The sequence below is a fragment of the Pseudomonas sp. D5(2026) genome, assembly GCF_057766845.1.
Genome location: NZ_CM173421.1, coordinates 1649304 through 1764646 on the forward strand (window position 1 = coordinate 1649304; position 115343 = coordinate 1764646).

A 115343-nucleotide genomic window follows, 5' to 3' on the forward strand; every position below is an offset into this window, starting at 1 on the left:
CGGCTCAAGGCCAACGACTTCCATGCCGTGCCGGTCGGCCTACTCGATGGCGACCAAGCCTGGGATTTCGACCTGCAGATCTTCGTCGAAGAGAAACCCGCGTGGTACTGCTTCGCCAATCAGACCAAGGAGCTGTCCGGCCAAGAGGTGTTCGAGCAGAACAGCTGATTCAACGCCATGTCTGTACGGGGGCATTCCGTTGGCGAATGCCTCCGTACAATTCTGCGTGAACTTGCCAAACCGGTGCATTCCTGAGAAAAGGGCGGTTTTGTTTTTCAGCGTTGGAGTGTACCCGTGAGCCAAGAACTGCAGATCATCGACCTGGTCGAGGGTGACGGCAAAGCCGCCGTCAAAGGCGCCCTGATCACCACTCAGTACACCGGCTGGCTGGCCGATGGCAGCGAGTTCGACTCGTCATGGTCGCGCGGTAAGCCGTTCCAGTGCGTGATCGGCACTGGCAGGGTAATCAAAGGCTGGGACCAAGGCCTGATGGGCATGCGCGTTGGCGGCAAGCGCAAGCTGCTGGTACCGGCGCACCTGGGCTATGGCGAACGCAGCGTAGGGGCGATCCCGCCAAATTCGGACCTGACCTTCGAGATCGAACTGCTGGAAGTGCTCACGCGGGATGATTGAGTGGGCACGTTGCAACCCGAGGTTCTTGCACCTTACACAATTGCGCAACACCCAGCCCCTAATCTAGGCCTTGCCTAGGGAACGGCATCCACCTCCAGGGAGGAACCAAACGGGTTCGGGGCACTCTGACCCTGACGCGTTGCCAGGGATGGCATTCACTACACGGGCGCCCTGCAATTGGCCGGGTGATGTGGCGGGTAAACCCGATTTTCTCTGCCACACGAGCCTGCCTTGATGAAGTTGCCAACATTCTTCCGCCGTCGCCGTCACTTGCTGCTGAGTCTGTTGCTCACAGCCATCGCCGTACCGTTGGCGCTGGAGGCTGTCGAAAGCCGGGCACGACCGGTGGATGGCACCCAGACCCTGGTGTTTCTGCGTCATGGCGAGAAGCCGGGCGAGGGGCTCGGGCAGTTGAACTGCCAGGGCCTCAACCGTGCGCTGGACCTGGCCAGTGTACTGCCCGAGCGCTTCGGCAAGGCCGACTACGTGTTTGCCGCCAACCCCACACGGCATGTCGAGGAAGGCAGCCGGGACGAAAGCTACAGCTACATCCGCCCATTGATGACCATCACCCCCAGTGCCATCCGCCTCGGCTTGCCGGTGAATATCGACTACGGCGCCAACGACACTGCTGAACTGGCCGATGAGTTGCTGAGCGACAAGTACCGCAATGCGACCATCTACACTGCCTGGTCCCACGGCTACCTGCCGGAACTGATCAACACCGTGGCCGGCAAGGCCTTGGGGGAGGAGCGGGTGGTCACCGAGGACTGGAGCGGCGAAGACTTCGACACGCTCTATGTACTGACCCTGACCTGGCAAAACGGCAAAGCCAGCCTGCTGAGCCGTAATGTGCGCCAGGGCCTGAATGACGGTGCGCATAGCTGCCCGACCTGATCCGCTGGTACTGTTTGGCAAGGAAGCCGGAACAGGGAAGGGCGATGAAACAGCGGGTAACGGTAATCGGTGGCGGAGTGGTGGGCCTGGCAACGGCTTACGCGCTGGTTCGGGAGGGGCGATCGGTTGATCTGATCGAGGCCCGCGACAACCTGGCGTCGGCCACCAGCTTTGCCAATGGCGGACAATTGTCTTATCGCTACGTGGCGCCGCTGGCTGATGCCGGAGTGCCGTGGCAGGCGCTGGGCTGGCTGTTGCAGGGCGAGTCGCCATTGCGGTTGCGCTTGCGCATGGACCCGGCCCAGTGGCGCTGGCTGCTGGCATTCACCCTGGCTTGCCGGCGTAGCGTCAATCGCCGTAATGCCGGGCAATTACTTGAGCTGGCGCTTTACAGTCAGGCCGTTCTGGCGCAATGGCGCAAGGAGCAGAACCTGGGGGATTTTGCCTGGCGGCGCAATGGCAAGCTGGTGGCATTTCGCAGTGAACGGGCCTTTGCTCAAGGCCGGGAACAGTTGACGGACCCGACCAGTCAGCAGGTGCTGGCGGCTGCCGAGCTGCGCGGGCTGGAGCCTGCCCTGGATGGCGTACCGTTTGTGGGCGGTGTGTTCACGGCAGGCGAAGAGGTTGGCGATTGCCACTTGTTTTGCTTGCGGCTGGAGGCGCTGTTGCGCGCGTCGGGGCAGTGCCGTTTCCTGCTTGGCCGGCCGGTGACGCAATTGGTTCAGCGCCAGGGCCAGGTCGTGGCACTGCAACTGGGCGATCAGCAACTGGACGTGGAGCAGTTGGTGCTGTGTGCCGGGCATCGCGGCCCAGGCTTGGCATTACCGGGAGTGCAGATACCGGTTTACCCGCTGAAGGGCTACAGCCTGACCGCGCCGATCAGCGCCGGGCACCTGCCCCCTGAGGTGAGCCTTACCGACTATGAGCGCAAGATCGTCTATGCACGCCTGGGGCAGCAGCTGCGGGTAGCGGCGATGGTGGACATTGTCGGGTTCGATGAGTCGGTGGACATGCGCCGTTTGCAGAGCATGCGGCGGCTGGCGCTGGAGACGTTGCCAAGGGCGGCGGATTATGGCCAGGCGGTGGAGTGGGCGGGGATGCGGCCGGCGACACCGACCGGGGTGCCGATCATGGGTGGGACGGTGTACCGCAACCTGTGGCTGAACCTGGGGCATGGCGCATTGGGGTTTACATTGGCGTGCGGCAGTGCGCAGCGCCTGGTCAAGATGATGGGTTGTTAGTTACGGCCTCTTCGCGGGCACGCCCGCTCCCACAGGGACCCCACGGTATTCAGGCTTGTGGTGGTCCTGTAGCGGCTTTAGCCGCGAAGAGGCCGGTACAGGCGAAGGCTGTCTAGCGGCCGAAGCGCATCGGCCAGCCCACCACTTTCTTCGTCCGTGGCGTCGCATAGGTGCGCACTTTGGACGTGCTCAAACCCATGCGCACCAGCGATTCGGCAATGGTCACCGCTGCACTCACACCATCCACCACCGGCACGCCGGTGCGTTGGCGAATCTGCTCGTCCAGCCCGGCCATGCCGCCACAACCCAGGCAGATCACCTCGGCCTTGTCGTCACGCACGGCGCGTTCGGCCTGCCCGACAATCGCCTCCACGGCCCGCAGCGGGTCGGCTTCCAGTTCCAGCACCGCCAGCCCGCTGGCTCGCACCGAGGCACAGCGGTCATACAGGCCCGAGAGCTTCAGGCGGTCCTCGATCAGTGGCACGGTGCGGTCCAGCGTGGTTACTACGGAATAGGCGTGGCCCAGGTACATTGCCGTGCTGGCGGCGGCGTCGGTAATGTCCACCACAGGCACGTTGAGCAGTTCCTGCAGGCCTTCGCGGCCATGTTCGCCATAACCGGCCTGGATCACGGCATCGTAGGGCCCTTCAAAGGCCAGGACCCGGTCCATCACCGCGATGGCCGCCAGGTAGCTCTCGAAGTTGCCCTCCACCGATTCGGCGCCGAACCAGGGCGTGAGGCCGACGATCTCGGTACCGGGTGCGGCCACCGCACGGGCCTGTTCGGCAATGGCGTGGGTAATGGCTTCGGTGGTGTTGACGTTGGCGATCAGAATACGCATGGGCAGTCCTCCTTGATTAATGGCCGCTGTGGTCGACGGCGATGCACTCGCCGCTGACGTCGTGGTAGTGGCGGTTACGTGGCGCGATCAGCAGGTACAGGGCGGCGGCGATGCCGGCACCGATCAGCCAGGAGAACGGCGCGATACCCTGGAAGTTGGGCACCAGGGCCAGCACGATGGCCAGCAGTGCGGCCGGCACGAAGGCGGCCACGGCGCGCAGGTTGATGCCCTTGCTGTAGTGATAGGCACCGGCCGGGTGCTCGGTATACAGCTCTGGCACGTTGATGCAGCCTTTGCGCAGCAACCAGTAGTCGGACATGATCACGCCGTACAGCGGGCCGAGCAGGGCGCCCAGGCCCGACAGGAAGTACACGATCACCAGCGGGCTGTTGTACAGGTTCCACGGCAGGATCAGCACCGCCAGGGTGGCACTGATCAGCCCGGCACGGCGGAAGTTCAGGTGGCGCGGCGCCAGGTTGCTGAGTACGAAGGCCGGGGCGACGAAGTTGGCCATGATGTTCACCGCCACGGTGACGATCAGGAAGGCCAGGCAGCCGAGCACCAGGAATGGCGTGCTGGGTATGGCGGCGACGATCTGCGTCGGGCTGTCGATGATGTGGCCGTTGATCTGGAACTGCGCGCCGCACAGCACCACGGTGATCACGGCGAACACCAGGATGTTCACCGGCAGGCCCCAGAAGTTGCCGACGCGGATGGTCTTGCGGCAAGGCGAGGAGCGGGCGAAGTCACAGAAGTTCAGCACCAGGGTGCCGTAGATCGCCAGCCACAGTGCGCCGCCGGCAAAGATGTTGCGCCACATCTCGTAGCCGGTCAGCGGGGTAGCCACCGACCAGGCAATGCGCGCGTCGGCCTTGAAGTACATGAACACCGCCAGGGCGGCGACGGTCAGCAGGATCACCGGCCCGGCAAAGGCCTCGTAACGGCGCACCATCTCCATGCCGTAGGCCAGGATCACCAGTTGTACCAGCCAGATCGACACGAAACACACCCAGCCCAGGCTCGACAGGCCGAGGATGCTGTCGTGGTCGTAGGCTGCCAGTTGCGGCCACACGGCGGTGAGCAGCACCCGCAGCACCACCGATGCCAGGTAGGTCTGGATGCCGAACCAGGCGATGGCGATGACGGCACGGATCAGCGCCGGTATCTGCGCGCCGTGGATGCCGAAGGCAATGCGGCTGATGACTGGAAACGGCACCCCGGTTTTTTGACCCATGTAACCCGACAGGTTCATGAAGAAGTACACCAGTGCCGCGCCGATGGCCAGCGACAACAGAATTTGCCAGCCACCCAGGCCGAGGGCGAACAAGCCCATGGCGAACGAATAGTTGGCGATATTGTGCACATCGTTTGTCCATAGCGCGAAGATGCTGTAGCCGCCCCAGCGACGGCCTTCCATCCGGGTTGGCGCCAGGTCGCGGTTATGCAGGCGCGGGCTGAGAACAAGGTCCGGCTGGTGACCGGCAAGCTTGGAACTCGGGTGTGTGCTGGCGACGGATTGTTCAGGGGCAAGGTCGAGGCTGCTACTCATTCCGGCGGGCTCCTGATGCACATGGACTGCGATGAGCGGGCATGCGCACGGGCTCGCCATCTCGTCGGTGCAGCGTTGGCATCACAGGGTTATGGGCGCGGCGGCCGACATTGGGTCGGCGTCGCGGATTCTTGTGTATCTATGTTTTGTTTAAGTTGTATACAAAACACGAACACACAAAAGCGAGTTCCATGCCAAGGGAAGCGCAGGTTTCAATAGGTGATCATTTCGAACTTATCTTGTTCAAAGGTAAGTTAATGAAATACAGAGAATATAAGTTGACCAAATGAACAAGTTATATTTTTTGAAAGATTGATTAGTTGATCATTTGGTCAAAATAACGGGTGGAAAGTGTGTAACGAATTGGGGCGCCACTGAAGAAAGTGCACACAAAAATGGCACCTATGGTTACGTTTTTGTGTACAAAAAATAGTCAGCTTTTCCTGTACTGGCCTCTTCGCGGGCACGCCTGCGAGGAGGCCAGTACAGGGGCCAATCAATCCATTGGCGGCAACCGCCGCTTGACCGGGGTCTTCTTGATGATCGCGGTATTGGTCTCAGCCAGCACATTCATGAGGTCGAGCAGCGTGTCCAGCTGCTCCATCGAGCGCACATGCAGTCGGGCGACGAAGCAGTCTTCGCCAATGACCTTGTCGCATTCGGTGAACTCAGGGATGGCAATGATCTGGCGCTCCACTTCTTGCAGCTTCCCCGGTAGCGGACGGATGCGCACGATCGCCTGCAACTGGTAGCCAAAGGCGCGCGGGTCGACCTCCACGGTGTAGCCGCGCAGCACGCCGCGCTCTTCGAGCCGGCGCAGGCGCTCGCTGACGCTGGGTGCGGACAGCCCGCTGACCTGCGCCAGCGCCTTGAGCGAGCGGCGCGAGTCCTCCATCAGTGCGTTGATCAATAATTGGTCAATGGCATCGGTCATGCTCACCTCATCAGGTAATTCGTGTTATTTGCCTTGATAGTAAAGGCAGACCCACGAATATGCCTTGGTTATCCGCTGGATGGCCAGCCTGCAGCCTTTGCATACTGTTGCCATTATCAAAGGGAGGTTTGAGATGGACAGTTCATTGCGCCGTGGCTCGCTGGAGATGGTCGCCGCCATGCTGATTTCCGGGACCATTGGCTGGTTCGTGCTGGTGTCCGGCCAGCCGGTGCTGGATGTGGTGTTCTGGCGCTGCGTGTTCGGTGCCGTGACCTTGCTGGCGATTTGCGCCGCGTTTGGCTTTCTGCGCCCAGGTGTAATCAGCCGCACGGCATTTTTGCTGGCGATTGCCAGTGGGGTGGCCATTGTCGGCAACTGGCTGCTTTTGTTTGCCTCGTACGCGCGGGCGTCGATTGCCATCGGCACGGCGGTTTACAACGTGCAGCCATTCATTCTGGTGGGGCTGGCGGCGCTGTTTCTGGGCGAAAAGATCACCTTGGCCAAGGTGACCTGGCTGAGTGTGGCGTTCCTAGGCATGCTGGCCATCGTCAGTGCCCATGGCGCTGGGCAAAGTAATGGCGAGGACTATCTGCTGGGGGTTGCCCTGGCGCTGGGGGCGGCATTCCTGTATGCAATCGCGGCGTTGATCATCAAGCGCCTGAGTGGCACGCCCCCGCATCTGATAGCGCTGATTCAGGTAACCACGGGTGTATTGCTGCTGGCGCCATGGGTCACGCTTGGCGGGTTGCCGGTTGAAATGCCGGCGTTGGCCAGCTTGTTGACACTGGGGATGGTGCACACCGGCCTGATGTATGTGCTGTTGTACAGCGCCATCCAGCGTTTGCCCACGGCGTTGACCGGTGCGCTGTCGTTCATTTACCCGATTGCGGCAATTCTGGTGGACTGGGTGGCGTTCGGGCACCGCCTGGCGCCGCTGCAGTGGCTGGGGGTGGGGTTGATCCTGCTGGCGGCGGCGGGCATGCAACAGGGGTGGTGGTTCCGCTCGGCGCGGCATCCTGTAGGCGCGGGTTTACCCGCGAAGAGGCCCGCAAGGTAGAATGCCGCTTTTTGCCAGCCTGCGATCCGCCATGACCTCGCCCATCGACACCCTTGAGCAACACCTGCTTGCCGCCCTCGACCCTGCCCCACAGGAAACCCGCCGCCTGTTTCACGGTCGCGGCCGCTGCTGGCCGGGCCTGGAGCAGGTCACCGTCGACTGGCTGCAGGGCGTGCTGTCGGTCGCCTTGTTCCGTGAGCCGGCCGAGGGCCAGCTGGCCGAACTGGAAACCATGCTGCGCAGCTTGGCCGAGCGCCCGCAGTGGACCGGTCAGGCTGTCATCATCCAGCACCGCTACCTGCCCGACAGCCCGGGCCAGTGGCTGCTGGGCGAGCCGTGCCAGCAACGCGAAGTGATCGAGGACGGCCTGACCTACCTGCTGGACTTGGGCGTGCGGCAAAACAATGGCCTGTTCCTCGACATGCGCTATGGCCGCCGCTGGGTGCGCGAGCAGGCGGCGGGCAAGCGCGTGCTCAACCTGTTCGCCTATACCTGCGGCTTTTCCGTGGCAGCGATTGCCGGTGGTGCCGAGCAGGTGGTGAACCTGGACATGGCCAAATCGGCCCTGTCGCGAGGCCGGGACAATCACCGCCTCAATGGCCACGATGCATCACGGGTGGCGTACCTGGGGCATGAACTGTTCAAGTCGTGGGGCAAGGTGCGCAAGTACGGGCCTTATGACCTGATCATCATCGACCCGCCTACCTTCCAGCGTGGCAGCTTTGTGCTGACCCAGGATTACGCAAAGATCCTGCGGCGTTTGCCGGAGTTGTTGAATGCGGGAGGGACGGTGCTGGCGTGCGTCAACGACCCGGGGATCGGGCCTGAGTTTCTGATCGAAGGCATGGCAGCGCAGGCGCCTTCGCTGGCTTATGTCGAGCGTCTGGAAAACCCGCCGGAGTTTCCGGACGTTGACCCGGCGGGGGGGCTGAAGGCCTTGGTGTTCCGCCGGGTTTGATGTTGCTTGTGCGTTACTGACCGGTATAGATCTGGTCAAACACCCCACCATCATTGAAGTGGGTCTTCTGCACGGTACGCCAGTCACCGAAGGTTTTCTCCACCGACAGGAAGTCCACTTTCGGGAAGCGGTCGGTGTACTTGGCCAGTACCGTTGCATCACGCGGGCGCAGGTAGTTGTTGGCGGCGATCTCCTGGGCTGCTGGTGACCACAGGTACTTCAGGTATTCCTCGGCCACGGCCTGGGTCCCCTTCCTGGCCACCACCTTGTCGACCACCGTCACCGGAGGCTCGGCTTCGGCCGATACGCTTGGGTAGACCACTTCGAACTGGTCGCGGCCAAACTCGCGGGCGATCATCTCGGCTTCGTTCTCGAAGGTGACCAGTACGTCACCGATCTGGTTGGTCATGAACGTGGTGGTGGCGGCACGGCCACCGGTGTCCAGCACGGGTGCCTGCTTGAACAGCTTGCCGACGAAGTCGCGGGCTTTGCTTTCATCGCCGCCTTGCTTGAGTACGTAGCCCCAGGCCGACAGGTAGGTATAGCGGCCATTACCCGAGGTTTTCGGGTTGGGCACGATCACCTGCACACCGTCCTTGAGCAGGTCGGGCCAGTCTTTCAGGGCTTTTGGGTTGCCCTTGCGCACGATGAACACCGTGGCCGAGGTGAATGGCGCGCTGTTGTTCGGCAGGCGGGTTACCCAGTTGTCGGGCACCAGCTTGCCCTTGTCTGCCAGGGCGTTGATGTCGGTGGCCATGTTCATGGTGATGACATCGGCCGGCAGGCCATCGATCACCGCACGCGCCTGCTTGCTCGAGCCGCCGAAGGACATCTGCACGTTGACCTTCTCGTTGTGCTCGGCTTCCCAGTGTTTCTGGAAGGCCGGGTTGTAGTCCTTGTAGAAGTCGCGCATCACGTCGTAGGAAACGTTGAGCAGGGTGGGGGCGGCCTGGGCGAGGTTACCCAAGGCCAGGCCTGCGGCGAGCAGCGAGGCGGTGAAGAGCTTTTTCACGATGCTTCCTTGTACTTGAAGGGTGTTGGGGCAGATTGCCAGCGACTATAGCGGGTGGCTTTATACGGGTTAAAGAACAAAAAATGCTTTGGTTATGCTTCTGCCCGTACCGGCCTCTTCGCGGGCATGCCCGCTCCCACAGGTACGGTGTAATGCTCGGGCCTGTGGTGATCCTGTGGGAGCGGGCGCGCCCGCGAAAGGGCCTGTACAGGCACCGTCATTGCTTGGGAAACAACCCATTCCCACAGCGACAACAGAACGCCGCCCCATGCTCGTGGGTCTTCTTGTGGCAGGTCGGGCAATCATGCTGCAACTGCTCCCCGCGCATGGCATTGGCCAGCTCTGCCGTGAAGATACCGGTCGGCACGGCAATGATCGAATAACCGGTGATCATCACCAGCGACGACAGCACCTGCCCCAGCGGAGTCTTCGGCACGATGTCGCCAAAGCCCACGGTGGTCAGGGTAACGATGGCCCAGTAGATGCCTTTGGGGATGCTGGTAAAGCCATGCTCAGGCCCTTCGATCACGTACATCAGCGTGCCGAACACGGTCACCAGCGTCGATACCGTCACCAGGAACACGATGATCTTTTGTTTGCTGCCGCGCAGCGCCTCCATCAGGTAATGAGCCTGCTTGAGGTACGGGCTGAGCTTGAGTACACGGAAGATCCGCAGCATCCGTATCACACGAATGATCAACAGGTACTGGGCGTCGCTGTAGTACAGCGCGAGGATCCCCGGCACGACCGCCAGTAAATCGACCAGGCCATAGAAACTGAAGGCATAGCGCAGCGGCTTGGGCGAGCAGTACAGGCGGGTGATGTATTCGGCCAGGAATATCGCGGTAAAGCCCCACTCGATGCCAGCCAGCAGGCCGGCGTAGCCTTGGTGTACTTCGTCGATGCTGTCGAGGATCACCGTGACCAGGCTGGCCAGGATGATCAGTAGCAGGATCTTGTCGAAGCGGCGACCGGCTACGGTGTCGGTCTGGAAAACGATGACGAAGAGCCGCTCGCGCAGACTCGCTGGGTTGTTCATTGGCTCGTTCCACAAAAGCGATGGGCTGAGCCTAGGGGTTGCGTTTCAGCTGTGCAAGCGGCTGGCGTTGCGCTGCCTGGGTTGTGCCAGGTAGCTGCCCAAGTGCATCAGCCAACAGGCGGCAACGAAGGGGGCGGTCAGGGCAGGCAGCGGCAACAGCTTGAACAGCGGTTGCAGCAGCAGGGCCAGGGCTACTGCCAGCAACGTCACCCATGGTTTTTCGCCCTGGCGGCTAAACGCCAAGGCTGCCAGCGCGGCGTTGAAGCCGCAAAGGCCTAACCATGCGGCCTGTGCATGATCGGCGAGCAGGGCCACGCCGCCACCAATGGCCGAACCGATCACCGCCCACAACGCCGCATAGGGGTTGGCGATGAACATGCCGACGATGATCAGCAACCCGGCCAAGGGCTGGTCGAGCAGGAAGATCTGGCCCACGCCGCGGGCCAACGCATACAGCGGGTCGGCTTCGACGAAGCCGCTGGGCGAGGGGCTGGCGACCAGCAGTGTGGCCCAGCCCAGCAATACGAAAGGGGAGGTGTAGGCAATCAGCAACTTGCCGCCACGCTTGCGCCACTGGTGGGTGATGATGCTGGACAGGCCGCCGGCGGCGATGATCAGTGGCGGCAGGATCGCCGACCAAGGCAGCACCGCGCTGATCAGGATGCCGATCAGCACGCCGTTGTAGCAGTACAGCCCCGCTTGGCGGTCGGCACGGTCATAGCCGCGTGCCTGGGCGGTGAGCAGGCCGGCCAGGGCGCCAAGCAGCGCGCCGCCGACCAGGTTGGGCGCCGTCAGCAGGATGGCCAGCAGGCAGCAAAGGCCGCACAGGGGGTTGCGCAGCAGCAGCACCTGGCTGAAGCCGTTGAGTAGCGCCGTGGCCCAGTCGGGGCACGGGTTGACGAAATTTTTGGTGTACATGGGGCAGTCAGTGAGGTTGATGGGGGAGCGGTGGGCCTCTTTGAGCCTCGATTTTCCGCGGTCGGGTAGTTCGGTATTCGGAGAGCGCTTTGCCCTCCAATCGCGATACAAGGCCGCTTCCACAGGGATCGCATTCCCTTGTGCCAGCGCCGCCCTGTGGAAACGGCCTTGTGTCGCGAAAGGGACGCAACGCGCCCCCGGCAATCTCAGATCAAAGTCTCGATCCGCAGCGTATTAGTCGATCCCGGCTTGCCGAAAGGTACACCGGCCGTGATCAGCAGCGTGTCGCCACGGCTGGCCATGCCTTGCGCCTGGGCAATCTCCAGGGCGGTGGAAACCACCTCGTCGACTTGACGCAGGCGGTCGTTGACCACCGAATGCACGCCCCAGGCCACGCTGAGGCGGCGCGCGGTGTTCAGGTTCGGCGTCAGGTTGAGGATCGGTGCCCGTGGCCGCTCACGTGCCGCGCGCAGGGTCGATGCGCCCGACTCGCTGTAGTTGACCAGCACTGCCACCGGCAGGATGCCGCTGATACGGCGGATGGCGCAGCTGATGGCATCCGACACGGTCGCCTCGGCCTTTGGCCGGCCGACGTCGAGCTGGGCCTGGTAGTCCGGGCCGTTCTCAACCTGGCGGATGATCTTGCTCATCATCTGCACGGCTTCGAGCGGGTAGTCACCCGAGGCGGTTTCGGCCGACAGCATTACTGCATCGGCACCTTCGGCTACCGCGTTTGCCACGTCGGTGACTTCGGCACGGGTTGGCGCTGGCGAGAAACGCATCGACTCGAGCATCTGCGTGGCCACCACAACCGGCTTGCCCAGCTGGCGGCAGGTACCGATGATGCGCTTCTGGATCTGCGGCACGCTTTCGGCCGGCACTTCCACGCCCAGGTCACCACGGGCCACCATGATCGCGTCTGCCAGTTCGGCGATGGCTTGCAGCTGTTCGACTGCCGATGGCTTCTCGATCTTGGCCATCAGGTAGGCGCGGTCGCCAATCAGCTGCCGCGCTTCAACGATGTCTTCAGGGCGCTGAACGAACGACAGGGCTACCCAGTCCACACCCAGCTCCAGGCCAAAGGCCAGGTCGCGGCGGTCTTTTTCGGTGAGCGGGGAGAGGTCGAGCACCGCTTGCGGTACGTTGACGCCCTTGCGGTCGGAAAGCTCGCCACCGTTCAGCACCTCGGTGTCGATGGCGTCGCTGTGCTTGGCGGTAACGCGCAGGCGCAGCTTGCCGTCGTCCAGCAGCAGGTCCATGCCGGGCTCAAGGGCGGCGATGATTTCGGGGTGCGGCAGGTTGACCCGGCGGCTGTCGCCCGGGGTCTTGTCCAGGTCCAGGCGCAGGGCCTGGCCGCGTTGCAGCTGCACTTTGCCTTCGGCAAAGCGGCCAACGCGCAGCTTCGGCCCTTGCAGGTCCATGAGGATACCCAGCGGGTAGTTCAGTTGCTGCTCGACTTCGCGGATCCACTGGTAGCGCAGGGCGTGGTCGGCATGCTCGCCATGGCTGAAGTTGAGGCGGAAGATGTTCACCCCGGCTTCGACCAGCTGGCGGATATCGTCGATGCCGTTGATCGCAGGGCCAAGGGTGGCGAGGATCTTTACTTTTTTATCTGGCGTCATGATTGGGCAGTCTCGAGGATCAGGATGGCGCGGAAGTCGTTGACGTTGGTGCGAGTCGGTTCGGTGACGATCAGCGCATCCAGCGCGGCGAAGTAGCCGTAGCCGTTGTTGTTGTCCAATTCGTCGCTGGCCGACAGGCCCAACGCTTCGGCGCGGTCGTAGCTGGCAGGGGTCATGAAGGCACCGGCGTTATCTTCCGAGCCATCGATGCCGTCGGTGTCACCGGCCAGGGCGTATACGCCCGGCAGGCCTTTCAGGCTTTCGGTGAGGCTGAGCAGGAACTCGGCGTTGCGCCCGCCACGGCCATTGCCGCGTACGGTCACGGTGGTTTCGCCACCCGACAGGATCACGCAGGGCGCCTTGAGCGGCTGGCCGTGCTGAACGATTTGTCGGGCGATACCGGCATGCACCTTGGCCACTTCGCGCGATTCGCCTTCGAGGTCGCCGAGGATCAGCGGGCTGAAACCGGCCTGACGGGCTTTGACGGCGGCGGCTTCGAGCGACTGCTGGGGTTTGGCGATCAACTGGAAGTGGCTGCGGGCCAAGGCCGGGTCGTCGGCCTTGACGGTTTCCGAGGCCGGGTTGTTCAGCCAGTCGATGACCGCTTTGGGCGCTTCGATGTTGTAGCGTTTGAGGATGGCCAGGGCGTCGGCCGAGGTGCTCGGGTCGGCCACTGTGGGGCCGGAGGCGATTACCGTAGCGAGGTCGCCCGGTACATCGGAAATGGCATAGGTGTAGACCGTGGCCGGCCAGCAGGCCTTGGCCAGGCGCCCGCCCTTGATCGCCGAGAGGTGCTTGCGCACGCAGTTCATCTCGCCGATGGTGGCACCGGATTTCAGCAGCGCCTTGTTGATCTGCTGCTTGTCGGCCAAGGTCAGGCCTTCGGCAGGCAGGGCCAGCAGCGCCGAGCCACCGCCAGACAGCAGGAAGATGACGCGGTCGTCTTCGTTGAGGTTGCTGACCAGTTCCAGCACGCGCTTGGCCACAGCCAGGCCGGCAGCATCCGGGACCGGGTGGGCAGCTTCGACCACCTCGATCTTCTGGCAGTTGGCGCCGTGGCCGTAACGGGTCACGACCAGGCCGGAGACTTCGCCCTGCCAGCTTTTCTCGACCACTTCGGCCATGGCGGCTGCGGCCTTGCCGGCGCCGATGACGATAACCCGACCGCTGCGATCGGCGGGCAGGTAGGGTTCGAGGACTTGACGGGGGTGGGCGGCGGCGATGGCTGTGTCGAACAGCTCGCGGAGAAGTTTTTGCGGATCGACCGACATGGCAGGCTCCCAATTATTGTTGTTCTACAGAATCAAAAACGCCCCTGGAACTGCCTCCGTGCAGGCCGAACCAGGGGCGGGTGTTGCTCGATGCCACCATTGGGCCTGTGGTCGCAGGTTCAACGGCGTTGGCTTCTTCGCGGGCAAGCCCGCTCCATGCACAGCTTTGAGCGATTGTGCGGTCTTTGTAGGAGCGGGTTTACCCGCGAAGAGGCCAGTGAAGGCTAAAAACGACTTATTTATCGCCGCGGATCGAGAAGTTGGCCATGTGCTCCAGGCCTTTGATCAGCGCCGAGTGGTCCCAGTTGCCGCCGCCCAGGGCCTGGCAGGTGTTGAACACTTGCTGGGCATTGGAGGTATTGGGCAGGTTGATGCCCAGTTCCTTGGCGCCTTGCAGGGCCAGGTTCAGGTCCTTCTGGTGCAGGTTGATGCGGAAGCCTGGGTCGAAGGTGCCCTTGATCATGCGCTCGGCGTGCACTTCGAGGATTTTCGACGAGGCGAAGCCGCCCATCAGTGCTTCACGCACCTTGGCCGGGTCTGCACCGTTCTTGGCGGCGAACAGCAATGCTTCGCTGACGGCCTGGATGTTCAGGGCGACAATGATCTGGTTGGCGACCTTGGCGGTCTGGCCGTCACCGTTGCCACCGACGCGGGTGATGTTCTTGCCCATGGCTTCGAACAGCGGCAGGGTGCGCTCGAAGGCGTTCGGGCAGCCACCGACCATGATGCTCAGGGTCGCAGCCTTGGCACCGACTTCACCACCGGATACAGGAGCGTCCAGGTAGGCGGCACCGGTAGCCTTGATCTTCTCGGCGAAGGCTTTGGTGGCGGTTGGCGAGATCGAGCTCATGTCGATCACCACCTTGTTCGGGCCAACGCCTTCGGCCACGCCGTTTTCACCGAACAGGACGCTTTCGACCTGCGGGGTGTCGGGGACCATGACGATGATGAATTCGGCTTCCTGGGCAACTTCTTTCGGGTTGGCCAGGGCCACTGCACCGGCAGCGATCAGGTCGGCTGGCGCGGCATCGTGGTGGGTGGAAATGAACAGGCTGTGACCTGCCTTCTGCAGGTTCTGGGCCATGGGCTTGCCCATGATGCCGGTGCCGATGAAACCGATTTTAGCCATGAGAGATTACCTCGTTGTATTTGTTGAATCTCGATGGAGCAGGCTGCACAGGCCCGTTGTTGGACACAGAATTCTGTGGGAGCGGGTTTACCCGCGAAAGCGGCAGTGAAGCCAACGTCGCATTCGCGGGTAAACCCGCTCCTACAGGGTCAGGCATGTGTCACAGGACCTCGATCAGCCTCAGATTGCGTTATGGGTTTTCAGCCAGCCCAGGCCCGCTTCGGTAGTGGTCTTGGGCTTGTACTCCGCGCCCACCCAGCCCTGGTAGCCAATGCGGTCCAGGTGTTCGAACAGGAAGCGGTAGTTGATCTCGCCGGTACCTGGTTCGTTGCGGCCTGGGTTGTCCGCCAGCTGGATGTGGTTGATCACTTTCAGGTTGGCTTCCATGGTGCGAGCCAGGTCACCTTCCATGATCTGCATGTGGTAGATGTCGTACTGCAGGAACAGGTTGTCGCTGCCCACCTCGGCCTGGATTTCCAGCGCCTGTTGGGTGGTGTTCAGGTAGAAACCGGGGATATCGCGGGTGTTGATCATTTCCATGACCAGGCGAATGCCGGCGGCCTTGAGTTTGTCAGCGGCGTAGCGCAGGTTCTCGACAAAGGTCTTGCGCACGGTGGCGCAGTCCGGGCCTTGTGGGCGAATACCGGCCAGGGCGTTGACCTGGGTGTTGCCCAGGACCTTGGCGTATTCGATGGCCTTGTCGACACCGGCGCGGAATTCTTCGATGCGGTCGGGGTGGCAGGTGATGCCGCGCTCACCTTTGGCCCAGTCGCCGGCCGGCAGGTTGAACAGCACCTGGGTCAGGCCGTTGGCCTCCAGCTGCTGCTTGATTTCAGCCGCGCTGAAGTCATAGGGGAAGAGGTATTCGACGCCGCTGAAACCAGCGTCGGCGGCAGCCTTGAAGCGGGCCAGGAAGTCCTGTTCGGTGAACAGCATGGACAGGTTGGCAGCGAAGCGAGGCATGAGTTGTCTCCTTGCGATGAAGGCCCCCAGGGCGTGCCTGGGGGCGTCAGGCGATCAGTCCAGCAGCGAGATGGCGGTTGGCGCGTCGTTGCCGACCAGGGCCAGGTCTTCGAACTCGTTGACCGCGTTGATCTCGGTGCCCATGGAAATGTTGGTCACACGCTCGAGAATCACTTCAACCACCACCGGCACGCGGAACTCTTCGGCCATCTTCTGTGCCTTGATCAGGGCAGGGGCGATTTCTGCTGGCTCGAACACACGGATGGCCTTGCAACCTAGGCCTTCGACCACAGCGACGTGATCGACACCGTAGGTGGCAGCGTCGGTCGAGTTGATGTTCTCGAACGCCAGTTGTACACAGTAATCCATGTCGAAGCCACGCTGCGCCTGGCGGATCAGGCCCAGGTAGGCGTTGTTCACCAGTACGTGGACGTACGGCAGGTTGAACTGCGCACCTACCGCCAGTTCTTCGATCATGAACTGGAAGTCGTAGTCACCCGACAGCGCGACAACCTTGCGCTTGGGATCGGCTTTGACCACGCCCAGCGCGGCAGGGATGGTCCAGCCCAGCGGGCCGGCCTGGCCGCAGTTGATCCAGTGGCGAGGCTTGTACACATGCAGGAACTGTGCGCCGGCAATCTGCGACAGACCGATGGTGCTGACGTAGCAGGTGTCCTTGCCAAATACCTGGTTCATTTCTTCGTAGACGCGCTGCGGCTTGACCGGCACGTTGTCGAAGTGGGTCTTGCGCTGCAGGCTCGACTTGCGCTCCTGGCACTCTTCCAGCCAGGCCTTGCGGCACTTGAGCTTACCGGCGGCTTTCCACTCGCGGGCCACTTCCAGGAACACGTCCAGTGCCTTGCCAGCATCGGAAACAATGCCCAGGTCCGGGGTAAACACGCGGCCGATCTGGGTCGGTTCGATGTCGACGTGTACGAACTTGCGGCCTTCGGTGTAGACATCGACGGAACCGGTGTGGCGGTTGGCCCAGCGGTTACCGATACCGAATACCAGATCGGACTTCAGCAGGGTTGCGTTGCCATAGCGGTGCGAGGTCTGCAGGCCGACCATACCAACCATCTGTGCGTGGTCGTCCGGGATGGTGCCCCAGCCCATCAGGGTCGGGATTACCGGTACGCCGGTCAGTTCGGCGAATTCGACCAGCTTGTCGCTGGCGTCGGCGTTGATGATGCCGCCACCGGCTACCAGCAGTGGGCGCTCGGCGTCATTGAGCAGGGCCAGGGCTTTTTCGGCCTGTACGCGAGTGGCGGACGGCTTGTGCACGGGCAGCGGTTCGTAGGCGTCGATGTCGAATTCGATTTCGGCCATCTGCACGTCGAACGGCAGGTCGATCAGCACCGGGCCTGGGCGGCCGGTACGCATTTCGTAGAAGGCCTTCTGGAAGGCGTAAGGCACCTGGCCTGGCTCCAGAACGGTGGTCGCCCACTTGGTCACCGGCTTGACGATGTTGGTGATGTCGACAGCCTGGAAGTCTTCCTTGTGCAGGCGGGCACGTGGCGCCTGGCCAGTGATGCACAGAATCGGGATGGAGTCGGCCGAGGCACTGTACAGGCCGGTGACCATGTCGGTGCCGGCAGGGCCGGACGTGCCGATGCACACACCGATGTTGCCCGGGTTGGCGCGGGTGTAGCCCTCGGCCATGTGCGAGGCACCTTCGACGTGACGAGCGAGGACGTGATCGATGCCACCGACTTTCTTCAGGGCCGAATACAACGGGTTGATGGCAGCCCCCGGGATGCCGAACGCGGTATCTACACCTTCACGGCGCATGACCAGAACGGCTGCATCGATTGCTCTCATTTTGCTCATGGTTTGTGCCTCATCGATTTTGTAATTGTATACAACTTGCTTTGCGACAGAGTGTATTCACGCCTGGCGGCTCAGGTCAATGGGTTTTCATCGACTAAGCTGGCTTTCGTCAGAGCGCCCGCGAAAACGAGGGTTTGCGCCATCGCATACGATCGTTTCAAAATATTGTATACAAAAATATCTCTCGTTGTGTTCTATTTGTTCGATCGGTTTTCAACTGCCCTCAGGGCTTCTCACAACAAGAAGAGGACCTTTCCATGAACGTTCTGAACCTGAAAGTCGCTGTCAGCCTGGTGAATGCCGCGCTGGTGGCGGGCCGCAAGATCAATGCCGCGCCACTGACCGTGGCGGTGCTGGATGCCGGCGGGCACCTGCTGGCGCTGCAGCGTGAGGATGGCGCCAGCCTGATTCGTCCTGAGGTGGCCACTGGCAAAGCCTGGGGCGCGATTGCCCTGGGCAAGGGGTCGCGCTTGCTGGCGCTGGATGCGCAGCAGCGGCCGGCTTTTTTTGCTGCGCTGAACGGCATGGGTGAGCGGCCGGTGGTGCCGGCGCCAGGTGGGGTGCTGATTCGTGATCAGGACGGCAAGGTGCTGGGTGCCGTGGGGATCAGCGGCGATACCTCGGATATCGACGAGCAGTGTGCGATCAGTGCGATCGAGGAGGTGGGGTTGCGGGCAGATGCCGGGGTAGCGGCCTAAATCTCTATTGCCTGTTCTGGCCCATTCGCGGACGAGCCCGCTCCCACAGTGACCCCACTACCTTCAGGCATGTGGTGATCCTGTGGGAGCGGGCTTGCCCGCGAATGGCCCTTCGGGATGGTTCAGGCTGCCTCAGGCTCACAACCTTTCAAGACCATACGAATGATGGTTTCGGCTGCCGCGTCATAATCACTGTCGGCCAGCTTGGCCTTGCCGGTCACCGCAGAAATCTGCCAGTCGAAGTCCGCATAGGTCTGGGTCGCCGCCCAGATGCTGAACATCAGGTGGTGCGCGTCCACATGGGCGATCTGACCGCGGTCGATCCAGCGCTGGATGCACTCGATGTTGTGTCGGGCCTGCTCGTTCAACTGCTCTACCTGGTTCGCTGACAGGTGCGGCGCGCCATGCATGATCTCGCTGGCGAACACCTTGGACGCATGGGGCAGGTCACGCGAAATGCGAATCTTCGAACGAATGTACGAACTCAGCACTTCCTTCGGGTCGCCGTCTGCATTGAACGGCGTGGATGCCTGCATGATCGGCGCGATGATGCTTTCCAGGACCTCGCGGTAAAGGTTGTCCTTGGACTTGAAGTAGTAATACACGTTCGGCTTGGGCAGGCCGGCCTTGGCCGCGATATCGCTGGTCTTGGTGGCGGCGAAGCCCTTGTCGGCGAATTCCTCGCTGGCCGCGCGCAGGATCAATTCCTTGTTGCGCTCGCGAATGGTGCTCATGGTCAGGGATCTTCCTCGTGTCTGGCCACCTCTAAGGTGATCGGGCATGGTAGCACCGGGTTCGACGGGCGCTCAAGGCAGCGACTTTCGGCTAGACTCCGGCACATTCATTTCACTGGAAACAGGCAAACATGGCAGGAAGCAGTCTACTGGTACTGATCGACGACATCGCCACGCTGCTGGATGACGTCTCGCTAATGACCAAAGTCGCGGCGAAAAAGACTGCGGGTGTGCTGGGTGACGACCTGGCACTGAATGCTCAGCAGGTCACCGGCGTGCGCGCCGATCGCGAGTTGCCGGTGGTGTGGGCGGTGGCCAAAGGCTCGCTGCTGAACAAGGCCATTCTGGTGCCGGCGGCCCTGCTGATCAGCGCCTTCATCCCGTGGGCAGTAACGCCACTGCTGATGCTGGGCGGTGCGTACCTGTGCTTCGAGGGTTTCGAGAAGCTGGCGCACAAGTTTTTGCACAGCAAGGAAGAGGATGAGGCACAGCACACGGCGCGCAAGGAGGCCGTTGCCGATGCCAGCGTTGATCTGGTGGCTTTTGAAAAAGCCAAGATCAAGGGGGCGGTGCGTACCGACTTCATTCTGTCGGCGGAAATCATCGCCATTACCTTGGGGATCGTGGCTGACTCGCCGCTGACCCAGCAGATCATCGTGCTGTCGGGCATTGCGGTGGTGATGACCATTGGTGTGTATGGGTTGGTAGGCGGGATCGTCAAGCTTGATGACCTTGGGCTGTGGATGGCCCGCAAAACCTCCAGGCTGACTCAGGCAGTGGGTAACGGCATCCTGCGGGCGGCGCCGTACATGATGAAAAGCCTGTCGGTGATTGGTACTGCGGCGATGTTCCTGGTAGGCGGTGGGATCCTGGTGCATGGCATCGAGCCGCTGCATCATGCCATCGAGGCGTTCAGCGAAGGGCGTGGCGGGGCGCTTACCGGGGCGTTGCTCAACGCTGGGGTCGGGGTTGTGGCCGGTGCCATGGTGCTGGCGGTGGTCAGTGCTGCGGGGAAGTTGTGGCGGGCGCTCAGACCTGCCAATTGAGGCGCCTGGCCGGGGCTTTGCCCCGGTTCGCGGGTGAACCCGCTCCTACCAGGTACCGCGTTTGCCTTGCACCCGGCGCGTCCCCTGTAGGAGCGGGTTTACCCGCGAATGGGCCGCAAAGCGGCCCCGGTAACTCAGGTCAGAAGTGAACCTTGACCAGGAAGCTCATGGTGTTCTGGTCGGTAGTGAAAGCATCGCTGTCCTTGATGCCGTACTTGTTCTTCCAGTAGTCGTACTCCACACCCACATACAGCTGCTTTTCGCCCAGGTGCAGCGCTTTGCCCAGGTCGTACTTGATCTGCGGGTTGAAGTGCAGGTTGGCCTGGTAGGTGCCGCGGCGGTTCTCGTCGTTGTCCACCACCCAGTCCATGAAGCCGTCGATCAGCACGTCGGAATCGCCGACCGGAATGGTGTACGACCACACCGGGGTGATCTGCCACACGTTGTCGCCAGCGCGGCTGCCGTCGGTGGTGCGGTTGTAGAAGTTCAGCTGGAAGTAGTCGAAGCCCGGAATGGCCAGGTCGAAGCCCGGGCCGATCAGGTAAGACTCGGTGTCACCCTCGCCAAACTCGTAGGTCATCGCCAGCAGCACGTCCTTGACCGGGCCGAATTCCAGTTTCTGATCGAAGATCTTGCCGAACGACAGGCGTGGGCTGAACTCGCCATAGTAGGTGTTGGGGCCGTTGCTGGCGTCCTTCTTGCCTTGGTAGAAGATCTTGTCGACGAAGAAGAAGTTATCGCCGTACTTCCACGCGTCGGCGTGCTCGAAGGTGAATGTTTGCTGGGTCTCGGGGTTGACCTTGAAGTTCTTGCCCCACAGGTAGGTCAGGCTGTTGTTCTGCCATTGCAGCAGGTCGCCGCCGAAGGTGGTGCCGCAGGCCAGCAGGCCGCCGGCGAGGATCAGGCTCTTGATAGTACGCATTGCGAGTGTCGCTCCCTTGATTGATCTGTTGTCAGCGCTCGGTGTCGGCGCTTTTTTTGTCTTTTGAGTCAGCTTTTTTCGATAGGCCACAGCTGTTTGGCAAGGGTTGGGCCAACTTTTCCGGGTTGGCAAAACCTTCCTGCTCGACTTCGTTCTGAACGGATGAAAAGGGTCTTTCAGGCTGGCAACACGTTGGCCAACCGCCCGAATTCATTGACTGAGCGGTCAGTAAACGCAGGCAGAATCCGTTCTGCCCTGATCGAGGGGGCGCGCAGATTACTGGCTTGCGCGCCGCGCCTCAAGTGCTCCGTCCTGGAGCAGAGTGGATCAAACCTGTGCGTTTGGTCAGCTTATCAGAAGTGGACCTTGACCAGCGCGCTGGCGACGCTCTGGTTACTTTCCAGGTTGCCGCGGCTGTCAATGCCGTACTTGTCTTTCCAGTAGCTGTATTCAAAGCCGACGTAGAGCTGCTTGGCGCCCAGGTTCAGCGCCTTGCCCAGGTCGTATTTGACCTGCGGGTTGAAGTGCAGGTTGGCGTGATAGGTGCCACGGCGGGTCTGGTCGTTGTCGGTAACCCAGTCCATGTAACCGTCGATCAGAATGTCTGACCGCCCCACGGGGATGGTGTACGACCAGCCGGGGGTAATTTGCCAGACGTTGTCACCGGGGCGGCTGCCTTCGGTGTTACGCACGTAGAAATTGAGGGTGAAATAGTTGAAGCCGGGGATGTTCAAGTCGAAGCCGGGGCCGATCAGGTAGGCCTCGTTGTCGCCTTCACCGCGCTCGTAGGTCATGGCCAGCAGCACATCCTTGATCGGACCGAAGGCAAGCTTGCGGTCGAAGATCTTGCCCAATGACAGGCGTGGGCTGAACTCGCCGTAGTAGGTGGTCACACCTTTGCCGGGGTCGGCCTTGCCGTTGTAGAAGATTTTGTCGACGAACATGAAGGTGTCGCCGTACTTCCATTTGTTGGCGTGCTCGAAGGTGATGGTCTGCTGGATATCAGGGTTGACCTTGAAGTCCTTGCCGTACAGGTAGGTCAGGCTTTCGCCGTGCCACTGCAGCCATTCGCCTGCGTGCGAGGGTAGGGTGGCCAGCAGGCTGCTGCCCAATAACAGGGACGTGGTGATGCGCTTCATGTTGTGATTCCCGGACTTATTGTTTTTGTTGGCGTTTTTTTGGCGCGCAGGCGCCCCGGGCGACCCATTCCGGCGGGTCGACGGCGTAGCGGTTACTGCAGAGGTGAATAAGGGGCGGCAATGCACCGCCCCCCTTGGCTCAATGCTGGTGACAGACGTCGTTGTGCATTGCGCGGTCGGCACCGCCAAGGATGTTGAACAGTACGTTCAACACCAGGGCACTGACCGTGGCCATGGCGATACCGCTGTGGGTGATGGGTTCCATCCACTGTGGCATCTGGGCAAAGAACTCCGGACGCACCACGGGGATCAACCCGAAGCCGACGCTCACGGCAACCAGCAGCTGGTTGCGGCGGTCGCCGATGTCCGCCTCCTGAAGAATCTTGATCCCGGTGGCAGTGACCATGCCGAACATGGCGATGGACGCGCCGCCCAGTACCGCAGGCGGGATCGAGGCAATCAGGAAGGCCGCCTTGGGCAGCAGGCTGAGCAGGATCAGCAGTGCACCGGCCACGATGGTGACATAGCGGCAGCGCACCCCGGTCATTTGCACCAGGCCGATGTTCTGGGCGAACGAGGAGTGGGTGAAGGTGTTGAAGAAGCCTGCAATGAACGATGCACCGGCATCGCACAGCAGGCCGCGACGCAGCATGCCAGGGGTTACTTCACGATCAGTCACCTTGCCCAAGGCCAGGAACATGCCGGTGGACTCGACGAAGATGATCACCACTACCAGGCACATGGACAGGATCGGCGCCAGGCTGAAGGTCGGCATGCCGAAGTGCAGCGGGGTGACCACCTGCAACCACGGTGCTTCATTCAGGCCCGACAGGTCGACCATGCCGATGGAGCCGGCCAGGATGTAGCCAAGGCCCATGCCCACCAGTACCGACACATTGACCCAGAAACCGCGCATGAAGCGGTTGATCAGCAGGATCACGGCCAGTACCAGGCCGGCCACCAGCAGGTAGATCGGCGAGCCGAACGTTTGAGCGTCCTGGCCGCCACCGGCCCAGTTGACTGCCACCGGGAACAGCGACAGGCCAATCGAGGTGATCACCGTACCAGTGACCAACGGTGGGAAGAAGCGGACAACCTTAGACATGAACGGCGCGATCAGCATGCCGAAGAACCCGGCAGCGATGGTCGCACCGAAGATCCCCTGCAGGCCCACGCCGGGCATGCCGGCCATGGCCACCATGCTGCCGACGGCGGCGAAACTGGCACCCATCATCACCGGCATGCGGATGCCCACCGGGCCGATACCGAACGACTGGATGATGGTAGCGACGCCAGCGACAAGCAGGTCGGCGTTGATCAGGAAAGCGACTTCTTCACGGGACAACCCGGCGGCCTGGCCGATGATCAACGGCACGGCGATCGCGCCACCGTACATCAGCAGAACGTGTTGCAGGCCAACCAGGAACAGTTGGAACAGGGGCAAGGGTTCTCGCGGCGGCGCAATGGGGATATACGCCTTGCGTGACTCGGACATGCAGCACCTCGAGTTTTGTTTTTATTCTCGGATCCAAGCGGCAGGCCTCATGCCTGCGCGCTCGATGCTTGCTTGTTGCGTTACACATGAAGCCTGAGGCCGGGGCTACCGGCCTCTTCGCGGGCAAGCCCGCTCCTACAGGGAATGGTGATTCCCTGAGGGCGGGTTGCCTGGCGAGGTGCTGTCAGTTGACCTGGGCGCCTTTGGCGATCCAGTCGCCGACGAGCTTGCGCTCTTCGGTGGTCATCTGGGTGATGTTGCCCAGCGGCATGATCTGGCTGGCAACCGCTTGCGCCTGAATGCGCGCGGCCTGGGCCTGGATCTGCTGCGGAGTGTCGAACATCACGCCGGCAGGAGCGGCGCTGAACAGTGGGCTGGTCGGCTTGGACGAGTGGCACACTGTGCAGCGTTCCTGGATGACATTGTGGATCTTGTCGAAGTCGCCACCGGCCTGGGCAGCGGCCTGGGCGGGAGCTTGTGCTGGTGCGGCGGGTGCTTCGGCAGCCTTTGCAGCGTCCTCGGCCCGCTGCTCGGCAGCGGTCTTGCCGCCTACGGCAGTTGCCGGCAGCGGTTGGTACTCGATCTTCGCTGCTGCTTGTTCAGGGCTTACGGCCATCGGTTTCGGGCCGGTAACGTAGGCCAGGCAGATCATCGCCAGGGCGCCGACGGGCAGGGTCCAGGCGTACTTGTTGCTGTCGTGGCGGGTGTTGAAGTAGTGGCGGATCAGAACCGCGGCTACTGCGATACCGGCCAGGATCAGCCAGTTGTACTGGCTACCGTAGGTGCTCGGGAAATGGTTGCTGATCATGATGAACAGCACCGGCAGGGTGAAGTAGTTGTTGTGACGCGAGCGCAGCAGGCCCTTGGCCGGCAGTACCGGGTCGGGCGTCTGGTTGTTCTCGATCGCCGCCACCAGCTGGCGTTGGGCCGGCATGATGATGCGGAACACGTTACCGACCATGATGGTGCCGATGATCGCGCCGGTGTGCAGGTATGCACCACGGCCGCTGAACACCAGGCTGAAGCCCCAGCAGGCTGCGATGATCAGCACGAACAGCACACCACCGAGCAGTGCTGGCTTCTTGCCCAGGGGCGAGTCGCACAGGAAGTCGTAGATGAACCAGCCAGCGATCAGCGAACCGATACCGATGGCCACACCTTCGGCACCGCTCAGGGTGCTGCCAGGCGCCAGCAGGTACAGGGCGGGGTTCCAGTAGAACACCACGCACAGCAGGGCGATACCGGACATCCAGGTGAAGTAGGCTTCCCATTTGAACCAATGCAGGTTCTCGGGCATTTTCGGTGGGGCGAGCTTGTATTTCTCCAGGTGGTAGATACCACCGCCGTGAATCGCCCAGAGATCACCCGACAACCCATCGCGCGGGTTGCTTCGGTTCAGGTGGTTCTCCAGCCAGACGAAGTAGAACGATGCACCGATCCAGGCGACGCCGGTGATCATGTGAACCCAGCGAATGCTCAGGTTCAGCCATTCGTGAAGGTGTGCTTCCACAGTATGTACCTCTGCCAGTCACCGAGAAGATGACTGACCTTTTCTTATTGGTGGGGATTGAGGATCAGCATCTGTTCCTCGGTGAAGTAATGCTCATCGCAGTTGTTGCCAGAACCACTGCGATCAACCACCAGGAAATCATCCCGCTTTTCGATCGTCAGCACCGGGTGGTGCCAGACGCCGCGATGGTAATTAACGCCCTGCCTGCCATTACTGCGGAAGGCTCGGACCAAGCCTGATACAGGTGCATCGCCAACGGGCGCGACCACGATCAGAAAGGGGTTGCCGAGCAGCGGGATGAAAGCCTGGCTGCCCAGCGGATGGCGTTCCAGCATGCGCACGGTCAGCGGCATGTCCTGCGCGTCGGCGCGGAAGATGCTGATGATCGCCTTGTCTTCAGGCTCGGCGGTTTCGACCGTGGCGAGCTTGTGAAAGCGCATGGTCGAGCCGTTGTTGATCATGAAGTGGTCGCTGCCGTCGGTTTCGATCACGTCTCCGAACTGGGCGAAGGCTTCTTTGGTCAAGGGCTCGATCATCAGGGTGCGCATGCGGTTATCTCTTCTATTGTTCGTTTTCTGAATAAGGTTCGGCTGTTGCTTACAGCTGCAGCAGGCGGAACAGGGCGATCTGGTTGATCTGCGTCAGGGCTTCCTTGAATTCGGCATCGGCATCGTTGTGGATGCGCTTTTCAAAGGCGGCGAGAATCTGGTGCCGGTTGCTGCCTTTCACCGCCATGATGAACGGGAACTGGAACTTGGCTTTGTAGGCATCGTTCAGCTCGGTGAAGCGGGCGAACTCCTCGGCGGTGCACTGGTGAATGCCGGCGCCGGCCTGTTCGTTGGTGCTCGATTCTGTCAGCTCGCCCTGGATGGCTGCCTTGCCGGCCAGGTCCGGGTGAGCGTTGATCAGCGCCAGCTGGTCGGCGTGGTTGGCGCTGAGCAGGATGTCGCTCATGCGCTGGTGCAGTGCCTCGATCTCGTCCAGCTCGCCCAGTTGGCCCAGGTCATAGGCTTTTTCGGCAACCCACGGCGAGTGCTCGTAGATATCGGCGAAGGCCTTGACGAAGGCGTCACGGTCCAGGGCGGATGGTTTGAGGGTATTGAAGGCGGTCATCAGGCGTTCTCTTTCTTGTACGGGTGGGTGGTGTGCCAGTGGCGGGCGATATCCACGCGACGGGCGAACCAGACCTGGTCATGACTTTTTGCGTAATCGACGAAGCGCTTGAGTGCTGCCAGGCGTGCCGGGCGGCCGACCAGGCGGCAGTGCAGGCCGATGGAAAGCATTTTCGGTGCTTCGGCGCCTTCGGCGTACAGCACATCAAAGGCGTCTTTCAGGTACTGGAAGAACTGCTCGCCGCAGTTGAAGCCCTGTACCTGGGTGAAGCGCATGTCGTTGGTGTCCAGGGTGTAGGGGATCACCAGGTGCGGCTTGCCAGTGGGGTTGTTTGGCTCCCAGTAGGGCAGGTCGTCGTCGTAGGTGTCGCTGTCATAGAGGAAGCCACCTTCCTCCATCACCAGGCGGCGGGTGTTCGGGCCGGTACGGCCGGTGTACCAGCCCAGCGGGCGCTCGCCAGTGAGTTCGGTGAGGATACGGATGGCTTCGAGCATGTGCTCGCGCTCCTGGGCCTCATCCATGTTCTGGTAGTCGATCCAGCGGTAGCCGTGGCTGCAGATCTCGTGGCCGGCTTCGACCATGGCGCGGATCACGTCGGGGTGGCGCTGGGCGGCCATGGCCACGGCGAAGATGGTGAGTGGCACGCCGCTGTCCTTGAACAGCTTCAGCAGGCGCCACACACCGGCACGGCTGCCGTATTCATACAGCGACTCCATGCTCATGTTGCGCTGGCCCTGCAGTGGCTGGGCAGCGACCATCTCGGACAGGAAGGCTTCGGATTCCTTGTCACCGTGCAGGATGTTGCGCTCGCCACCTTCTTCGTAATTGAGGACGAAAGACAGCGCAATGCGGGCGTTACCCGGCCATTGCGGGTGAGGAGGGTTGTTGCCGTAACCGATCAGGTCGCGAGGGTAATCAGCGCTCACTGCAGTCTTCCTTCTTGTGCGTTAGTGCGGGGGGTGGGCGGGCCGCGTCGGTATGTCGCACCACCGGATGGGCTGATTGTATACAACTTCTGAAATCTTTTGTAAGCCTGTTTTTCCGCATTTCTTCCCTTTTGTCGCCTGACAGCGACCTGGAAATACAGTGCAAGAAACCTGCCTGTTTGGTCAGCTAATGAAGTTGGCATCGTTATGGTGCGTGTATTTGCGACCGATGGGTCGTTTATGGGCAGCAAATGGAGGCTGTGACGGAGGGGGATAAAAAATTGTGTACAATCTTGAGGCGGAATGTCTTAATAACGTCATTCCCGCCTGCCGCAGGCGCTATGCTGGTGCGATGGCTGAGTATTTTTTGCCCACAGATTGAACAAGAGGCGACACGCAATGGGACGTTTGACCACACACGTACTGGATGCCGCGCATGGCTGCCCGGGTAGCTCGATCAAGGTCGAGCTGTATCGCGTCGAAGGCCAGCAGCTGGAGCTGGTGAACACCGCCCTGACCAACAGCGATGGCCGCGTCGACGCGCCGCTGTTGCAGGGGGAAGATTACCGTACGGGTGTTTACCAGCTGCAGTTCAGCGCTGGTGATTACTACCGCGCCCGTGGCGTGCAACTGCCGGCCCAGGCGTTTCTGGATGTTGTTGTGCTGCGTTTTGGCATCGACGAGTCGCAGGAGCACTACCATGTGCCGCTGCTGATTTCGCCGTACAGCTATTCGACCTATCGTGGAAGCTAGTTGGTCGCTAGAAGAATCTTCGTAGGTCCTTTGGCCCGCTCTCACACTGGCGGGCTTTTTTTCGTCTGCAGGAAAGTGGTGTGTGATGTGGCGGCGCTCGATCTCCCAGGCGACGTACCTCTACCGCCATACGTTCAAGGCCACACCGCCCGGCATGACGTTGCGTAATGGCCGGGTGTGTTTGCCGTGGGTTTCAGGGGGTGGCAGAAATCGAGCGCCGCCCGCGCGGCGCATCGCGAGCTGCGCTCGCTCCTACGTTTGTTTCTGGCCAGTAACGCCTGTGGCAGGCGCGCGCGACCGCCTTGTTTGTACGGCGCGATATCGAGCCATGCGCCAAGGCGTTCGCGCGCAAATCCCACAGGAATGATTGGCCCGAAACAAACGTAGGAGCGAGCGCAGCTCGCGATGCGCCGCGCGGGCGGCGCTCGGTCTCACAGGCGACGCACCTCTACCGCCATACAGGCGGCGCTCGATCTCTCAGGCGACGTACCTCTACCGCCATACGTTCAAGGCCACACCGCCCGGCATGACGTTGCGCAATGGCCGGGTGTGTTTGCCGTGGGTTTCAGGGGGTGGCAGAAATCGAGCGCCGCCCGCGCGGCGCATCGCGAGCTGCGCTCGCTCCTACGTTTGTTTCTGGCCAGTAACGCCTGTGACAGGCGCGCGCGACCGCCTTGTTTGTACGACGCGATATCGAGCCATGCGCCAAGGCGTACGCGCGCAAATCCCACAGGAATGATTGGCCCGAAACAAACGTAGGAGCGAGCGCAGCTCGCGATGCGCCGCGCGGGCGGCGCTCGATCTCCCAGGCGACGCACCTCTACCGCCATACAAACGGCGCTCGATCTCCCAGGCGACGTACCTCTACCGCCATACCTTCAAGGCCACACCGCCTGGCATGACGTTGCGCAATGGCCGGGTGTGTTTGCCGTGGGTTTTAGGGGGTGGCAGAAATCGAGCGCCGCCCGCGCGGCGCATCGCGAGCTTTGCTCGCTCCTACGTTTGTTTCGGGCCAGTAACGCCTGTGGCAGGCGCGCGCGACCGCCTTGTTTGTACGACGCGATATCGAGCCAGGCTACCGGTGCTCAGAGGAACACGAACTTGGCAATGAAGATCGCGCACAGCACCCACAGGCTGGCCGAGATTTCCTTGTACTTGCCGGTGCCCGCCTTCAATGCCACATAGCTGATGAAGCCCAGGGCAATACCATCGGCGACCGAGAACGTAAGCGGCATCATGATCACCGTGACGATCGCCGGAATGCTGTCGGTGGCCTCATCCCAATGGATATGCGCCATGCTACCCATCATCAGCATTGCAACGTAGATCAGTGCACCGGCTGTCGCGTAGGCAGGAATCATCCCGGCCAGCGGCGCGAAGAACATCGCGGCGATGAACAGCAGGCCTACCACCACAGCCGTCAGGCCGGTTCGGCCACCTGCGGCAACCCCCGCAGCACTCTCCACATAGCTGGTCACCGGCGGTACACCTACCACCGCGCCGAACACACTCGAGGCACTGTCAGCCTTCAACGCCTTCGACAGGTTCTCGATACGCCCGTCCGGCGCCACCAGGTTGGCTCGTTGCGCGACGCCCATCAGCGTGCCGGCAGTGTCGAACATGTGCACGAAGAGGAACGCCAGCACCACGCTGATCATGCTGACGTTGAACACGCCAGCCACGTCCATGGCCATCCAGGTGGGCGCCAGGCTCGGCGGCATCGACATCACCCCGCCAAACTTGACCAGGCCCAGGCCCCAGCCGGCGACGGTGACACCGATGATGCTGATCAGGATCGCGCCGAAGACCCGCTTGTAGCTGAGGATGGCGATCAGCAGGAAGCACACGGCTGCCAACAGCGGCCCCGGTTCATGCAGCGAGCCCAGCTTGATCAGGGTGGCAGGGCTGTCGACGATGATGCCTGCGGTCTTCAGGCCGATCAGCCCGAGAAACAATCCGACGCCGGCCCCCATGGCATGGCGCAGGCTGACCGGGATGCTGTTGAGCAGCCATTCGCGCACTTTCGACAAGGTCAGGAACATGAACAGCACGCCCGAGACGAATACCGCCCCCAGCGCCGTTTCCCAGTTGTAGCCCATGGTGCCGACAACGGTGTAGGTAAAGAAGGCATTGAGCCCCATGCCTGGCGCCAGGCCTACCGGCCAGTTGGCGTACAGGCCCATCAGCAGGCAGCCCAGCGCAGCGGCGATGCAGGTGGCGACAAAAGCGGCACCATGGTCGATGCCGGCGTCGGCCATGATGTTGGGGTTGACGAAGATGATGTAGGCCATGGTGATGAAGGTGGTCACCCCGGCGATCATTTCGGTTCTGACGGTGCTGCCGTGTTGCTTGAGTTTGAAAATCCGCTCCAGCCAGCTCGTTTCGAGCGGTGGGGCGAGATCCAGCGTAGGGGCTTCGGATTTGCGGCTTTCCACAGCGGGTACTCCTCAAGTCTTTCTTGTTGTTATGGAGCCAGTTTCCTGCGCAATGCACTTGGCGGCTCCGCGAGGGAAGGCAGACGTCTGACCGTTTTGTTGACTCAAGGGTCAAGAAGTTGCTCGATGGATTATCCTTTTGTGTACAAAGAATGCAAATAATGTTTTATGTTTTGTATGCGCAATGCGTCGTACAACGGCTATATAGGTAAAACGCCCCCTGCGGAATCGCCTCAGCCTGTGTACAATGGCGCCATACTTTCTCTTCGTGCCTCGAGAGCCCATGAACGAACAGCTGCAACCTCTGAAAAAACCTGCACGAGTCGGCAAGGCCGGCCGCAGCGGTACCCAGGACGACATCGTCTACGCGCATATTTTCGAGGCCATCCTCGAGCAGCGTCTGGCTCCGGGCACCAAGTTGAGCGAGGAAGCGCTGGGCGAGATCTTTGGCGTCAGCCGCACCATCATCCGCCGCGCCTTGTCGCGCCTGGCCCACGAAAGCGTGGTGCTGCTGCGGCCGAACCGCGGCGCGGTGGTGGCCAGCCCGACCGTGGAAGAGGCGCGCCAGGTGTTCTTCTCGCGGCGCATGGTCGAACGCGCCATCACCGAGCTGGCGGTGCAGCATGCTACCCTCGACCAGCTCAACGAGCTGCGGCAGATGGTGCGTGAGGAGCGCGACAGCTTCTCGCGCGGTGACCGGGGTGCCGGCATCCGCCTTTCCGGTGAGTTCCACCTCAAGCTGGCCGAAGCGGCGGGCAATGCACCGCTGGTGAGTTTCCAGCGCAGCCTGGTCTCGCAGACTTCGCTGATCATTGCCCAGTACGAAAGCGGCAACCGCTCGCACTGCTCTTACGATGAGCACATGCAGCTTATCGATGCCATCGAGGCGCGCGATGCCGAGCAGGCCGTGAGCCTGATGATGCATCACATGGACCACATCGACAGCAAGCTGAACCTGGACGAGGAGAGCGCCTCGGACGATTTGCATGCGGTGTTCTCGCATCTGTTGAAAAAGCCCAAGGTTTCCGTCAAGGGTTGATCGTTTGCTGGTGTGATCGAGGGGCTGCACGGCAGCCCCCAGCCACTACTGGCCATAACCCAAAGGTCTGCTAAATTCTTGTGAGCAAACCTTCATCAAGCAGTTGGGCTTGCGCATTCGTTGCGTTCAACTTCTTGAGGAACGGATTCATGAGCATGTCCCTGGGTAAACGCATGGGGGCCGAACTGATCGGCACCTTCTGGCTGGTCCTTGGTGGCTGTGGCAGTGCGGTACTCGCAGCCAGTTCCCCTCTCGGCATCGGTGTGCTCGGTGTCGCCTTCGCCTTCGGCCTCACCGTACTGACCATGGCCTTCGCCATCGGCCATATCTCGGGCTGCCATCTAAACCCTGCCGTGTCGTTCGGGCTGGTGGTAGGCGGGCGCTTCCCTGCCAAAGAGCTGCTGCCTTATGTGATCGCCCAGGTGATCGGTGCCATCCTGGCGGCCGGGGTGATCTACCTCATCGCCAGCGGCAAGGCCGGGTTCGAGTTGTCTTCTGGGTTGGCTTCAAACGGCTACGCCGACCACTCGCCCGGTGGCTATACGCTGGGTGCGGGCTTTGTCAGTGAAGTGGTGATGACCGCCATGTTCCTGGTGGTGATCATGGGTGCGACCGACTCTCGCGCACCGGCAGGTTTTGCACCCATCGCCATCGGTCTGGCCCTTACCCTGATCCACCTGATCTCGATCCCGATCACCAATACTTCGGTCAACCCCGCGCGTAGCACGGGGCCGGCCTTGTTCGTCGGTGGCTGGGCCCTGCAGCAGCTGTGGCTGTTCTGGGTGGCGCCGCTGATCGGTGCTGCAATCGGCGGCGCGCTGTATCGGGGCCTGGCGAAAGAACCTTAGCGCTGGTGAACGCAGCGGCCGGCGGCGTAGGTTTCACGCACGGTACGGTCATCGCCCAGGGTGGTGAGCACGAACAAGGTTTCTTCGATGCTGTTGGACTGCTGGATGCGGTAGTCCAGCAGTGGCGTGGCCTTGTAGTCCAGCACCACGAAGTCGGCATCGTTGCCCGGGCGCAGGCTGCCGATACGGTCCTCCAGGCGTAGCGCGCGAGCGCCGCCGAGGGTGGCCAGGTATAGCGATTTGTACGGGTGCAGGCGCGCGCCTTGCAGCTGCATCACCTTGTATGCCTCGTTCAGGGTGTTAAGCAGAGAGAAGCTGGTGCCGGCGCCAACGTCGGTACCCAGGCCCACGTTGACCTTGAACCGCTCGGCCTGGGGCAGGTTGAACAGGCCGCTGCCGAGGAACAGGTTGGAGGTGGGGCAGAAGGCCACGGCCGAGCCGGTTTCGGCCAGGCGCTGGCACTCTTCGTCGCACAGGTGCACGCCGTGGGCAAACACCGAGCGCTCGCCCAGCAGCTCGAAGTGATCGTAGACGTCCAGATAACCCTTCTGCTCGGGGAACAGCGACTTGACCCAGTCGATTTCCTTGAGGTTTTCCGACAGGTGCGTGTGCATGTACACGCCCGGGTGCTCCTTGAGCAATTGGCCGGCCAGGGTCAATTGCTCCGGCGTGCTGGTTGGGGCGAAGCGCGGAGTCACTGCATAGTGCAGGCGGCCTTTGCCGTGCCAGCGCTCGATCAGTGCCTTGCTTTCGGCATAGCCGGACTCGGCGGTGTCGGTCAGGTAGTCCGGCGCGTTGCGATCCATCATTACCTTGCCGGCGATCAGGCGCAGGTCCAGGCGTTCAGCCTCTTCGAACAGGGCATTCACCGACTCCGGGTGCACGCTGCCGAATACCAGCGCAGTGGTGGTGCCGTTACGCAGCAGTTCTTTGAGGAAGATCTTCGCCACCTGGTCGGCGTGGTCTTTGTCGGCGAACTGCTTTTCGCAAGGGAAGGTGTAGGTGTTCAGCCAGTCCAGCAACTGCTCGCCGTACGAGCCGATCATGCCGGTCTGCGGGAAGTGGATGTGGGTATCGATGAAGCCCGGGGTGATCAGCGCGTCCTGGTAGTGCTCGACCGGGATGCCGGCATCCAGCGTCGGCAGCAGTTCACTGGCGTGCCCAACGGCGCTGATGCGGCCATCGTCGACCACCAGCAGGCCGTCTTCGTAGTATTCATGGGAAGCCTCCAGGCCCACCTCGGCCGGGTCGGCAATGCTGTGCAGGATGGCGGCACGGTAGGCTTTGCGGGTAACGGTCATAACACACTCGTCAAATGGCTTGGCTGCGGCGGGAGGGCGGCAGCAATTGGGCAATGGGGCCGGCATTGGCGGCAGCGTCGTGCTGGCCGAAACAGGCGTTGTAAGTGGCAATGATTTCACCGGCGATAGACACGGCGATCTCGATGGGCAGCTTGCCCTTGACCTCGGTCAGGCCCATGGGGCAGCGCATGCGGGCCATGACGGCCTCGTCGAAACCTCGCTCGCGCAGGCGGTGCTCGAACTTGACCCGTTTGGTCTTCGAGCCGATCAGGCCGAACCAGGTGAAATCGTTGCGCTTGAGAATGGCGGCGGTCAGTTCCAGGTCGAGCTGGTGGTTGTGGGTCATGACGATGCAGTAGCTGCCGGGCGGCAGGTCCGCGACTTCGTCGACCGGTTCCTCACTGACGACCTTGGTCACCCCCTTGGGGATGAGTTCGGGGAATTCCTGTTCACGCGAGTCAATCCAGCGCACCCGGCAGGGGAGCGCGGCGAGCAAGGGTACCAGAGCCCTGCCGACATGGCCCGCGCCGAACACGGCGATCTGCGCCTGCACAGCGGCCATCGGCTCGAACAGCAGCACGGTGGCGCCGCCGCAACACTGGCCCAGGCTGGCGCCGAGGCTGAAGCGCTCCAGGTGCGGGGTGGTGCGCTGCTCTTCGAGCATTTGTCGGGCGATGTGCAAGGCTTTGTATTCGAGGTGCCCACCGCCGATGGTGTCGAACAGGCCGCTGGCGCTGACCACCATCTTTGAGCCGGCATTGCGCGGTGTCGAGCCGCGTTCCTCGATGATGGTCACCAGCACGCAGGCTTCGCCACGTGACTGGTGGTCGGCGAGGGCGTTGATCCATTGGTGCATGATGCAACCTCTCTAAGCCATGCTGCCGACCCTGGTAGGAGCGGGTTTACCCGCACCTGCCAGGGCCTTGCGTTGTCAGGGGGTGATGGTTTCCAGTTCCAGTTCGCGCGACTGTGTTTCAGCCACTGCCTTGCGCATCTGCTCGCAGCCCCACAGCACCCGCTCAGGTGTAGCTGGCGCATCCACCTGCGGCTGCACGCGGTAGTCGGCGAGGCTGGCCACGGCATCCTTGATTGCACACCAGGCAGCGATGCCGAGCATGAACGGTGGCTCGCCCACGGCCTTGGAGTGGAACACGGTGTCTTCCGGGTTTTTGCGGTTCTCCACCAGTTTCACCCGCAAGTCCAGTGGCATGTCGGCCACGGCCGGGATCTTGTAGCTGGCCGGGCCGTTGGTCATCAGCTTGCCTTTGGCGTTCCACACCAGCTCTTCGGTAGTCAGCCAGCCCATGCCCTGGATGAAACCGCCCTCTACCTGGCCGATGTCGATCGCAGGGTTCAGCGAATCGCCCACGTCGTGCAGGATGTCGGCGCGCAACATCTTGTATTCGCCGGTCAGCGTATCGACGATCACTTCCACGCAGGCAGCGCCAAAGGCGAAGTAGTAGAACGGCCGGCCGCGTGCCTGGCTGCGGTCGTAGAAGATTTTCGGCGTGCGGTAGAACCCGGTGCTGGACAGCGACACCTGAGCGAAGTAAGCCTGCTGCACCAGTTGCTCGAAGCTGACGATCTGGTCGCGCACGCGCACATGGCCGTTACGGAACTCGACGTCTTCCTCGGTCACCTGATAGTGCCGTGCGGCAAACTCGGTCAGGCGGCGCTTGAGGATTTCAGCCGCGTTCTGCGCCGCCTTGCCGTTAAGGTCGGCGCCGCTGGACGCAGCCGTAGGCGAGGTGTTGGGTACCTTGTCGGTGTTGGTGGCGGTGATCTGGATGCGGCTGAAGTCCACCTGGAAGATCTGCGCTACCACCTGGGCTACCTTGGTGTTCAGGCCCTGGCCCATCTCGGTGCCGCCGTGGTTCAGGTGAATGCTGCCGTCGGTGTAAATATGGATCAGTGCACCGGCCTGGTTGAGGAAGGTGGCGGTGAACGAAATGCCGAACTTGACCGGTGTCAGTGCCAGGCCTTTCTTCAGGATCGGGCTGTTGGCGTTGAAGCGGCGGATCGACTCGCGGCGTTCGGCATAGTCGCTGCTGGCTTCCAGCTCGGCGGTCATCTCTTCGAGCATGTTGTGCTCGACGGTCTGGTAGTAGTGGGTGACGTTGCGTTCGGTCTTGCCGTAATAGTTGGCCTTGCGCACGGCCAGCGGGTCACGGCCCAGATGGCGGGCGATATGGTCCATCACCTGCTCGATGGCGACCATGCCCTGTGGGCCGCCAAAGCCGCGGTAGGCGGTGTTGGAGGCGGTGTTGGTCTTGCAGCGGTGGCCGTGGACGGTGGCATCGCCCAGGTAGTAAGCGTTGTCGGAGTGGAACATGGCGCGGTCGACGATCGAACCGGACAGGTCGGGCGAATAGCCGCAGTTGCCGGCCAGGTCGAAATTGATGCCGTGCAGCCGGCCGTTGTCGTCGAAGCCCACGTCATACTCGACGTAAAACGGGTGGCGCTTGCCGGTCATGGTCATGTCTTCGACCCGCGGCAGGCGCATCTTGGTTGGTTGGCCGGTCAGGCGCGCAACTACCGCGCACAGGCATGCCGGGCTGGCGGCCTGGGTTTCCTTGCCGCCAAAACCGCCACCCATGCGGCGCATGTCCAGCACCACCTTGTTCATCGGCACGTCGAGCACTTCGGCGACCAGTTTCTGCACTTCGGTGGGGTTCTGCGTGGAGCAGTAGACGATCATGCCGCCGTCTTCGGTAGGCATTACCGAGGAAATCTGCGTTTCCAGGTAGAAGTGCTCCTGGCCGCCGATGTGCAGGGTGCCCTGAATGCGGTGCGGGGCGCTGGCCAGGGCGGCAGCCGAATCGCCGCGCTGGTGGGTGTGGCTATCGAGCACGAAGTGCTTCTTGTGCAGCGCCTCGACCACGTCCAGCACCGGTTCCAGGTCTTCGTACTCGACGATGGCGGCCATGGCCGCTTTACGTGCGGTTTCAAGATCGCGGGCAGCGACAGCGAGCACCGGCTGGCCGAAGAACTCGACCTTGTCGATGGCCAGAAGCGGGTCGCCGGCCACCACCGGGCCGATGTCCTTCAGGCCGGGGATGTCTTCGTGGGTGATGGCAATGCGCACGCCCTCGAAGGCGTAGCACGGCGTGGTATCGATGCGCAGGATACGCGCATGGGCGCGGTCGGCGGTGCGGGCATAGACGTGCAACTGGTTGGGGAATTCCAGGCGGTCGTCGATGTACACAGCCTCGCCGGATACATGCTTGTCGGCGCTGTCGTGCTTGACGCTACGGCCCACCCCGGTGGTCAGGTCCTGGCTGAACAGTTCGGCCATCTCGGCCTGGCTTTTGGCTACGTGATGGTTAGACATAAGCGGTCACCCGGGTTTCGATGTGCGGTGTTTGCTGTTCGATGAAATACTTGCGCAGCAGGTTCTGCGCGGTCAGCAGGCGGTATTCCTTGCTGGCGCGGAAGTCGCTGAGCGGGGTGAAGTCTTCGGCCAGGGCCTGGCAGGCGCGCTCGATGGCAGCCTGGTCCCATGGCTTGCCACGTAGCGCCGCCTCACAGGCGCGGGCGCGTTTGGGGATCGCCGCCATGCCGCCGAAGGCGATGCGTACACCGCTGACTACGCCGTCTTCGATGCTGAGGTTGAACGCCCCGCACACGGCGGAGATATCATCGTCCAGGCGTTTGGACACTTTATAGGCGCGGAACGCCCAGTCGCTGGTGGCGCGCGGCACAATGATCTTCTCGATGAACTCGCTGTCCTGTCGGGCAGTGATGCGGTAATCGATGAAGTAGTCTTCCAGTGGCATCACCCGCTGGCGCTCGCCCTGGCGCAGGACGACCTGTGCATCCAGCGCGATCAGCAAGGGTGGCGAGTCGCCGATCGGCGAGGCGTTGCCGATGTTGCCGCCGAGGGTGCCCTGGTTGCGGATCTGCAGCGAGGCGAAGCGGTGAAGCAGTGCCCCGAAGTCAGGGTACTCTTCGTTCAGCGCGGTGTAGCAGTCAGTCAGCGGCGTGGCGGCGCCGATTTCCAGGTGGCTGGCGGTTTTCTCGATGCGCTTGAGCTCCGCCACATGGCCGACGTAGATCATCACGGGCAAGGTCTTGTGGAACTGGGTGACTTCCAGCGCCAGGTCGGTCCCCCCCGCGAGCAGGCGCGCTTCAGGGTGCGAGCTGTACAGGTCGGCCAGGTCGGAGACGGTCAGCGGCACCAGACAGCGCTTGTCGCCGCTGTTCAGCTCGCCGGTCTGGGTCGGGGCAATGGCCTTGAGGCGGCTGATGGTTTGCGCCTGCTGGCTATCGAACTGGTCGCGGCAGGGCTGGCGGCAGCTCTGCTCGGCGGCGTCGAGGATCGGCCGGTAACCGGTGCAGCGGCACAGGTTGCCAGCCAGGGCTTCCTGGGCCTGGTGCAGGTCGGGGCCGCTGCTGTTCTTTTGCAGGGCAAACAGTGACATGACGAAGCCGGGCGTGCAGAAGCCGCATTGCGATCCGTGGCAGTCTGCCATCGCTTGTTGAACGCTGTGCAGTTGGCCCTGTTCTTTGAGACCCTCGACGCTGATCAGTTGCTTGCCGTGCAGCGACGACACAAAGGTCAGGCACGAATTGAGGCTGCGGTAGCGCAGGCTGTCGTTGCCTTGGTCGTCCTGGCTCAGTTCGCCGACCACCACGGTGCACGCACCGCAGTCTCCACTGGCGCAGCCCTCCTTGGTGCCGGTTTTGCCCAGGTGCTCGCGCAGGTACTGCAGCACCGTCATGTTTGGGTCCAGGGCGTGCTCACTACGCAGCTCCTGGTTGACGAGAAACTGGATCACGGGGATGGCCTCGCAATGGTTTTATTGTTGTTGGGCGGACTCTAAGCAAGACCTGTCTAGCAGGTCAATATTTTTCTGACTCAAAGGTCAAGAAATTGCACATGTCCATGCCCAGCCGAACACACTGCCTCTATTCCAAGCATAGATCGCGCCGGGCGCGTGGCTGTCTGACAGGTCAAATAAACCACCTGGCCCCTCTGCGCGACTACCGCCCAAGTACGCTACAATTCGCCCCTTGTGCCCAGTTCAATGATTTTGAAGGAAAACCATGACGTTCAAGGCCCCGGACAGCCTCTCCGAGCAGATTGCCGATTACCTGGCCGAACGCATCATTCGCGGCGAGCTGGCGCCAGGCGAACGTATCCAGGAGCAGAAGGTTACCCAGGCGCTCAACGTCAGCCGCGGCTCGGTGCGTGAGGCACTGCTGATCCTCGAACGCCGCCATCTGGTGGCGATCCTGCCGCGCCGGGGTGCCCATGTGACCGTGCTGGACGAGCGCAGCGTTCGCAGCCTGTGCTCGCTGATGGGCGAGTTCTACATCCTGCTGGGCAATGCGGTTGCGCAAAAATGGCGCACCGAAGCCGACCTGCGCCCGTTTCTGGAGATCCAGCAGCGGCTGCAGCGTGCCCATGACCAGCTCGACATCAAGACCTTCGTCGCCGACAGTTTTGCAGTCATGCGTGCGGCCTACCCGTTCGCCGACAACCCGTTCCTGCAGGAAACCGTGGAAAACCTGCAGCCGGCCATGAGCCGTGCCTATTACCTGTCGCTGGACCAGCGCCAGGCCAACATGAGCGACTATCTCGACCTGTTCGCCCGCCTGCTCGAAGCCGTGGTGTCCCGCGACCTGCCGCGCATTCGTGAGGTGCTCACCGCCTATGGCCAGCGCAGCTGCGAACTGGTGCTGGCGGCACTGGCCAGAGGCTGACCGATGCGCCTGAAGTGCATTCGCCTGGCCGGGTTCAAGTCGTTCGTCGACCCGACCACGGTCAACTTCCCCAGCAACATGGCGGCCGTGGTCGGCCCAAACGGCTGCGGCAAGTCCAATATCATCGACGCGGTGCGTTGGGTGATGGGCGAGAGTTCGGCGAAGAACCTGCGCGGCGAGTCGATGACCGACGTCATCTTCAACGGCTCCAGTGGGCGCAAGCCGGTCAGCCAGGCCAGTATCGAGCTGGTGTTCGACAACAGCGAAACCACTCTGGTCGGCGAGTATGCCGCCTACGCCGAGATATCGATCCGCCGCAAGGTTACCCGCGACGGGCAGAATAGCTATTACCTCAACGGCACCAAATGCCGCCGGCGTGACATCACCGATATCTTCCTCGGGACGGGGCTGGGGCCGCGCAGTTACTCGATCATCGAGCAGGGCATGATCTCCAAGCTGATCGAGGCCAAGCCCGAGGAGCTGCGCAACTTCATCGAGGAAGCGGCTGGCATTTCCAAATACAAGGAGCGCCGCCGCGAAACCGAGAACCGCATCCGTCGCACTCAGGAAAACCTGGCGCGCCTGACCGACCTGCGCGAAGAGCTCGAACGCCAGCTGGAGCGTCTGCATCGCCAGGCCCAGGCCGCCGAGAAGTACCGTGAGTACAAGGCTCAGGAGCGCCAGATGAAAGCGCGCCTGTCTGCCTTGCGCTGGCGAGGCCTGGACGAACAAGTCCGCCAGCGCGAGTCGGTGATCGGCAATCAGGGCGTTTCTCACGAGGCGCTGGTGGCCGAGCAGCGCAATGCCGATGCCAGCATCGAACGCCTGCGCGACGGTCATCACGAACTGTCCGAACGTTTCAATCAGGTGCAGGGCCGTTTCTACTCGGTTGCCGGTGACATCGCCCGGGTCGAGCAGAGCATTCAGCACGGCCAGCAGCGCCTGCGGCAGTTGCAGGACGACTTCAAGGAAGCCGAGCGCACACGTCTGGAAACCGAATCGCACCTGGGGCACGACCGCACCTTGCTGGCGACCCTGGGCGAAGAGCTGGCCATGCTTGAACCCGAGCAGGAAATGACCCTGGCGGCTGCCGAGGAAGCCGCTGCCGCGCTTGAAGAGGCCGAACTGGGCATGCACGGCTGGCAGGAGCAGTGGGACAGCTTCAACAGCAGTTCCGCCGAACCGCGCCGTCAGGCCGAAGTGCAGCAGGCGCGATTGCAGCAGCTGGAAGCCAGCCTTGAGCGCCAGACCGAGCGCCAGCGCAAGTTGGTCGAGGAGCGCGAACAACTGGGCAGCGACCCCCAGGATGCTGCCATGCTCGAACTGGCCGAGCAGCTGGCCAGCAGCGAAATGCTGCTGGAAGAACTGCAGCTCTGCGAAGAGCAGGTGATCGAGCGCCTGGAAAACGCACGCGAGCAACTGCAGCAGGCCACCCAGGCGCAACAGCAGGCACAGGGCGACCTGCAGCGCCTGGGCGGGCGCCTGGCCTCGCTTGAAGCCTTGCAGCAGGCCGCCCTGGAGCCGGGCGCAGGTGCTGCGCAATGGCTGCACGGCCAAGGGCTGGAGCAACAGCCGCGGCTGGCCGAAGGCTTGCGGGTGGAGCCGGGTTGGGAGCTGGCGGTAGAGACCGTGCTTGGCGCCGATTTGCAGGCTGTGCTGGTGGACGATTTCAACGACCTCGATTTTGCCGGCCTGGAGCAGGGTGAACTGCGCTTGCTGCTGGCCGTCAGCGCGGGGGCGACGTTGCCCGGCAGCTTGCTGGAGAAGGTCGAGGGCCGTATCGACCTGGCGCCCTGGCTGGGCCAGGTCAGGCCTGTGGAAGACCTGGCCCAGGCACTGGAGCAGCGCGGGTCGCTCGGCGAAGGGCAGAGCCTGGTCAGCCGCGATGGCTATTGGGTCGGCCGGCACTTCCTGCGGGTGCGCCGGGGCGGCGAGGCCGAAGGCGGCGTGCTGGCGCGTGGCCAGGAAATCGAACGCCTGGGCCAGGAGCAACTGGAACAGGAAGCGGCGCTGGAACAGCTCGATCAACAGTTGCAGGCCCTGCGCGAGCAGCAACTGGACCTGGAGGAGCAGCGCGAACAGTTGCGCCGCCGCACACAGGATGAAAACCGCCTGCACGGCGAGCTGAAGGCCAGTCTTTCGGCCAGCCGCGCGCGCGCCGAGCAGGTCGAGCTGCGCCGCCGCCGCCTGCACGAAGAGCTGGGCGAGCTGGAAGAACAGCGCGCCCTGGAACACGAGCAACTGGGCGAAGCACGCCTGCTGCTACAAGAGGCTCTGGAGCTCATGGCCCAGGACACCGAGCAGCGCGAACAGTTGATGGCCCGCCGCGATACCCTGCGCGAAAGCCTCGATCGGGTGCGTCAGGAGGCTAGGCAGCACAAGGACCACGCTCACCAGCTGGCGGTGCGCCTGGGGTCGCTGCGTGCCCAGTACGATTCTACCCGCCAGGCGCTGGAGCGCCTGGAGCTGCAAGCTGCGCGCCTGACCGAGCGCCAGGAGCAACTGAGCCTGAACCTGGAGGAGGGGGAAGCCCCGCAGGAAGAACTGCGCCTGAAGCTGGAGGAACTGCTGGAGCGGCGCATGAGTGTGGACGAGGAAATGCGCCTGGCTCGCCTGCACATGGACGAAGCCGACCGCGAACTGCGCGATGCCGAAAAGCGCCGCACCCAGGCCGAGCAGCAGGCCCAGTTGCTGCGCGGTCAACTGGAGCAACTGCGCCTGGAGTGCCAGGGCCTGGATGTGCGGCGCAAGACCCTGCAAGAGCAGTTGCTGGCCGACGGTTATGACCTGCAAGGCGTGCTCGCCACCCTGGAAGCCGAGGCCAGCGAGCAGGGTACCGAACAGGAGCTGGAGCAGCTTGAGGCGCGCATCCAGCGCCTGGGGGCGATCAACCTGGCGGCCATCGAAGAATACGAGCAGCAGTCCGAGCGCAAACGTTACCTGGACGCCCAGGACGCCGACCTGGTCGAAGCGCTGGAAACCCTCGAAAACGTCATCCGCAAAATCGACAAGGAGACCCGCAACCGCTTCAAGGATACCTTTGATCAGATAAATGCCGGATTACAGGCACTTTTCCCAAAAGTTTTCGGTGGTGGCAGCGCTTATCTGGAACTGACGGGCGAAGATCTACTCGATACAGGGGTGACGATCATGGCGCGCCCCCCGGGCAAGAAGAACAGTACCATCCATTTGCTGTCCGGCGGCGAGAAGGCACTGACCGCTTTGGCGCTGGTGTTTGCCATCTTCAAGTTGAACCCCGCACCGTTCTGCATGCTCGACGAGGTCGATGCGCCGCTGGACGATGCCAACGTCGGGCGCTACGCGCGTCTGGTCAAGGAAATGAGTGAAAGCGTGCAGTTCATCTACATCACCCATAACAAGATTGCGATGGAGATGGCGGATCAATTGATGGGGGTGACCATGCATGAACCGGGTTGTTCACGCCTTGTTGCGGTTGATGTGGAGGCGGCCATGGCCATGGTCGACGCTTGATGTACGACGATAGGGGCACATTCTGTAGCGAAATGCCCCCGCCATGTGCGACAGACGGTGTAAAGTTGTCTTTGGTCGTGCTAGCTTAATGTCACTCGTTTTTTGCGTGGGTAAAACGCCTGTCAGAACATAGAGTTGGCGCCACGTGTTAAAGGGCTTTGAACCCTTTGTTTTCAAGCATATTTTTATAGAGGCACGGGATTACATGGAAATCGGTCTGCGCGAGTGGCTGATCGTTATCGGCATCATTGTTATTGCCGGGATTCTTTTCGACGGCTGGCGCCGCATGCGCGGCGGGAAAGGCAAGTTGAAATTCCGTCTGGATCGTAGTTATTCCAACCTGCCGGACGAAGAGGGTGGCAGTGCCGAGGTGCTCGGCCCGCCGAGGGTGCTCGATACCCACAAGGAGCCTGAGCTGGACGAAAGCGACCTGCCTTCGCTCAGCGCGTCTTCGCGTGATCGCGAGCGTGAGCCCAAGCCGGTCAAGGCCAGTAAGCGCGGCAAGCGTGCCAGTGCGGCTGCCGATATGCAGCAGGGTGACCTGAACCTGAGCGCCGAGCAACGCGAGCCCGACCTGTTTGCTGACAGCGATGACGACTTTGCCGCCGACAACAACCGTAGCAGCGGCGCAGCGCCTGCCAGCAGCAGCGTCAAGGAGTTGCCACCCGCTGAAGAGGTGCTGGTCATCAGCGTGATCTCCCGCGACGAGGGTGGCTTCAAGGGCCCGGCGTTGCTGCAGAACATCCTGGAAAGCGGCTTGCGCTTCGGCGAAATGGACATCTTCCACCGTCACGAGAGCATGGCCGGTCACGGCGAGGTGCTGTTCTCCATGGCCAACGCAGTCAAGCCTGGCGTGTTCGACCTGGACGACATCGACCACTTCAGCACCCGCGCTGTGAGCTTCTTCCTCGGTTTGCCGGGCCCGCGTCATCCGAAGCAGGCCTTCGATGTGATGGTTGCCGCAGCACGCAAGCTGGCCCACGAACTGAACGGTGAGCTCAAGGATGACCAGCGCAGCGTACTGACTGCCCAGACCATCGAGCACTATCGCCAGCGTATCGTCGAGTTCGAGCGCCGCGCGCTGACCCAGAAACGCTGACAGATCCAGACGAAAGAGCAGCCTGAGGGCGTGCTGGCCGGTTCGGGCATCATCGTTGCCTGTGCCAGCTTCTTCGCGGGTAAACCCGCTCCTACGAGGGCACCACATGCCTTTGTAGGAGCGGGTTTACCCGCGAAGAGGCCGGCACAGGCAACGACTCCCTAGAACCCCACGCACCACCCCAAGCTGCTCTTTTGCTTTGCAAGAGAAGACAATCCATGACCGCCGAATCCCGTATCCTCGAACTGCGTGCCGAGCTCGACCAGCACAACTATCGCTACTACGTGCTCGACGAGCCCAGCGTGCCCGATGCTGAATACGACCGCCTGTTCAACGAGCTCAAGGCGCTGGAAGCCGAACACCCGCACCTGGTAACCCCTGACTCGCCCACCCAGCGCGTTGGCGGCGCTGCCTTGGCGGCGTTCAGCCAAGTGCGCCACGAAGTGCCCATGCTCAGCCTGGGCAATGCCTTCGAAGAAGCCGACCTGCGTGAGTTCGGCCGCCGTGTGGTAGAAGGTCTCGACCAGCCCGGCGCGGTCGACTACAGCTGCGAACCCAAACTCGATGGCCTGGCCGTGAGCCTGCTGTACCGTGACGGCCAGCTGGTGCAGGGTGCCACCCGTGGCGACGGCACCACTGGCGAAGACATCAGTGCCAACGTACGCACTGTGCGCAACATCCCGCTCAAGTTGCAGGGTAAGGGCTGGCCGGCAGTGCTGGAGGTGCGCGGCGAGGTGTACATGAGCAAGGCCGGCTTCGACCGGCTCAATGCCGCCCAGGCCGAGGCCGGTGGCAAGACCTTCGCCAACCCGCGCAACGCTGCCGCTGGCAGCTTGCGCCAGCTGGATTCGAAAATTACCGCCAGCCGCCCGCTGGAATTCTGCTGTTATGGCGTCGGCCAGGTGTCCGAGAGCATAGGCGACAGCCACATCGGTATCCTCGAGCAACTCAAGGTCTGGGGCCTGCCGATCAGCCGCGAGCTCAAGCATGCTGCGGGCATCGAAGAGTGCCTGGCCTACTACCGTGACATTGGCGAGCGGCGTAACAGCCTGCCTTATGAGATCGACGGGGTAGTGTTCAAGGTCAACAGCCTGGCCGCTCAACGCGAGCTGGGCTTCCGCGCCCGTGAGCCACGCTGGGCGATTGCCCACAAGTTCCCGGCCATGGAAGAGCTGACCGAGGTGCTGGATGTTGAGTTCCAGGTTGGTCGTACGGGTGCAGTCACGCCTGTGGCGCGCCTGAAGCCGGTCAAGGTGGCCGGTGTGACCGTGTCCAACGCCACCTTGCACAACATGGACGAAATCGCCCGCCTGGGCCTGCGCATTGGCGATACGGTGATCATTCGTCGTGCCGGTGATGTGATCCCGCAGGTGATGCAGGTGGTGCTTGAGCGTCGTCCGGTAGACGCCCGCCCGGTAGAGGTGCCAAGCGCATGCCCGGTCTGTGGCTCGCAGGTCGAGCGTACCCGGCTGGTAAAGCGCAGCAAAGGCAAGGAAACCACCAGCGAAGGCGCGGTGTACCGCTGTGTCGGCCGCCTGGCCTGCGGCGCCCAGCTCAAGCAAGCGATCATTCACTATGTATCGCGCCGCGCTATGGACATCGACGGCCTGGGCGAGAAGAGCGTCGAGCAGTTGGTGGATGAGGGCCTGATCGGCTCGCCGGCTGACCTGTACAAGCTGCAGTTCGAGCAGATCGTCGGCCTTGAAGGCTTCGCCGAGGTGTCCAGCAGGAAGTTGCTCGATGCCATTGAAGCAAGCAAACGCCCGAGCCTGGCGCGTTTCATCTACGCCCTGGGCATTCCTGATGTAGGCGAAGAGACCGCCAAGGTGCTGGCCCGCTCGCTGGGTAGCCTGGCCCGCGTGCAGCAGGCGCTGCCGCAGGTGCTCACCTACCTGCCGGACATCGGCCTGGAGGTTGCCTACGAGATCCACAACTTCTTTGAAGACGAGCACAACCAGAAGGTTATCCAGCAACTGCTCGACAGCGGTATGCAGTTGCAGGACGAAGGCGAGCTGGCTGCCGAGTTCGCTGCCAGCACTACCCTGGCCGGGATGATCGCCAAGCTCGACATCGCCTCTGTCGGCCCTACCGGCGCCGAGAAGCTGGTGGCCAGGCTCGACAGCCTGGACAAGATCATTGCCGCCGACGGCATCGACCTGCGCCAGGCCCTGGCGGCTAAGCAGGCTGACGCGGTGCGCGAGTTCTTCAAGGATGAAGCGAACCAGAAGCTGGCCCGGGACATCGAGGCACAGCTGCTGGCGTTCGGCATGCACTGGGGCTGTGAGAAGAAGGTAGCCGAAGGCTTGCCGCTGGCCGGGCAGACTTGGGTCTTGACCGGGACGCTAGAGCGTATGAGCCGGGACATTGCCAAGGACAAATTGGAAAGCCTGGGGGCCAAGGTAGCCGGTTCCGTTTCGGGCAAGACCCACTGCGTGGTGGCAGGGCCTGGGGCAGGCTCCAAGCTGGCCAAGGCTGCTGAGCTGGGTGTGAAGGTGCTGGATGAAGATGCCTTCGTTACCTTCCTGGCTGAGCAGGGCATAGCGGTCTAGGCATCCGCGGCCCTGGACTGCCCCCCAAAAGTTGGACAGTTTTAAGCTGCAGCCTGAGCCCTGTACTCCACAGGGCTCAGGCCATTGAGCCTCAGCTTGATGCGATCATGGTTGTAGTAGTGAATGTACTCATCCAGACCCGCTCTCAGCTCATCAATGCTCTCGAAACGCTTCAGGTAGAAAAACTCAGATTTGAGCGTGCCGAAGAAGCTTTCCATGGCCGCATTGTCCAGGCAATTGCCTTTTCGAGACATGCTCTGCTTTACCCCGCATTCGCTTAGCTTACGGCGGTATTGCGCCTGCTGGTAATGCCATCCCTGATCCGAATGCAGCACGAGCTTCGGTTTCTCTCCCAGGCAATCGAGCGCTTTGCCAAGCATGTTCCCAACCAGGCTATAGCATGGGCGGCTGGCCATTTCGTAGGCCACGATTTCGCCGTTGTACAAATCCATCACGGGCGACAGGTAAAGCTTCTGTTGAGCTACTTTGAACTCGGTTACGTCGGTCACCCACTTCTGGTTTGGGCGTTGAGCAACAAAATTTCGCTCCAGCACATTCGCTGCCACTTTACCGACGGTACCTCGATAGGAGCGGTATTTCTTGGGGCGCACTACTGATTTCAATCCCTGCTCAGCCATCAGCCGTTCAATGACCTTCTTGTTCACCCGCTTTTCCTTCCTGATTACGAGTGCGATACGGCGATAACCATAAAGCCCTTTCTGCTCGTGGTAGACGCGATGCACCAATGCCTTGAGCTCAGCATGCCGATCTGGCTTCTGCTGAGCTTTTAGCTGGTAGTAGAAGGTGCTGCGCGCCAGCTCGACCAACTGAAGGAGGTCAGGCAAAGGAAACCTGCGCTTGAGTTTGGAAACGATCAGGGCTTTTTCCCGCGTGTTCGTTCCTTTTCCTCGCGCAGAGCCTTGAGCTCCTTTAGGACAGCATTCTCCATGCGCAGGTACTCAAGTTCAGCCATCAGCTGATCTCGAGACTTCTGATCATCATTGGTATCGGTGGGTTTGGCAGGCTTGATCTTCTTCGGCACGTCGATTGGCTTTCTTGGCTTGATGGCAGTAGAGGGTGCAGGACTGCCACTGTAGTACTGCCGCTGCCAAATGCCTATCTGAGAGGACTGCCCAAGACCAAAGTGGGCAGCGGTCTGGCGCAGCGAAAGCCGATGCTCGTGCATATAGCTAAGCACCTGCTGTTTGAAATCACTGGTATAGCGCCGCCCATGCGAGCCTGGACCAATGCCATTATTGGCCTGATAACTGGCCACCCAGCGTCGAAGCAGGCTGAAATCGATACCTAAGTGTTGAGCCACCTTTCGGAAACCGTTGCTGCCATCCAGGTAGGCTGTGATCGCTGTGAGCTTGAATTGCTCGGTGTACTTACCCATAGATCCCCCAAGGGTTGGATTGGTGTCCAACTTCTTGGGGGCAGTCCACCCTGTGGGAGCGGGCGTGCCCGCGAACACCGGCGTAGCTGGTGCCATCCATCGCGGCGCCTGCTTCGCGGGCAAGCCCGCTCCCACAGGGTGGACTGCTTGCGACATTCAAGCGGTGCCTGTGGGGAGGGTTTACCCGCGAGAGGCCCGTCCAGGCCGTCTCGACTCTGACAAGTCATTGAGAAATGATGACTTTTTCTCGCCCCGGAGGTTGTATCTGCTCGCAAGACCGGTACAATGGCGCCACTCGCTGCTCAGCGAGGCATGTAGTGGTGGCCCCATCGGTCCCCCCGCATTGATTACCCGTTAACCTGGTCAGGCCCGGAAGGGAGCAGCCATAGCGGGAACATCGAGTGCCGGGGTGTGGCTGGTGGGGCCGCCTCCATTACGCAAGTCCTTAATCTAAAGGTCTTTTCTAGCTCGAAACCTCGAAGTGGACCAGTGCCGTAGTACACCTAAGTGGTGGGCTGTGCTTAGCATTCTGGCGTCGTCATCTTGCCTCTCCAATACCCTCTCTGGTTAAGCTAATCTCGGCGCTATCTTGTCATTCGCTCATGTGGCGTATTCCCCTTGGCTCTTGCAGTGATTTGCAATTGCCAGTACGGCGGCTGTGCTACTAGGATTAGGCATCTGAGCGAGGAGCGAGACATGGAATTCGTAGAGCGACTGAACGCGTTATCAGCCAAAATCCGCCAGCAGGGTCCTGCTATCCAGACAGAAGAGGCGACCAAGATTGCCTTTGTCATGCCCTTCATCAACTCCGTCCTAGGCTATGATGTCTTCGATCCCTCTGAGGTTACGCCAGAGTACGTCTGCGACGTGGGGACGAAGAAGGGCGAGAAGATCGACTACGCCATCATGAAGAACGGCGAGATTCAGATCCTGATCGAGTGCAAGAAGATTGGTGAGCCGCTGCATATCAATCACGCGAGCCAGCTCTTCCGGTATTTCCACGTCACCACCGCACGTATCTCTATCCTTACCAATGGCCAGGTCTACCGATTCTTCACCGACCTTGATGCCCCTAATAAGATGGATGAGAAGCCATTCTTGGAGCTGGACCTTCTCGATTTGGACGAGCACGCCCTTCCAGAGCTTCAGAAGCTAACCAAGTCTGCTTTCGATGTTGACTCGATCATCAGTGCTGCTGGAGAACTGAAGTACGTTGGCCAAATCAAGAAAGAAATGGCTTCGCAGTTCAGTCAGCCTAGTGACGAGTTTGTGAAGTTCTTCGCTACTCGGGTCTACGACGGGATCATTACCCAGAAGGTGAGAGAGCAATTCACCGCCTTGACTAGGAAGGCGGCAATCCAGTTCCTAGGAGATCAGATTAATGACAGGCTGAAGTCAGCTATGAGCGGTGCGGTCGAGCCGTCTTATGCGATGATGGCTGTTCAAGCGGCAACGGAGCCTGAGTCTGCTGAGGAAACCGGCGACGACGACCGTATTCAGACTACTCTTGAAGAGCTTGAGGGCTTCCACATCGTCAAGGCAATTGTGCGGGCGGTTGTGGATGCAAAACGGATCGTTCACCGTGATACGCAAAGTTACTTCGGAATTTTGCTGGACGATAATAATCGTAAACCGATTTGCCGGTTGCACTTCAATCGCACTCAGAAGTACATAGGAATCTTCGATGCTGAAAAGAACGAAACCCGCCATCCAATTGCATCTGTGGATGATATCTACGGATTTGCGGAGCAGTTGAAGGGTGCTATTTCGCTGTACGAGTAAGTTTCGGTTGCCGGCGGGCACCGATCTATTAGTTTTCGAGCGGTGCTCTCGCCATAATTTCTGAGGCGGTACTGTTAGATGGTATTCGCCTAATTTCCTGCTCGCTCGCTCCACCAACGATGTTGCGAGAAACAGAGCAGCTCGATGTCTCGTAATAGGAGGGGTATGCGAAGGGGATGCCGGTTGGGGAGCAGATGCTTCGGGAGTCTAAGATTTAGGTAGTAAACGGATTGGCGGCGGACGATGTAAGCCATGAAATGTCACCGGAGTGGACCAGTAAAGTGGAACAATTCTGGTTACACCCCGAGTCTGAGCATCCTTGCTGGATATCCGCACGGTTGAATGGCCAGCCTCCTCATCAGCTTGAAACCCATGCCCCATAAGGCATGCACTCAGGAGGCACGCTATCGCTCAGCCAAACGAACGTCCGCCTTATTGCTTCAAAGAGACTTGCTTGGCCTCAGGGTTGAACGCTTTGAGACGCTTCATCAGTGTGCTGATATTAGTGCGAGCCGAACCCTCATTGGCCAGGCGAAGACGCTTGATTCCGATAAGTGAGTCACCCATCCCGGCGGTATATGGCGTCCGAATGATTTCTCGGAAGATGACGGCGTTTGAACTTGATTCGGTCAGTGTATATTCAGCCTCGCAGGTGACTTCGAAATCCACGCCAAAAATGGGCTGGTCGACGCGTAGCAGGTTGGCGCGCAGGGTATAGGCGGTGGGGCCTTCGCCTAGCAAGCCGGCACTCGCAAGTGATTGCTTGAGGGCTGCGCCAAAGTCGGGGCCGTCAATTTCCGAAGTCCAGAGAGGATTGGTGCTGTCTCCGCCATTAACCTCGGTTACCTGGATGTTGCGGTGCAGGCGTTGATCATAGAGTTGCGCATCGGTTTGATCTGATATTACGGACATTCCGGAGATCTGGGCAGGTGAAGCGCACCCTGTGCAAAGCGCAATAAATGCCGAGGCTAGAAACAGACGGAAGTAGTTCACTCGAATAATCCTTGATGGTATGTCAGTCACATGAGACAGAAGCCATGCGTCGTGTATGGCCTCAGTAGTTTCAACGTCCGCGCTGAGTGGCATCATCGGAACGTGTATTCCTTATGCCGAGCGTTGCACTGATCGGTAGCCCTTACAGGTTGTACTTGTCATCGATCCTGCGTTTGTCGAGCGTGTATCGCTTGAGGTCGATCGCGTCAGACTCCAGCTTGGCATCTAGCTCGTCCATGTCATGCTTTTTAAGCGTTGCAACGTGCGCTTTGGTGGCTTGGTAGTTGATGAGCTCTGCAGCGTCATGCCCGCTCACTGGGTCCCAGAGAATGGAAAGAGGCCAGAACAGCAGGTTCACTACGCCAAAACCGTATGCGCGGCCATAGAACGAACCTCCACCCGGAAGCAAGCCGAGGCCGGCAGCAAGTCCAGGGCTCTTTTCTTCAACCGCGAGGTTTTGGGCGCGGTAGCTGGCAAGCTCCAACTCTTGGGCCGAATTAAGGCCAGTAGCGCAACCAGTGGTCAGCGTTATCAGGGCGGCAGCGGTCAGATTTCTAATTGTGGACATACAACGGTTCCTAAGTGTAAGTGCTGTTCTCGCGCGGCAGGGCGTCGAGGTGCGCAACTTTACACTGAATAGTGGCGTATTAGAATCATTTGGCCATCATATCGCTAGGGTGATGCAGGCTTTTTTCTTCCCAAGCCCTGCCGCCGACAGCTTCATCAGCCGCTGAAATTTCGGGCATGCCAGATGATCTTTCTCAGGGCATTGAGCTGCATGGCGCAACCCCTTGCTCATGGCCTGCAAGCGCCTGATCCGCGCGTCAAGTTCGTCTGCCTTGGCATTCAGCATCTGCCGGTCGACCTGCAGGTCCACCAACATCGCCCCCACTTCATCCAACGAAAACCCCGCAGCCTGCCCCAGGGCGATCAGCGCCAGCCTGTCCGCCACATCGGCTGCAAACTGTCGTCGCTGGCCGCGCCCGGCCAGGGACTTGAGCAAGCCTTTCTTCTCGTAGTAGCGGAGTGTCGATGCAGGTACGCCTGTGCGTTTGGCGACGTCGGCAATGTCCATTTCGGGCCCTTGACTTGAAGTTGACTTCAACTTCTATGCTGCGCGGCATGGGTAAGGACCGTCAACTTTCGAGGGCTTGTTTATGACGTTTACTGCTATGTTTTTAGCTGCGTTGCCGATTGGCATCGGCGCCACAGTAGTGATGGACCTGTGGGGGCTGCTGCTGAGGCGGTTGGGTGTGGCAACGCTGAACTTTGCCATGGTCGGGCGTTGGGCGGGGCACCTGCTAGGTGGGCGTGCTTCGCACCAAGCGATTGCCAAAGCGGAACCGGTGCGAAATGAGTTGGCGTGGGGATGGGTGATTCACTACGCCACCGGCGTGCTTTTCGCGATGCTGCTGCTTGTGATCGTGGGGGAGGGCTGGTTGCGATCGCCTACTGTTTTACCTGCGGTAGTTGTGGGTATGGGTACAGTCGTGGCGCCGCTGTGCTTCATGCAGCCGGCCATGGGGGCAGGGTTCTTTGCGTCCAGAACGCCGACACCTGCGCGGAACTGCCTGAAGAGCCTGGTCACGCATTTTGTGTTTGGTGTGGGGTTGTTCTTGAGTGCGTATTTACGGGCTTTGCTGTGAAGACAGGGATCCCGATTACAGTAAGCACATGATCAGAGTGTCTGCTTTTAAAATAGGTCTGATAGCAGTCTAGGAAAGCTCCTACGCGTCAGGCAGGCATAGCGAATTATCCTACGTGTTCCTTCGACTCCCGTCTGATTGTTCCGGTCAACCTCGCCCACTAGGCTTTCGCGGTCGCTGTCAGTTCAGCGATCGGGTGTGGAAGCCTGGGTGGTTTGGTGGCTGTCGATATGACGGTTGTGCGTGGGAGGCCTTCGGGCCTGCCAGGTTTGCCATACCCCTGGTCTTCCACCCCGCGTACAACTGTCACCCTAAGTGTGGAGGCGAAAGGGTGCTCTCAGCCCGGTATGGTGAACTCATGAAAAAACGGGTCCCCGATGCCCCCACGTCTTCGATCTTCCCCAAGGCAAATCCCTTTCCCGCGCGATCAGCAAAGGCATCGACCCGATGGGGTTCGCGTTGATGAATGTTTCCCACTACCTGATGTTCGCCTACAGTGATAGCCGGCGGGCGCTTGAGCGCATTCAGGACGAAGAAGCCAGGCAGTTATTGGAGCATGGGTTGCGGGCCATGCAGATTGCCTGGGGGCAGGCGGATGCTGTCAGCTTGGCGTTTGAACGTAAAGGCCGGTGACATTGAGTTTGTGATAGAGATTGTGAGTGTGCCGCTCAACGCTGTGGGAGCGGGCATGCCCGCGAAGAATATAACGCGGTGGATGGCACCGGCTATGCCGGTGTTCGCGGGCAAGCCCGCTCTCATCAAACAAAATACAACCCACTGTTTTCTAAGCACTCAAGCGGCCACCAGCTGATACCCCAGTTTCCGGGCTTTGCGGAGCAAAGCCCGGACCTGCCGGTCCTGGCTTCTGGTTTCGAACTCCTCAAGACCTTTTTCAACATAAGCCTGCTTCTTGGTTAAAAGGTTGTACACCAGACGTGCCAACTGATGCGCAGTGGCCTTGATGGCGCAGCTGGTATCCATTCGAGTCAGTCTGGCTCGGTGCGATGCACCAATGAAACCCTTGTCGTTACGGGCATTGGATGCAGCCTGCTTGAGTGCTTGAGCTGCTCGATTGACTATTTTTGGCCCACCACTTGCCAGTCGATGACCGCCGGAGATTCGAGTAGGGGGAGCCAGTCCCAACCAAGAGCAGAAGTGCTGTGAGGACGGGAAGCGTGATAGATCTGTACCGATCTCCCCTGTCAGCACTAATGCAGTGTCCACCCCAATGGTTGGAATTGCGGTTAGGTCCACGCCAAGAACTTTCCACAATGTCTGATGCAGTTCAGTCTGTTGGGCACCGTTTCGGTGCGGGCTCCGTAAAGGCTTATTGGATGGCTCTGGCTTGTTTTGCAGCACCGGCAACTGCTCTAACGCGGCTTTTATGGCGTCGTCACAATCAGCAATTTGCTGCTCCAGGAAGTCATAGGCAGCCAATTCCTGAGTTAGCGCATGCAAATGCTCGCGCCGCCAATTGCCATGAAGACTCCGAGCGACAGCCTCCTTGCCTGCCTTGATGCGGCGGTCGGTCAGTTCAGCCAGTTGCACTGGGTCCCGTTCACCTGCGCAGATGGCTCGCAAAATCTTCATGCCAGTTACGCCGGAAATATCACTGATGACATTGGCCAGCTGGATGTTCATTTGGCTCATGGCCTTTTGCATCCGGTTCAGCGTCTGCGCCTGGTCTTTCACTTTGGAAGCACGCTGCCTGACCAATGACCGGACGCAGCAGGTCAGATCATCGGGGCGGAATGCGCCTCTGAGCAGTCCATGAGTCATCAGCTGCCAAATCCACTGGCAATCCAGCACATCTGATTTACGGCCCGTGATTTGCCGAGTTGCTCTGGCATTGACGAGATAAACCTCAAAACCGCGCTCGCTGAGAATCTCGTAAATTGGAATCCAATAAACCCCCGTGGATTCCATGGCAACGACCTTGATCCCCAGGCTTTCAAGCCAGTTAGCCATCTTGAGCAGGTCGTCAGTAAAGGACGTGAACGACTGGACGGGATTTTCGTGCCGGGGATCGACCGCCACGAAATGCTCTCGACCACCGACATCGATCGCTGCGCAATCGGGATGGACGACGGTAAAGCGTTGCTTGGAAGGCTTGCGCGCCATGATGAATCCTCGCAGGATAAAGGGCGCGCGGGGCACACGGTGGCGAAAGGGTTCACTCTCTCATACGTGGTCACAGCTGAATCAGCTGATGCCTACAGGGACTTCACGCCGATACCGTGCGGATCACTCTCCCACGCGGGTGTGCGGACACACACCAGTGCTGGCTACGATCTCTGTCCCGCGCACACGAACCCTAACAAAGCAAAAGGCGGCTGGCCCTACCGGGCCAACCGCCTTTTCTTTTTCAAAATGTCAGCGTCGCTGCGGATCTAAAGCCGTACACCTCATGTTTGCTGCGCGACAGCGCAGCCCGGAAGGGCTGGGTGATCTCCCACAGGGATCGCGCCAGCTTTTAGAAATTGAGCAAGACAGTTGCTCCCACAGTGTTTGCGCAAGCGTTCGCGAAATGAGCAGGGCCGTTAGTTGCGCTGGCTGTGTGCCGGCATTTTGCTGGGTATTTCGGGCTGGGCCACAGACATACTCTCCGGCTCGCCCGTCCCTCCATGTCGCTGCAAAATCCGCTCGATCTCCCCCGACTGCTTCATTCTTGCCAGCGCCCGCAATAGCCCTTGAGTCGGTATCGCCGGATCGTTGCGCACCATGCACCCCAAATCCTGTTCGTCCAGCACTGCCAGCGCCTGCAATTGCTGCTCCGCTGGCAACCCTTGGTTGAACCACTGCAACGACAACTGGTTGCTTACCGCATGGCGATACCGGCCTGCCTGCAGCTTTTGCAGCACCAGCAACTGGCTGCGGCTGTCCTCACGGCGCAGCTGGCCTTGGTCCAGCAGCGGTTGCAGGGTTGGATAGGTGTAGCCAAGCACCGTGCCGATCGCCTGAGGTGGCAGTTGCTCCGGGGGTAACGGGGTGCTGTCGCCAGCGCGGCCAACCAGTACGTCGCGCTGATGAAACAGCGGGATACTCCACACAAAATCCCTTGGGCGGTCGTTGAGCCATTGGGTACTGACGTGGCAGCGCACATCAATATCGCCGCTGCTCATGGCCTCCTCCAGGCGCAGGCGTGCCATGACGTGGTACTTGGGGCTAGCGCCCACTTGCCTGGCAACGGCTTGCATCAGGTCGTAAAGCAATCCCTCCACTGGCTGATCGCCTTCGATGCGTACCAGCGGCATGCTCCAGCTCTCGACGACGGAAAAGCGCAGCACCGGCTGGTCAGCCAGGCTGTTTGTAGACCACAGCAGTAAAAGGGCCAGCAGTCTTCGCAAAGGCAATCCTCCCTGGACAATGCGCCATTCCAAGCTTAGACGAGTTGCGCAGGGTGCAATTTTGCCCCCGCTCCGCTAGCATTAGCGATCTTCCGCTCGATCAGGCTACGATGGTTTTTCGATGAGTTATCAGGTTCTTGCACGAAAATGGCGTCCGCGCTCGTTCCGCGAAATGGTCGGCCAGACCCATGTGCTCAAGGCCTTGATCAATGCCTTGGACAACCAGCGCCTGCACCATGCCTACCTGTTCACCGGTACCCGCGGCGTGGGCAAGACGACCATCGCCCGTATTATCGCAAAGTGCCTGAACTGTGAAACCGGCATCACCTCCACGCCCTGTGGCACCTGTTCGGTGTGCCGTGAGATCGACGAAGGCCGTTTCGTCGACCTGATCGAGATCGACGCCGCCAGCCGTACCAAGGTAGAGGACACTCGCGAACTGCTCGATAACGTGCAGTACGCCCCCAGCCGTGGGCGCTTCAAGGTCTACCTGATCGACGAAGTGCACATGCTCTCGACCCACTCGTTCAACGCCTTGCTCAAGACGCTGGAAGAGCCGCCGCCCTACGTCAAGTTCATCCTCGCCACCACCGACCCGCAGAAGCTGCCGGCCACCATCCTGTCGCGCTGCCTGCAGTTCTCGTTGAAGAACATGAGCCCGGAGCGGGTGGTGGAGCACCTCAGTCACGTACTGGCCGCCGAGAACGTGCCGTTCGAGGAAGATGCCCTGTGGCTGCTGGGCCGTGCGGCCGATGGCTCCATGCGTGATGCCATGAGCCTGACCGACCAGGCCATCGCCTTTGGTGAAGGCAAGGTACTGGCCGCCGATGTGCGTGCCATGTTGGGTAGCCTCGACCATGGCCAGGTGTATGGCGTCTTGCAGGCACTGCTCGAAGGCGATGCCAGGGCTTTGCTGGAGGCCGTGCGTAACCTGGCCGAGCAAGGGCCGGACTGGTCGGGTGTTCTGGCCGAAATGCTCAATGTGCTGCACCGTGTAGCCATTGCCCAAGCGCTGCCCGAAGCGGTAGACAACGGCCAGGGTGATCGCGAGCGGGTATTGGCGCTGGCATCGGCGCTGCCGGCCGAGGATGTGCAGTTCTATTATCAGATGGGCCTGATTGGCCGTCGTGACCTGCCCCTTGCACCGGACCCGCGCGGTGGCTTCGAGATGGTGCTGCTGCGTATGCTGGCGTTCCGCCCGGCAGACACGGACGACGCACCGAAGCCGGTGCTAAAGCCAACGGGGATCAGCCAGGCCACAGCTGATCCTGCAGGGCAGGTGGCAGCCGCGGCGCCGGTCGCGCTTTCATCGCCTGTTGCGGCTGTGCCGGCGGAGCCTGTAGCGCAAGCCCCGCAGCTGGAGGTGCCTGCACCCGCGACGGCTGATCATGAACCGGAGGCCGAGGCAGATGTTGAGCTGAAGGCCGAAGCCGAGGCCATCTCCGTACCTGAGCCTGTTGCCGAAGTGGTCGACCTGCCGTGGGAAGAGCCTGCCGTTGCACCCGCGCCGTTAGCGGCCGAACCCGCGCCTGAACCGGCACCTGCGCCCGAGCCTGTTGCCCCGGTGGCGCCCCCACAGGCCGCCCCGGCACACGACGAGCCGCCTTTCGACCCGTCTGCCTACGCTGCCGTGGGGATGGACCGGGACGATGAGCCACCGTTGGACGAAGACTATTACGGCGGCGAAAGCGATCCGGCAGGTTTCAGCTACCTGGACGAGTTGGCCGAACATGTTCAGGAAGACGTGTCCAAACCGGCTGCCGAACCGTTGCCGGCAGCCAAACCGGCCACCGGCCTGGCCTTGCAATGGCTGGAATTATTCCCACAGTTGCCTGTGTCCGGGATGACAGGCAACATCGCGGCAAACTGTACGCTGATTGCCGCCGATGGCGACGACTGGCTGCTGCATCTGGACCCGGGCCAGGGGGCGCTGTTCAACGCAACCCAGCAGCGGCGCCTGAACGAAGCGCTCAACCAGCACCTGGGGCGCACGCTGAACCTGCGCATCGAGCTGATCCTGCCCGAGCAGGAAACCCCGGCTCAGGCCGCAGCGCGCAAGCGTGCCGAGCGCCAGCAGGATGCAGTTGCTTCGATCGAGCAGGATCCGTTGATCCAGCAGATGATCAAGTTGTTCGGCGCCAAGGTGCGGCAGGATACTATTGAGCCTGTAGAAGCCCTGGTCAGCCAGGGCCAGTAACGGATAACCATGCGGCCGGCCCGGTGCCGGGCCGCATCACATGACCCAATCGAGGTATACCCCATGATGAAAGGTGGCATGGCCGGCCTGATGAAGCAGGCCCAGCAGATGCAGGAAAAAATGCAGAAGATGCAGGAAGAACTGGCCAACGCCGAAGTCACCGGTCAGTCCGGTGGCGGGCTGGTGAGCGTGGTGATGACCGGTCGTCACGACGTCAAGCGCGTCAGCATCGACCAGAGCCTGATGTCGACTGATGAAGATGACAAAGAAGTACTGGAAGACCTCATTGCCGCTGCGCTGAACGACGCAGTGCGCAAGGTTGAGCAAAGCAGCCAGGAAAAGATGGGCGGCATGACCGCTGGCATGCAACTGCCGCCAGGCTTCAAGATGCCATTCTAAGGGCATTGCGATACGCAAAACCGCCGCTGATATCAGCGGCGTTTTTTTTACGTAGATTTCAACCCAGGCGCGGTCTGCTTTTTTATGTCGGGTGCAACTGTTGTGCTCGAACTTTGAAATTTTTGCACGATCACTATGGGGGCGGGCATGCCCGCGAACACGGGCGAAGCCCGTGCCATCCACTGTGCAGCCTGCTTCGCGGGCATGCCCGCTCCCACAGTGATCACACTGGCTTTCCAGTTTTGTGCAAGGCAATTGCGCTCATATAACTGCAGGCCGCGTAGACTTGGGGTGACCTGATTTGACGCCACCGCCCTCGCTGGGTATAAACCGCCTCTTATTGAATTGTCAGGCCTTTCCCATGAGCTTCAGCCCCCTCATCCGCCAACTGATCGACGGCCTGCGCATCTTGCCAGGTGTCGGTCAGAAAACCGCCCAGCGCATGGCCCTGCAACTGCTCGAGCGCGACCGCAGCGGTGGGCTGCGCCTGGCTCAGGCCTTGACCCAGGCCATGGAAGGGGTGGGCCACTGCCGTCAGTGCCGCACCCTGACCGAGCAGGAGCTGTGCCCACAGTGTGCCGACCCGCGCCGTGACGACACCCAGCTGTGCGTTGTCGAGGGGCCGACCGATGTGTATGCGGTGGAGCAGACGGGCTACCGTGGCCGTTACTTCGTGCTCAAGGGGCACCTGTCGCCGCTGGATGGCCTGGGGCCTGAGGCGATCGGTATTCCGCAGCTGATGGCGCGGATCGAAGAGCAGGGCACCTTTACCGAGGTGATCCTGGCGACCAACCCGACGGTGGAAGGCGAAGCGACGGCGCATTACATTGCCCAGTTACTGAGCGAGAAAGGGCTGGTAGCGTCGCGGATTGCCCATGGTGTGCCCCTGGGCGGCGAGCTGGAGATGGTGGACGGCGGTACCCTGGCCCATGCCTTTGCAGGACGCCGGCCCATTTCGCTCTGATTCATTGGGGCTGCAAAGCAGCCCCAAAAGCCCACTCAGTACTCGCTGAGGGAAAACTCGGTCAGGCAGAAGGTAGGCACCCCGGCCGCCTGCAACCGACGCGAGCCGTCCAGTTCCGGCAGGTCGATGATCGCCGCCGCCTCGAACACCTGCGCCCCGGTACGACGCACCAGGTTGGCCGCCGCCAGCAGGGTCCCGCCAGTTGCTATCAAATCATCGAAGATCAACACCGAATCGCCTTCGCACAGGCTGTCGGCATGCACTTCCAGGAAGGCCTCGCCGTACTCGGTCTGGTAACCCTCGCTCAGCACGTCGGCCGGCAGCTTGCCCTGCTTGCGGAACAGGATCAGCGGCTTGTTCAGCTGGTGGGCGATGATCGAGCCGATCAGGAAGCCCCGCGCGTCCATGGCGCCGATGTGGCTGAATTCAGCCTCGACATAGCGCTCGATGAACTGGTCGGCCACATAGCGCAGCCCGCGTGGCGACTGGAATAACGGGGTAATGTCGCGGAAGATCACACCCGGTTTTGGGAAGTCCACTACCGGGCGGATCAGGGCTTTGAGGTCGAAGGCGTCGCTGTGCATTGTTGCGGGTATCCTGGGAAAACGAATGCCCAAGTATACCCGCTAAACGTGGCCTCAGGCCTCGATTGCACCACCGGCCAGCGCGCACAGCTGGATCGGGTCGAGAATGTGCACTTCCTTGCCCTCGGCGCGCAGCAGGCCGTTCTGCTGGAAGCGGGTGAACACCCGCGACACGGTTTCTACGGCCAGGCCAAGGTAGTTGCCGATTTCGTTGCGCGACATGCTCAGGCGGAACTGATTGGCCGAATAGCCGCGGGCGCGGAAGCGCGCCGACAGGTTGACCAGGAAGGTGGCAATGCGCTCGTCGGCGGTCTTTTTCGACAGCAGCAACATCATTTGCTGGTCGTCGCGGATTTCGCGGCTCATTACCCGCATCAGCTGGCGACGCAGCTGCGGCAGTTGCACCGAAAGCTCGTCAAGCCGCTCGAAGGGGATTTCACACACCGAAGTGGTTTCCTGGGCCTGGGCCGATACCGGGTAGGCCTCGGTATCCATGCCCGACAGGCCGACCAGTTCGCTGGGCAGGTGGAAGCCCGTGATCTGCTCTTCGCCGCTGTCGCTGAGGCTGAAGGTTTTCAGGGCCCCGGAACGTACTGCGTAGACCGAGCCAAAACTGTCACCCTGGCGGAACAGAAACTCGCCTTTCTTGAGCGGTCGCCCGCGTTTGACGATTTCATCCAGTGCGTCCATGTCTTCCAGGTTCAGCGAAAGAGGCAGGCACAGGGGGGCCAGGCTGCAATCCTTGCAATGGGCCTGGTTGTGTGGGCGCAGTTTGACTGGCTCGGACATTTGAATCGATCCTTGTGGGAAAGCACACATAAGTCGTAAGGGTAACTCACGACACAGGGTGTAGGCCAGTGTGCGCGGTGATGGTGCGCGCTGGCGAAACCCCGGCAGGTGGCCTGCCGGGAGTCCTTGTGTGCTCATAGTGTGCCTGACAAGGAAGCTTGTCCATGCGGTGAACGCCTTGTTTTTCAGATCACCCGCGAGAAACGCTGGCGGTTGTGCATTGCCAGATACGCGTCGAACACCATGCATACCGAGCGCGCCAGCAGCCGGCCGGCCGGCAGGATGCGAATACCCTTGTCGTCCAGGCTGATCAGGCCGTCGCGCTGCAAGGTCAGCAGCTCGGGCCAGAGGTCGTTGAAGTAACCGCGAAAGTCAAGGGTGAAGGCCTGTTCGATGGGCTCGAAATCCAGCTCGAAATGGCAGATCAGCTGCTGGATCACCGCCCGGCGTATACGGTCGTCGTGGTTGCACAGCAAGCCGCGCTGGGTGGCCAGCTGGGCGTTGGACAGGTTGTCCTGGTAGGTGCTGAGGTCACTGCTGTTCTGGCAGTACAGGTCGCCGATCTGGCTGATCGCCGACACGCCCAGGCCAATCAGGTCGCAGTGCCCGTGGGTGGTGTAGCCCTGGAAGTTGCGCTGCAAGGTGCCTTCTTCCTGGGCAATGGCCAGTTCGTCGTCGGGCAGGGCGAAGTGGTCCATGCCGATGTAGCGGTAACCGGCGGCGGTCAGTTGGTCGATGGTGGCGTGCAGCATCTCCAACTTGGCGGCGGCGCTGGGCAGGTCGTTGCTGTCGATGCGCCGTTGCGGCATGAAGCGCTCTGGAAGGTGGGCATAGTTGAACACCGACAGGCGGTCGGGCTGCAGGCGGATCACCTCTTCGACGGTGCGGGCGAAGCCTTCCGGGGTTTGCTTGGGCAGGCCGTAGATCAGGTCGAGGTTGACCGAGCGAAACTGTAGCGTGCGGGCAGCCTCGATCAGGGTGCGGGTCTGCTCCAGGCTCTGCAGGCGGTTGATCGCCCGCTGTACGGCCGGGTCAAGGTCCTGCACACCCAGGCTGACGCGGTTGAAGCCCAGTTCGCGAAGCAGGCCCATGGTCGACCAGTCGGCTTCGCGAGGGTCGATCTCGATGCCGTAGTCGCCGGAATCGTCGTCCAGCAGGTGGAAGTGCTGGCGCAGGGTGGCCATCAGTTGGCGCAGTTCCACATGGCTGAGGAAGGTTGGTGTGCCTCCGCCAAAATGCAGCTGTTCAACACGTTGTTTAGGGTCCAGGTGGCAGGCGATCAACTGGATTTCCTGCTCCAGGCGCTGCAGGTAGGGCGCGGCGCGCGCGCGGTCCTTGGTGATGACCTTGTTGCAGGCGCAGTAGTAGCAGATGTTGGCGCAGAACGGCACATGCACGTACAGCGACAGCGGGCGCACGGCCCGTCGGCTCTCGCGCAGGGCGTTGAGCAGGTCGAACGAACCCACCTCGCTGTGCAGTTGCACGGCGGTTGGGTAAGAGGTGTAGCGTGGCCCGGCGAGATCGTAGCGGCGGATCAGGTCGGTATCCCAACGTAGTTCGTCGAGCATGAGGGTAGTCCCCGGAAAGAGCAGCAGTGCACCGGAGTCTATGGCCGTCTGTAGGAAACTGTGTTGATTTGTATCAAGGGCATTGGGGCTGCCTTGCAGCCCCCGTCAATGCCCCATCAGCCAGTGCTGGTGTGGGCCCGGCAGGGTCCAGACACCGAATAGCATCACCAGCACACCGCCCGCCACGCGCACGCTGCGTCGCCGCAACAGGGCGTTTACCCGTTCGGCAGCCAGCCCGGTTGCCAGCAACACCGGCCAGGTGCCCACCCCGAACGCGAGCATCAACACCGCGCTGTACCCGGCGTTGCCCTGGCTGGCCGCCCACAGCAGGGTGCTGTAAACCAAACCGCACGGCAGCCAGCCCCACAAGGCGCCCAGCAGCAACGCCCGGGGCAGGCTGGACACCGGCAGCAAGCGCGACGCCAGCGGCTGGATATGCCGCCACAACCCGCGGCCAAGTGCCTCGATACGGGTCAGCCCGCTCCACCAGCCGGCCAGGTACAGGCCCATGGCAATCAGCAGCAGCGCCGCAGCCACCCGCAGCGCCAGCGCTGCCGGGCTGCTGGCCACGGCCCAGCCTGCCAGGCCCAGCAACAGGCCGGCGCAGGCATAGCTGAAAATGCGCCCCAGGTTATACGCCAGCAACAGGCGCAGGCGCTTGCCGCGTTGTTCGGGGGGGATGGCCAAGGTCAGTGCGCCCATCAGGCCACCGCACATGCCCAGGCAGTGACCGCCCCCTAGCAGGCCAAGGACCAGTGCCGAGCCCAGCAGCGGAAGCAGGTCAGGCACGGGGCGGTGGTTCCTTGTCGGTGTCGGCCGGGGCGTCGTCAGGCTTCACTGCCGCCTGGTGGCGCGGGTCCTGATCGTCGAACAGGATGCTGTGGGCGGGGCCTTCAAGGTCATCGTACTGACCGCTGTCGACCGCCCAGAAGAAGATGTACACGGCCACGCCGACCAGCAGCAGGGCTGCCGGGATCATGACATAGAGGGCGGGCATGGCGACTTCCTCCCGGGTAAAGGGGCTTCGTGGGGCAGCGGGCCCGAGGCCACTGGCATACGGGTCAGGCGCAGGGCATTGAGCACCACGATCAGCGAGCTGACCGACATGCCGATGGCGGCCCACACCGGCGTGATCCAGCCGAGCGCGGCAAACGGCAACATCAGGCCATTATACAGGGTCGCCCACAGCAGGTTCTCGAGGATGTTGCGCCGCGTTCGACGGGCCAGGTCGAAGGCCTGTACCAGCGCCTGCAGGCGGTTGGACAGCAGTACGGCATCGGCGCTGGTCTTGGCAAGGTCGGTAGCGCTACCCATCGCGATGCTGATGTCGGCTGCGGCCAGCACCGGCACATCGTTGACACCGTCGCCGAGCATCAGCACTTTGCGCCCCTGTGCCTGCAGGGCTTTCAGCCGGTCAAGCTTGTCGTCTGGCCGCAGGCCGCCAATGGCCTGGTCGATGCCCAGTTGTGCGGCCACTTCGGCAACCATTGGCGAGCTGTCGCCCGACAGCAGCAGCGTGCGCCAGCCACGTGCCTTGCAGGCAGCGAGCAGGGCCGGGGCATCGTCGCGCAGACGGTCGTCCAGGCCAAACCAGGCCAATGGCCCCTGGCGGTCGCCCAATAGCAGCCATTGGCCGCGCGGCTCCGGCACGGCGGGGGTCTGCGCGCCGCTCAAGGCGCAGACGAAGGTGGCCTGGCCAATGCGCAGGCGCTGCCCGTCCACCAGCCCTTCCAGGCCCAGGCCAGGTATGGTCTGCACATCATCGGCAGGCGTGGCGGTACGACCGAAGGCGCGGGCGATGGGGTGCTCGGAGCGGTTTTCCAGCGCGGCGGCAAGGGCCAGGCAGCGGTCGGCTGCCTGGCTGCCGAGCGGGCGAATGCTGCGCAAGGCCAGGCGGCCCTCGGTCAGTGTGCCGGTCTTGTCGAAGATTACCGTGTCGATCTGGTTCAGGCCTTCCAGCACATGGCCGCGGGTCACCAGCAGGCCGAGCTTGTGCAAGGTGCCGGTGGCGGCCGTAAGCGCAGTTGGCGTGGCCAGCGACAGCGCACAGGGGCAGGTTGCCACCAGCATCGCCAGCACGATCCAAAACGCCCGCGTCGGGTCCAGGTGCCACCACCACAGGCCGATGGCAACGGCGGCCAGCAGCGAAAACAGCAGGAACCACTGCGAGGCGCGGTCGGCAATTTCCGCCAGGCGCGGTTTTTCGGTCTGGGCGCGCTCCAGCAGGCGGACGATGGCCGATAACCGTGAATCGTGACCGAGGGCTTCGACTTCCACGTTAAGGGTGCTTTCGACGTTCAACGTGCCGCCGGTGACCCGTTCGCCTACTTGGCGGGGCTGTGGCAGGTATTCGCCGGTCAGCAGTGATTCGTCGACGCTGGAGCGGCCTTCTACGATACGCCCGTCGGCCGGGATTACTGCGCCTGGCAGCACTTGCACGGTGTCACCGCAGTGCAGTTCGCCAAGGAGGATGCGCTCGCTGCGGCCGAAGGCGTCCAGGCGCAGGCACGAGGCCGGCAGCAGGTTGACCAGCTGCGCAGTGGCCGCAGCCGTGCGTTCTCGGGCTCGGCGTTCCAGGTAGCGGCCGGTGAGGAGAAACAGGGCGAACATGCCCACGGTGTCGAAATACAGCTCGCCGCTGCCGGTGATGGCCGTCCAGATGCCAGCGCTAAAGGCAAGGCCAATGGCCAGCGACACTGAAACGTCCATGGTCAGGTGGCGGGTGCGCAGGTCGCGTGCCGCGCCTTTGAAGAATGGCGCGCAGCTGTAGAAGACGATGGGGATGGTGAGGAACAGCGCAACCCAGCGCAGAATGGTGTGCAGTTCGGGCGACAGGTCGATGTTGAACTCCGGCCAGGTGGCCATGGTTGCCATCATTGCCTGGAACCACAGCAGCCCGGCCACGCCCAGGCGGCGCAAGGCGCTACGGTTTTCCCGGGCCAGCTGCTCGGTGGCCTTGTCGGGCTGATAGGGGTGGGCGGCGTAGCCGATCTGTCGCAGCTCGGCGAGCAGGCGCGACAGCGGTAGCTGCTGGTCATCCCAGTTCAGCAACAGGCGGTGATTGGACAGGTTCAGGCGCGCTTCGGCGACACCGGGCAGGTTGCGCAAGTGCTTTTCGATCAGCCACCCGCAGGCAGCGCAACTGATGCCTTCGACCAGCAGGGTGGTTTCGGCCAGCTCGCCCTGGTGGCGGACGAAGGTTTGTTGCACGTCACTGCGGTCGTAAAGGGCCAGCTCGTCCTGCAACTGCCTGGGCAGGGCTTCGGGGTTGGCGCTAGTGTCACTGCGGTGCTGGTAGTAGTGCTCCAGGCCTCCAGCGACGATCGACTCGGCCACCGCCTGGCAACCCGGGCAGCAGAACTGCCGGGGCTGGCCGAGGACCACGGCGGTGAAGCGGCTGCCGGCGGGGACGGGCAGGGCGCAGTGGTAGCAGGGGGTGGGTTGGGTCATTGCGTCATTGCCTTACAGATCGGCCGGCCTGAATCGAAACCTGTAGGAACGGGCTTGCCCGCGAATGCGTCAGGCCTGAAAACAACGTTGCCTGAGCTATCGCATTCGCGGGCAAGCCCGCTCCTACACAGGGAGAAGTGGTACGACTATTGGTGTTCGGCGCCTTGCAGTGCTTCATCACCCAGCTGCAAGGTCACACCATGCGCCACTTTTTCCTCTTCGAACAAGCGCCACACCTGGCCCCCTTCGCTACCCAGCAGTTCGACAAAGCGGCGCCCGTCGACCTTGTCTTCCAGCTGCCCCACATAGCGCCCTGCTTCTACCCGGCTTAGCAGCACCTTGCGGTCTTTCTCTGGCTGGGTTGGCGAAATCAGGTTCAGATCCAGGCTTTGCGGGTCGCTGTTACCGGTCAGACGCAGGTCCACTTCGCCAGTCAGCTCATCGAGGTGCACACTGGCCTTCAAGCCTAGCTTCTGCGCCAGCAATTCACGGTCCAGTGAGCGGTTGATGCCTTTGCCGGCCTCGTAGTAGTTGTCGTTCACCAGGTTGTCCGGGTTATGCACAGCGATGCTGACCATGGTCAGGCTCAGGCACACCGAGGTGGTGAGGATGCCGATGATGATCCAGGGCCAGAGGTGCTTGTACCAGGGGCTGGCGGCGGTGGCGGCAGGCATTGTGCGTTATCTCTCTTAGCGGATCTGTGGGCCGATGAAACGGCTCTTGGCTTCAACCTGGGCGTCACTGTCGTCGGCGCTCTTGAGGATGAAGGTGATTTCGTTGGTGGTCGATGGCAGTTTCTCGGGGGCAACCGACAGCTGCACGGGAAGGCTGACGATATCACCGGCTGCCACGCGGATTTCGCGTTGGCCTTCGAGCTTGAGGTCCGGCAGGCCGGCCGCGTCCAGCACGTAGACGTGATCGCGCTGGTCCTTGTTCATCACCTTCAGGCTGTACACGTTCTCGATCCGGCCCTGGGCGTTTTCGCGGTACAGCACACGGTCTTTGCTGACGTCGAAGCCGACCAGCGAACGGGTGGCGAAGGCCGTCGCCAGCCCGATCATCATCACCAGCAGTACCACGGCATAGCCGATCAGGCGCGGGCGCAGCATGTGGGTCTTCTGTCCGGACAGGTTGTGTTCGGTGGTGTAGCTGATCAGGCCTTTGGGGTAGTTCATCTTGTCCATGATGCTGTCGCAGGCATCGATACAGGCGGCGCAGCCAATGCACTCGATCTGCAGGCCGTCACGGATATCGATGCCGGTAGGGCAGACCTGCACGCACATGGTGCAGTCGATGCAGTCGCCCAGGCCTTGGGCCTTGTAGTCAGCGTCCTTTTTTCGTGGCCCGCGGGTTTCGCCACGGCGTGGGTCGTAGGACACGATCAGCGTGTCTTTGTCGAACATCACGCTCTGGAAGCGTGCATAGGGGCACATGTACACGCACACCTGTTCGCGCAGCCAGCCGGCGTTGCCGTAAGTGGCGAGGGTGAAAAAGCCGACCCAGAAGTACGCCCAGCCATCGGCCTGGCCGGTGAAGAATTCAATCACCAGTTCACGGATCGGCGAGAAGTAGCCGACGAAGGTCATGCCGGTGACAAAGCCGATCAGCAGCCACAGGCTGTGCTTGGCGAATTTGCGCAGGAACTTGTTGCCGCTCATGGGGGCTTTGTCGAGCTTCATGCGCTGGTTGCGATCACCCTCGGTGACCTTTTCGCACCACATGAAAATCCAGGTCCACACGCTTTGCGGACAGGTATAGCCGCACCACACCCGGCCGGCGAACACCGTGATGAAGAACAGGCCGAAGGCGGCGACGATGAGAATGCCCGAGAGCAGGATGAAGTCTTGCGGCCAGATGGTAGCGCCGAAGATGTAGAACTTGCGTTCGGGCAGGTTCCACCACACAGCTTGGTGACCACCCCAGTTCAGCCACACGGTGCCGAAGTACAGCAGGAACAGTGCGGCACCCCCGACCATGCGCAGGCGACGGAACAGGCCGGTGAAGGCGCGGGTGTAGATCTTTTCCCGGGAAGCGTAGAGGTCGACGGAATCCTTCCCTTTGCTGGCAGGCGGGGTGACATCATGTACCGGAATTTGCTTGCTCATCATCAAGTCCCACGGCAGTGGAGAAACGCCGCGGCCTGTGCGTGCGGGCCGCAGTCTCGCGCAATCTGCTAGCGCTCTGCGGTCCATGATACGCCGCTGAGGGCGGTATGGGATCGCACTGCGACCTTTAGTCGCGTTGGGTTCGTGGTATGAAACGTGTTATGGCGGGTGTCAATTGATCCAGGTCATCAGCCTGCCAGAAATGCGGTGGTTGTAAGGGCCTCTTCGCGGGCAAGCCCGCTCCTACATAGACCGCGATCGCTGTAGGAGCGGGTTTACCCGCGAAGAGGCCAGGCCTGCCTTACTCAGCCTTGGCCGGTTCAGCCTGGTGCGACAGGCTGTAAACATAAGCCGCCAGCAAGTGCACCTTGTCGTTGCCCTGCAGCTGTTCCTGGGCCGGCATCTGCCCCTGGCGGCCATAACGAATGGTCTGCTGCAGCTGGGCAAAGCTCGAACCGTAGATGAACGCCTGCGGGTGGGTCAGGTTCGGTGCGCCCATGGCGGGTGTACCTTTGCCTTCCGGCCCGTGGCAGGCCACGCAGTTGGCAGCAAAGATCTTCTGCCCGTTCTCGACATCGGCTTTCGCGCCCTCAGGCAATGTGCGGCCATCGAGTTTGCTGACCACGAATGCAGCCACATCGGCCACGCCCTGGTCACCGATTACTTCGGCCCAGGCCGGCATCACGCCATGGCGCCCGCCCATGATGGTGGTCTTGATGGTTTCCGGCTCGCCGCCCCAGCGCCAGTCATTGTCGGTGAGGTTGGGGAAGCCGAAGGCGCCCTTGGCGTCGGAACCGTGGCACACCGAGCAGTTGGAGGCGAACAGCCGCGCGCCCATTTTCAATGCCTGCGGGTCCTTGGCCACATCCACGATGGGCATGGCCGCGAACTTGGCGAAGATCGGCCCGAAGCGGGCGTCGGCCTTGGCCATTTCCTTTTCCCACTCGTGCACGCCGGTCCAGCCCGGCTGGCCGTTGGAAAACTCGGTCTGCTTGTCGTTATCCAGGTACGAATAGCCCGGCAGGATGCCTTTCCAGTTGCCCAGGCCCGGGTACAGCACCAGGTAGCCGAGGGCGAAGATGATGGTGCCGACGAACAGCCAGAACCACCATTTCGGCAGCGGGTTGTCGTACTCCTCGATGCCATCGAAGGCATGCCCGACGGTTTCGTCGGTAACCTCTTCGCGCTGGCCCTTGCGGGTCGACAGCAGCAGCCAGGTCAACGAGAAGATGGTGCCCAGGGTCAGGACGGTAACGTACAGACTCCAGAAGGTTGTCATTGTTGTTTGCTCCCAGAAGCTTTTGCTTGCTCGACGTGCCGGGTGGCCTCGGGGTCATCCGCGAAGGGCAGTTGGGTCGCTTCGTCGAAGTCCTTTTTACGCCGTGGGTTGAACACCCACAGCGCCAGGCCCACGAAGGCCACCATCACCACGACGGTGCCCAGGCCGCGAATCATCCCGATATCCATCAGTGTCACCGTTTGCTTTTGATGATGGTGCCAAGACCCTGCAGGTACGCGACGATGGCGTCCATTTCGGTCTTGCCCTTGACCGCGTCACGAGCGCCGGCAATGTCGGCGTCGGTGTACGGGGTGCCGAGTGTGCGCAGCACTTCCATCTTCTTCGCGGTGTCTTTGCCGTCGAGCTTGTTCTCGACCAGCCACGGGTAGGACGGCATCTTCGATTCCGGTACCACGTTGCGCGGGTTGTACAGGTGCGCACGGTGCCAGTCATCGGAGTAGCGGCCACCGACGCGGGCCAGGTCCGGCCCGGTGCGCTTGGAACCCCACAGGAACGGATGGTCCCACACGCTCTCACCGGCTACCGAGTAGTGGCCGTAACGCTCGGTTTCGGCACGGAACGGGCGGATCATCTGCGAGTGGCAGCCCACGCAGCCTTCGCGGATGTAAATATCGCGGCCTTCCAGCTCCAGCGCGGTGCGCGGCTTCATGCCCTCGACCGGCTTGTTGGTGACGTCCTGGAAAAACAGCGGGACGATCTGGGTCAGGCCACCGACGCTCACGGCGATGACCATGAAGAAGGCCAGCAGGCCTATGTTCTTCTCGACGGCTTCATGCTTCATCAGTGCGCTCCCACAACGACGATCTTGGCGGCCTCTTCAGCCTGTGCCGGGTTGGCGGCACGTACGGTACGGAATACGTTGTAGGCCATCAGCAGCATGCCGCTGGCGAAGAACGCACCGCCCAGGGCGCGGACGATGTAGCCAGGGTGGCTGGCCTGCAGGGCTTCGACGAAGGAGTAGGTGAGGGTGCCGTCATCGTTGATGGCGCGCCACATCAGGCCTTGGGTAATGCCGTTGACCCACATCGAGGCGATGTACAGCACGGTGCCGATGGTGGCCAGCCAGAAGTGCGCGTTGATCAGGCCAATGCTGTGCATCTGCTCGCGGCCGTAGAGTTTCGGGATCATGTGGTACACGGCGCCGATCGAGATCATTGCCACCCAGCCGAGGGCGCCGGCGTGGACGTGGCCAATGGTCCAGTCGGTGTAGTGCGACAGTGAGTTCACGGTCTTGATGGCCATCATCGGGCCTTCGAAGGTGGACATACCGTAGAACGCCAGCGACACCACCAGGAAGCGCAGGATCGGGTCGGTGCGCAGTTTGTGCCAGGCGCCCGACAGGGTCATCATGCCGTTGATCATGCCGCCCCAGCTTGGCGCCAGCAGGATGATAGACATCACCATGCCCAGCGACTGCGCCCAGTCAGGCAGGGCGGTGTAGTGCAGGTGGTGCGGGCCAGCCCAGATGTACAGGGTGATCAGCGCCCAGAAGTGCACGATCGACAAGCGATACGAGTAGATTGGCCGCTCGGCCTGCTTGGGCACGAAGTAGTACATCATCCCCAGGAAACCGGTGGTGAGGAAGAAGCCCACGGCGTTGTGGCCATACCACCACTGGATCATCGCGTCGGTGGCGCCGGAGTAGGCCGAGTACGACTTGAACAGGCTCACCGGCAGCGAGATGTGGTTGACGATGTGCAGCATCGCGGTCACCACGATGAACGCACCATAGAACCAGTTGCCGACATAGATGTGCTTGGTCTTGCGCTTGACGATGGTGCCGAAGAACACCAGGCCGTAGGTAACCCAGACGATAGCCAGCAGGATCGCCAGCGGCCACTCGAGCTCGGCGTATTCCTTGGTGGTGGTGTAGCCCATCGGCAGGGTGATCAGCGCGCCGACGATGACGGCTTGCCAACCCCAGAAGGTGAAGGCGGCCATGCTGTCGGAGATCAGCCGGGTCTGGCAGGTGCGCTGCACCACGTAGTAGCTGGTGCCGAACAGCGCACAGCCCCCGAAGGCGAAGATCACCAGGTTGGTGTGCAGCGGGCGCAGGCGGCCGAAGCTGGTCCAGGGAAGGTCCAGGTTCAGCTGCGGCCACACCAGCTGCGAGGCGATGAAGACGCCGAGGCCCATGCCAAGGATCCCCCAGACCACCGTCATGATGGCGAACTGGCGGACGACCTTATAGTTATAAGCAGTCGGACTGATTGCTGTGCTCATTCTAAGGTTCCACGGTTTTGATGTTCTTGTTGGTCGAAAAATCGGCGCCAGTATTGATAACCAGCAAGGTTACCGCAACGCAACTTTGGTACGCCGACCCGTGTCCAGGCCCGTTCACTGATGTCCCGCAGGGATCGGGTCTTGGCGATTGTACACAAATAAATATTTGTAATGTGTACCGTTTTTCACCTTTTTCTGATCGATCGGTCAAGCTTTTTTTGGGGCGGCGACAGGCCATGCACCGCGTCTGCATCGCTCCTTTCGCAGCGATGCCCATTGAGGCAACAAGCTTAGTTGTGTTCGGTGGGGGTGCAAGGGAAGGGGGCTGAGGGGGGATGTAAGGGTTGAGTGTTGTGGTGGGGCGGGGAGTGAAAGGGTTGAGTGTTGTGGTGGGGCGGGGAGTGAAAGGGTTGAGTGTTGTGGTGGGGCGGGGGTGTAAGGGTTGAGTGTTGTGGTGGGGCGGGGGGGAAAGGGTTGAGTGTTGTGGTGGGGCAGAGATCGAGCGCCGCCCGCGCGGCGCATCGCGAGCTGCGCTCGCTCCTACGTTTGTTTCGGGCCAATCATTCCTGTGGGATTTGCGCGCGAACGCCTTGGCGCATGTCGCGATTTCGCGTGGTACGGGCCAGGCGGTCGCGCGCGCCTGGCACAGGAGGGACTGGCCCGAAACAAACGTAGGAGCGAGCGCAGCTCGCGATGCGCCGCGCGGGCGGCGCTCGATCTCACAGGCGCCAAATCCCTTTCTCTAACAGGCGCCAAATCCCTTTCGGCGAACTCACTGTGCAGTCACAGTCTCGGCCGAACCCTCCCGCGACAGGCTATACACATAAGCCGCCAGCAAGTGCACCTTGTCATTGCCCTGGATCTCGGCCTGCGCCGGCATTTGCCCCTGACGACCATAACGAATGGTCTGCTGCAGCTGGGCAAAGCTCGAACCGTAGATGAACGCCTGCGGGTGGGTCAGGTTCGGTGCGCCCATGGCGGGTGTACCTTTGCCTTCCGGGCCGTGGCAGGCCACGCAGTTGGCAGCAAAGATCTTCTGCCCGTTCTCGACGTCGGCCTTCGCGCCCTCAGGCAATGTGCGGCCATCGAGTTTGCTGACCACGAATGCAGCCACATCGGCCACGCCCTGGTCACCGATCACTTCGGCCCAGGCCGGCATCACGCCATGGCGCCCGCCCATGATGGTGGTCTTGATGGTTTCCGGATCGCCACCCCAGCGCCAGTCACTGTCGGTGAGGTTGGGGAAACCAAAGGCGCCCTTGGCATCGGAACCGTGGCACACCGAGCAGTTTGAGGCAAACAGGCGACTGCCCATTTTCAGCGCCTGCGGATCCTTTGCCACTTCTTCCACGGGCATGGCGGCGTATTTGGCGAAGATCGGACCGAACCTGGCATCGGCCTTGTCCATTTCCTTCTGCCATTCGTTGGCGCCGGTCCAGCCATTTTCATAGCCCGGCAGGATGCCTTTCCAGTTGCCCAGGCCCGGGTAGAGGATCAAATAGCCGACCGAGAACACCAAGGTGCCAACGAACAGCCAGAACCACCACTTGGGCAGCGGGTTGTCGTACTCCTCGATGCCGTCGAAGCTATGGCCCATGGTCTCGTCAGTGGTGTTGTTGCTCTGGCCCTTGCGCGTGGCGAGCAGCAGCCAGGTCAGGCCAATCAGGCTACCGATGGTCAGTACGCTGATGTACGTACTCCAGAACGTGGTCATTGCCCGTTACTCCTTTTTGCAGCAGGCTCCTGCCCGGCAGGGGGCAGGCGGTCGTCGACGAAGGGCAGCAGGCGCGCTTCGGCGAAATCACGGTCGCGGCGGCGGTTGAAGACCCACAGGGTGAGGCCGATGAAGGCAATCATCACCACCAGGGTGCCCAACCCGCGGATCATGCCGATGTCCATTTCCATCGCACTCACCTCTTGTTCTTGATCGCGGTGCCGAGCACCTGCAGGTAGGCGACCAGCGCATCCATCTCGGTCTTGCCCTTGACCGCTTCGCGGGCGCTGGCAATGTCGTCGTCGGTGTACGGCACGCCCAGGGTGCGCAGGGTGCGCATCTTGACGTCGGTGTGGCTGTTGTCGACCTGCTGGGCAACCAGCCACGGGTAGGATGGCATCTTCGACTCCGGCACCACGTTGCGCGGGTTGTACAGGTGCGCACGGTGCCAGTCGTCCGAGTAGCGGCCACCGACCCGGGCCAGGTCCGGCCCGGTGCGCTTGGAACCCCACAGGAACGGGTGGTCCCACACGCTTTCACCGGCCACCGAGTAGTGGCCGTAACGCTCGGTTTCGGCGCGGAACGGGCGGATCATCTGCGAGTGGCAGCCCACGCAGCCTTCGCGGATGTAGACATCGCGGCCTTCCAGTTGCAGCGCGGTATAGGGCTTCATGCCCTCCACCGGTTTGTTGGTGACGTCCTGGAAGAACAGCGGGACGATCTGGGTCAGGCCGCCGATGCTGACGGCAAATACCATCAGCAGGGCCATCAGGCCGACGTTTTTCTCGATGACTTCATGTTTCATCAGGCGTTTCTCCTCAAGCCAACTGGGCGTTCGCAGGGGCGACGTCAAGCGCTGGCGAACGCACGGTGCGCCAGGTGTTCCAGGCCATCAGGAACATGCCGCTGAGGAAGATCGCGCCGCCGACGAAGCGCACGACAAAGCCTGGGTGGCTGGCCACCAAAGTTTCCACGAACGAGTAGGTCAGCGTGCCGTCGCTGTTGACCGCGCGCCACATCAGGCCCTGGGCGATGCCGTTGACCCACATCGAGGCGATGTACAGTACGGTACCGATGGTGGCCAGCCAGAAGTGCGCATTGATCAGGCCGAGGCTGTACATGCGTTCTTTGCCGAACACTTTGGGGATGGTGTGGTATAGCGCGCCGATCGAGATCATCGCTACCCAGCCGAGAGCGCCGGCGTGGACGTGGCCGATGGTCCAGTCGGTGTAGTGGGACAGGGCGTTGACCGTCTTGATGGCCATCATTGGCCCTTCGAAGGTGGACATGCCGTAGAACGCCAGCGACACCACCAGGAAGCGCAGGATCGGATCGCTGCGCAGTTTGTGCCAGGCGCCCGACAGGGTCATCATGCCGTTGATCATGCCGCCCCAGCTGGGTGCCAGCAGGATCAGCGACATCACCATGCCCAGCGACTGCGCCCAGTCGGGCAGGGCGGTGTAATGCAGGTGGTGAGGGCCGGCCCAGATGTACAGGGTGATCAGCGCCCAGAAGTGCACGATCGACAAGCGATACGAATACACTGGCCGTTCGGCCTGCTTGGGCACGTAGTAGTACATCATCCCCAGGAAGCCTGCGGTCAGGAAGAAGCCCACCGCGTTATGGCCGTACCACCACTGCACCATGGCATCGGTGGCGCCTGCGTAGACCGAATAGGATTTGGTCAGGCTGACCGGCAGCTCCAGGTTGTTGACAATGTGCAGCAGTGCCACGGTCAGGATGAAGGCGCCGAAGAACCAATTGCCGACGTAGATGTGTTTGGTGTTGCGCTTCATCAGCGTGCCGAAGAACACGATGGCGTAACCCACCCAGACGATGGTGATCAGAATGTCGATCGGCCATTCCAGTTCGGCGTATTCCTTGGAGCTGGTGTAGCCCAGCGGCAGGCTGATGGCAGCCAGCAGGATAACCAGTTGCCAGCCCCAGAACGTGAACGCGGCCAGGCCCGGTGCGAACAGGGTGGTCTGGCAGGTGCGTTGCACCGAATAATAGGAGGTGGCGAACAGTGCGCAGCCGCCGAACGCGAAGATCACCGCATTGGTATGCAGGGGGCGCAGGCGGCCGAAGCTGGTCCAGGGGAGGTCGAAGTTGAGGGACGGCCAGGCGAGCTGGGCGGCGATGAAGACGCCGAGCCCCATCCCGACGATTCCCCACACCACCGTCATGATGGCGAATTGGCGGACCACCTTGTAGTTATAGGCGGTACTGCTGGTTGTGTTCATGTATGGGTTCCCATCCACGGTTATTTGGCAGGCTTTACAGCGAGGCAAGCATGATTAATGGGCAAAGTGCCGGTATTGACGGGGATCAATGGGCGAAGGTCGCAAATGTCCCAGGCTTGCGCTGCGATCCTCCGCCGGTTGAAGGTAAAGAGGGCTACAAGGGGTGCCTGATCCTGGCCCATGGCGCGGGCGCGCCGATGGACAGCGGGTTCATGGACGAAATGGCGCAAAGGCTTGCGGCTCTTGGGGTAGCGGTAGTGCGCTTCGAGTTCCCGTACATGGCCGAGCGCAGGGTTACCGGTGGCAAGCGGCCGCCTAACCCGCAGAAGGTGTTGCTTGAATGCTGGCGCGAGGTGTACCGGCAAGTGCGACCTTTGGTCGCGGGCAAGCTGGCCGTGGGTGGCAAGTCCATGGGGGGGCGCATGGCGAGCCTGCTGGCCGACGAACTGGGCGCGGATGCGCTGGTGTGCCTGGGTTATCCATTCTATGCGGTGGGTAAACCCGAGAAGCCACGGGTAGAGCACTTGGCCGAGTTGAAGACACCGACGTTGATCGTGCAGGGCGAGCGGGATGCGCTGGGTAACCGCGAGGCGGTGGCGGGGTATGCGTTGTCGCCGGCGATCGAGGTGAGCTGGCTAGTGGCGGGGGACCATGACCTGAAGCCGTTGAAGGCTTCGGGGTTCAGCCATGAGCAGCATTTGCAGGCGGCGGCTGAACGTGTTGCTGATTTCCTGAAGGATTAGTGCTGGATTCTTCGCGGGTAAACCCGCTCCCACAGGATGGTCACAGGGTCCGAGGACGGTGATACGCCTGAGGGAGCGGGTTCACTCGCGAAGAGGCCGGCACAGGCCGACGCTTAGTCGCGGTACTCGCACAGGTAGGCCGTATCCACCGCCACTTTCAGCTGGAACTTGCTGTCGGCGGCAACATTGAACTTGTCGCCTGCCTTGAAGGTTTCCCAGTTGTCGCTACCTGGCAGTTTCACGGTCAGCGCGCCCGATACCACATGCATGATCTCGCGCTTGGCAGTGCCGAATTCGTATTCGCCCGGAGCCATGACGCCGACAGTGGCCGGGCCTTCTTCGCCCGAGAATGCGATCGACTTGACGGTGCCGTTGAAGTACTCGTTGACCTGGAACATGGGCGACTCCTGAAAAGAGGTGATGAAAAAGGGCTGGCCAGTATGCCCAAGCCCACAGGCCTCGTCATCTGCTTTCAGGGGCTGTTGGCGGGCAGGGTCAACGGTAATAGCCGCGCCGTGTTGCGCGCATCTTCCAGGGCCCTGTGCTGTTGCCCGCAAAAGTGCATGCCGGCCAGTTGCAGGGCGCCGTTCAGGCCGGTGGGGCGCTGCAGATGGCGGGCCTTGGCAAAGCGTTGCTTGAGGTTGATGTGCGGCAATGTGCGCAGCAGGCTGTCGAGGCTGTGCTGCTGCCACTCCTGGTGCAATTGCTGGCGGTCGTAGTCGCCCCAGCTGACCCAGGCCTGAAGCTGCCCGCGGTGGTGCCCCAGCCAGCGCTCGAAGCTTGCCCACACCTCGCGAAACGGCGCGGCGTTGTCCACGTCGGCCTGGCTGATGTGGGTCAGCTCACGGCAGAACGGGGTAAGCTGCGGCCGCCGCCGTGGCTTTACAAAACGCTGGAAATGGTCGACCTCGCGGCCTTCGCGGGTAACCAGGCTTGCGCCAATTTCAATGACTTCCATCTCTGTGACCGGCCACCCACCATCGTCGGTGGTGGCTTCCAGGTCGATCACCAACCAATGGCCCATACCAGGCTCCCTTGCAGATCCTGCTAGAGCGTAGCCAATGTCTGGGCATACGGCATCCTATGGCATTTTGCCGCCTGCTTTGGCACAAAGAGCAGACGCCAGTAGTTGTGCCGCCCCTGGAAAACGCCTAGCTTAGGCGCATACAGGCATAAACCGTGATGAGTGTCCGTCTTGACTCCAGTGCCCGGCCTCAAGGCCTTGTCCACCCTGATGCTGCTGGCCGTGTTCTGGTTGGCGGCACCGGTATGGGCTGGCGAAGCGGTCGAAGTGAAGATTGGCGCGGCCCATTTCCCGCCTTACACGGTGCGCCCCGAGCAAGGCGCCGATACCGGTTTGCTGCCGCAGTTGGTCAATGCACTCAACCGGGCGCAGCAGCACTATCACTTCGTTCTTGTGCCTACGTCTATCCAGCGGCGCTTCGGTGACTTCCAGCAGGGCCGCACCGACATGGCAATTTTCGAGAACCCACAATGGGGCTGGGAGCAAATTGCTCATCAGGCCGTGGACATGGGCCTGGAAGATGCCGAAGTGTTCGTTGCCCGTCAGGCAAATGGCAATGATCCACATTACTTCGATGACCTGCGCGGTAAACGCCTGGCATTGTTCAACGGCTACCACTACGCGTTCGCCGGCTTCAACGCTGACCCGAATTACCTGCGCAAGACATACAACGCGACCCTGACCTATTCCCACGACAGCAACCTGCTGATGGTGCAGGCCGGCCGCGCCGATATCGCCCTGGTCACGCGCTCCTACCTCAGCGATTTCCTGGCACGCAACCCGGCGAGCAGGGCTCAGCTGGTGCCTTCGCAGCGCATTGACCAGGTCTATCACCACTACGCCTTGCTGCGCCCAGAGGCGCCTATTGACGAGCAGTCGTTCGCTGCCCTGCTGCGTGGCCTGCGTGACAGTGGTGAGCTGGCGCGGATCTTCGACCCCTACCGCATCACAGTCAGCACGCGCAGGCCTTGATTCCCGCCCGATGGCATCGTAGATGTTGTCGAAGAGTAACTCAGGCTTGCCGGTTGGCGGTCTTGCGGCAATGCACCAATGCATCGCGAATCATGAAGTTGACCAAGGTCGGTGACACCCCCAGTTCCTTCGCAATGTCCTTCTGCGGTACGCCATGCAGGCGGTACATCTCGAACGCATAGCGGGTACGTTGCGGCAGCTCGTTCAGCGCCTGGGCAATGTCGTCCAGTGCGGCAAGGTTGATATGGGTCGCTTCGGGCGAGGCATTCTGGATAACCACATTCAGGCCTTCCTCCTCGCTGCCGGAGTACTTCAGCTCCATTGTCTGCTTGCGGTAGTGGTCGATCGCAAGGTTGCGCACGATCTGGAACAGGTAGCTCAGCTGCGCCTTGAATGACGAGGTGATCTGCGGGGCAGCACCGAGCCGGAAGAAGGCGTCCTGCACCACATCCTCGGCGCGGGAGCGGCAGCCAGTGATGCGGGCAGCGATCTTGACCAGGATGTTGCGGTTGTCGACGAAGGCCTGCAGTAATGGTGAATCGCACTTACTTGTGGATAGTTGTTCCGCCATGGAAATCACCTTGTCACAGAGAGGAAAGGAGGCACCCAAAGCTGGGAAGCTTCCTACGACGTGCGACAAATTATGTAGAATGATAATGATTGTCAAATGCGAAACTAAATTATTATTGCGTGTTGCTGTCCCAAGGGGGCATGCCCCCAGGTATGCCTCCAGCCTTCACGCAGCCCCACACCCTCGCCCCCGCTAATTTCTGCCCCCGTCCATCCGTTCCCCTGTGTACATCCCCGGTCGCCGCTCGCTGCCCGCCGCTGTTCGCGGCGCAGTCGGCACGCCCTAACAGACACTGGCAGGAACACCCCATGACGGACGCCTTCGAACTCCCGCTCTCGCTGGTCCAGGCCCTGGCGCAACGCGCCGCGCAGACCCCGGACAGGATTGCTCTGCGCTTTCTCTCCGACGCCCCCGGCGAGCAGGCCGTGCTCAGCTACCGGGACCTCGACCAGCGTGCGCGCACCATCGCCGCTGCCTTGCAGGCGCGTGCCAGCTTCGGTGACCGTGCCGTGTTGCTGTTCCCCAGCGGGCCGGATTACGTGGCGGCGTTCTTCGGTTGCCTGTACGCAGGCGTGATCGCGGTGCCGGCTTACCCGCCGGAGTCCGCGCGCCAGCATCATCAGGAGCGTTTGCTGTCGATCATCGCCGACGCCGGGCCGCGCCTGCTGCTGACCGTGGCGGCGCTGCACGACCACCTGCAAGGCCTGGAGGTGCTTGCGGCAGACGACACGCCCGAGTTGCTGGCCGTGGACGGCCTGGACCCGGCGCTGGCCGCGACCTGGCGTGAGCCCGCACTCAAGGGCGAGGACATCGCCTTCCTGCAGTACACCTCCGGTTCCACCGCGCTGCCCAAGGGCGTGCAGGTCAGCCATGGCAACCTGGTGGCCAACGAGCAACTGATCCGCCAAGGCTTCGGCATCGACCTCAATCCCGACGACGTGATCGTCAGCTGGTTGCCGCTATACCACGACATGGGGCTGATCGGCGGCCTGTTGCAGCCGATCTTCAGCGGTGTGCCCTGCGTGCTGATGTCGCCAGGGTTCTTCCTGGCCCGGCCGCTGCGTTGGTTGCAGGCCATCAGCGACTACGGTGGCACCATCAGCGGCGGGCCCGACTTTGCCTACCGCCTGTGCAGCGAGCGGGTGAGCGAGGCTTCGCTGGCCGGGCTCGACCTGAGCCGCTGGCGCGTAGCCTATTCGGGCTCCGAGCCAATCCGCCAGGACAGCCTGGCCACCTTTGCCGACAAGTTCCAGGCCTGCGGTTTCGACCCGCACAGCTTCTTCGCCAGTTATGGCCTGGCCGAAGCCACCTTGTTCGTCAGCGGCAGCCGCCGTGGACAGGGTATCCCCGCGCTTGAGCTGGATGCCAAAGCCTTCGCCGCCAACCGCGCCGAACCCGGCACTGGCAGCGTGCTGATGAGTTGCGGCTTCCCGCAGCCGGGGCACGCGATACGCATCGTCGAGCCGCAACAACTGCAAGTGCTGGGCGACAACCAGGTGGGGGAAATTTGGGCAGGCGGCCCGAGCATCGCCCTGGGCTACTGGCGCAACCCAGAAGCCAGCGCTCGCACCTTCGTCGAAATGGATGGCCAGACCTGGCTGCGTACCGGCGACCTGGGCTTCATGCGTGAAGGCGAGGTATTCGTCACCGGGCGCCTGAAAGACATGCTGATCGTGCGTGGGCAGAACCTTTACCCGCAAGACCTGGAGAAAACCCTCGAACGTGAAGTGCAGGTGCTGCGTAAAGGCCGGGTGGCGGTGTTCGCCGTCGAGCATCAAGGCGAGGAGGGCATCGGTGTCGCGGTGGAGGTCAGCCGCAACGTGCAAAAGGCACTCAAGCCCCAGGACCTGATCAAGACCCTCCGGCAGGTCATCGCCGATGCCTGCCGGCAGGCCCCCGCCGTGGTCCTGTTGCTGAACCCCGGCGCGCTGCCGAAGACCTCCAGCGGCAAGTTGCAACGCGCTGCCTGCCGCCTGCGCATGGACGATGGCAGCCTCGACTGCTATGCCCGTTTCCCTGAGGCAAGCGAAGCCGGTGCCGGTGCAACCGCTGGCGATGAGCTGCAAGCACGCATCGCGGGTGTGTGGCGCGAGATCCTCAAGGTAGAGGCGGTGGTCGCGGACGACCACTTCCTGTTGCTGGGCGGTAACTCCATCGCCGCCACCCAGGCCACTGCGCGCCTGGCCGATGAGTTGGGTATCGACCTGAGCCTGCGCATGCTGTTCGAGGCGCCGGTACTGGCCGACTACAGCAAGGCCGTGGCACAGATCATCGCCGATGGCGCCGCAGGCACCGCAGCCATCACCACGCTGGAGCGCGCCCAGGCGTTGCCCCAGTCGCTGGCGCAAAACCGCTTGTGGCTGCTTTGGCAGTTGGATCCGCAATCAGCGGCCTACCACATTCCTGCCGGTTTGCACCTGCGTGGCGAGCTGGATATCAACGCTCTGAAGGTGGCCTTCCAGGCACTGGTGGCGCGCCATGAATCGCTGCGTACCGTGTTCAGCGAAGAGAATGGCCAGGCGCTGCAGCGTATCCTGCCGCAACAACCGTTCAGCCTGCACCGCCTGGACCTTGAAGGGCACTCGCCCGAGCAGGTTGCCGCGCAGCGTGAAACCGAGGCCCGCCAGCCGTTCGACCTCTCCCAGGGTCCGTTGCTGCGGGTGACCCTGGCGCGGCTGGACGATGAAGACCATCAACTGTGGGTGACTTTGCACCACATCGTCGCTGACGGCTGGTCGCTGAACATCCTCCTCGATGAGTTCGCCAAACTGTATGCCGCCCACTGCCAGGGCCTGGAGGCCAACCTGGCGCCGCTGCCCCTGGGTTACGCCGACTACGGCAGCTGGCAGCGGCAATGGCTGGCCGAAGGCGAAGCCGAGCGGCAGCTGCAGTATTGGCAGGCATGCCTGGGCGATGAACTGCCGGTGCTCGACCTGTGCACCGATCATCCACGTGCCAGCCAGCGCGACCATCGCGCCGCCCGTTTCAGCTTCAAGGTGCCGGCCAAGCTTACTGAAGCGCTCAAGGGCCTTGCCCGCGAGCAGCAGGCCAGCCTGTTCATGGTCCTGCTGGCAGGTTGGCAGGCGCTGCTGCACCGCTACAGCGGCCAGTCCGATATCCGCGTCGGTGTGCCCAATGCCAACCGCCCGCGTATGGAAACTCAGGGCTTGGTCGGTTTTTTCATCAATACCCAGGTGCTGCGCGCGCAATTCGATGGCCGTCTGTCGTTCGCACAGTTGCTGGCCCAGGTCCGTCAAGCCACCCTCGCAGCCCAGGCCAACCAGGACCTGCCATTCGAGCAGTTGGTCGAAGCCTTGCCAGAGGCGCGTGAGCGCGGCCTGTTCCAGGTCATGTTCAATCACCAACAGCGCGACCTGTCAGCCCTGCGGCGTCTGCCGGGGCTGTTGGCCGAAGAGCTGCCGTGGCACAGCCGTGAAGCCAAGTTCGACTTGCAGTTGCACAGTGAGGAAGACCATCTGGGCCGCCTGAGCCTGGCCTTCGACTACGCCGCGGAGCTGTTCGAAGCCAGCACCGTTGAACGTCTGGCCCATCACCTGCAGGCGCTGCTGGAACAGGTGTGTGCCGCGCCGCAGCAGGCGCTGGGAGAGGTGCAATTGCTGGATGAGCACGGCCGTGCGCAGCTGCTGGGTTGGGGCCAGGCAGAGGCCGCCGCAGCGCAGCACCTGTTGGTCGAACAACTCAATGAGCAGGCACGCCTGACGCCGCAACGCACCGCCCTGATCTGGGACGGCGGCAGCCTGGATTACGCCGGGCTGCACCAGCAAGCCAACCGGCTGGCCCACTACCTGCGTGACAAAGGCGTCGGCCCCGATACCTGTGTGGCCATTGCCATCGAGCGCTCGCCGCAATTGCTGGTTGGCCTGCTAGCCATTCTCAAGGCTGGCGGTGCCTACGTGCCGCTGGATGTCGATTACCCTGCCGAACGCCTGGCCTACATGCTGGCCGACTGCGACGCCCGTTTGCTACTGAGCCACAGCAGCCTGCTGGGCAAGCTGCCGCAGGTCGACGGTGTCAGCGCCATTGCCCTCGACCAGTTGCACCTGGACAGCTGGCCCAGCCATGCCCCCGGCCTGCACCTGCACGGCGACAACCTGGCCTACGTTATCTATACCTCCGGCTCCACCGGGCAGCCCAAGGGCGTAGGCAATACCCATGCGGCGCTGGCCGAGCGCCTGCAGTGGATGCAGGCGACCTATGTGCTGAATGACAGCGACGTGCTGATGCAGAAGGCGCCGATCAGTTTCGACGTCTCGGTGTGGGAATGCTTCTGGCCGTTGGTCACCGGCTGCAAGCTGGTGCTCGCTGGCCCTGGTGAACACCGCGACCCACAGCGTATCGCTGCCCTGGTGCAGGCCCATGGGGTGACCACGCTGCACTTTGTACCGCCGCTGTTGCAGGTGTTCGTCCAGGAGCCGCAGGCAGGTGCCTGCAGTAGCTTGCGCCGGGTGTTCTCGGGTGGCGAAGCGTTGTCCGCCACGCTGCGTGACCGCGTGCTGCAGGTGCTGCCGCAGGTGCAGTTGCACAACCGGTACGGCCCGACCGAAACCGCCATCAACGTCACCCACTGGCACTGCCAGGTGGCGGACGGTGAGCGCTCGCCCATCGGCCGCCCGCTGGGCAATGTGCTGTGCCGCGTGCTGGACGATGAGCTGGAACTGAGCGCCCCCGGTGTGCCGGGCGAACTGTACCTCGGTGGCGCGGGCCTGGCCCGGGGTTACCTGGGCCGCCCCGGCCTCACTGCCGAGCGCTTCGTACCCCAGGCCGACGGCAATGGTCAGCGTCTGTACCGCAGTGGCGATCGCGCCCGCTGGCAGGTTCAGCTGGAGGCCCTGGAATACCTTGGCCGCCTCGACCAGCAGGTAAAGGTGCGTGGTTTTCGCGTCGAGCCAGAGGAAGTTCAGGCCTGCCTGCTGGCACAGGCGGGTGTGGAACAGGCGCTGGTGCTGATACACAAGGACGCCGTTGGCGCGCAACTGGTCGGCTATTACAGTGGCAGCGCCCAGCCTGCCGAGGTGCTGGCCGTGCTGGCTGAGCAATTGCCAGCCTACATGGTGCCGGCGCAACTCATCCCTTTGGCACAGATGCCCCTGGGCCCCAGCGGCAAGGTCGACCGCAAGGCACTGCCTGCTCCAGTGTGGCAGCAGCGTGAGCATGTCGAGCCACGAACCGAGCTGCAACAACAGGTCGCGGCCATCTGGCGCGACGTGTTGAATTTGCCGCGCATTGGCCTGCAGGACGACTTCTTCGCCCTCGGTGGTCACTCGTTGCTGGCGACTCAGATCGTTTCGCGCACCCGCCAGGCCTGCGATGTCGAGCTGCCGCTCAAGGCCCTGTTCGAAGCCAGCGAATTGGGCGCCTTCTGTGCCGAGATCGCCCACTTGCGCGCGGCCGGCGAGCGCAATCTGCAAGGTGCAATCGCCCGTGTCGACCGCCGTCAGGCGGTGCCGCTGTCGTACTCGCAGCAGCGAATGTGGTTCCTCTGGCAGATGGAGCCGGATAGCCCGGCGTACAACGTCGGCGGCATGGCACGCCTGCGCGGCACCCTGCATATAGACGCTTTCGAGCGTGCGCTGCAGGCGCTGATCGTGCGCCACGAAACCTTGCGCACCACGTTCCCCAGCATCGACGGGGTGCCGTACCAGTGTGTGGCCGAAGACAGTGGCCTGCATCTCGACTGGCAAGACTTCAGTGTGTTGTCAGTCGATGCCCGCCAGCAACGTTTGCAACAATTGGCCGACGACCAGGCGCACCAGCCATTCGACCTGGAGCGTGGTCCGCTGCTGCGCGCCTGTCTGGCCAAGGCCGACGAGCGCGAGCACTTCTTCGTGCTGACGCTGCACCACATCGTCACCGAAGGCTGGGCCATGGACATCTTCGCCCGCGAGCTGGGCGAGCTGTACGAAGCCTTTGTCGATGACCGCGAATCGCCACTGGCGCCGCTGCCGGTGCAGTACCTGGACTACAGCGTGTGGCAACGGCAATGGCTGGAAAGCGGCGAGGGCGCGCGCCAGTTGGCCTACTGGAAGGCTCGCCTGGGCGATGAACACCCGGTATTGGCCTTGCCCGCCGACCGCCCGCGGCCGGCTGTGCAAAGCCACCGTGGCGAGCTGTACCGCTTCGACCTCGACCCGGCCCTGGTCGCCCGCGTGCATGCCTTCAACAGCCAGCGCGGCCTCACCCTGTTCATGACCATGACCGCCACCCTGGCCGCCTTGCTGCACCGCTACAGCGGCCAGCGCGACCTGCGCATCGGCGCGCCGGTGGCCAACCGCATCCGCCCGGAAAGCGAAGGGCTGATCGGCGCCTTCCTCAATACCCAGGTGCTGCGCTGCGAGCTGGATGGGCAGATGACCGCCGCGCAGTTGTTGGAGCAGATGCGTCAGGCCGCCATCGAAGGCCAGTCGCACCAGGACCTGCCGTTCGACCAGTTGGTGGAGGCCTTGCAGCCGCCGCGCAGCAGCGCCTACAACCCACTGTTCCAGGTGATGTGCAACGTGCAGCGCTGGGCTTTCCAGCAAAGCCGCAGCTTGGCCGGCATGCAGGTGGATTACCTGGTCAATGACGCCAGCGCCACCAAGTTCGACCTGTACCTGGAGGTGACCGACCTCGACGGTCGTCTGGGTTGCTGCCTGACCTACAGCCGCGACCTGTTCGACGAGCCGCGCATCGCGCGCATGGCCGAGCATTGGCAGCAACTGCTGGTCGGCCTGCTGGACAACCCGCAACAGCGCCTGTGCGAGCTGCCGATGCTGAGCAGCGCCGAGCAGCAGGTGCTGGTGGGCCAGTTGCAGGGCGAGCACGATTTCGACCTCGACCAGACCTTGCACGGCCTGTTCGCCGCCCAGGCCGCGCGTACGCCACAGGCTGGTGCGTTGACCTTTGCCGGCCAGCACATGACCTATGCCGAACTCGACCAACAGGCCAACCGCCTGGCCCGCGCCCTGCGCGAGCGTGGTGTCGGCCCGCAGGTGCGCGTGGGCCTGGCCCTGGAGCGATCGCTGGAAATGGTGGTTGGCCTGCTGGCCATCCTCAAGGCCGGCGGCGCTTATGTACCGCTCGACCCCGAGTACCCGCTCGACCGCCTGCGCTACATGATCGAAGACAGCCGCATCGGCTTGCTGCTGAGTCAGCGCGCGTTGCTGCAAGCCGTGGGCGAGCTGCCTGAAGGCGTGGCCAGCTGGAGCCTGGAAGACGATGCCGCCAGCCTGGCGGCCTACAGCGATGCGCCGCTGGACAACCTCAGCCTGCCGCAGCACCAGGCTTACCTGATCTACACCTCAGGCTCCACCGGCAAACCCAAGGGCGTGGTGGTCAGCCATGGCGAGTTCGCCATGCACTGCCAGGCGGTGATCGCCGCATTCGGCATGCGCAGCGATGACTGCGAACTGCATTTCTATTCGATCAATTTCGACGCTGCCAGCGAGCGCCTGTGGGCGCCGCTGCTGTGTGGCGCCCGTGTGGTGCTGCGCGCCCAAGGGCAGTGGGGTGCCGAGGAAATCTGCCAACTGGTGCGTGAGCAGCAGGTAAGCATCCTCGGTTTCACCCCTAGCTACGGCAGCCAACTGGCCCAGTACCTGGGTGGGCAGGGCGAACAGTTGCCGGTGCGCTTGGTGATCACCGGCGGCGAAGCGCTGACCGGCGAGCACCTGCAACGCATCCGCCAGGCCTTCGTGCCACAGCTGTTCTTCAATGCCTACGGCCCGACCGAAACCGTGGTCATGCCGCTGGCTTGCCAGGCGCCAGAGGCCTTGCCAGCAGACCTTGGCAGCGTACCGATAGGCCGCGTCATCGGTAGCCGTACGGCCTACATCCTCGACGAGGATCTGGCTTTGTTGCCGCAAGGCGGCATTGGCGAGCTGTATGTCGGCGGTGCCGGCCTGGCGCAGGGTTACCATGACCGTCCAGGCCTCACTGCCGAGCGCTTTGTCGCCGACCCGTTCAGTGCCGAAGGCGGGCGCCTGTACCGTACCGGCGACCTGGTACGCCTGGGTACTGATGGCCTGGTGGAGTATCTCGGCCGTGCTGATCAGCAGGTAAAGATCCGCGGCTTCCGCATCGAGCTGGGTGAAATCGAGAGCCGCCTTCAGGCCCACGACGATGTCGACGAGGCCGTCGTGCAGGCGCTGGACTTGCCGGGCGGCAAGCAGTTGGTGGGCTACTTGGTGTGCAGGCAGGCCACCGGCGGTAGCGAGGCGCAAAACCTGCTGCGCGAAGCGGTGAAAGCCGATGCCCGCCAGCATCTGCCCGATTACATGGTGCCTGCGCACCTGGTGCTGCTCGACAGCCTGCCGCTGATGGGCAACGGCAAACTCGACCGCCGTGCGCTGCCGCTGCCGGACCTTGAGCAGGCGCGGCAGCAATACCAGGCCCCTGGCAATGAGGTGGAAGCACAGCTGGCGCAGATCTGGCGCGATGTGCTCAACGTTGCCCGGGTCGGCGTGCAGGACAATTTCTTCGAGCTGGGGGGCGACTCGATCCTGTCGATCCAGGTGGTCAGCCGCGCCCGGCAGGCCGGCTTGCAATTCACCCCGCGCGATCTGTTCCAGCATCAGACCATCCAGACCCTGGCGGCTGTGGTTCAGCTCAGCGAAGCCGTGAGCACGGTCGAGCAGGGCCTGCGCCAGGGGCAGGCCGGGCTGACGCCGATCCAGCACTGGTTCTTCGACAGTGACGTGCCAAAGCCGCAACACTGGAACCAGGCGGTGCTGCTGGAGCCGCGCCAACCCTTGGATGAGGCCACCCTAGAACAGGCGTTGGCTGCGCTGGTGCAGCACCATGACAGCCTGCGCCTGCGCTTCAGCGACGCCCAGGGCCGCTGGCAGGCGCAGTACGCGCAGCCTGGCGCCGAGCAACTGCTGTGGAGCGCCACTGTCGCCGATTTCAATGATTGTCAGGCACTCTACACTGACGTGCAGCGCAGCCTGGACCTGCAACAGGGGCCGCTGCTGCGCGCCTTGCTGGTGCGTGACGGGCAGGGCACCCAGCGGTTGTTGCTGGCGATCCATCACCTGGTGGTTGATGGTGTGTCCTGGCGGGTGCTGCTGGAAGACCTGCAGGTGCTGTACCGTGGCCTGCCTCTGCCGGCCAAGACCCACGCCGTCGGCGACTGGGCGGCGCGCCTGGTCAGCTACGCCGGCAGCGATTCGCTGCGTGACGAACTGGCCTGGTGGCAAGGCCAGCTGGGCGGTGTGCGTCGCGAATTGCCGTGCGACCATCCGCAGGGCGGCAATTTGCATCGCCACGCTCAAACCCTGGCCATCGGCCTGGACGTGGAGCAGACACGACAGCTGTTGCAACTGGCCCCGGCGGCTTACCACACCCAGGTCAACGACCTGCTGTTGACCGCACTGGCGCGGGCCTTGTGCCGCTGGAGCGGCGATGAAGAAGTGCTGGTGCAGCTCGAAGGCCATGGCCGTGACGGGTTGTTCGAAGACATGGACCTGACCCGCAGCGTCGGCTGGTTCACCAATGCCTACCCACTGAGCCTGCGTCCGCTGCCAGGTGAAGACGACGCGGCGCGGGCCGGTTCGATCAAGCGCATCAAGGAACAACTGCGCCATGTACCGCACAAGGGCCTGGGCTACGGCGTACTGCGCTACCTGGTGGATGCCGCCGGGCGCGAGCAGATGGCGGCCTTGCCGCAGGCGCGCATCACCTTCAACTACCTGGGCCAGTTCGACCAGCAGTTCGACAGTGCGGCCTTGTTCCAGCCCCTGGAAGCCCCGGCTGGGTTGGCGCATGATCTCGATGCGCCGTTGCCCAACTGGTTGAGCGTCGATGGCCAGGTGTATGGCGGTGCTCTGCAACTGCGCTGGACCTTCAGCGCCGAGCGCTACGACCAGCAGACTATCGCGGGTCTGGCTGAGGGCTATCGTCAGGAGCTGCTGGCGCTGGTCGCGCATTGTCTGGCCGATGGCAATGGCAGCTTCACCCCATCGGACTTCCCGCTGGCGCACCTGACTCAGGAGCAAATCGACGCATTGCCGGTCCCGGCCGCGCAGATCGAGGACGTTTACCCGCTGACGCCGATGCAGGAAGGCATGCTATTGCACACCCTGCTGGAGCCGGGCACTGGCCTCTACTACATGCAGGACCGCTACCGCATCAACAGCGCGCTCGACCCCGAGCGTTTCGCCCAGGCCTGGCAGGCCGTGGTGGCGCGCCACGAAGCGTTGCGCGCCTCGTTCAGCTGGAACAGCGGCGAGGCGATGCTGCAGATCATCCACAAGCCAGGCAACCTGGCGGTGGACTACCAGGACTGGCGCGGCCTTGCCGACGATGCCCAGGAGCAGCGCCTGCAGGCCCTGCACAAGCAGGAGCGCGAGGCCGGCTTTGCCTTGCTCAGCGAGGCACCGTTCCACCTGCGCCTGGTGCGCGTGGCCGATGAACGCTACTGGTTCATGATGAGCAACCACCACATCCTTATCGATGCCTGGTGCCGCTCGCTGTTGATGAACGATTTCTTCGAGGTCTACCAGGCCCTTGGCGAAGGCCGTCAGGCCCAACTGCCGGTGCCGCCGCGTTACCGCGATTACATCGGTTGGCTGCAGCGCCAGGGCCTGGACGACGCACGCGCCTGGTGGCAGGCCAACCTGGCCGGCTTCGAACGTGCCACAGCCATCCCGAGCGACCGCCCGCTGCGCCATGACCACGCCGGTAGCGGCATGGTCGTCGGCGACTGCTACACCCGCCTGGAGGTGAATGATGGCGTGCGTCTGCGCGAGCTGGCCCAGGCCCATCAGCTCACCGTCAACACTTTCGCCCAGGCGGCCTGGGCCCTGGTGCTGTCGCGCCACAGCGGCGACCGCGACGTGGCCTTTGGCGTAACCGTGGCCGGGCGCCCGGTGAGCATGCCGCAGATGCAGCGCACCGTCGGCCTGTTCATCAACAGCGTGGCCCTGCGCGTGCAGTTGCCCGCGGCGGGTGAGCGTTGCAGCGTACGCCAGTGGCTGCAGGGCCTGCTGCAAAGCAACATGGAACTGCGCGAGTACGAATACTTGCCGCTGGTGGCGATCCAGGCGTGCAGCGAGCTGCCCAAGGGCCAGCCGCTGTTCGACAGCCTGTTCGTGTTCGAGAATGCGCCGGTTGAAACCGCCGTGCTCGATCACGCCCAGTACCTGAACGCCAGCTCCGACTCGGGCCGTACCCACACCAACTTCCCGCTGACGGCGGTGTGTTACCCGGGTGATGACCTGGGCCTGCACCTGTCGTTTGACCAGCGCTACTTCGACTACCCGACCGTCGAGCGCCTGCTGGCCGAATTCAAGCGCCTGCTGCTGGCGCTGGTACAAGGCTTTGAAGGGGAGGTGAGCGAGCTACCGCTGTCGAGCGCCCAGGAGCAAGGCTTCCTGCTGGAGGACTGCAACCGGACCGAGCGGGTTTATCCACTTGAACAGAGCTACATCGCGCAGTTCGAAGCGCAGGTCGTGGCGCATCCACAGCGTACCGTGGCCCGCTGCCTGGAGGCATCCTATGACTACGCCAGGCTGAACCTGGCGGCCAACCGCCTGGGCCATGCGTTGGTGGCTGCCGGAGTCTGCGTGGACCAGCCAGTGGCACTGCTTGCCGAACGTGGGTTGCCGCTGCTGGGCATGATTGTCGGCAGCTTCAAGGCCGGCGCCGGCTACCTGCCGCTGGACCCGGGCCTGCCGGCGGCGCGCCTGCAAAGCATCATCCAGCTCAGCCGCACGCCAGTGTTGGTGTGCAGCGCGGCCTGCGCCGAGCAGGGACGGCAGTTGCTCGGTGAGCTGGAGGCTGCGCTGCGGCCGCAACTGCTGGTCTGGGAAGACGTCCAGGCCAACCCGATCGCAAGCCACAACCCGGGTATCCACAGTGGCCCGGACAACCTCGCCTACGTGATCTACACCTCAGGCTCGACCGGTCTGCCGAAAGGGGTGATGGTCGAGCAGCGCGGCATGCTCAACAATCAGCTGAGCAAGGTGCCGTACCTGGCCTTGAGCGAGCAGGACGTGATTGCCCAGACCGCCTCGCAAAGCTTCGACATCTCGGTCTGGCAGTTCCTGGCTGCGCCGCTGTTCGGCGCCAAGGTAGAGATCGTGCCAAATGCCATCGCCCACGACCCGCAAGGCCTGCTGGCGCACGTGCAGGCCACCGGCATCACCGTGCTGGAGAGCGTGCCGTCCCTGATCCAGGGCATGCTGGCCAGCGACCACCAGGCCCTCGACGGCCTACGCTGGATGCTGCCGACCGGCGAGGCCATGCCACCGGAGCTGGCGGCGCAGTGGCTGCAGCGCTACCCGCAGATCGGCCTGGTCAATGCCTATGGCCCGGCGGAGTGCTCGGATGACGTGGCGTTCTTCCGCGTCGATGCCGCCTCGACCCAAGGCAGCTACCTGCCAATCGGCACGCCCACCGATAACAACCGGCTGTACTTGTTCGGCGAGGACCAGGCGCTGGTGCCGCTGGGGGCGGTGGGCGAACTGTGCGTGGCGGGTACGGGTGTAGGCCGTGGCTACGTCGGTGACCCGGTGCGCACGGCACTGGCGTTCATTCCTCACCCTTACGGGGCACCGGGAGAGCGCCTGTACCGTACCGGTGACCTGGCGCGGCAACGCCCGGACGGCGTGCTGGAATATGTCGGGCGCATCGACCACCAGGTGAAGATTCGCGGCTATCGCATTGAGCTGGGCGAAATCGAGGCCCGGCTGCATGAGCAAGCGGAAATTCGCGATGCCGCCGTGGCGGTGCAGGAGGGCGTGAACGGCAAGTATCTGGTTGGCTACCTGGTGGCGCACCAAGGCGTCAGTGCCGATGCCGCGTTGCTGGAGCAGGTCAAGCAACGACTGCGTGCCGAGTTGCCGGAGTACATGGTGCCGTTGCATTGGGGCTGGTTCGACAGCTTGCCGCACAACGCCAACGGCAAGCTCGACCGCAAGGCCCTGCCAGCCATCGACATCGGCGTGCAGCATAGCCAGGCCTATCAGGCGCCACGTAACGACCTGGAGGATGTGTTGGCGGGCATCTGGGCCGATGTGCTCAAAGCCGAGCGGGTGGGGGTGTACGACAACTTCTTCGAGCTGGGCGGCCATTCATTGCTGGCCACGCAGATCGCTTCGCGGGTGCAGAAGCAGCTACAGCTGAACGTGCCGCTGCGGGCGATGTTCGAGTGCAGCACGGTGGAGGCGTTGGCCGAGTATGTACAGGGGCTGCAGGGCAGTGCGCTGGATGATGACAAGGTCGACCGGCTCAGTGACCTGATGGCGGAGCTGGAGGGGCTGTGATGGGCAGGGGCGCCTGGCGCCCCCTCTCAATGGCCACGGTACCTAGACCGAAGCATTGATAAAGGCTTCATCCAGCGATTTGGCATGGTGGCGTTCCATGAACTGTCCACCACTGTCAAACGCTTCCAGTCGCTTGTTTGCGAGCATATAAAAGCGCTGGCAGTTTTTCGTGATTTCCTCTGTGTAATGAGAAGCTATCAGCACACTCGCGCCTTCCGCGCACGCGCTTTTTATACCGAGCCATATATAATGTCGAAATTCAGGGTCCACGCCAGCCGTTGGCTCGTCAAGAATGATCAAGTCACTGTTTAAAAGCAACAAGGTCAGCGTGAAGTAGCTGCGAATTTCACCGTAGCTGCAATTGGCGGCTTTTTTCTTGGCAATTTCTGCATATCGCTTGGACAGTGACGGGGACCATTTGCCTAGTTTCGAGAGAATCTCTGTGTGATCTGGGGAAACGTTGGGGGTCAGGCTGGTGATTAGCTTGCCCGCTTCGTCCATGCGCAGTAAGGGGGGCGGTGTAAGGATTTGGGTCAAATAGGCCTGACGCCTGGATACATTGGAAATGGTGCCTTTCGCCGGTTTCTTTATTTTACAGATGAGGTCGAAAAGGGTTGTCTTTCCGGCCCCGTTGTTGCCCAGAATGCCAACCAGTTCCCCCGCTTTTATAGTGAGTTCAATGTCGTTCAGCAGCGGGTTTCCGCTGTATCCGAAGTGAAGGTTGTTTATAGTTAAAATGTCCATCAGTATCGGCTCCATATGGGTTGGATTCTGAAATACCTTCCGGTCAGGTATGTCGAGGCCGCAGAGACCGAAAGAGCAATCAGGAAACTGTTGAGAAGGGGCATTTCGCCATGGAAGATCTGCGCGCTTAGAAAGAGCGGGTTGATCAGCGTTAGCGTATGCGAAGCATCGTGCCCCAGCGTGGCACCGGTGTATCCGGAGACCAGCATGAGAAATGACATGAGTGAGAAAAGTGTGCTGGCTGTGCTGAATTTTATCGGCAGCGCAGCGATCCCCAGGCCGATACAGGTGAACATGAGGTAGCTGGTGTAAAAGCATGCCATCAGATAGAGGTATTCAGGAAGTGAGTAGTGACCTCGTAAGGGTTTGGTCAAGAGGTAGAATAGTGTGGCGTAAAGCGAGCTCAATAAAAAATAACTGAGTGTGTGGGCCGTCAGGAATAGCTTGATTGCGCTGTGTTGGTAGATGAAGGACCGCGTGAAGCCACTTTCCCTCCTGCCGATGAGGTAGAAGCTGAATCCAAAGAACGCGAGGGTGGCAGAGATGTATGAGTAGAACCAGGCGGCTGAAGCGGTATAGGTTGCGGTTGCATGCGTCGGGTTGGTGATGATGAAGAGTATGCAAGGGGCCAGCGCTGACCAAAGAAGCGATGTGGGCTCCCTCAAGTGCTCAGTGGTCAAGATTTTTGTGATGGTCGTGATTTTTTTTGCGCTGCGGATACAGTGGTTTGGGTTCATGAGTAGACCATTTTGGTGTCATGGTTGCGTGTTGTTTGATTTCGCAGTGAGTGTCGAAGCCAATGCCATGAGGCTAATGCCATATTGATTTTTCATGAGTGTCTCCTGCTTTTTGGTGTGGTCTGAAATGTACGGGTATGGAGGTTTAGGCGTTCGGTTGTTTCAAGTCAAGCTTTCGGTGGGGATGGCGTGGCTGGGCGTGATATTGGGATGTTTGGTTTAAAGCTATTTTTGTGGGGGAATTCTTCAGAAGGGTCTTGCTTAAACCTGATAGTGTTTTTTTTGAGTTTATTTTTCTTCTAATTGTGTAAGAAATTTCGGTTTTTGATGCTCGAACGCTCTGTTGTGAGCGTCCGAGTGTTCTTTGTTGTGCGTGTGTGTGGGATTTGAATAAGGGAAGCAAGCAAACGATGTTTAACGACAGGGCGTGCCGAATAATTGTTTCTAGATATGTTGAGTGGCAGGTTTAAATCTGCGCGGGGTAGCTTTGCTCGGTCGGGAGATTTAATGCTTGCGAAAGAACGGCCTGCGTCCAATCACCAATGTGTGTCCACTCCCGATCAGTGTAGGAGCGGGTTTACCCGCGAAGACAGTGGCGGCGGCAACGGTGAACGGCTGGTGGAAATTGGCCAGCAGGTCCGGCCTTTTCGCGGGTAAACCCGCTCCTACGCCCGACCGCGCAGGCCTTGCGATCACATGCCTGGCGCAAAATCCAGCCGTTAGCGCGAGCCCCGTAGGAGCGGGTTCACTCGCGAACACCGGCGTAGCCGGTGCCATGCCCCGCGTCACCTGCTTCGTGGCGCTCGATTTGCGCCCCACCACATGCACTAGCGCTTGCCCAGAATCTTCCCCAGCATCTCTGGCCGTGGTGCCCCTTGCTGGCTTTGCAGGTTGCCTTGCTCATCCTGATAGAAAATGGCTGGGGTCGCCTGCAACCCCATCTCTTCCATCAACGCCATGTTCGCCGCCAGCTTCTGTTGCACAGCCTCTGGCACCTGTTCCAGCGCCTTCAGCGTGCTGGCCTTGCCGGCCTTTTCATGCTGCTGCAGTGCCTTGGCCGGGTCTTTCGCCGCCAGCAGCGCCGCCGACTTGCCCGGGCTGTCTTCGCGGATGATGCCGACCATGATATGGCGCAACTGCACCTTGCCCGACTCCACCCAGGGCCGCGCCTGTTCCCAGAACATGTTGCAGTACGGGCAGTTCGGGTCGCTGAACAGGTACACCTTGCGCGGCGCATCGGCCTTGCCGTCGGCGATCCACGCGGTCTTTTCCATTTTCGCCCAGATTTCCTTGCTCATCGGCGCGTATACCAGCTTTTGCAGCGGCTCGGCGCTCAGGTCCTTGCCCTGTTCGTCGAACAGGCTGCCGACCAGCACGTGCTTGCCGTCGGCGGTCAGGTAGAGGGCCAGGGCGTTGTTCTGGTACTCGGCGGCATAACCGCGCAGGCCGTTGGGCGCATCGAAGCTGCCCTTGATCACGGCGCCCTTGGCTTGCAGTTGCTGAACCGCCTTGGGCAGTTCTTCGGCCTGCAGGGCAGGGGAGGCCAGCAGGGCCAGGGACAGGGGCAGCAGTGCAGTCAATCGCATGTCAGTTTCCTTGTGCGGCAGGGGCGGGCGCAATGGCCCGGTCGAAAGGTTCCAGGGCGTGGCGCAGGCTGGCCCGGGACAGTTCGCCCAGGTGGCTGCCGACCAGACGCCCGTTGGCGTCGTAGAACAGGGTGGTGGGCAAGGCCATGGAGCCGACGCGCTGGGCCAGCAGGCCGGTGCCGTCGAACAGCACGTGTGTCAGGCTCAGGCCGGTGGTGGCGAGGAAGGTGCTGACGTTTTCCGGGGTCTCTCCCTGATTGACGAACAGGAAGGTCACGTGCGGGTAAGCGCTTTGTGCCTGTTGCAGCACGGGCATCTCACGCCGACACGGTGGGCACCAGGTGGCCCAGATGTTGATGACCAGCGGCTTGCCGCGGTAGCTGTGCAATGCCACGGCCTGGCCGTCGGCGTTGCGCAGGCTCAGGTCGGGCAGCTCGGTGCCTTTGCTGTAGAGGTGGCCGCCGAGGCTGGCCAGGCCCCAGAACAGTGCCCCGCTGAACAGCGCCCAGCCTAGCGGGCGGCGCAGGCCGGGGTGGCGCCAGCCCTGCCACAGGGCTCCGAGCACGATGCCGGCAAGGCCCGACCAGAACAGGAAGCCGCCATCGCGAATGTCGATGATTTGCAGCGGGTCGTCCTGATACATCGGCCAGTAGGCCAGCACGAAGCCGGCGCGGGCACACAGCAGGCCGATCAGGAACAGGTTGAACAGCGCCGATTCCGGGCTCTCGCCGCCACGTCGGGCAACCCACCAGCCGACAATGCTGGCAATCACCAGGGCGGTGAGCATCAGCAGGTGGTTGAGGGCCATGGTCAGGGGCCCGAGTGTTATGGTCAGCATCAGCCTTGGCTCCTGGTCTGGGCCCAGTGTTGCTGGAACGCTGCTGCATCAACTTCACCGGTGATGCGCCGCGCGCGTCGTTCTTCGCCTTCCGGGCCGATCCAGATGATGCTAGGCGGGCCGGGTACCTGGTAGCGCTGCAGCAGGGCCTTGCTGGCCGGGCTGTCGGCGGTCACGTCCAGGCGCAGCAGGTGCACGTTGGCCAGGCCGGCCTGCACGTCGCTGCGGGCGAACACCTGTTTTTCCATGACCTTGCACGACACGCACCAATCGGCATAGTAGTCGAGCATCACCCACTGGCCGCGGGCTTTGGCCGCATCCAGCTCACGTTGCAGGTCTTCGGGGCGGCTGACGGTGACGAAACTGTCTTCGGCATGCAGGCCAGCGGCCGCTGTGCTGTCCCCCCCCGTGAACGGGCGTAGCGGCTGCCAGAGGTCGTCGCCGCCGGCTGCCGCACCGACCAGCAACAGGCCGCCCCACAGGGCGCCCAACAGCGGTACGGCGCGCAACGCCGGCAGGCGCTGCAGGCCCGGCCAGGCGGCCCAGGCCAGGGCGATCAGCCAGGCGCCGCTCAGTGCCAGCAGCAAGGTAGCGGGCAGCAGGCTGCGCACGGTGTACAGCGCCATGGCCAGGAACACGAAGCCGAACACACCCTTGACCCGGTTCATCCATGCACCTGGGCGCGGCAGATAACGGTTGCCCAGGGTTACCAGCAACAGCATCGGCACGCCCATGCCCAGGCCGAGGCTGAACAGCACCAAGGCCCCTTGCAGCACGTCGCCGCTCTGGGCGATGTACAGCAGTGCGCCGGCCAGTGGTGCGGTCATGCACGGACCGAGCAGCAGGCCAGACAACGCGCCCAGCAACGCCGCGCCATACAGGTTGCCGCCACGGGTACCTTGCCCGGCGCGGTCCAGGCGGTCGCGCACGACGGCGGGTAATTGCAGTTCAAAGGCACCGAACATCGGCAGCGCCAGCAACACGAACAGGCCCGCCAGGCTGCCCAGCAGCCAGGGTTGCTGCAGCCAGGCCTGAAGGCTGGCGCCCAGCAGCGCGGCAACCACACCCAGGGCGGCGTACACCAGCGCCATGCTCAGCACATACACCCCCGCCAGCAGCCAGCCGCGCCGGGCACTGGCGCCATTGCCCAGCACCAGCCCGGCAAGGATCGGCAGCATCGGCAGCGAGCAGGGGGTGAAGGCCAGCAGGAGTCCAAGGCCGAAGAACGCCAGCAGGCTCCAGGCCAGGTGGCCTTGCTGAAGGTTACTGGCCAAGGCCTGGTCGCTGGCTTGCTCGGCGGCTGGCGCCACACTGCCGCCCAGGTCGATCAGCGTGGTTTGCGGGGGGTAGCACAGGCCGGCGTCGGCGCAGCCCTGCCAGCCCAGGCGCAATTGGCCCTGGGCAGTGGCCGGCAGCAGCAGTTCGAGCTGGTCGCGGTACACCGCGCTGTCACCAAAGAACTCGTCATGGTGGTTGAGCGCTGGCGGCAGCTGCGGGTGTTGCTCGGCAGGCAGGCCGTCGAACTTCAGGCGCTTCTGGTACAGGTAGTACCCCTGCTTGATCTGGAAGTACAGGCGCATCTGGCCGTCGGCCTGGCGGTCGTGGGTGAGCACGAAGGCTTGGTCAACCGGCAGGAAGTCTGGTTTCACGTCGAACGGGTTGGCTTGCAACGGGCCGGCCAGTAGTAGTGTGAGGAAGAGCAGGAGAACGCGCATGTCTTCGCCTTGGCAAATCGGGGAATGGGGCCATGCTGGCTGGGGTTGATTAAATGAAGGTTAACGCTGGTTTTTGGGCTGGGAGAGCATAAGGGCTTACAGGGGTTCGTCGCGGCATTTTCAGCGCCTGGGGGATCGAGCGCCGCCCGCGCGGCGCATCGCGAGCTGCGCTCGCTCCTACGTTTGTTTCGGGCCAGTTATTTCTGTGAAATTTGCGCGCGTACGCCTTGGCGCATGGCGCGATATCGCGTCGTACAAACAAAGCGGTCGCGCGCGCCTGTAACAGGCGTTACTGGCCAAAAACAAACGTAGGAGCGAGCGCAGCTCGCGATGCGCCGCGCGGGCGGCGCTCGATCCCCCAGGCGCTGAAAACCCCAGGCGCTGCCCCCCCCAGGCGAACACCTACCAGCCCCCCCCAATCCCGCCCGTCACCCCAGACACACCGCGACATATTGTCGGCTTGACTTTGCCTATGCCCACCCAATTGCTGTAAAGTTGACGCACGAGTCAGCTTTCCCGCCAGTACTAGAATCAAAAACAGGGCAGACCCCCTGCTGCCCAGAGGATCCAACATGTCCAACCGTGATATTTCCCGGCGCGCTTTTTTGCAAGGCGGCCTGATCGCTGGTGTCGGTGTGACCATGGCGCCATTAGGCAGCCAGGCATTCGCCGCGCTGATGGAGGAGCGCGTCACCACTTCGCCGCAGAAGTGGATGAACCATGATGGCAAGGCGCGTTTCCGTAACGATGCCTTGTCCAAGGTCTGCGGCGACAAGGTGTTCGCCCGCGACATCCGCGCCAAGGACATGCCCGGGTGGCCCGCGCAGCAGGGCCATGCGCTGCTGCTCAAGGCCACCACGGTTGATCGTATCTATGCCGGGCATGACCTCAGCCTGCTCGGCACCGACCTGCAGCCGGACCGCATCGTCACTGCCGCCGACCTCGAACAGGACGGCATTGCCTGGCCCGAGGCCCATTCGCCCGACCCGCTGCTGCCGCCCGGCAAGGTGCCGATGTTCATCGGCCACCCGGTGGCGATCCTGATCTGGCACGACTTCGAGCGCTTCCGCCAGGCCAAGCGCAAGCTGCAGTTCAATCAGCAGGCGATCCGTTACGGTGCCCAGGCGCCGCTGTACCAGCGCGACCCTTATGGCAGCTTCCGCTTCGTGCGGGTGGGCGGCGCCACGCCGTTCGACGACGATGAGTTCTCCAGCCTGAAGAACTCCATGCTGTTCCCCACCATCCTCAACCGCAAGCCGGTGTGGTCGAAGCAGCCCAACCAGCACGGCGACCTGACCGAGCAGGGGTTGTTCTACGCCAAGCGCATGGCCGAGCAGTTGGACAACCCGCCCGAGGACTGGCTGGTGTTCGACGAGCGCTACAAGACGCCGTCCATCGAACCTGCCGCGCTGGAGCCGGACAACGGCAACGGCTGGTACGACCCGGCCACGGGCACGCTGCACTTCGTGGTCGCCACCCAGTGCCCGTTCGAAGTGGCGCAAGAATGCGTGCACATGATCAAGCCGTCGCGCTTCGCCCTGAACACGCTGAACATGCACCCGGGCTACACCGTGGGCTATGGCTCAAAAGACAACAATATCTTCGTCTTCTATGCCGCGGTGGCCGCGCTGTACGGCGCCGGCGTGCCGATCCGCCTGGCCAACGACCGCTACGAGCAGTTCCAGAGCGGCATCAAGCGCCATGCCTTCGATATCCGCTACCAGCTGGCGGTGGACAAGAAGGACAACAGCTTCAAGATCTTCCGCGCCGACATGAGCTGCGACGGCGGCGGGCGCATCAACTACAGCCCGTCGGTGGCAGCCGTAGGCGCCACTGCAGCGCAGTCGATCTACTACATGCCGCAGAACGACCTGTCGGTTACTGCCTACTATTCCCGCGGTGTCGAGGCCGGCTCCATGCGCGGTTATGGCACCCTGCAGAGCATGGCAGCCACCGAGATGATGGTGGATGAGATCGCCGGCCGCCTGGGGGTCGATGCCATCGACCTGCGCCGCGCCAACGCGCTGAAATCGGGCATGAAGAACACCCAGGGCGCGGTGCCGGCGGGCGCGCTGCGGCTTTACGAGATCCTCGACAAGGCCGCTGTGCATGAATGGTGGCGCGACCGCGACGCACGCAAGCGGCAGATGGACGCGCAGGATCAGGACCACTGGTACGGGGTGGGCTTTGCCATTTGCCAGAAGGACTTCGGTACGGGCTCCGAAGCACCGATGGCCAGCATCGAATTCAGCCGCGACGGGCGTATCAGCCTGCGCCACATCGGCACCGAGCTGGGTACCGGCATGTCCACCTCCCAGGCTTTGGTGGTCAGCGATTTCCTCGGCCGCTCGGCCGACGAGGTAACGACGGCAGTCACCGAATGGCCTGAGCTGCAACTGAGCACCAGCGGCAACCCGTACCTGATCAGCCAGCCTGAGCAGGACGCCGCGCTGCGCAACCCGCGCTGGGTCGGCAAGCTGGCGTCGCCCTCGTCGGCGACCAACTCGGCCTTCTACTTCAGCCATGCCACCCGCGAAGCGGCGCGTGTGCTGTTCAACCATGGCCTGTGGCCGGCGGCCATGGCGATCTGGAGCCAGGGCCCATATGGCGGCCAGGCCAACCCACTGGTGGTGCGCCGCGAAAATGCGGTGTGGGTCAACGGAGAACTGACCGGTAACGGTCTGCAGCCGATTCCGTTCGCCCAGCTCGCACAGAAGGCCCACGACATGGGCTTGGTCACCGGCGCCAGTGTGCACGGCTTCAACCGCTGGAGCTGGGCCGAGGCCGACTTCGTCATCGACGGCGTGCGTGAGCGTCTACCGCTCGACGCGGTGGCGGTGAAATACGGCGATGGGGCGGTGAATGCCAAGAAGGCGCAGATGAACAGCCATGGCTACCACCTGCTCGACCGGCAGAATGCGGCCTACCCCGACACCCAGCTGAACAATGCCATGGTCACCTACTATAGTCCGGTGGCGACCATCGTCGAGGTCAAGGTCAACAAAGGCACCTTGGAGACGCAGGTGCTCAACCACCACAGTTGGGTCGAGTGTGGCCGGGTGCTGGTGCCGGAACTGGTCAAGGGCCAGCTCGAAGGCGGTATCGCCATGGGCATTGGTCATGCACTGACCGAAGAAATGCCGTTGTACGAGGGTGGGCCCGGGGAGGGCGACTGGAACTTCAACCGCTACCGCCTGCCGCATGCGCGCGATGTGGCGGTGTGGCAGCAGACCAGCGAAATCCTCCCGCCGCTGTCACCGACCGACCCCTCCAAGGGCATCGCCGAAGTGGTGATGATCCCGGTCGTCGGTGCCATCGGCAATGCCGTCGCGCATGCCATCGGCAAGCGCGTGCGCGATCTCCCCATCACCCCAGCCCGTATCAAGGAGGCCCTCAATGGCTAACCGTCCACTGCAACTGACGCTCAATGGCCAACCGGTCGGGCCGGTCGAGGTCCCTGCGGACCTGGCGATGATCGACTACCTGCACGAACACCAGAACCTCACCGGCTCGCGCCTGGGCTGCGGCCAGGGCATCTGCCACGCCTGCGTGGTGATCGTCGACAACCCCGACGGCACCAGCGAAGAAGTGCGCACCTGCATCACCGGTGCGCATTACTTCGAAGGCAAGAAGGTTCGCACCATCGAAGGCCATGCCAAAAAAGACGAGGCCGGCAACCTGACGCTCAACCCGATCCAGCAGAAGTTCGTCGACCTGTTCGCCTTCCAGTGCAGCTACTGCGCACCAGGCTTCGTCAACGCCGCTACCGTGCTGGTGGAAACGGCCCAGCGCCAGCCGCTGAAGAAGAGCGAAGTGGAAGACCGCATCGAGGCCAGCCTCGGTCACCACATCTGCCGCTGCACAGGCTATGTGCGTTACTACGATGCCACCCGCAAGGTGCTCAATGATCTTGGCCTGGTCAAGGAGGGTTGAACATGGGTTTCGTACGTAGCGCCTCGGCGTTGGTCCTCGGGCTGGCTGCCAGTTCGTTTGCCCTGGCGGCCGATGATGCGCAGGTCAAGCGCGGTGAATACCTGGCCCGCGCGGCCGACTGCATGGCCTGCCATACTGCTGAAGGCGGCGCGCCGTATGCGGGTGGCCTGCCTATCCATTCGCCGTTCGGCACCATTTATGGCAGCAATATCACCCCGGACAAACAGTACGGCATCGGCAACTACAGCGCCGACGAGTTCTTCGCAGCAGTCACCGAGGGCAAGCGCAAGGACGGCGCCAACCTCTATCCTGCGATGCCTTACACCTCGTACCACCTGATCAAGCGTGAAGATTCGGACGCGATCCTCGCCTACCTGATGACCATACCGCCGATCAACCGCCCGGCACCGCAGACCGCGCTGCGCTTCCCGTTCAACGTGCGCATGGGCCTCAGCGGCTGGAACATGCTGTATGGCAAGAGCGTGCAACTGCAGCCGACCGAGGGCAAAAGCCCGGCCTGGCAGCGCGGCCAGTACATGGTCGAGGTCATGGGCCATTGTGGCGAATGCCATACCCCGCGCAACCCGATCGGTGCGCTGCAGCAGGACCAGCGCCTGAGCGGCGGCCTGTTGGGTGGCTACCTGGCGCCAAGCCTGTTGGCCCAGGACCTGGCCGAGCGCGGCTGGACCCAGCCGGACCTGACCACCTTCCTCAAGCACGGCATCAGCGCCCAGGGCAGCATGTTCAACGAGATGTACCCGGTGGTGCACCACAGCACCCAGCACCTGGAAGATGCAGACCTTGCGGCCATGGCCACCTACCTGCTGGGCGACCAGCCGCCGCCGGCCAAGGCTATCGAGACTGTTGCCCTGGAGCAGATGAGCGACAGTGCCAAGCGGGGCCACCAGCAGTACCTGAACGTCTGCGCCGGCTGCCATGGGGTCGACGGCGAGGGCAAACCGCACATCGCCGTGGCCATGCGCGGCAACACCGTGCTGCGCCAGGCCGATTCGCGCAATCTGGTCAAGGTGATCCTCGAGGGCATCCGTGAACAGCAGTTCACCGGCTTCGAGCGCATGCAGCCGATGCCGGGCTTTGCCGACAAGCTGGATGACCAACAGGTGACGGATATGGTCAACTACCTGCGCCAGGCCTGGGGTGGATTGCCCGGTGACCTGAACGTACAGCAGCTCGCCGAGCTGAAGGCGGAGTAAAGCGTGCAGCATCTCGATCTACAGGTGGTCCGTCAGGCTTTGCAGTGGTCCTGCAACGGCCAGCGCGTATGGTTGTGCACGGTGCTCGCCACCTACGGCTCGGCGCCGCGTGCACCGGGTTCGCTGCTGGCGGTGAACGCCAGCGGCCAGTGGCTGGGCTCGCTGTCCGGTGGCTGCGTCGAAGACGACTTTCTCGAGCGTGTGGCCCTGGGTGAGTTTCCGGAGCCGGTTGCCATCGTGCGTTATGGCGACGGCAGCGACCCGCGTTCGCGCGTTCGCCTGCCGTGTGGCGGTGTGCTGGAAGTACTGGTGGAGAACCTGCCGGTTGAATGCGAGGTGCAGGCGCATCTGCGTGAGCTGGAACGTGCGCTGCTGGGCCAGCGCCGGGTACTGCGTGAGGTGAGCCTGCCAACGGGTACCCGCCAGCTGCTCGATGACCATAGTCAGGGGCCACGGGTCGAACGGGAAAATGCCCAGGTGCGCTTGCGTGTCGGCGCCGCCCAGCGGCTGCTGCTGGCCGGCTATTCCAGCGTGGCGCATTTTTGTGCCGAATTTGGCAGGGGGCTGGGTTTTGAGGTCATCCTTTGCGAGCCGCGTGATGAAGTGCTCGACGGCGTCGTGCTGAATGGCATAGAGGTACGCCGCGAGCTACCGTCGGAATTCATCGCCAACGGCGGATGCCATGCCGATACGGCAGTGGTGGCATTGACCCATGATCCAAAAATCGATGACCTGGCCATGCTTGAAGCCGTGCGTACCGAAGCGTTCTACATCGGCGTGATGGGCTCCAAGGCCACCTCCGACAAGCGTCGCGAACGCCTGCAGCGAATTGGTGGCCTGGGCTACGACGAGCTGGCGCGCATCCATGCGCCGATTGGCCTGAACCTGGGCAGCAAGACCCCGGCCGAGATCGCCCTGGCGGTACTGGCCGATATCCTTCGTGCGCGCAACGGCATCGAGCGGGCGGCGCTGTGAGCGTGGTTGCGTTGGTATTGGCGGCAGGCAGCAGTGTGCGTTTTGGCTCTGACAAGCGCCGTTCGCTGCTGGCTGACGGTCGAAGCTTGCTGGTGCACAGCGTAGAGAGCGCCTGCGCAGTGTTCGATGATGTGCGGGTGGTGTTGCGTGAAGGGGAGCGAGGTGTGGACCTGGGGTTGCCAGCGCGGTGCAGGGTGGTCTCCAGTCCGGATTTCACATTGGGCATGGGCCATAGCCTGGCGGCCGGGGCCGCTTCGCTGGCTGACAGCGAGGCGCAGGCAGTAGCGATTCTGTTGGGTGATATGCCCTGGGTGGCGTCCGCGACCCTGGATTTGCTTGCACGCGAGGCCAGTGGGTCAACGATAGTCCTGCCTTGTCATGCCGGACGACAGGGCCATCCGGTGTTGTTCGGGCGTGATTTCTGGCCGGCGCTTGCCCGGCTGAAGGGTGATGAAGGGGCGCGTTCGGTGGTCAAGGCCAACCCGGCGGTTTGCGTCAGGCTAGAGGTGCAGGATGCCGGTGTGTTGCAGGATGTCGATAGGCCGGATGCGGTGCGCCCTTGAATGCGTTCGTCAAAGGCTATTCATCTTCTTCGCCAGTGAGTTCATAGGGTTCGAGTTCGCTCAGTTGGGAAAGCAGCACCAGATGCTCCACTGCCTTCAGCTTTTCAAGACGCTCAAGGCTGTCTGGGCCTCCCAGCATCAAGGCGGGGACAAAGCCATACATTTCGTCTGAGCCCAGGGTGCCGAGCCGTTCCCTGGCAGGTTCGAACAGGTCGTCGAAGTAGACGCACTCGGTCATCAGCCACATGAGCAAACCGTGGATCTTGTTGTCCCGTTCTTCGTCGCCTGAGCTGTGAGCGCCATCGAGGTAACGGGAATGGTAGGCCGCGATGGTCAGCACCGAACCGGTTTTCTCACCCCATAGGTACAGGTCGCCAAAAGCGCTGCGGGCGATGAGGTGATAAGTGTCGCATGCTTCGAAGTGCGTACCTGCCAACCAAGAGGCCACTACACCCTGGTATTCCTGAGGATTTACAAGCCAGAACAAGCCGCCGCCGTAGCCGCACCAGCCGTGGTCTTGCCAGTATTCAAGGAGGCGATTGGGGAGTTTGCCTTGGTAATGATCGACAGCGGCAGGTGGTACGGGTTGCTGGCCGATGGGTTCGCCGAAGGTTTCCAGGAAAATGCTGAAGATGACATCCATTCGTTTAGGTCCTTTTGTGTGCTCAGAAGTCAGAGAAGCTGTAGGGTTCGAGTTTGGTGATTTGAGACAGCAAAATCAAATGCTCTATTGCTTTAAGTTTTTCTAGGTTTTTGAGGTCGGGGCGCCCTCCCAGCATCAATGCAGGAACAAATGCATATATCTCATCTTCTTTCAAGATGCCCAGCTTTTTCTTCGCGGGCTCAAAAAGGCTTTCAAAGTCGTTGTGTTCTTTTTTTCTTGATAGAAAGAAGCTTTGGACCTCTCTGGTTGCTTCCGTTTCAGTGAGTGTGCAGTTTTCACCTGTGTAACGGGACAGAAGACTTGTGATTTTTACTGAAAAGCCACTGTTCTCTCCCCAAAGATACAGGTCGCCGAAAGCGCTTTTGGCAATCAAGTGGTAAGTGTCCCGGTTTTCAAGGAGGGTGTCCTCGGTCCAGGATGAGACAACGCCCTCATAGTCCTGTGGATTAACCAGCCAGAATATACCTTCGCCAAAACCACACCATCCATGCTCTTTCCAGTATGCAAGTAACAACTCTGGAAGTTTTCCGTTATAGCGATCAATGCTGGATGGGGGCACCTCTCGACGGGAAAAAGGCGCGCCTATATTGTCAAGGAATATGGAGAATACCTCATCCATTTGCGATGCCTCTTATCGTTAGCACTTATGAAGTCTTACATTCATGTAAGTCGAGTGGGTGCCGAATTTCGGCGATTTTTCCGCGGCCTCTTTGATGCTGGCTAGTCTATTTCGCCATTGAGCACCAATGCTGGAGTTGACCCAGAACGGGCCGGTACCTTCATTGCCGCAGGTGCCTTCCCAGGCGAAGCGGATGCCATCGACGTAGTACTCGCCGATACGCGGCAAGCCCTCGACGAAGAACTCGGCAATGGAAGCCAGCCCCAGCGCACCGAGGATCCAGCCGCTGACTTTGAGGCCTATGGCCGCGCCCGCGCCGGCAAACGGAATGGTTCCGGCGCCGCCAGTGAATGCGCCAACCCCCGCTCCAAGCAGGCCGCCGGTAACGGTGCTGCCGATGACGATCATCGCCATCTGCTGCACAACCCTCAGCAGTTCGTCGACGATGCTGTTGATGTCGAGGTCGGCGAAGCGCTGGCGTAGCATGTGCGCCGCCTGCCATTCAGCCTGGTAGAAGGCTGTGCGGACAGCTTCTATCCGGCGCAGGTTGAGGCCCAGTGAGGCGACCTCTTCATTGAGGCTGGTGCGGAACTGGCCACCGCTTTGGTAGCCCACCATGGCGATGACACGTGACTCGATCTCGTGCCATGAGGGCACGAGGTAATCCAGGTACATGAGGTGTCTCCCTGACAACGTGTGCAGGGGGAAATCCCATCATGGATTCGGATCAGAGGTTTCTGGGTCAGTTGTAGGAAAGGGCAACTTCGTTTCTGTTGTGTTCGAGAAGCTCGGGAATTGGGTCCCGCCGTGAGCAGGCCCTGCTCCAGGCGCTGCTGCAGAACCCGGGCGAGTGCTGTCCAGCGAGCAACTGAAAGACTGCGTGTACGGTTTCAGCGACGAAGTCGAGAGCAACGCCCTGAACGTGCACATCCACCACCTGCGCCGCAGATGGCATGGCCTGTCAGGTCAGCTCGCTGCGTGGCGAGATCCTCGCCAGCAACCACAAGCACGATGGTGCCATGGACGACGAGCGCAGCGGGTTCCGTGACCAGACCATCGACGATGCGCTTTGGCGCACCTTCACCTACAACCACGGCGATGTGCGCATCACCACGGCCGATCGGCACATGGAGCGCGAGGCGCTGAACCAGTCGATTCTGCTGGCGGCATCGGCGCCGGTACTAATGGCCCTGCTCGGCAGCCTGGGGCTGTTGTGGATCGGCCTTGGCAAGGGCCTGGAGCCGCTCAACTGCGTGCGTGATGCGTTGCGCAGCAGGCGTGCGGACAGTCTCGAACCGCTGCAGGTGGCGGGCATGCCCAGCGAGTTGCAGACGTTGCTGGAAACCCAGAACCAGCTGTTCCGGCGCATTGCCCAGACCCTTGAGCGTGAGCGGCGGCTGACCGACGGTGCGGTGCGCGAGCAAGCGCTGGAGCATGCAGGAATGGCCAGGCTGGCAGACGCATCCAGTATCAACGCCGGACGAAGCCGTGCATCTCATCCGCCGCTTTTCACAGCCAATACTGTGTTTAGAAGTCAGAAAAGCTATAGGGTTCGAGGGTGGAGATCTGTGCAAGTAGTACTAAGTGCTCGACAGCTTTGACTTTTTCTAGGTGGGCAAGATCGCAGGGGCCACCGAATGCCAAGGCTGGAACGAAACCATACATCTCATCATGATCGAGTTTGCCTAACTTGTTATATGCAGGCTCGAATAAATCGCCAAAGTCGTTGGACTCCCGCTCGACCAATAGAAAGAAGCCTTGCACCTCCTTGTCCATGTTGCCTGCATCAAGTTCATTCACTCTGCTGCAGTATTGTGAAGTGTGGGCTACGATGTCTAATGAAAACCCGGAATTTTCTCCGTACAGATAGAGATCACCAAAGGCGCCCCGAGCGATGACATGGTAGGTATCTCGCCCTTCGAGCGCAGTGCCTTCTATGAATGAGGCGGCTACGCCCTCGTAGTCTTGCGGATTGACCGTCCAGAATATTCCATCACCATATCCGCACCATCCGTGCTCGGTCCAGTATTCCAACAGTTTCTTCGGCAATTTACCGCTGTAGCGCTCGATGCTAGAAGGTGGCACCTCCTGCCTGAAAATCGGCTCGCCCATTTCTTCTATGAAGAGGGAGAAAAATTCGTCCATTGTCGCGCTCCTTATCTTGTTAGCATTTGTGCAGTCTGACATTTAAAAAGCCTGATGCACGGCCATCTTTGGCTTGTTCTTCGACTGATCTTGTCAGCTCTCCTACCCGCCGCGCCCGCGGGTGAGGTACGACACGATTGCCCCCAACAACAGCACCACGACTTCCACATGGCCTTGGGCAATCTGATGCGTGGCCCGGGATATCGCATAGGGGTCGTCCCGGCAGAACGGGCCGGTGCCTTCATTGCCGCAGGTACCTTCCCAGGCGAAGCGGATGCCATCGACGTAGTACTCGCCGATATGCGGCAAGCCCTCGACGAAGAACTCGGCAATGGAGGCCAGCCCCAGCGCACCGAGGATCCAGCCGCTGACCTTGAGGCCCATGGCCGCGCCTGCGCCAGCGAACGGAATGGTTCCGGCGCCGCCAGTGAATGCGCCAACCCCCGCGCCAAGCAGGCCGCCGGTAACGGTGCTGCCGATGACGATCATCGCCATCTGCTGCACGACCCTCAGCAGTTCGTCGATGATGCTGTTGATGTCGAGGTCGGCGAAGCGCTGGCGTAGCATGTTCGCCGCCTGCCATTCGGCGTGGTAGAAGGCTGTGCGGACAGCTTCGATCCGGCGCAGGTTGAGGCCCAGTGAGGCGACTTCTTCATTGAGGCCGGTGCGGAACTGGCCACCGCTTGGGTAGCCCACCATGGCGATGACACGTGACTCGATCTCGTGCCAGGAGGGCACGAGGTAATCCAGGTACATGAGGTGTCTCCCTGACAGCGCGTGCAGGGGGAAATCCCATCATGGATTCGGATCAGAGGTTTCTGGGTCAGTTGTAGGAAAGGGCGACTTCGTTTCTGTTGTGTTCGAGAAGCTCGGGAATTGGGGTTGAGGCTGCGAGGGGAAGGGTGGCGACCCGCACGGCGCTCGATCTGCCCCAACCCTCCCCAAAAGGTCCATAATCCCCCCTTAATCCGCCCAAGGTGCAATACCAGCCAGACCACTCCGGGAGCCCCACCATGCACGTTCTGCTCTGCGAGGACGACGACCTGATCGCCGCCGGCATCTGCGCCGGTCTCACCGCCCAGGGCCTGACCGTGGACCGGGTGGGCAATGCCGCCGCTGCGCGGGCAATGCTGCAGGCCGCGCAGTTCGACGTGATGATCCTCGACCTCGGCCTGCCCGACGAAGACGGCCTCAAGCTGCTGCGCCGCCTGCGCGAAAAAGGCGAGACCCTGCCGGTACTGGTGCTCACCGCCCGCGATGCCGTCACCGATCGTGTCGATGGCTTGCAGGCCGGTGCCGACGATTACCTGCTCAAGCCCTTCGATCTGCGCGAGCTGGCCGCACGCCTGCATACCTTGCTGCGGCGGGTGGCCGGGCGGGCGGTGAACGTAATCGAGCACGGCCCGCTGCGCTATGACCCGAGCAGCTGCGAGGCGACCCTGGCCGGCCAGCATGTCGACCTGTCCCGCCGCGAGCAGGCCCTGCTTCAGGCGCTGCTGCAGAACCCCGGGCGAGTGCTGTCCAGCGAGCAACTGAAAGACTGCGTGTACGGCTTCAGCGACGAAGTCGAGAGCAACGCCCTGAACGTGCACATCCACCACCTGCGCCGCAAGCTGGGTAACGGCATTGTCGAGACCGTGCGTGGCCTGGGCTACCGGCTGGGTCCGGCGCAGGCACCGCAAGAGGCTGCATCATGAGCCTGCGGGTACGCCTGAGCCTGATCCTCGGCAGTGCCTTCGTGATCATCTGGGCACTGGCCGCCGCGTGGATGCTGCGAGACCTGCGCCAGCAGATGATGTTTTCCCTCGACCAGCGCCTGGTGGCGTCGGCGCGTATGGTCGCCGGGCTGATCGACCAGTTGCCGCAGCCGCTGACCGCCAAGGGCGGGGAGGCGCATATTTCCGCCGACCAGTTCAGCGTACCGGATGGCATGGCCTGCCAGGTCACCTCGCTGCGTGGCGAGATCCTTGCCAGCAACCACAAGCACGATGGCGCCATGGACGACGAGCGCAGTGGGTTCCGTGACCAGACCATCGACGATGCGCTTTGGCGCACCTTCACCTACAACCACGGCGATGTGCGCATCACCACGGCCGACCGGCACATGGAGCGCGAGGCGCTGAACCAGTCGATTCTGCTGGCGGCATCGGCGCCGGTACTGATGGCCCTGCTCGGCAGCCTGGGGCTGTTGTGGATCGGCCTTGGCAAGGGCCTGGAGCCGCTCAACCGCATGCGTGATGCCTTGCGCCGCCGGCGTGCAGACAGTGTCGAACCGCTGCAGGTGGCGGGCATGCCCAGCGAGTTGCAGCCGTTGCTGGAAACCCAGAACCAGCTGTTCCGGCGCATTGCTCAGACCCTCGAGCGTGAGCGGCGCCTGACCGATGATGCCGCGCATGAACTGCGCAGCCCGCTGACCGCGATCAAGACCCACCTGCAGGTGGCACGCATGACCGACGGTGCGGTGCGCGAGCAGGCGCTGGAGCATGCCGAGCAGGGCACCGACCGCATGCACCGCACGCTGGAGCAGTTGCTGATGCTGGCGCGGGTGGAAGGCAGCCTGTCATTCGAGGACGGCGTGCAGTGCAGTGCCGAGCAGGTGGCCCATCAGGCGGTGCAGGACGCCGGAGGGGGTGACAATCGCCGTATCGTGCTGCGTTTGCCTGAAGAATCCACGCAGATCTACCTGGGCATGCCCGCTCCGTTGGCGGTGGCAGCGCTGCGCAACCTGCTGGACAACGCCTTGCGTCATGGCGGCGATGAAGCCGTAGAGCTGGACGTGCAGATGGCGGACGGCCAGGTGGGCTTCATGGTGCGCGACCACGGGCCAGGGATTGCCGAAGCGGACCTTGAGCACCTGACCGAGCGCTTCTGGCGTAATGGGCAGAGTGGTGGTTGCGGATTGGGGCTGGCGATTGTGCAGGCGATCGTGCAGCGGTGTGCCGGCAGCCTGCGCTTTGACAGCCGTAGTGACGGCTTGCGGGTCTTCTTGCAGGTACCGGCGCGTCCTGGGCACAGACAGAAATAAAATCCAGTAACAACCGCTAAATCCTCCCCGCACTCAAGCGTTTCCAAAGCGATAACCGCCCATCCGCTTGCTTGCGAGGATTCACCCATGTCCACCGCTTCCAGCCTTGCCCGGGTTGTTCCGGCCAGCGTGCCGCAACCTTTGTACGAATTCACCGATTCGCCTTTGCTACAACGCCAGCAACAGCAAGAGTCCAACGCCCGCAGCTACCCGCGGCGCATCCCGCTGGCGCTAAAGCGCGCCCGGGGCATTCATGTCGAAGATGTCGAAGGCCGCCAGTTCATCGACTGCCTGGCTGGCGCTGGCACCTTGGCGCTGGGGCATAATCACCCGGTAGTGATCGAGGCAATCCAGCGCGTGCTGGCTGACGAACTGCCGCTGCATACACTCGATCTGACCACACCGGTCAAGGACCGTTTCGTCCAGGACCTGTTCGGCATCCTGCCCGAGGCGCTGCGTCGCGAGGCCAAGGTGCAGTTCTGCGGCCCGACCGGTACCGACGCCGTTGAAGCGGCGCTCAAACTGGTGCGTGGCGCAACCGGGCGCAGCACCGTGCTGGCCTTTCATGGCGCCTACCATGGCATGAGCCAGGGCGCGCTGAGTCTGATGGGCAGCCTTGGCCCCAAGCAGCCACTGGGGGCGTTGCTGAGCAGCGGTGTGCAGTTCATGCCGTACCCCTACGATTACCGCTGCCCGTTCGGCCTGGGCGGTGAAGCCGGGGTCAAGGCCAACCTGCATTACCTGGAAAACCTGCTGCTCGACCCGGAAAGCGGTGTGCCGCTGCCCGCTGCCGTGATCCTCGAAGTGGTGCAGGGTGAGGGCGGGGTCATTCCGGCCGACATCGAATGGCTCAAGGGCGTGCGGCGCATTACCGAGCAGGCGGGCGTGGCGTTGATCGTTGACGAGATCCAGAGCGGCTTTGCCCGTACCGGGCGCATGTTTGCCTTCGAGCACGCCGGTATCGTGCCCGATGTGGTCACCTTGTCCAAAGCCATCGGTGGCAGCCTGCCGCTGGCGGTAGTGGTCTATCGCGACTGGCTGGACACCTGGAAGCCGGGTGCGCATGCCGGTACCTTCCGTGGCAACCAGATGGCCATGGCGGCCGGCTCTGCGGTGATCAACTATCTGGTCGAGCATCGCCTGGCCGAGCATGCCGAAGCCATGGGCCTGCGCCTGCGCCAGCACCTGCAGCAATTGCAACGTGACTATCCGCAGTTGGGTGATGTACGCGGGCGTGGCTTGATGCTTGGGGTCGAACTGGTCGCGCCGCAGGGCGAACGGGATGCGTTGGGGTACCCGCAGGCCAACCATGAGCTGGCGGCCACGGTGCAGCGCGAATGCCTCAAGCGCGGGTTGATTCTGGAGCTGGGCGGGCGGCATGGCGCGGTGGTGCGCTTCCTGCCGCCGTTGATCATCAGCGCTGAACAGATCGATGACGTGGCTCAGCGCTTTGCAGAGGCGTTGATCGCGGCAGTCTGAACCTTTGTCGGGGCCGCCTCGCGGCCCATCGCCTGCGCCAATGGCCCATCAAGACCAGGTTGCCGTCACGCCGGTTACCAGCCGCGTCCGGAGTCTACCCAGAAGTTCACGGACAGCGACGTGGACACTGACTCTACCTGGTGGAACCAGCCCTCGGGCAGGAACAGCAAGTCGCCGGCCTGCAACACCACACGCAGGAAGGGCACCTCACGGGCTTCGGGGAAACGCTCGTAGTCGGGGGCGTCGGGGTTGAAATCACAGCCGTCCAGGCCGCCCTTCGGGCTGGTTGACCAGGTGCCCAGTGCGGCGCGATGGTGCGGTGCTGCCAGGATGAACGATTTCTGCCCCCAGACCTGGGCGAACAGGTTGTCGGTATCATCCCGGTGCAGCGGTGTAAGCGTGCCTTTGGGGCCGATCCAGATACGCGGTGGAATGAAGCGCTGGCGTTCGAAGTAGTCCGGGTAGCGGATCAGGGCCTGGAGCTTTTCCGGCACGATATTGTTTCCCATATAGGCGGGGGGCTCGCCAGGCTTGACCGGCTGGTCCAGCGACGCGATGAAATCAGCCATGGAGGTGGCGCGAAAGTCGCGATCAGTGGAGAAGGTCTTCTTCACATAATCACCATGCCGGGTAATGCCCTGTAGCTCGGCAAAGTGTGCCAGCGAGGCGTCGCGGCCCATGGTGAACAGCGGCCAATCGCCAAGGGCGTCGCTCAGCACCACTGGCAAGCCCGTTGCCAGGTGCTCTCGATCGAAGCGCGACGGTGGCATTTCGGCCCGTGACAGGCGTCGTACAGCATGCAGCAAAGGTTGGGCTGCCGAGATGTGTTCGCTGTGACGTGCTGGCGTGGGATAGCGCTGGTTCATCGCTGCCTTGCTGGCTGTCGCGCCTTGCCGCGCGCTGCTGATGACCTGCGGCAGCAAGGTTGCCAGGCCCATGTTGCCGGTAATTTTCAGGCGTGCACTGGCGAACAGTTCCTCGACGTCGACAGTGCCCGCCATGATGCCGAGGAAGTCTTCTTCGGCCACCTCGAGGGTGACGTCCGGCGTGTCATGCCGGCCACGCCCGGTGCACGTGTTGTCGCATACCTCGGACCAGTAGCTGAGTCCCTGGCCGAAGTCGAACTGGAACACGCCTTCGATGCCGACGGCATGGGCATTGACGAACAGTTTTTCGAGTATGCGCTGAAGGTCCACGGTAAGCCTCGTCGGTTGTCGTTGTGCAGGGTTGGCATGGGCGCGTGTGGCCGCGCCCGGGTTGTCAGGCGCGCAGGCGTTGGCGCAGTACTTCGACCAAGCGGTCGATTTCCGCTTCGGTATTCAGCAAACCCGGCGCAGTGCGCACCACTGGCCCGGCATCGCGTGACACGGCGTCGACGATGATGCGTTGGCTAGTCAGGTACCTGGCCAGCTCGTCGGCATCCTGGCCTTTGCCGCGAAAGAAGGTGAAGCCCGCCGAATGGGTGCTGCTGCGCGGCGTCACCAGTTCGATGGCAGGCAGGCTTTCCAGCTGTTGCTTCAGGTAGTCGTTGAGAGCGTGGATGCGTGCCTGCACGGCAGCCTTGCCGGTTTGCAGGTGCAGTTCGAACGCCTTGCCCAGGGCCCAGCGGTGCTCGAAGGCGTGGTAGCCGCCCGGGCTCATGATGGTGGCGAAGTCTTCGTTTTCCGAGAAGGTGGCGATGCTCGGTTGCAGTTGCCCCAGTGCCGAGGATGCGGCGCAGATGATGCCTGTCCCCCGGGGACCGAACATCCACTTGTGGGTCCCGGAGATGAAGTAGTCGCAGTTCAGGTCGGCGAAGCGCATGTCCTCGACGCCAAACCCGTGAACTCCGTCGATTACATACAGGATATGGTCGCGTTCGTCCCTGTTCTGATTGATCTCGCGTACGAGCGCACCGATTTCGCCAACCGGCAGTTTCACCCCGCTGCCCGAATGTACCCAGGTCATGCCCAGCACGCGTGTTTGCGGGGAAATGGCCGCACGCAAGGTCCCCAGCACCTGGTCGGTGCTCACCTGCCAGGGTTGCTCGAACAGACGCAGCCTGCGTACCGGGTTGCCATCGCGGGCGCTGCGGTAGTTCATGGTTTGCCGTGCGGCGGAATGCTCGTGCACCGTGGTCAGGATTTCCTGGCCGGGTGCCAGCTTGATGCCGCCATAAATCAAACCCAGGCCCTCGGTAGTGCTGCCCGTCAGGGCAATCTGGCGTGGCGCCACCTCCAGGTAGCGTGCCGCCCATTGGCGTACCTCAGCCTCGTGCTTCCACTCCGACTGGGCATCCCAGTCGACCATCAGCGCCGGGTGACGGTCGAAACGTGCACGCAGGGCCTCGATGGCTTCGCGTACCGGTCTTGGATGAGAGGTGATCAGGAAGTTGGCGAAGTGCGCATAGTTCGGGTCGAGTTCGAACAGGCGGCGAAAATCGGCCCATCTTCGGTTGCCGGCGCTCGGTATCGGCGTGGCGGCCTCGGCACCGGGTAGCAGATGGCCGGCGAGCGGCAGACCGGCAGCGAGGAGGCCAGCCCGTTTGAGAAAGTTGCGGCGGTCGTTCATAAAGGTGCCCAATGGCTTAGCGCAGTGAAGTGTCGGTACCGCAGGCGGCGTGCTGCACTTGTTCCCAGACGCGCAGGAAATTGCCGCCCCAAAGCTTGGCGATATCGGCTTCGGAGTAGCCGCGGGTAATGAGTTCGGCCGTTACGTTGCGTGCCTCGCTGGCGTCGTGCCAGCCATCGATGCCGCCGCCCTCGTTGAAGTCCGAACTGATGCCTACGTGATCGATGCCGATCTTGCGCACGGTGTAGTCGATGGCATCGCCATAGTCCTTCAGGGTCGCGGGCGGCTCTTGTTCGAGGATGGCATAGAGCTCGTTGGCATATTGTCCGACCTTCTGCTCGGGCCAGCCGGCGATGACCGGGTCGCCAGGCATCAGCGCATAGTTCAGGTCAGCCAGTGGCGGCAGGGCGTAGCGGGCGCGCAAGGTATTGAGCTTTTCCTGGGTCTGTGCGCTGAGCGGCTTGAGGTAGCTGGAGAACGCGACCAGTTGCACGACCCCGCCGCCTTCCTTGATCAACTGCATTTCCTTGTCGGACAGGTTGCGGTTGATATCGACCATGGCCCGTGGTGCCGAGTGCGACGCCA

Annotated in this window: 92 protein-coding genes, 1 other RNA gene and 5 pseudogenes (2 of these 98 cut by a window edge); 35 read left to right on the forward strand and 63 right to left on the reverse strand. The window is 62.2% G+C overall.

Annotated elements, in window-relative coordinates; all coding sequences use genetic code 11:
* From AC3B5Q_RS07735 to AC3B5Q_RS07750, 4 genes are all read left to right on the forward strand, one after another.
* Window positions 1-168, forward strand: partial view of a GFA family protein gene (locus AC3B5Q_RS07735; protein WP_004577113.1) — the end only. 240 nt of this gene lie to the left of the window's left edge; 168 of the gene's 408 nt are visible here — the last part of the coding sequence; its start codon lies off the left edge, out of view; its stop codon occupies window positions 166-168.
* 126 nt (window positions 169-294) lie between these two features.
* Complete coding sequence (locus tag AC3B5Q_RS07740) at window positions 295-633, forward strand: FKBP-type peptidyl-prolyl cis-trans isomerase (RefSeq protein WP_003254365.1); 339 nt, start codon at window positions 295-297, stop codon at window positions 631-633.
* Between the two features lie 234 nt (window positions 634-867).
* Window positions 868-1530: a histidine phosphatase family protein gene (locus tag AC3B5Q_RS07745; RefSeq protein WP_338444725.1), complete on the forward strand. Its 663-nt coding sequence runs from the start codon at window positions 868-870 to the stop codon at window positions 1528-1530.
* Between the two features lie 44 nt (window positions 1531-1574).
* Window positions 1575-2771 carry a D-amino acid dehydrogenase gene (locus AC3B5Q_RS07750; RefSeq protein ID WP_103469879.1) on the forward strand — a complete coding sequence of 399 codons (1197 nt, stop codon included), beginning with the start codon at window positions 1575-1577 and terminating at the stop codon, window positions 2769-2771.
* Window positions 2772-2883: 112 nt separating this feature from the next.
* On the opposite strand, the gene AC3B5Q_RS07755 is transcribed toward AC3B5Q_RS07750, so the two are convergent.
* The 3 genes from AC3B5Q_RS07755 to AC3B5Q_RS07765 form a co-directional block, all read right to left on the reverse strand.
* Window positions 2884-3612 carry an aspartate/glutamate racemase family protein gene (locus AC3B5Q_RS07755; RefSeq protein ID WP_021782996.1) on the reverse strand — a complete coding sequence of 243 codons (729 nt, stop codon included), beginning with the start codon at window positions 3610-3612 and terminating at the stop codon, window positions 2884-2886.
* Between the two features lie 16 nt (window positions 3613-3628).
* Entirely contained in the window at window positions 3629-5161 is a 1533-nt protein-coding gene (locus AC3B5Q_RS07760) for an NCS1 family nucleobase:cation symporter-1 (protein WP_103462231.1), read from the reverse strand.
* A 496-nt stretch (window positions 5162-5657) separates the two neighbouring features.
* Complete coding sequence (locus AC3B5Q_RS07765) at window positions 5658-6095, reverse strand: Lrp/AsnC family transcriptional regulator (protein WP_003254357.1); 438 nt, start codon at window positions 6093-6095, stop codon at window positions 5658-5660.
* Between the two features lie 133 nt (window positions 6096-6228).
* On the opposite strand from AC3B5Q_RS07765, the gene AC3B5Q_RS07770 reads away from it, so the two are divergent.
* A complete protein-coding gene (locus AC3B5Q_RS07770; RefSeq protein WP_103462232.1) occupies window positions 6229-7152 on the forward strand; it encodes a DMT family transporter in 924 nt (307 codons plus the stop codon).
* Window positions 7153-7183: 31 nt separating this feature from the next.
* Complete coding sequence (locus AC3B5Q_RS07775; RefSeq protein ID WP_374755432.1) at window positions 7184-8110, forward strand: class I SAM-dependent methyltransferase; 927 nt, start codon at window positions 7184-7186, stop codon at window positions 8108-8110.
* A 13-nt stretch (window positions 8111-8123) separates the two neighbouring features.
* Here AC3B5Q_RS07775 and AC3B5Q_RS07780 read toward each other — a convergent pair whose 3' ends face one another.
* The 8 genes from AC3B5Q_RS07780 to gcl form a co-directional block, all read right to left on the reverse strand.
* On the reverse strand, window positions 8124-9122 hold the full coding sequence (locus tag AC3B5Q_RS07780) for a sulfate ABC transporter substrate-binding protein (protein ID WP_103444723.1): 999 nt from the start codon (window positions 9120-9122) through the stop codon (window positions 8124-8126).
* A 217-nt stretch (window positions 9123-9339) separates the two neighbouring features.
* Complete coding sequence (locus AC3B5Q_RS07785; RefSeq protein WP_135192522.1) at window positions 9340-10161, reverse strand: ion transporter; 822 nt, start codon at window positions 10159-10161, stop codon at window positions 9340-9342.
* Window positions 10162-10206: 45 nt separating this feature from the next.
* Window positions 10207-11079: an urea transporter gene (locus AC3B5Q_RS07790; RefSeq protein ID WP_103462234.1), complete on the reverse strand. Its 873-nt coding sequence runs from the start codon at window positions 11077-11079 to the stop codon at window positions 10207-10209.
* A gap of 206 nt (window positions 11080-11285) precedes the next feature.
* Entirely contained in the window at window positions 11286-12701 is a 1416-nt protein-coding gene (gene pyk / locus AC3B5Q_RS07795; RefSeq protein ID WP_103462235.1) for a pyruvate kinase, read from the reverse strand.
* Window positions 12698-13972, reverse strand: coding sequence for a glycerate kinase type-2 family protein (locus AC3B5Q_RS07800; protein ID WP_021783004.1), 1275 nt, complete (start codon window positions 13970-13972; stop codon window positions 12698-12700). The genes pyk and AC3B5Q_RS07800 overlap by 4 nt, the downstream gene beginning before the upstream one ends.
* Before the next feature lie 235 nt (window positions 13973-14207).
* A complete protein-coding gene (locus tag AC3B5Q_RS07805) occupies window positions 14208-15101 on the reverse strand; it encodes a 2-hydroxy-3-oxopropionate reductase (RefSeq protein WP_021783005.1) in 894 nt (297 codons plus the stop codon).
* A gap of 180 nt (window positions 15102-15281) precedes the next feature.
* Complete coding sequence (gene hyi / locus AC3B5Q_RS07810; protein WP_021783006.1) at window positions 15282-16064, reverse strand: hydroxypyruvate isomerase; 783 nt, start codon at window positions 16062-16064, stop codon at window positions 15282-15284.
* Between the two features lie 54 nt (window positions 16065-16118).
* Window positions 16119-17894: a glyoxylate carboligase gene (gene gcl / locus AC3B5Q_RS07815; RefSeq protein ID WP_010955038.1), complete on the reverse strand. Its 1776-nt coding sequence runs from the start codon at window positions 17892-17894 to the stop codon at window positions 16119-16121.
* A 257-nt stretch (window positions 17895-18151) separates the two neighbouring features.
* Between gcl and AC3B5Q_RS07820 the strand changes: the two genes are divergently transcribed.
* Window positions 18152-18592 (forward strand): GlcG/HbpS family heme-binding protein, encoded by a 441-nt coding sequence (locus tag AC3B5Q_RS07820; protein ID WP_010955037.1) that lies wholly within the window; start codon window positions 18152-18154, stop codon window positions 18590-18592.
* Between the two features lie 122 nt (window positions 18593-18714).
* Here AC3B5Q_RS07820 and AC3B5Q_RS07825 read toward each other — a convergent pair whose 3' ends face one another.
* Window positions 18715-19326: a TetR/AcrR family transcriptional regulator gene (locus tag AC3B5Q_RS07825; protein ID WP_021783008.1), complete on the reverse strand. Its 612-nt coding sequence runs from the start codon at window positions 19324-19326 to the stop codon at window positions 18715-18717.
* A gap of 131 nt (window positions 19327-19457) precedes the next feature.
* On the opposite strand from AC3B5Q_RS07825, the gene AC3B5Q_RS07830 reads away from it, so the two are divergent.
* The gene (locus tag AC3B5Q_RS07830; protein ID WP_103462237.1) at window positions 19458-20372 is read left to right on the forward strand and encodes a DUF808 domain-containing protein; all 915 of its coding nucleotides are present in this window, start codon (window positions 19458-19460) and stop codon (window positions 20370-20372) included.
* A 139-nt stretch (window positions 20373-20511) separates the two neighbouring features.
* On the opposite strand, the gene AC3B5Q_RS07835 is transcribed toward AC3B5Q_RS07830, so the two are convergent.
* The 7 genes from AC3B5Q_RS07835 to puuE form a co-directional block, all read right to left on the reverse strand.
* Window positions 20512-21294 carry an outer membrane protein OmpK gene (locus AC3B5Q_RS07835; protein WP_021783010.1) on the reverse strand — a complete coding sequence of 261 codons (783 nt, stop codon included), beginning with the start codon at window positions 21292-21294 and terminating at the stop codon, window positions 20512-20514.
* Between the two features lie 353 nt (window positions 21295-21647).
* Window positions 21648-22433, reverse strand: coding sequence for an outer membrane protein OmpK (locus AC3B5Q_RS07840; RefSeq protein ID WP_021783011.1), 786 nt, complete (start codon window positions 22431-22433; stop codon window positions 21648-21650).
* A 139-nt stretch (window positions 22434-22572) separates the two neighbouring features.
* The gene (locus AC3B5Q_RS07845; RefSeq protein ID WP_021783012.1) at window positions 22573-23928 is read right to left on the reverse strand and encodes a nucleobase:cation symporter-2 family protein; all 1356 of its coding nucleotides are present in this window, start codon (window positions 23926-23928) and stop codon (window positions 22573-22575) included.
* A gap of 184 nt (window positions 23929-24112) precedes the next feature.
* Window positions 24113-25438 (reverse strand): urate hydroxylase PuuD, encoded by a 1326-nt coding sequence (locus AC3B5Q_RS07850; RefSeq protein ID WP_021783013.1) that lies wholly within the window; start codon window positions 25436-25438, stop codon window positions 24113-24115.
* 44 nt (window positions 25439-25482) lie between these two features.
* Complete coding sequence (locus AC3B5Q_RS07855) at window positions 25483-25986, reverse strand: ureidoglycolate lyase (protein WP_003254333.1); 504 nt, start codon at window positions 25984-25986, stop codon at window positions 25483-25485.
* A 49-nt stretch (window positions 25987-26035) separates the two neighbouring features.
* Entirely contained in the window at window positions 26036-26551 is a 516-nt protein-coding gene (gene uraD / locus AC3B5Q_RS07860; RefSeq protein WP_021783014.1) for a 2-oxo-4-hydroxy-4-carboxy-5-ureidoimidazoline decarboxylase, read from the reverse strand.
* Window positions 26551-27477: an allantoinase PuuE gene (gene puuE, locus AC3B5Q_RS07865; protein ID WP_021783015.1), complete on the reverse strand. Its 927-nt coding sequence runs from the start codon at window positions 27475-27477 to the stop codon at window positions 26551-26553. Before puuE ends, uraD begins: the two co-directional genes overlap by 1 nt.
* Window positions 27478-27876: 399 nt before the next feature.
* Here puuE and uraH point away from each other — a divergent pair, with 399 nt between their 5' ends.
* The gene (gene uraH / locus AC3B5Q_RS07870; protein ID WP_021783016.1) at window positions 27877-28230 is read left to right on the forward strand and encodes a hydroxyisourate hydrolase; all 354 of its coding nucleotides are present in this window, start codon (window positions 27877-27879) and stop codon (window positions 28228-28230) included.
* A 1085-nt stretch (window positions 28231-29315) separates the two neighbouring features.
* Here uraH and AC3B5Q_RS07875 read toward each other — a convergent pair.
* Window positions 29316-30665: an NCS2 family permease gene (locus AC3B5Q_RS07875; protein WP_021783017.1), complete on the reverse strand. Its 1350-nt coding sequence runs from the start codon at window positions 30663-30665 to the stop codon at window positions 29316-29318.
* Window positions 30666-30948: 283 nt separating this feature from the next.
* On the opposite strand from AC3B5Q_RS07875, the gene AC3B5Q_RS07880 reads away from it, so the two are divergent.
* Together AC3B5Q_RS07880 and aqpZ are read left to right on the forward strand one after the other, a co-directional pair.
* Window positions 30949-31704, forward strand: a complete 756-nt coding sequence (locus AC3B5Q_RS07880) for a GntR family transcriptional regulator (protein WP_021783018.1) — start codon at window positions 30949-30951, stop codon at window positions 31702-31704.
* A gap of 149 nt (window positions 31705-31853) precedes the next feature.
* The gene (gene aqpZ, locus AC3B5Q_RS07885; protein WP_021783019.1) at window positions 31854-32552 is read left to right on the forward strand and encodes an aquaporin Z; all 699 of its coding nucleotides are present in this window, start codon (window positions 31854-31856) and stop codon (window positions 32550-32552) included.
* Here aqpZ and guaD read toward each other — a convergent pair.
* The 4 genes from guaD to xdhA all read right to left on the reverse strand — a co-directional run bounded on the left by guaD (window position 32549) and on the right by xdhA (window position 38631).
* Window positions 32549-33853, reverse strand: a complete 1305-nt coding sequence (guaD, locus tag AC3B5Q_RS07890) for a guanine deaminase (protein WP_021783020.1) — start codon at window positions 33851-33853, stop codon at window positions 32549-32551. The genes aqpZ and guaD overlap by 4 nt on opposite strands.
* 10 nt (window positions 33854-33863) lie before the next feature.
* Window positions 33864-34709 carry a xanthine dehydrogenase accessory protein XdhC gene (xdhC, locus tag AC3B5Q_RS07895; RefSeq protein WP_021783021.1) on the reverse strand — a complete coding sequence of 282 codons (846 nt, stop codon included), beginning with the start codon at window positions 34707-34709 and terminating at the stop codon, window positions 33864-33866.
* Window positions 34710-34784: 75 nt separating this feature from the next.
* On the reverse strand, window positions 34785-37184 hold the full coding sequence (gene xdhB / locus AC3B5Q_RS07900) for a xanthine dehydrogenase molybdopterin binding subunit (protein ID WP_084851151.1): 2400 nt from the start codon (window positions 37182-37184) through the stop codon (window positions 34785-34787).
* The gene (xdhA, locus tag AC3B5Q_RS07905; protein ID WP_488392966.1) at window positions 37177-38631 is read right to left on the reverse strand and encodes a xanthine dehydrogenase small subunit; all 1455 of its coding nucleotides are present in this window, start codon (window positions 38629-38631) and stop codon (window positions 37177-37179) included. Before xdhA ends, xdhB begins: the two co-directional genes overlap by 8 nt.
* A gap of 268 nt (window positions 38632-38899) precedes the next feature.
* Between xdhA and AC3B5Q_RS07910 the strand changes: the two genes are divergently transcribed.
* From AC3B5Q_RS07910 to ligA, 4 genes are all read left to right on the forward strand, one after another.
* Window positions 38900-39559: a GntR family transcriptional regulator gene (locus AC3B5Q_RS07910; RefSeq protein WP_021783024.1), complete on the forward strand. Its 660-nt coding sequence runs from the start codon at window positions 38900-38902 to the stop codon at window positions 39557-39559.
* A 3-nt stretch (window positions 39560-39562) separates the two neighbouring features.
* Window positions 39563-43051: a chromosome segregation protein SMC gene (gene smc, locus AC3B5Q_RS07915; protein ID WP_330509060.1), complete on the forward strand. Its 3489-nt coding sequence runs from the start codon at window positions 39563-39565 to the stop codon at window positions 43049-43051.
* A gap of 205 nt (window positions 43052-43256) precedes the next feature.
* Window positions 43257-44150 (forward strand): cell division protein ZipA, encoded by an 894-nt coding sequence (gene zipA / locus AC3B5Q_RS07920; protein ID WP_021783026.1) that lies wholly within the window; start codon window positions 43257-43259, stop codon window positions 44148-44150.
* A 218-nt stretch (window positions 44151-44368) separates the two neighbouring features.
* Window positions 44369-46699 carry an NAD-dependent DNA ligase LigA gene (ligA, locus tag AC3B5Q_RS07925; RefSeq protein WP_101196431.1) on the forward strand — a complete coding sequence of 777 codons (2331 nt, stop codon included), beginning with the start codon at window positions 44369-44371 and terminating at the stop codon, window positions 46697-46699.
* Between the two features lie 41 nt (window positions 46700-46740).
* Here ligA and AC3B5Q_RS07930 read toward each other — a convergent pair.
* A protein-coding gene (locus AC3B5Q_RS07930) for an IS3 family transposase (protein ID WP_488392707.1) occupies window positions 46741-48095 on the reverse strand; the annotation gives its coding sequence in 2 pieces (ribosomal slippage) (window positions 46741-47619 and window positions 47622-48095; 1353 coding nt in all).
* 327 nt (window positions 48096-48422) lie between these two features.
* On the opposite strand from AC3B5Q_RS07930, the gene ffs reads away from it, so the two are divergent.
* Window positions 48423-48519: signal recognition particle sRNA small type (gene ffs / locus AC3B5Q_RS07935), an RNA gene on the forward strand.
* 272 nt (window positions 48520-48791) lie between these two features.
* Window positions 48792-49877 carry a type I restriction endonuclease gene (locus AC3B5Q_RS07940; RefSeq protein WP_021783028.1) on the forward strand — a complete coding sequence of 362 codons (1086 nt, stop codon included), beginning with the start codon at window positions 48792-48794 and terminating at the stop codon, window positions 49875-49877.
* 432 nt (window positions 49878-50309) lie between these two features.
* On the opposite strand, the gene AC3B5Q_RS07945 is transcribed toward AC3B5Q_RS07940, so the two are convergent.
* The 3 genes from AC3B5Q_RS07945 to AC3B5Q_RS07955 all read right to left on the reverse strand — a co-directional run bounded on the left by AC3B5Q_RS07945 (window position 50310) and on the right by AC3B5Q_RS07955 (window position 51945).
* Window positions 50310-50870, reverse strand: coding sequence for a hypothetical protein (locus tag AC3B5Q_RS07945; protein ID WP_028696980.1), 561 nt, complete (start codon window positions 50868-50870; stop codon window positions 50310-50312).
* Window positions 50871-51012: 142 nt separating this feature from the next.
* A complete protein-coding gene (locus AC3B5Q_RS07950) occupies window positions 51013-51438 on the reverse strand; it encodes a hypothetical protein (protein WP_021783030.1) in 426 nt (141 codons plus the stop codon).
* Between the two features lie 96 nt (window positions 51439-51534).
* Window positions 51535-51945: a helix-turn-helix domain-containing protein gene (locus tag AC3B5Q_RS07955; protein WP_021783031.1), complete on the reverse strand. Its 411-nt coding sequence runs from the start codon at window positions 51943-51945 to the stop codon at window positions 51535-51537.
* Window positions 51946-52027: 82 nt separating this feature from the next.
* Between AC3B5Q_RS07955 and AC3B5Q_RS07960 the strand changes: the two genes are divergently transcribed.
* Together AC3B5Q_RS07960 and AC3B5Q_RS07965 are read left to right on the forward strand one after the other, a co-directional pair.
* Window positions 52028-52516, forward strand: coding sequence for a DUF2938 domain-containing protein (locus AC3B5Q_RS07960; RefSeq protein WP_021783032.1), 489 nt, complete (start codon window positions 52028-52030; stop codon window positions 52514-52516).
* 462 nt (window positions 52517-52978) lie between these two features.
* Entirely contained in the window at window positions 52979-53149 is a 171-nt protein-coding gene (locus AC3B5Q_RS07965; protein ID WP_223271203.1) for a hypothetical protein, read from the forward strand.
* Window positions 53150-53308: 159 nt separating this feature from the next.
* On the opposite strand, the gene AC3B5Q_RS07970 is transcribed toward AC3B5Q_RS07965, so the two are convergent.
* Window positions 53309-54637, reverse strand: coding sequence for an IS110-like element ISPpu9 family transposase (locus AC3B5Q_RS07970; protein ID WP_274119533.1), 1329 nt, complete (start codon window positions 54635-54637; stop codon window positions 53309-53311).
* Window positions 54638-55056: 419 nt separating this feature from the next.
* Window positions 55057-55863: a substrate-binding periplasmic protein gene (locus tag AC3B5Q_RS07975; RefSeq protein ID WP_103462254.1), complete on the reverse strand. Its 807-nt coding sequence runs from the start codon at window positions 55861-55863 to the stop codon at window positions 55057-55059.
* 121 nt (window positions 55864-55984) lie between these two features.
* Here AC3B5Q_RS07975 and dnaX point away from each other — a divergent pair, with 121 nt between their 5' ends.
* The 3 genes from dnaX (at window position 55985) to recR (ending at window position 59423) form a co-directional block, all read left to right on the forward strand.
* On the forward strand, window positions 55985-58060 hold the full coding sequence (dnaX, locus tag AC3B5Q_RS07980; protein ID WP_021783035.1) for a DNA polymerase III subunit gamma/tau: 2076 nt from the start codon (window positions 55985-55987) through the stop codon (window positions 58058-58060).
* Window positions 58061-58123: 63 nt separating this feature from the next.
* On the forward strand, window positions 58124-58459 hold the full coding sequence (locus AC3B5Q_RS07985; protein WP_003254305.1) for a YbaB/EbfC family nucleoid-associated protein: 336 nt from the start codon (window positions 58124-58126) through the stop codon (window positions 58457-58459).
* Between the two features lie 361 nt (window positions 58460-58820).
* Window positions 58821-59423 (forward strand): recombination mediator RecR, encoded by a 603-nt coding sequence (recR, locus tag AC3B5Q_RS07990; protein WP_003254304.1) that lies wholly within the window; start codon window positions 58821-58823, stop codon window positions 59421-59423.
* 35 nt (window positions 59424-59458) lie between these two features.
* Here the strand turns inward: recR and AC3B5Q_RS07995 are convergent, their stop codons facing one another.
* The 16 genes from AC3B5Q_RS07995 to ccoN (AC3B5Q_RS08070) all read right to left on the reverse strand — a co-directional run bounded on the left by AC3B5Q_RS07995 (window position 59459) and on the right by ccoN (AC3B5Q_RS08070) (window position 75399).
* Window positions 59459-60007, reverse strand: a complete 549-nt coding sequence (locus AC3B5Q_RS07995; RefSeq protein ID WP_009683910.1) for an adenine phosphoribosyltransferase — start codon at window positions 60005-60007, stop codon at window positions 59459-59461.
* A 54-nt stretch (window positions 60008-60061) separates the two neighbouring features.
* Entirely contained in the window at window positions 60062-60796 is a 735-nt protein-coding gene (gene fnrA, locus AC3B5Q_RS08000; RefSeq protein WP_003254301.1) for a Crp/Fnr family transcriptional regulator FnrA, read from the reverse strand.
* 185 nt (window positions 60797-60981) lie between these two features.
* Window positions 60982-62364, reverse strand: coding sequence for an oxygen-independent coproporphyrinogen III oxidase (gene hemN / locus AC3B5Q_RS08005; RefSeq protein ID WP_021783038.1), 1383 nt, complete (start codon window positions 62362-62364; stop codon window positions 60982-60984).
* 105 nt (window positions 62365-62469) lie between these two features.
* Window positions 62470-63153 (reverse strand): sulfite exporter TauE/SafE family protein, encoded by a 684-nt coding sequence (locus AC3B5Q_RS08010; protein ID WP_021783039.1) that lies wholly within the window; start codon window positions 63151-63153, stop codon window positions 62470-62472.
* Entirely contained in the window at window positions 63146-63361 is a 216-nt protein-coding gene (ccoS, locus tag AC3B5Q_RS08015) for a cbb3-type cytochrome oxidase assembly protein CcoS (RefSeq protein WP_021783040.1), read from the reverse strand. Before ccoS ends, AC3B5Q_RS08010 begins: the two co-directional genes overlap by 8 nt.
* On the reverse strand, window positions 63340-65814 hold the full coding sequence (locus AC3B5Q_RS08020; protein WP_392505043.1) for a heavy metal translocating P-type ATPase: 2475 nt from the start codon (window positions 65812-65814) through the stop codon (window positions 63340-63342). Before AC3B5Q_RS08020 ends, ccoS begins: the two co-directional genes overlap by 22 nt.
* Window positions 65815-65960: 146 nt before the next feature.
* Window positions 65961-66488: a FixH family protein gene (locus AC3B5Q_RS08025; RefSeq protein ID WP_021783042.1), complete on the reverse strand. Its 528-nt coding sequence runs from the start codon at window positions 66486-66488 to the stop codon at window positions 65961-65963.
* A gap of 15 nt (window positions 66489-66503) precedes the next feature.
* Window positions 66504-67919 (reverse strand): cytochrome c oxidase accessory protein CcoG, encoded by a 1416-nt coding sequence (gene ccoG, locus AC3B5Q_RS08030; protein WP_028696987.1) that lies wholly within the window; start codon window positions 67917-67919, stop codon window positions 66504-66506.
* A 301-nt stretch (window positions 67920-68220) separates the two neighbouring features.
* Window positions 68221-69198, reverse strand: a complete 978-nt coding sequence (gene ccoP / locus AC3B5Q_RS08035; protein WP_021783044.1) for a cytochrome-c oxidase, cbb3-type subunit III — start codon at window positions 69196-69198, stop codon at window positions 68221-68223.
* Complete coding sequence (locus AC3B5Q_RS08040) at window positions 69195-69386, reverse strand: CcoQ/FixQ family Cbb3-type cytochrome c oxidase assembly chaperone (protein ID WP_003254287.1); 192 nt, start codon at window positions 69384-69386, stop codon at window positions 69195-69197. Before AC3B5Q_RS08040 ends, ccoP (AC3B5Q_RS08035) begins: the two co-directional genes overlap by 4 nt.
* Window positions 69387-69391: 5 nt before the next feature.
* Complete coding sequence (gene ccoO / locus AC3B5Q_RS08045) at window positions 69392-70000, reverse strand: cytochrome-c oxidase, cbb3-type subunit II (RefSeq protein WP_003254286.1); 609 nt, start codon at window positions 69998-70000, stop codon at window positions 69392-69394.
* Window positions 70000-71442: a cytochrome-c oxidase, cbb3-type subunit I gene (ccoN, locus tag AC3B5Q_RS08050; RefSeq protein WP_003254284.1), complete on the reverse strand. Its 1443-nt coding sequence runs from the start codon at window positions 71440-71442 to the stop codon at window positions 70000-70002. Before ccoN (AC3B5Q_RS08050) ends, ccoO (AC3B5Q_RS08045) begins: the two co-directional genes overlap by 1 nt.
* A gap of 772 nt (window positions 71443-72214) precedes the next feature.
* A complete protein-coding gene (ccoP, locus tag AC3B5Q_RS08055; protein WP_021784452.1) occupies window positions 72215-73156 on the reverse strand; it encodes a cytochrome-c oxidase, cbb3-type subunit III in 942 nt (313 codons plus the stop codon).
* Window positions 73153-73347: a cbb3-type cytochrome oxidase subunit 3 gene (locus AC3B5Q_RS08060; protein ID WP_021784453.1), complete on the reverse strand. Its 195-nt coding sequence runs from the start codon at window positions 73345-73347 to the stop codon at window positions 73153-73155. The genes ccoP (AC3B5Q_RS08055) and AC3B5Q_RS08060 overlap by 4 nt, the downstream gene beginning before the upstream one ends.
* 5 nt (window positions 73348-73352) lie before the next feature.
* Window positions 73353-73961 carry a cytochrome-c oxidase, cbb3-type subunit II gene (gene ccoO, locus AC3B5Q_RS08065; RefSeq protein ID WP_028698349.1) on the reverse strand — a complete coding sequence of 203 codons (609 nt, stop codon included), beginning with the start codon at window positions 73959-73961 and terminating at the stop codon, window positions 73353-73355.
* Between the two features lie 13 nt (window positions 73962-73974).
* Window positions 73975-75399, reverse strand: coding sequence for a cytochrome-c oxidase, cbb3-type subunit I (gene ccoN, locus AC3B5Q_RS08070; protein ID WP_003254280.1), 1425 nt, complete (start codon window positions 75397-75399; stop codon window positions 73975-73977).
* A 50-nt stretch (window positions 75400-75449) separates the two neighbouring features.
* On the opposite strand from ccoN (AC3B5Q_RS08070), the gene AC3B5Q_RS08075 reads away from it, so the two are divergent.
* Window positions 75450-76142 carry an alpha/beta family hydrolase gene (locus AC3B5Q_RS08075; RefSeq protein WP_021784455.1) on the forward strand — a complete coding sequence of 231 codons (693 nt, stop codon included), beginning with the start codon at window positions 75450-75452 and terminating at the stop codon, window positions 76140-76142.
* A gap of 113 nt (window positions 76143-76255) precedes the next feature.
* Here the strand turns inward: AC3B5Q_RS08075 and ppnP are convergent, their stop codons facing one another.
* Complete coding sequence (ppnP, locus tag AC3B5Q_RS08080) at window positions 76256-76540, reverse strand: pyrimidine/purine nucleoside phosphorylase (RefSeq protein WP_021784456.1); 285 nt, start codon at window positions 76538-76540, stop codon at window positions 76256-76258.
* Window positions 76541-76614: 74 nt separating this feature from the next.
* The gene (locus tag AC3B5Q_RS08085; RefSeq protein WP_021784457.1) at window positions 76615-77166 is read right to left on the reverse strand and encodes a 3'-5' exonuclease; all 552 of its coding nucleotides are present in this window, start codon (window positions 77164-77166) and stop codon (window positions 76615-76617) included.
* Between the two features lie 171 nt (window positions 77167-77337).
* Here AC3B5Q_RS08085 and AC3B5Q_RS08090 point away from each other — a divergent pair, with 171 nt between their 5' ends.
* Window positions 77338-78138, forward strand: coding sequence for a substrate-binding periplasmic protein (locus AC3B5Q_RS08090; protein ID WP_028698348.1), 801 nt, complete (start codon window positions 77338-77340; stop codon window positions 78136-78138).
* Window positions 78139-78178: 40 nt separating this feature from the next.
* Here AC3B5Q_RS08090 and AC3B5Q_RS08095 read toward each other — a convergent pair whose 3' ends face one another.
* On the reverse strand, window positions 78179-78709 hold the full coding sequence (locus AC3B5Q_RS08095; protein ID WP_021784459.1) for an RNA polymerase factor sigma-70: 531 nt from the start codon (window positions 78707-78709) through the stop codon (window positions 78179-78181).
* Window positions 78710-79017: 308 nt separating this feature from the next.
* Between AC3B5Q_RS08095 and AC3B5Q_RS08100 the strand changes: the two genes are divergently transcribed.
* The gene (locus AC3B5Q_RS08100) at window positions 79018-91971 is read left to right on the forward strand and encodes a non-ribosomal peptide synthetase (protein WP_488392967.1); all 12954 of its coding nucleotides are present in this window, start codon (window positions 79018-79020) and stop codon (window positions 91969-91971) included.
* Between the two features lie 42 nt (window positions 91972-92013).
* Here AC3B5Q_RS08100 and AC3B5Q_RS08105 read toward each other — a convergent pair whose 3' ends face one another.
* From AC3B5Q_RS08105 to dsbD, 5 genes are all read right to left on the reverse strand, one after another.
* On the reverse strand, window positions 92014-92715 hold the full coding sequence (locus AC3B5Q_RS08105) for an ATP-binding cassette domain-containing protein (RefSeq protein WP_414816713.1): 702 nt from the start codon (window positions 92713-92715) through the stop codon (window positions 92014-92016).
* Window positions 92715-93452, reverse strand: coding sequence for a hypothetical protein (locus tag AC3B5Q_RS08110; protein WP_414816714.1), 738 nt, complete (start codon window positions 93450-93452; stop codon window positions 92715-92717). The genes AC3B5Q_RS08105 and AC3B5Q_RS08110 overlap by 1 nt, the downstream gene beginning before the upstream one ends.
* A gap of 827 nt (window positions 93453-94279) precedes the next feature.
* Window positions 94280-95038 (reverse strand): thiol:disulfide interchange protein DsbG, encoded by a 759-nt coding sequence (gene dsbG / locus AC3B5Q_RS08115; protein ID WP_021784462.1) that lies wholly within the window; start codon window positions 95036-95038, stop codon window positions 94280-94282.
* A 1-nt stretch (window position 95039) separates the two neighbouring features.
* Window positions 95040-95876, reverse strand: coding sequence for a TlpA disulfide reductase family protein (locus AC3B5Q_RS08120; protein WP_103444712.1), 837 nt, complete (start codon window positions 95874-95876; stop codon window positions 95040-95042).
* A complete protein-coding gene (gene dsbD / locus AC3B5Q_RS08125) occupies window positions 95876-97591 on the reverse strand; it encodes a protein-disulfide reductase DsbD (protein ID WP_103462263.1) in 1716 nt (571 codons plus the stop codon). Before dsbD ends, AC3B5Q_RS08120 begins: the two co-directional genes overlap by 1 nt.
* Before the next feature lie 572 nt (window positions 97592-98163).
* Between dsbD and AC3B5Q_RS08130 the strand changes: the two genes are divergently transcribed.
* From AC3B5Q_RS08130 to AC3B5Q_RS08150, 5 genes are read left to right on the forward strand one after another with little or no spacing between them, the layout of a single operon-like run.
* Entirely contained in the window at window positions 98164-100995 is a 2832-nt protein-coding gene (locus tag AC3B5Q_RS08130; protein ID WP_053870492.1) for a xanthine dehydrogenase family protein molybdopterin-binding subunit, read from the forward strand.
* Window positions 100988-101524, forward strand: a complete 537-nt coding sequence (locus AC3B5Q_RS08135) for a (2Fe-2S)-binding protein (RefSeq protein ID WP_003254265.1) — start codon at window positions 100988-100990, stop codon at window positions 101522-101524. The genes AC3B5Q_RS08130 and AC3B5Q_RS08135 overlap by 8 nt, the downstream gene beginning before the upstream one ends.
* Before the next feature lie 2 nt (window positions 101525-101526).
* On the forward strand, window positions 101527-102738 hold the full coding sequence (locus AC3B5Q_RS08140; protein WP_028698365.1) for a cytochrome c: 1212 nt from the start codon (window positions 101527-101529) through the stop codon (window positions 102736-102738).
* Between the two features lie 3 nt (window positions 102739-102741).
* Window positions 102742-103713 (forward strand): XdhC family protein, encoded by a 972-nt coding sequence (locus AC3B5Q_RS08145; protein WP_028698364.1) that lies wholly within the window; start codon window positions 102742-102744, stop codon window positions 103711-103713.
* Window positions 103710-104276, forward strand: coding sequence for a nucleotidyltransferase family protein (locus AC3B5Q_RS08150; RefSeq protein ID WP_028698363.1), 567 nt, complete (start codon window positions 103710-103712; stop codon window positions 104274-104276). The genes AC3B5Q_RS08145 and AC3B5Q_RS08150 overlap by 4 nt, the downstream gene beginning before the upstream one ends.
* Before the next feature lie 16 nt (window positions 104277-104292).
* Here AC3B5Q_RS08150 and AC3B5Q_RS08155 read toward each other — a convergent pair whose 3' ends face one another.
* From AC3B5Q_RS08155 to AC3B5Q_RS08170, 4 genes and pseudogenes are all read right to left on the reverse strand, one after another.
* Window positions 104293-104919 (reverse strand): GAD-like domain-containing protein, encoded by a 627-nt coding sequence (locus tag AC3B5Q_RS08155; protein WP_003254259.1) that lies wholly within the window; start codon window positions 104917-104919, stop codon window positions 104293-104295.
* A 22-nt stretch (window positions 104920-104941) separates the two neighbouring features.
* Window positions 104942-105559, reverse strand: coding sequence for a GAD-like domain-containing protein (locus AC3B5Q_RS08160; RefSeq protein WP_028698362.1), 618 nt, complete (start codon window positions 105557-105559; stop codon window positions 104942-104944).
* Between the two features lie 18 nt (window positions 105560-105577).
* Window positions 105578-105700 (reverse strand): annotated as a pseudogene (locus AC3B5Q_RS08165) (polymorphic toxin type 15 domain-containing protein); the annotation flags it as partial.
* 3 nt (window positions 105701-105703) lie between these two features.
* A pseudogene (locus AC3B5Q_RS08170) lies at window positions 105704-106234 on the reverse strand (DUF6861 domain-containing protein); the annotation flags it as partial.
* Between the two features lie 125 nt (window positions 106235-106359).
* Here AC3B5Q_RS08170 and AC3B5Q_RS08175 point away from each other — a divergent pair.
* Window positions 106360-106607 (forward strand): annotated as a pseudogene (locus AC3B5Q_RS08175) (winged helix-turn-helix domain-containing protein); the annotation flags it as partial.
* A pseudogene (locus AC3B5Q_RS08180) lies at window positions 106507-106998 on the forward strand (two-component sensor histidine kinase); the annotation flags it as partial. The pseudogenes AC3B5Q_RS08175 and AC3B5Q_RS08180, both read left to right, overlap by 101 nt.
* 88 nt (window positions 106999-107086) lie before the next feature.
* Here AC3B5Q_RS08180 and AC3B5Q_RS08185 read toward each other — a convergent pair.
* Window positions 107087-107704, reverse strand: coding sequence for a GAD-like domain-containing protein (locus tag AC3B5Q_RS08185; protein WP_103444708.1), 618 nt, complete (start codon window positions 107702-107704; stop codon window positions 107087-107089).
* A 108-nt stretch (window positions 107705-107812) separates the two neighbouring features.
* Window positions 107813-108460 (reverse strand): annotated as a pseudogene (locus AC3B5Q_RS08190) (DUF6861 domain-containing protein); the annotation flags it as partial.
* A 257-nt stretch (window positions 108461-108717) separates the two neighbouring features.
* Between AC3B5Q_RS08190 and AC3B5Q_RS08195 the strand changes: the two are divergent.
* From AC3B5Q_RS08195 to AC3B5Q_RS08205, 3 genes are all read left to right on the forward strand, one after another.
* Window positions 108718-109401: a response regulator gene (locus AC3B5Q_RS08195; protein ID WP_004576176.1), complete on the forward strand. Its 684-nt coding sequence runs from the start codon at window positions 108718-108720 to the stop codon at window positions 109399-109401.
* The gene (locus AC3B5Q_RS08200) at window positions 109398-110729 is read left to right on the forward strand and encodes an ATP-binding protein (RefSeq protein ID WP_135192733.1); all 1332 of its coding nucleotides are present in this window, start codon (window positions 109398-109400) and stop codon (window positions 110727-110729) included. The genes AC3B5Q_RS08195 and AC3B5Q_RS08200 overlap by 4 nt, the downstream gene beginning before the upstream one ends.
* Before the next feature lie 87 nt (window positions 110730-110816).
* Window positions 110817-112208, forward strand: a complete 1392-nt coding sequence (locus AC3B5Q_RS08205) for an aspartate aminotransferase family protein (RefSeq protein WP_053870493.1) — start codon at window positions 110817-110819, stop codon at window positions 112206-112208.
* Window positions 112209-112282: 74 nt separating this feature from the next.
* On the opposite strand, the gene AC3B5Q_RS08210 is transcribed toward AC3B5Q_RS08205, so the two are convergent.
* The 3 genes from AC3B5Q_RS08210 to AC3B5Q_RS08220 all read right to left on the reverse strand — a co-directional run.
* On the reverse strand, window positions 112283-113404 hold the full coding sequence (locus AC3B5Q_RS08210; RefSeq protein ID WP_021784832.1) for a cupin-like domain-containing protein: 1122 nt from the start codon (window positions 113402-113404) through the stop codon (window positions 112283-112285).
* Between the two features lie 64 nt (window positions 113405-113468).
* Window positions 113469-114758 (reverse strand): pyoverdine-tailoring periplasmic protein PvdN, encoded by a 1290-nt coding sequence (gene pvdN, locus AC3B5Q_RS08215; RefSeq protein WP_021784833.1) that lies wholly within the window; start codon window positions 114756-114758, stop codon window positions 113469-113471.
* Between the two features lie 16 nt (window positions 114759-114774).
* Window positions 114775-115343: the 3' end of a dipeptidase gene (locus tag AC3B5Q_RS08220; protein ID WP_392525661.1), read on the reverse strand. The gene runs 778 nt beyond the window's last position; the window shows 569 of its 1347 coding nt (coding positions 779-1347); its start codon lies off the right edge, out of view — the gene reads right to left on this strand; it ends in the stop codon at window positions 114775-114777.

Bases quoted from the DNA above. Each gene is read 5' to 3' on its own strand.
- AC3B5Q_RS07965 (WP_223271203.1), top strand. From the start codon at position 52,979: ATGAATGTTTCCCACTACCTGATGTTCGCCTACAGTGATAGCCGGCGG.
- AC3B5Q_RS07955 (WP_021783031.1), bottom strand. From the start codon at position 51,945: ATGGACATTGCCGACGTCGCCAAACGCACAGGCGTACCTGCATCGACA.
- AC3B5Q_RS07830 (WP_103462237.1), top strand. From the start codon at position 19,458: ATGGCAGGAAGCAGTCTACTGGTACTGATCGACGACATCGCCACGCTG.
- AC3B5Q_RS08135 (WP_003254265.1), top strand. From the start codon at position 100,988: ATGGCTAACCGTCCACTGCAACTGACGCTCAATGGCCAACCGGTCGGG.
- ccoS (WP_021783040.1), bottom strand. From the start codon at position 63,361: ATGCCCGCCCTCTATGTCATGATCCCGGCAGCCCTGCTGCTGGTCGGC.
- AC3B5Q_RS07845 (WP_021783012.1), bottom strand. From the start codon at position 23,928: ATGTCCGAGTCACGCAAGGCGTATATCCCCATTGCGCCGCCGCGAGAA.
- AC3B5Q_RS07910 (WP_021783024.1), top strand. From the start codon at position 38,900: ATGACGTTCAAGGCCCCGGACAGCCTCTCCGAGCAGATTGCCGATTAC.
- dsbG (WP_021784462.1), bottom strand. From the start codon at position 95,038: ATGCGATTGACTGCACTGCTGCCCCTGTCCCTGGCCCTGCTGGCCTCC.
- AC3B5Q_RS07835 (WP_021783010.1), bottom strand. From the start codon at position 21,294: ATGCGTACTATCAAGAGCCTGATCCTCGCCGGCGGCCTGCTGGCCTGC.
- AC3B5Q_RS08130 (WP_053870492.1), top strand. From the start codon at position 98,164: ATGTCCAACCGTGATATTTCCCGGCGCGCTTTTTTGCAAGGCGGCCTG.
- AC3B5Q_RS07985 (WP_003254305.1), top strand. From the start codon at position 58,124: ATGATGAAAGGTGGCATGGCCGGCCTGATGAAGCAGGCCCAGCAGATG.
- fnrA (WP_003254301.1), bottom strand. From the start codon at position 60,796: ATGTCCGAGCCAGTCAAACTGCGCCCACACAACCAGGCCCATTGCAAG.
- AC3B5Q_RS07785 (WP_135192522.1), bottom strand. From the start codon at position 10,161: ATGAACAACCCAGCGAGTCTGCGCGAGCGGCTCTTCGTCATCGTTTTC.
- AC3B5Q_RS08195 (WP_004576176.1), top strand. From the start codon at position 108,718: ATGCACGTTCTGCTCTGCGAGGACGACGACCTGATCGCCGCCGGCATC.
- xdhC (WP_021783021.1), bottom strand. From the start codon at position 34,709: ATGCACCAATGGATCAACGCCCTCGCCGACCACCAGTCACGTGGCGAA.
- zipA (WP_021783026.1), top strand. From the start codon at position 43,257: ATGGAAATCGGTCTGCGCGAGTGGCTGATCGTTATCGGCATCATTGTT.
- hemN (WP_021783038.1), bottom strand. From the start codon at position 62,364: ATGCTCGACGAACTACGTTGGGATACCGACCTGATCCGCCGCTACGAT.
- AC3B5Q_RS07970 (WP_274119533.1), bottom strand. From the start codon at position 54,637: ATGGCGCGCAAGCCTTCCAAGCAACGCTTTACCGTCGTCCATCCCGAT.
- AC3B5Q_RS08100 (WP_488392967.1), top strand. From the start codon at position 79,018: ATGACGGACGCCTTCGAACTCCCGCTCTCGCTGGTCCAGGCCCTGGCG.
- AC3B5Q_RS08185 (WP_103444708.1), bottom strand. From the start codon at position 107,704: ATGGACGAATTTTTCTCCCTCTTCATAGAAGAAATGGGCGAGCCGATT.
- AC3B5Q_RS07800 (WP_021783004.1), bottom strand. From the start codon at position 13,972: ATGTCGGTCGATCCGCAAAAACTTCTCCGCGAGCTGTTCGACACAGCC.
- AC3B5Q_RS08075 (WP_021784455.1), top strand. From the start codon at position 75,450: ATGATTAATGGGCAAAGTGCCGGTATTGACGGGGATCAATGGGCGAAG.
- AC3B5Q_RS07765 (WP_003254357.1), bottom strand. From the start codon at position 6,095: ATGACCGATGCCATTGACCAATTATTGATCAACGCACTGATGGAGGAC.
- AC3B5Q_RS07760 (WP_103462231.1), bottom strand. From the start codon at position 5,161: ATGAGTAGCAGCCTCGACCTTGCCCCTGAACAATCCGTCGCCAGCACA.
- AC3B5Q_RS08155 (WP_003254259.1), bottom strand. From the start codon at position 104,919: ATGGATGTCATCTTCAGCATTTTCCTGGAAACCTTCGGCGAACCCATC.
- guaD (WP_021783020.1), bottom strand. From the start codon at position 33,853: ATGACCGTTACCCGCAAAGCCTACCGTGCCGCCATCCTGCACAGCATT.
- AC3B5Q_RS08200 (WP_135192733.1), top strand. From the start codon at position 109,398: ATGAGCCTGCGGGTACGCCTGAGCCTGATCCTCGGCAGTGCCTTCGTG.
- aqpZ (WP_021783019.1), top strand. From the start codon at position 31,854: ATGAGCATGTCCCTGGGTAAACGCATGGGGGCCGAACTGATCGGCACC.
- AC3B5Q_RS07775 (WP_374755432.1), top strand. From the start codon at position 7,184: ATGACCTCGCCCATCGACACCCTTGAGCAACACCTGCTTGCCGCCCTC.
- dsbD (WP_103462263.1), bottom strand. From the start codon at position 97,591: ATGCGCGTTCTCCTGCTCTTCCTCACACTACTACTGGCCGGCCCGTTG.
- AC3B5Q_RS07950 (WP_021783030.1), bottom strand. From the start codon at position 51,438: ATGTCCACAATTAGAAATCTGACCGCTGCCGCCCTGATAACGCTGACC.
- AC3B5Q_RS07960 (WP_021783032.1), top strand. From the start codon at position 52,028: ATGACGTTTACTGCTATGTTTTTAGCTGCGTTGCCGATTGGCATCGGC.
- AC3B5Q_RS07880 (WP_021783018.1), top strand. From the start codon at position 30,949: ATGAACGAACAGCTGCAACCTCTGAAAAAACCTGCACGAGTCGGCAAG.
- AC3B5Q_RS07940 (WP_021783028.1), top strand. From the start codon at position 48,792: ATGGAATTCGTAGAGCGACTGAACGCGTTATCAGCCAAAATCCGCCAG.
- xdhB (WP_084851151.1), bottom strand. From the start codon at position 37,184: ATGTCTAACCATCACGTAGCCAAAAGCCAGGCCGAGATGGCCGAACTG.
- AC3B5Q_RS08205 (WP_053870493.1), top strand. From the start codon at position 110,817: ATGTCCACCGCTTCCAGCCTTGCCCGGGTTGTTCCGGCCAGCGTGCCG.
- AC3B5Q_RS08095 (WP_021784459.1), bottom strand. From the start codon at position 78,709: ATGGCGGAACAACTATCCACAAGTAAGTGCGATTCACCATTACTGCAG.
- dnaX (WP_021783035.1), top strand. From the start codon at position 55,985: ATGAGTTATCAGGTTCTTGCACGAAAATGGCGTCCGCGCTCGTTCCGC.
- AC3B5Q_RS07840 (WP_021783011.1), bottom strand. From the start codon at position 22,433: ATGAAGCGCATCACCACGTCCCTGTTATTGGGCAGCAGCCTGCTGGCC.
- ccoP (WP_021784452.1), bottom strand. From the start codon at position 73,156: ATGACCACGTTCTGGAGTACGTACATCAGCGTACTGACCATCGGTAGC.
- recR (WP_003254304.1), top strand. From the start codon at position 58,821: ATGAGCTTCAGCCCCCTCATCCGCCAACTGATCGACGGCCTGCGCATC.
- pyk (WP_103462235.1), bottom strand. From the start codon at position 12,701: ATGACGCCAGATAAAAAAGTAAAGATCCTCGCCACCCTTGGCCCTGCG.
- ccoG (WP_028696987.1), bottom strand. From the start codon at position 67,919: ATGAGCAAGCAAATTCCGGTACATGATGTCACCCCGCCTGCCAGCAAA.
- AC3B5Q_RS07755 (WP_021782996.1), bottom strand. From the start codon at position 3,612: ATGCGTATTCTGATCGCCAACGTCAACACCACCGAAGCCATTACCCAC.
- AC3B5Q_RS07805 (WP_021783005.1), bottom strand. From the start codon at position 15,101: ATGGCTAAAATCGGTTTCATCGGCACCGGCATCATGGGCAAGCCCATG.
- ppnP (WP_021784456.1), bottom strand. From the start codon at position 76,540: ATGTTCCAGGTCAACGAGTACTTCAACGGCACCGTCAAGTCGATCGCA.
- ccoN (WP_003254284.1), bottom strand. From the start codon at position 71,442: ATGAGCACAGCAATCAGTCCGACTGCTTATAACTATAAGGTCGTCCGC.
- AC3B5Q_RS08140 (WP_028698365.1), top strand. From the start codon at position 101,527: ATGGGTTTCGTACGTAGCGCCTCGGCGTTGGTCCTCGGGCTGGCTGCC.
- AC3B5Q_RS08110 (WP_414816714.1), bottom strand. From the start codon at position 93,452: ATGAACCCAAACCACTGTATCCGCAGCGCAAAAAAAATCACGACCATC.
- AC3B5Q_RS07745 (WP_338444725.1), top strand. From the start codon at position 868: ATGAAGTTGCCAACATTCTTCCGCCGTCGCCGTCACTTGCTGCTGAGT.
- AC3B5Q_RS07790 (WP_103462234.1), bottom strand. From the start codon at position 11,079: ATGTACACCAAAAATTTCGTCAACCCGTGCCCCGACTGGGCCACGGCG.
- ccoO (WP_003254286.1), bottom strand. From the start codon at position 70,000: ATGAAGCATGAAGCCGTCGAGAAGAACATAGGCCTGCTGGCCTTCTTC.
- ligA (WP_101196431.1), top strand. From the start codon at position 44,369: ATGACCGCCGAATCCCGTATCCTCGAACTGCGTGCCGAGCTCGACCAG.
- AC3B5Q_RS08060 (WP_021784453.1), bottom strand. From the start codon at position 73,347: ATGGAAATGGACATCGGCATGATCCGCGGGTTGGGCACCCTGGTGGTG.
- pvdN (WP_021784833.1), bottom strand. From the start codon at position 114,758: ATGAACGACCGCCGCAACTTTCTCAAACGGGCTGGCCTCCTCGCTGCC.
- uraH (WP_021783016.1), top strand. From the start codon at position 27,877: ATGGGACGTTTGACCACACACGTACTGGATGCCGCGCATGGCTGCCCG.
- smc (WP_330509060.1), top strand. From the start codon at position 39,563: ATGCGCCTGAAGTGCATTCGCCTGGCCGGGTTCAAGTCGTTCGTCGAC.
- AC3B5Q_RS07770 (WP_103462232.1), top strand. From the start codon at position 6,229: ATGGACAGTTCATTGCGCCGTGGCTCGCTGGAGATGGTCGCCGCCATG.
- hyi (WP_021783006.1), bottom strand. From the start codon at position 16,064: ATGCCTCGCTTCGCTGCCAACCTGTCCATGCTGTTCACCGAACAGGAC.
- AC3B5Q_RS08120 (WP_103444712.1), bottom strand. From the start codon at position 95,876: ATGCTGACCATAACACTCGGGCCCCTGACCATGGCCCTCAACCACCTG.
- ccoP (WP_021783044.1), bottom strand. From the start codon at position 69,198: ATGACAACCTTCTGGAGTCTGTACGTTACCGTCCTGACCCTGGGCACC.
- AC3B5Q_RS08040 (WP_003254287.1), bottom strand. From the start codon at position 69,386: ATGGATATCGGGATGATTCGCGGCCTGGGCACCGTCGTGGTGATGGTG.
- ccoO (WP_028698349.1), bottom strand. From the start codon at position 73,961: ATGAAACATGAAGTCATCGAGAAAAACGTCGGCCTGATGGCCCTGCTG.
- gcl (WP_010955038.1), bottom strand. From the start codon at position 17,894: ATGAGCAAAATGAGAGCAATCGATGCAGCCGTTCTGGTCATGCGCCGT.
- ccoN (WP_003254280.1), bottom strand. From the start codon at position 75,399: ATGAACACAACCAGCAGTACCGCCTATAACTACAAGGTGGTCCGCCAA.
- AC3B5Q_RS08160 (WP_028698362.1), bottom strand. From the start codon at position 105,559: ATGGATGAGGTATTCTCCATATTCCTTGACAATATAGGCGCGCCTTTT.
- AC3B5Q_RS07750 (WP_103469879.1), top strand. From the start codon at position 1,575: ATGAAACAGCGGGTAACGGTAATCGGTGGCGGAGTGGTGGGCCTGGCA.
- AC3B5Q_RS07855 (WP_003254333.1), bottom strand. From the start codon at position 25,986: ATGCGCACCCTGATGATCGAGCCCTTGACCAAAGAAGCCTTCGCCCAG.
- AC3B5Q_RS07995 (WP_009683910.1), bottom strand. From the start codon at position 60,007: ATGCACAGCGACGCCTTCGACCTCAAAGCCCTGATCCGCCCGGTAGTG.
- AC3B5Q_RS07825 (WP_021783008.1), bottom strand. From the start codon at position 19,326: ATGAGCACCATTCGCGAGCGCAACAAGGAATTGATCCTGCGCGCGGCC.
- AC3B5Q_RS08105 (WP_414816713.1), bottom strand. From the start codon at position 92,715: ATGGACATTTTAACTATAAACAACCTTCACTTCGGATACAGCGGAAAC.
- AC3B5Q_RS08085 (WP_021784457.1), bottom strand. From the start codon at position 77,166: ATGGGCCATTGGTTGGTGATCGACCTGGAAGCCACCACCGACGATGGT.
- uraD (WP_021783014.1), bottom strand. From the start codon at position 26,551: ATGACCGCCTTCAATACCCTCAAACCATCCGCCCTGGACCGTGACGCC.
- AC3B5Q_RS08025 (WP_021783042.1), bottom strand. From the start codon at position 66,488: ATGCCTGCCGCCACCGCCGCCAGCCCCTGGTACAAGCACCTCTGGCCC.
- AC3B5Q_RS07820 (WP_010955037.1), top strand. From the start codon at position 18,152: ATGAACGTTCTGAACCTGAAAGTCGCTGTCAGCCTGGTGAATGCCGCG.
- AC3B5Q_RS08020 (WP_392505043.1), bottom strand. From the start codon at position 65,814: ATGACCCAACCCACCCCCTGCTACCACTGCGCCCTGCCCGTCCCCGCC.